Consider the following 102,020-nt stretch of genomic DNA (forward strand, 5'->3'; position numbering starts at 1 on the left):
GGTCCCTCCCCGCACGACTATCACGGCTTCGTCAATCCGCCGGTGGTGCACGCCTCGACGGTGCTCGCCCCGACGCTGGACGCCTACAAGGATCGCACGCGCCCCTATGTCTATGGCCGCCAGGGCACTCCCACCATGTCGGCGCTGGAAGACACGGTCACCGAGATCGAGGGCGCGGCCGGCACTGCGCTGACCAGTTCGGGACTGGAAGCCTGCGCGCTGGCGCTCCTGAGCTGCACCAAGGCCGGCGATCATGTTCTCGTGGCCGACAGCGTCTACGGTCCGACCCGCCGCTTCTGCGACAAGGTGCTGTCGCGCTACGGCGTCGAGACCACCTATTTCGATCCCGCGCTGGGTGGCGACATCGTCGATCATTTCCGCGACACCACCTCCGCCCTCTTTCTCGAGGCGCCCGGCTCGCTGACCTTCGAGATGCAGGACATTCCGGCGCTGGCGGCTGCCGCCAATGCGCGCGGCATTACGGTCGCCATGGACAACACCTGGGCAACGCCGGTCTATTTCCGGCCCATCGACCACGGCGTGGATCTTTCCATCCAGGCGGCGACCAAATATTTCGGCGGCCACTCCGACCTGCTGCTTGGCACCATTGCCGCCAGCGAGCGCGCCCTGCCGGCGCTTCAGGAAACGCGTCAGTATCTCGGCATCAATGTCGGCCCCGACGACATCGCCGCCACGCTGCGCGGCATGCGCACCCTGCCGCTGCGGCTGTCGCGCCACTTCGAGAGCGGCTTGACCGTGGCCCGCTGGCTTCAGGACCGTCCGGAAGTGTCGCGGGTGCTGCATCCGGCTCTGGAAAGCGATCCCGGCCACGCGCTGTGGAAGCGCGACTTCACCGGAGCCTCCGGTCTCTTCGGCGCGGTGCTACAGCCCTGCACCGACACCCAGCTTTCCGCCTTCGTCGACAACCTGACCTATTTCGGCATCGGTGCGTCCTGGGGCGGCTTCGAAAGCCTGATCACCGCACCGGACCCGGCGATCTTCCGCACCGCCGTGCCGTGGAAGGAAGAGGGTCCGCTCATCCGCCTGCACATCGGCCTGGAGGATCCGGCCGACCTGATCGAGGATCTGGAAGCCGGCTTCGAGCGATTGGCCAAGGGCTGATCGCCCTCAGGAGATTGCCTCAAGCTCTGAAATCGGGAGATTACCGGCGCGGCCCTGTCGCGCCGGCGACGCCTTTGCGCCAATCGCGGCCTAGTCGGTCTTCACCAGCGCGGCGCGGTGCTCACGCATGATGAGCCAGAGATTGCGGACATAAATCACCAGGCCGGCGGCCTGGCCCGCAATGAAGACCGGATCCTGCTTGTGGATCGCGTAGGCGAGCAGCAGCGCGCCACCGCCCAGCGAGAAGAACCAGAACGCCACCGGCACCACCGAGCGCCGTGCCTTCTCGCTGGCGATCCACTGCACCAGGAAGCGCATGGAGAACATGAACTGGGCGCCGAAGCCGAGGATCAGCCACAGGTCCCACTGGGCGACAAAGACGTGGTGAAGCCAGTCCCACACGCCGGCGAAGAAGCCCTCACTGCCCATCGGATCGAACCTCCATCGGGCTCTGGACGCGGCGCCGTCGCCGCATGAGCCACCAAACGCCGAACAGATCGAGCACCCCGACGGCGGCGCGATCCCACACACCATAGTGCGAGGCGCCGAAGCGGCGCTCCCGGTCCACCACGTCGACATAGCGCACCCGCCCCCCTTCGCGCTGGACGAGCGCGGGCAGGTAGCGGTGCCAGCCGTCGAAGTAGGGAAGTTCCAGGAACACGTCCCGGCGGATCGCCTTCAGGCCGCAGCCGGTGTCGCGGGTGCCGTCCTTCAGAAGCCAGCGGCGCAGGCGGTTCGCCCCGCGCGAGGCGTGCCGCTTTGCCCAGGAGGCTTTGCGGCCTTCGCGCTCGCCGGCGACCATCTCCACCGGGTCGCCGCCCTCCTCCATCCGCGCCAGCATGGCCGGCATGAAGGCGGGGTCGTTCTGGCCGTCCCCGTCGATGGTCAGGATCACGTCGCCGCGGGCATAGCGCACGCCGGTGCGGATGCTGGCACTCTGGCCGCAGGCCTGATCGTGACGCACGTGGCGCAGCCAGGGCGAGGCCGAGGCGATTTCCGCGAGGACCGTCGCCGTCTCGTCGGTGGAGCCGTCGTCGACCACCACCACCTCGAACGGACGGTCGGCGAGTGCGGTGCCGATCTCCGAGATCAGGCCGGGCAGGTTCCCCGCCTCGTCCTTCGCCGGGATGACGACGGAAACGGACGGGCGCACGCCGGCGGCCGGATCGGATACGGTCAAGGGATCGAGGGTCGGGGACAAGGCTCGGGTCTGGTTCGCCAGGGATCGTTTCTTTCAGACGATTGCGACCGTTCCGGCCCACCGTCTTTGTGCATGGAAGAGCCTGCTATCCGCCTTCCAAGGCTCAATCAAGGCTGCTGGCGCCGAAACAGCGTCATCTGCAGAATATCGCCGTTGCCGATATTGCGGCCGCTCTCGGTGCCGATCTCCTCCAGACCGACACCCTTTGCCGCCACGGCCTCGAGCGTCAACGCCTTCTCGCGCTCGGTCACGGCAAGCACGGCGCAGGGCGTTTCGACCAGGGTGTCCGCCGCCATCTGCGGCGAGGCAATGACCGTCTCGGTGCCGGCCAGGAAGACCAGGCTCATCTCGCGAAAGCCGACGGACACCAGCACCGGATCGGCGCAACCGGTTTCCGCCTCCACCCGCTCTGCAAGCCGGGTGCTCAGCCACAGCGGATCGAGGCGCGGCATCACCAGCCCCCAGGCGGCCGCGTTCAGCAGGATCGAGGCGCCGACCGCGAGCAGCACCGCGGTGAGCCGCTCGCGGTCCTCGATCAGCCGCCAAGCCGCCATGATGGCCGCTGCGGCGGCGACCACGGCAAAGGCGACGGCCATGAACGACACGCGCCCGCCGATCACCAGTGGCAGCGCCACCACCGTCGGCACCAGCACGATCGGCAGGCCGGCCAGCTCGATGGCGCCCAGCCAGCGCAACCAGCGCACCGGCAGTTTTGCGTCGGAGCCGAGCAGCGCAAAGCTCGCGCCGATGGCCAGCGCCGGCAGGAGCGGCAGCGTGTAGTGCGGCAGCTTCGTCGCGACGATCTCGAACACGATCCACGACGGGATCGCCCACGCCATCAGGAAGCGCATGATCTCCGTGCGGCGCGCGGCCCACATGGCGCCGGCACCGACCACCGCAAGCGCCATCGCCGGCCACGCAACGCCCACCGACATGGCGAGATGGGTAAATGGCGGCGCCCAGTGGCCTTCCTGGCCGCTGCCGGCCTTGCCGAGGAAGTCCTTCATGATGGCTTCCTGGAAGAAGGCGCCGTCGGTGGCCATGTTGATCGCCACGAACCAGGGCAGCACCAGCGCCACCAGGAGGATCACCCCGGGCAGGATCCGCAGCCGGCCGAGCCAGCGGCGGCGCTGGAAGTTGGCCACCGTCAGCCACACCACCGTCAGGCCGCTCACCATCAGTCCGATGGGTCCCTTGATGAGCACACCCGCGGCCAGCGCCACCCAGAACACCAGCGGCCAGCCGACGAATTTCGGCTTCGTCTGCATCAGCCACAGGCGGGCCAGCGCGGCCTGGGCGAAGACCACCGTGGCCGTCAGCATGGCATCGGTCTTGGCCAGATGCGCCTCGACATGCAGCACCACGATGGCCAGCGCGATCAGCCCCGCGCCGAGCGTCGGCAGCGGGCCGAGAAAGGCACGTGCGGCGAGCATGGTGCCGAGCACCGTGAGCACCGCCCCCAGCACCGAGGGCAGCCGGTAGACCCAAAGCGGCGCCTCGGCACCGAGCCCGGAGGCCTCCGCGGCCGCCGCCTGCAGCCAGTAGATGCCGATGGGCTTCTTGTAGCGCGGCTCATCCTGCAGCCGGATGTCCACGTAGTCGCCCTGCTCGACCATCTGCTTGGTCGCCTGCACGTAACGCGGCTCGTCGCGATCGATGGGCGGGACGCTCGACTGTCCCGGCAGGTAGACGATTGCCGCCAGCAGCACGACCAACGCCGCACACAGGCGGAAATGGCGGGGCATGAACGTGGCGAGGCCGCCCGACGACGGGATCGGGTCGGCGCTCTCGGGACGCTCGGATGAGGCGGACGCGGAAATGGCGGTATTCCTTCGATGGGGACCGCGTGCCGGGGCGCCGCGGAAACAATCGCGGGCCGGGCTCTCGCCGGATCCGTTGCCGCGTGATAGCCGTCCGGCAGCGACAGCGTCAACGCAGGGCTTCTGAAGGAGGCAAGCTTGGCCACGACCATCGTCCAACTGACCGACCTGCATCTGAGGCCCCGCGGCCTCCCCGCCTTGCGGGTCGTGGAGACCAACATGTTCGCCACGCGTGCCGTGAAGGCCGTTCGCGCCCTCTCGCCCGCGCCGGACGCCGTGGTGGTCACCGGCGACGTCGCCGACACCGGCGATCCGCGCGAATACGCGGTGGCGAAGGAGCTCCTGTCCGCCCTGCCGATGCCGGTCTACGTCATGCCCGGCAACCACGACAGCGCCCGCGAGATGCGCACCGCCTTCGCCGACTGGCCGGGCGTGCGCGACGCAGACGCCGACAGCCTCTGCTACGCCGTCGACATCGGCGATCTGCGGCTCGTCACCCTGGACACCTCGGTAGAGGGCAAGCCCTACGGTCATCTCGGCGAGGCACAGCTCGCCTGGCTCGATGCGGCGCTCGGCGAGGCCTCCGACCGGCCGACCGTTATCGCCTTGCACCACCCGCCGATCGCCACCGGCATCGCCCACATGGACCGCTCGCGACTGCGCGACAGCGAGGCGCTCGCCGAGATCGTCTCCGCCCATCCCCAGGTCCAGCGCATCATCGCCGGCCACGTCCATCGGGTCGTGCTGGCGCCTTTCGCCGGAACCGAGGTCCTGATCCTGCCCGGCGTCGCTCATCAGGTCGGCCTCGACCTGGAGCCGGAGGCCCCCGCCCAGGTGGTGCTGGAGCCCCGCGCCTACGGCATCCATTCCTGGACCGGCGAAGGCCTCGTGTCGCACATGGCCTACGTGGAAGCCTTCCCCGGGCCGTTCCCCTTCTCACCAGGCGAGGGCGTCTCATGGCCGGGCCAGTGACCGACATCGATCCGGAAACGGATCTTCCGACCGTCGACGAGGTGCGGGCCGCCGCCGGGCGCATCGCCGGCCACGCCCAGCGCACGCCGCTCCTCAACGCCGCGCCCCTGGACGACAGGGCCGGCGGCCGGGTTCTGGTGAAGGCCGAGGCGCTGCAGCGCACCGGGTCCTTCAAGTTCCGCGGCGCCTTCAACCGGCTGTCGATGATCCCCGAGGCCGAACGCGCCGCCGGCGTCATCGCCTGCTCCTCCGGCAACCACGCCCAGGGGGTGGCGGAGGCGGCCCGGCTCCTCGGCATGCCTGCGACCATCGTGATGCCGGCCGACGCGCCGGCCATCAAGCGCGCCCGGACCATCCGCTCCGGCGCCACGGTCGTCGACTACGACCGCGCCACCGAAAACCGCGATGCCGTCACCCGGGCGCTGCGCGACGAGCTCGGCGCGACGCTGGTCCATCCCTTCGACGACCGCGGCGTCATCGCCGGCCAGGGCACGGTCGGGCTGGAAATCGTGGAGGACTGCGCGGCCGCCGGCATCCGGCCGGATCTGGTGCTGGTGCCCACCGCCGGCGGCGGGCTTGCCGGCGGTATCGGCCTCGCCGTCCGCGACGCCTTCCCCGAGGCGGAGCTCGTCACGGTCGAGCCGGTCGGCTTCGACGACTATGCGCGCTCCTTCGCCGCCGGCGAGCGGGTCGCGAACGAGCGCATGTCGGGCTCCATCGCCGATGCGCTGCTGGCGCCGATGCCGGGCGTGCGCAACTTCGCGCTGAACCGGGCCCGATACGCCTACGGTGTCGCCGTGAACGACGCGGATCTCCTTGAGGCCGTGGCGGCGGCCGCCAACGAGCTCAAGCTGATCCTGGAACCGGGAGGAGCCGCCGCGCTGGCGGCGGTGCTGACGAAGACCGTGGACCTCAAGGGCCGGACGGCGGTTGTGGTCGGCTCGGGCGGCAACATCGATCCGGCGATGCTCGCCCGAGCCCTCGAGGCCGGCTAGGTCCGGCACTTCCGGACGGAAAACCGCAAGAGCACTTTTCCTGGGATCAGCCCGTGACCACGCGCCGGCCGGTCAGGCCGCCCTCCCGGAGCCGGTGAGCGCAAGCGAACTCGGCGTGAGGGATATCTTAAGACCGCAATCCCGGACGGAAAACCGCAAGTGCACTTTTCCTGGGATTGCTCTAACCCCACAGCTCCGGCTCGGGCGGGTAGAGCAGCGAGCCCTCGTAACGCAGCGCCGGTTCGCGGTCCTTTGCCAGCAGCAGCGGCCCGTCGAGGTCCACCACCGACGCCTTTTGGGCGAGCAGAACCGCCGGGGCCATCGCCAGTGACGAGGCCAGCATGCAGCCGACCATGACCTTGAGGCCGAGCCGGTCGGCCTCTTCCAGCATGAGAATCGCCTCGGTGAGGCCGCCGGCCTTGTCGAGCTTGATGTTCACCGCATCGTAGCGCGCCGTCAGCGCCTCCATTTCGGAGGCGACGTGGACGCTTTCGTCGGCACACACCGGCACCGGGTGACGCACGGTGGCGAGCAGCCCGTCGCGGTCGGCGGGCAACGGCTGCTCCACCAGTTCCACGCCTGCGTCGGCACAGGCCGTAATAGCGTCGAAGAACGTGTCCCGGCTCCACGCCTCGTTGGCATCGACGATCAGCCGGGCGTTGGGCGCGCCGGCCCGCACCGCCTTGATCCGCGCGACGTCGCCGACGCCGCCGAGCTTCACCTTCAGCAGCGGCCGGTCGGCCGCCGCCTCGGCCGCAGCCCGCATGGCGTCAGGCTCGCCGAGGCTCAGCGTGTAGGCGGTGGTCACCGGTTCCAGCCCGGCGAGGCCGGCGGCCTCGAAGGCCCGGGTGCCGGAGGTCTTGGCCTCAAGGTCGAACAGCGCGCAGTCGAGCGCGTTGCGCGCCGCGCCGGCCGGCATGTCCCGGAGAAGCGTCTGCCGGTCGAGGCCGGCGGCGATCTTCTCCGCCATGGCCTCGATGTCGGCAACGACACCGGCGACGCTCTCCGCGTAGCGCGCGTAAGGAGTGCCCTCCCCGCGCCCACGGTGTTCGCCGTCGGTGATTTCCGCAACGACCACCGTGGCTTCCGTCCGGCTCTCGCGCGAGATCCGGAACTCTCCCGCGATCGGAAAGGTGTCCACGTTGACTGTCAGCGACCGGGTCATGCGTCGGCAAAGCTCGTCTTGATTTCGGCAACGATGGTGTCGACCCCGAAGCGCACCGGGTCCGTGGCCGGCAGGTTGTGTTCGCCGGCCAGCGAATCAAGAAGCGAGCGGGCCGCCGCCTCGTCCAGCGCGGCGGTGTTCACCGCGATGCCGACGCAGCGGATCGCCGGATTGGTCAGGCTGCCGCAGCGGATCGTGAGATCGATGACCTCGCGAATCGACGGCAACGGGTGCTCCACCGCGCGCATCTTGGTGCGGGTCGGCTCGTGGCAGACCACGAACGCATCCGGCTGCGAGCCGTGCAGGAGACCGAGCGAGACGCCGGCGAACGCCGGGTGGAACAGCGACCCCTGCCCTTCCACCAGGTCCCAGTGGTCGGGTTCGGCGGCAGGCGAGATCCATTCCGCGGCACCCGAGATGAAGTCCGCGACCACCGCATCGATGGCCGCGCCGCGGCCGGAAATGAACACGCCGGTCTGGCCCGTCGCCCGGAAATCGGCGTCGAAGCCGGCATCGCGCATGGCCTTTTCCAGCGCCAGCGCCGTGTACTTCTTGCCGACCGAGCAGTCGGTACCCACTGTCAGCAGCCGCTTTCCGGGCCGCTTTGTGCCCTTGCCGGTGGCGAACTTCTCGTTGGAATGGCGCACGTCGATCAGGCGACGGCCGTTGCGTTCGGCGGCGTCGCGAATCTCCGGCACGTCGGCAAGCTTCTGGTGCAGGCCGGTGGCGACGTCCATGCCGGCGTCCAGCGCCGCGACGATCGACGACACCCAGTGCATCGGCAATTGGCCGCCGGAATTCACGGCGCCGACCACCATCGTCTTCGCGCCGGTGCGCGCCGCCTCCGCGGCGTCCATCTCCGGCAGGCCGGCATCGGCCTTGCACCCGTCCAGCCGCCACTGGCCGACGCACCACTCGCGCCGCCAGTCGACGATTCCGAGGCCGGTCTTGGCACCGAGGGCATCCGGGACATCACCCAGGAAGATGAGATACGGGTTTTCGAGTTCCATGTGCGATCCGAGATTTGGGAGGAGACACGGGAGCGCTTGCGCCTCTCGACGCGTCGTGCGCGAAACACTAACACTTCGCAAAGGGTTTGCCAGAGGCTGGCAAACCCGGTCGCACCGGTGCGAGAAACCGGACAGCAAAGGCGCGCGATGAACGTTCACCCTGCCGCCGAAACGGCGCAGCTTCATGTCGAGCATGAAAAAACGGACACGCCGGACATCATCGTCGGGGGGCCGTGGACGCTCTATCACGCGCGCACCGCAGAAGATCTCCTGGAAGACGTGTCGCTTCCCGGCGCCCAGTCCGTGACCATCGACATTGGCGGCGTCACCGAGCTGGACACCGCCGGAGCCTGGCTGATCCACAGGCTCCGGGCCGGGCTGGAGTTCCGTGGCGCCCGCGTCGAACTGTCCAACGTCGACGAACGCTTCGCGCCGCTGTTCACGGAAATCGAGAACCACGTTCCACGCCAGTGGCAGCCGCGCCGCAGCCGCTACTCCGTCCTGACGACACTGGAGGCCATCGGCCGGCAGGCCGACACCATCTTCAAGGATGCCGTGGCCGTCGTCTCGATCCTCGGCGCCTTCGGCATCGGCCTGACCGCCGCCGTCCTCAATCCCAGGCGCCTGCGCGTCATCTCGATCCTGGCCAACTTCGACCGCGCCTGCCGCGGCGCGGTGCCCATCGTGGCGCTGATGTCGTTCCTGATCGGCCTGATCATTGCCCAGCAGGGCGGCTTCTATCTGCGGCAGTTCGGGGCGGAAACCTTCGTCGTCGATCTCGTCGGGGTGCTGGTGCTGCGCGAGATGGGCGTGCTGCTGACCGCGATCATGGTCGCCGGCCGCTCCGGCAGCGCCTACACGGCCGAGATCGGCTCCATGAAGATGCGCGAGGAAATCGACGCGCTGAAGGTGCTCGGCCTCGAGCCCGTCGAGATCCTGGTGATCCCGCGGCTGATCGCGCTGATGCTGGCGCTCCCGCTTCTCACCATCGTGGCCAATCTGGCGGCCCTTTGCGGCGCCGCGCTGGTCTCCTGGGTCTACATGGCGATCCCGCCGGAGACCTTCCTGCAGCGCCTGCACGAGGCCGTCAGCATCGAGGAGCTGATGGTCGGACTGGCCAAGGGGCCGTTCATGGCGCTCATCATCGGCCTGATTGCCTGCGTGGAGGGCCTCAAGGTCGGCGGCAGCGCCGAATCGCTCGGCGAAAAGACCACGTCGTCGGTAGTGAAGGCGATCTTCATGGTCATCGTGGTCGACGGCCTGTTTGCCATCTTCTACTCGGCGATGGGGATCTGAGCATGGCCGACGAGACCATCGATCCGGCGGAGACCTCCGCACCGCTGTCCGCCGACCGGCAGGAGACCGGCGATCGCGAGGTGATCCTGCGGGCGCGCGGCGTCACCGTCGGCTTCGGCGACACGCTGATTCTCAAGGATCTCGATCTCGACGTCTATCGCGGCGAGATCCTCGGGTTCGTCGGCGGCTCCGGCACGGGCAAGTCGGTCCTGATGCGCACCATCCTGCGCCTGATGCCCAAGCGCGCCGGCACCATCGAGGTGTTCGGTCACGACCTCGACAAGCTCTCCACGTCCGACCTGTCCGACCTGGAACAGCGCTGGGGTGTCCTGTTCCAGATGGGCGCCCTGTTCTCCTCCCTCACGGTGAAGCAGAACATCCAGGTGCCCATGCGCGAACACCTGGATCTGAGCCAGCGCCTGATGGACGAACTGGCGCTGCTTAAGCTCGAACTCGTTGGACTTCCGCGCGAATCGGCCGACAAATTCCCTTCGGAACTGTCCGGCGGCATGATCAAGCGCGCCAGCCTCGCCCGGGCCCTCGCCCTCGACCCGCAGCTTGTCTTCCTCGACGAGCCGACGTCGGGACTGGACCCGATCGGCGCCGGCGATTTTGATGAGCTGATCGGAAATCTGCGCGACACACTGGGTCTAACGGTCTACATGGTCACTCATGACCTCGACAGCCTCCACACGGCCTGCGACCGTATTGCGGTCCTTGGGGAGAAGCGCGTCCTTTTGACGGGAACGATCCACGACATGCTCCAGTCCGACCATCCCTGGGTGAAGTCGTACTTCCACGGCGCCCGCGGCCGGAAGCTGATGGGCTGAGGCCGGATGGAAACGCGCGCCAACTATGTTGCGGTGGGACTGTTCGTGCTGGTGGTGCTCACCGGAGCGCTCGGATTCGTCTACTGGCTCTATTCCACCGGCAACACGACCCAGCGCACCCCGATCGAAATCCTGTTCGACGATCCCGTCACCGGCCTGTCGGTCGGCAGCCCCGTCGTGTTCAACGGCATCCGCATCGGCGAGGTCTCGCAGCTCGGCTTCGTGAGCCCGGATTCGCCGACGGTGCTGGCCCGCGCGCAGGTCGATCGCAACGCGCCTCTGAAGACTGACACAAAGGCCGAACTCGGCGTGCAAGGCCTGACCGGCGTCTCCTATGTCTCGCTGTCCGGCGGCAAGCGTGATTCCCCGTCCCTCTTCGCCGGCGACGAGATTCCGGAGATCACCGCCCAGCGCTCGGCCATCCAGGACCTGCTGCAGGGCGCCCGCAGCATTCTGGAGAAGACCGACAGCACGATTGCGAACATCAATGCGCTGGTCGACGAGAACAAGGACAAGATCTCCCGCACCGTCTCCAACGTGGAGACCTTCTCGCAGGCGCTGGCGCAGAATTCCGACAAGATCGACCGGCTTCTCGTCGACATCAGCGACGCCGGCGCGGCCATCGCCAACGTGGCCCCGCACGTGGAATCCCTCGTCTCTCGCGCCGACACCCTCGTCGCGGAGGTCCAGCCCGAGGATGTCCGCCGTATCGTCGGCAACGTGACCGAGTTCACCGACCGGCTCGGCGAGTTCAGCGGCAACGTCACCCAGGTCGTCGACGCCGTGACGGCCGCCGCGACCGACCTGCAACAGTTCGCGTCCGGTCTGAACGTCTCGCTTCAGGACGTCGACACTCTGATCAAGTCGGTCGACCCGGAGACGGTGAAGTCCATCTTTGCCCAGGTGAACGACGTGGCGACCGTTCTCGGCGGCCGCAGTCAGGACATCGACCAGTTCATCGCCGATGCACGCTCCAGTGCGGACAATGTCCGCAGCCTGTCGGAAACGCTGCGCGATCAGCGTCAGGACATTCAGCAGATCATCGCCTCCACCCGCAGCGTCACGGAGCGCGCCGACACGCTGGTCGGCAGCCTGCAGCCCGCCGCCGAGCAGATCGGACGCGTTGCTGCTGCCGTAAATCCGGAGGCCATCGGCCAGATCGTCGAGCAGGTGCAGTCGCTGTCCGCCGTTCTCGGCGGCCGCAGCCAGGACATCGACCGCTTCATCGCCGACGCCTCGGCGAGCGCGCAGAATGTGCGCACGGTCACCCAGTCCTTCGCCGAGCAGAACGAGGACATCCAGCAGATCATCGCTTCCACCCGCAGTGTCACCAGCCGGGCCGATACCTTCATCGCCAGCCTGCAGCCGGCGGCGGAACAGCTCGATACGCTGATGGGGGCGGTGGACACCGCAAAGGTTCAGGCGATCGTCGACAACGTGCGCCAGGTCAGCCAGGCCATCGCCGACCGCTCCGGCGACATCACCTCCATCATCGTCGATGCCAAGGACACCGCGGCCAGCGCCCGGGCCTTCGCAGACCGCCTCGACGCCCAGAAGGAGACCGTCGACCAGGTTGCCCAGAACGCGCGGGAGATCTCCGACAAGCTCAATGCCGCCTCCACCCGCGTGAACCAGATCGTCGACAATGTCGGCACCATGGTCGAGGGTGACGGCCAGGGCCTGATCAAGGAGGCCACCGAGGCCGCCCGCGCCATCAAGGTGGTCGCTCAGGCCTTCGAGAGCCGCGCCGGCACCATCTCTTCCGGGCTGGAGCGCTTCTCCACCACAGGCGTCGACGATTTCCGCGGCGTGATGACCCAGGCGCGGCAGACGCTGCAGGAGATCGAGCGTGCCTTCTCCAACATCGACCGGGACCCCAGCCGCGTGATCTTCGGCGGGCCGAACGGTCCGCGTTACCAGCCGCAGCGACGCTAGGAAGTGACAGCGATGGCCGAGCATCCGACCCACCGACCGAGTTTGCGCGGCCTGCGCCGGGCGCTTCTCGTGCCGATGCTGGCGGCCGGTCTCTCCGCCTGCGCGAGCTTCGGCGGCGGCGGGTCGGTGGAGGCGATCTACACCCTCTCCGCTCCGGAAGAGATTTCCGACCTCAGCGGCCGTTCCAGCGCGCAGATCCTGGTCGCCACGCCGCTGGCGCTTGAGGCGCTCAACACCAATCTGATCGCCGTCCGGCCGGGGCCCTCCACCCTCTCCTACTATCCCAACGTCCAGTGGGCGGACCGGCTGCCGAACGTCTTCCAGGCCGTGCTCGCCAATGCGTTCGAGAACACCGGCCGCGTGAAGGCCGTGGGCCTGCCGGGCCAAAGCCTGCTGATCAACTACCAGATCGTCAGCGAGATCCGCGCCTTCCAGGCAGAGACCACCGGCAGCGATTCCGCCGTGGTCGAGGTCTCCGTGAAGATCCTCGACGATCGAAACGGCCGGGTGCGCTCAAGCCGCGTCTTCCGCGCCACCCAGCCGATTTCGGGCGATGCGGTCGCAACCGCCGTGGGCGGTCTGGAGAAGGCCAACAAGGCCATCGTCGAAGAAATCGTCCGCTGGACGCTGGCCACCCTCGGCTGACCCGGTCCTGGCATCGCTCAGTTTCGGGCCGGGCCGGCCTCTCCTCAGTTGTCCTGCCCGCCATCCTGCCCCTGATCGAGCCCGGCCAGAAGGTCGGACGCGGCCTTGCGCGCGGCTTCCAGTTCGCCGGCCGCGGCCGCGATCTGTTCCAGCTGGTCGTCTTCCAGGTCGTCGCCGTCATCCAGTTCGATGGCAGCAAGCGCCTCGCCTGCCGCTGCCGCGGCGTTGCCCGCGGCCGACGCGAGGTCGCTGGCCGGTGCCTGTGCCGCCTCCGCCAGATCCGTTGCCTGCATGAACTGGGAGAGACCGCGAACCTCGGCGCGCAGATAGAGAATCACCAGCGCCTGACGGTCGAACGGGCCGCTCACGCCGTCGTCGGCGTCGGGCCGCATGGATGCCAGCCGCTCTTCCGCTGCCGACACCCCCCGCATGAAGGTACCGACCACCTCCCGCAGCGCCGCATCGGCCCTGCGGTAGGCCGGGTTGTCGGCCGCCGGCGTCGCCAGCCAGTCACCGTAACCGCCGTCCTTCGCCCAATCGGAATCGAGCGCGGTGGAGATCGCCTTCACGTTCGCGGCGACCAGGCCGGCGAAGCGGCACGATTCGATGAAGCGGTCGCTGCCCGGCTCCGCCGGCGCCGCGAGAATCAGCCGCTCGAAGGCCGGCAGGCCCTGGATCTGGGGGGATTCCTGGGCCAGCGCGCCGACGTCTTCCGGGCCCGACTTCGACCCGTCCTGGCCGGCAATCGGCGCGGGCTCCTCGCCCGCGGCTCCGCCATCGCTGCTGGGAACCGGCGTCTTCAACCGCTCCAGCCGGCGATTGATGCCCGCCGGGCCGAAATCGAGGAACGCCACCGCGCCCAACGCCTGCACCGTGCGCTGGAAGCTCTCGTCGACGGCGCCGCGCGTGGTGTCGGACGGATTGGCGCAATAGCGCACCGTGGCGGCCTGCAGCGCGTTCGCCGCGTCGGCGAGCGCCGCATAGCCCGGCCGGATATAGCCCTCGACCACGCCCGAGAGCATCGCTTCGATGGGTCTGTTGAACTGCGGCGCATCGGACGCGGACGTGGGCCCCGGCCAGGCCAGACCCGCAGCCACGACTAGCGCCCAGACCCCCGTCCGCCCCCGCACTACCGCCCAATTCCCCACACGCGTCACGGTGCACCCAATTCTGCGGTTCCAATCCCCACCTGTTCTAGACGAAAAGCCGGCACCGGGAGAAGCAGGGCTTTTGCGGGGCCGGTCTCATCCGCACCTGCCTGTCCGTGCCGGCCGCCGCCCTGTGGAAAAACAATGATCGGTTCACCCCCCTTGCGCGGCGGCGCTCTGCCCCCTATACGGAGGGCCTTCTCGGGCGCATAGCTCAGTTGGTAGAGCAGCTGACTCTTAATCAGCGGGTCCAAGGTTCGAGTCCTTGTGCGCCCACCATTCCCTTCCGAGAAACCGATCTGACGCCACCGGGCACCGCGGCTGCCATCCGGCCCGACCCGGTGCGCCCGCGCGTCTGCGCCGTCCTGCCCGCCACCCGGAGGCGGCCGCGGCGCCTGACCTGTGACGCTATTCCGCCTGTGCTGACAGGGCCTTGGGCCGATGGCGAACGACGGACCGGCAGGCCTCACGCAAGCTTCAGCGCCTATCACCGAATCAGCCTTGTCCATCGCCCCACGACCGAACTGCGCGGCCGCCAGGTCCGCGACAGCCGGCGGCATGAAAATCTGACCATGAGTTCCCGGTCTTCCCAGTCCAGCCGTGCTCTGAACAGGCCGGAGAGCCTCGCGCGAGCGGGCCGGGGCAAGCACGGGAGCCGCAGACTGAGCCGGAACCTGTTCGCCGACACGGGCTTCCGGCGGAGCGCGGCGCTCTGGTTCATCGCCTTCTTTGTCGTGTCCTCCCTGACCGCCGGTATCAGCGTCGCCTTCGTCCACGCGGGCGAGAAGTCCCGCCGGCTGGCCGAACTCAAGGCGACGGAGCTCGGCATCGCCTTTGCGCAAATGGGGGCGGTTCGCGAGCGACTGAGCCTGATCCGCTCTGACGTCCTGTTCTTGCGGGAGATGTACGAGATGGAGCTCGTGCAGTGGGACGGCGAGGCAAACCCGATCATCGCCGAGGAATTTCGCGCCTTCTCCCGCACGCGGGAGGTCTACGACCAGATTCGCGTGATTCTCGAAGCCGGCGTGGAGTCCTTGCGCATCAACCTGAATGGCAGGTCTCCGATTATCGTGGCGCAGGACCGGCTCCAGGACGTCTCCGGCACCCCGTACATGCATGCTGCAGCCCGGCTCAACTACGGTGACATCTTCGTCTCCCGGCTCGACTTGACGGAAGATCACGGTCAGATCCTGCTGCCGTTCCGACCGACGATCCGCATCGCCACACCACTGCGCAATCCGGAGGGCGGCCGGCTCGGCTACCTTGTGCTGAACTACCTCGCGTCCTTGATGCTGACAGCCGTGGAGGCAGCCGCCGACCTGTCCAACGGCGACCCGATGATGCTCAACGCCGAGGGCTTCTGGTTGGTCTCGAACGGCCCGCTGAAATGGGGCTTCATGTTTGACGACCGCAGCGAAGAGCGAATGGCCGCACGGCTTCCCCGGACGTGGGCCGCCCTGCAGGCCGACACGAGTGGCCAGGTTCTCACCGACGAGGGCCTGTTCACCTACAGCGCAATCGACCCGGTCAAAGATATCATGTCCGGCGTGGGCGACTTCGAGGGCTTTGCCAGCCCCCGCGCCTCGGCATCCGTGCGCGGCAACGGTCAGCTCTGGTATGTCGGCACCTTCATCGACCGCGAGGCGCTCGAAAAGCTGGTTGGAGAACCGTCATCGGCCTCGCTTTTCTATGGCGGCCTTATCATGGTGCTCTGTGCTGCGGGATCCGCGGCCGCGGCCTTCGCCATCGCCGAGGCCGCGCAATACAGGAAGATGCTGGAGCGTCTGGCGACATACGACAACCTGACCGGACTGCCGAACCGGCGAGCGCTGGAGGAGCGACTCCAGGCCGATATCAGACGCAGCCTTCAGACCGGCCACCCGGTGATGGTGGGTTTCGTCGACATCGACGGTTTCAAGCAGATCAACGACGAGCTCGGCCACTCCGCCGGTGACGCAGCGCTGTCGGAAATCGCCGCCGTCATCGACACGGCGCTGCGCGACTACGATGCGGCGACACGCATGGCGACGGAACCTCCGCGCAGCGAGCCAATGGCGGCGCGCATCGGGGGCGACGAGTTCGTCATTGTGCTGCCTGACCCGGCCGGAATCGAATCGTCAGCACTCTTCGTCCGCCTCGTAAGGGAAATCGACAGTCTTTCCTGGTCCGATCACACCGTGAGTGCCAGCGTCGGCATTGCCACCTTCCCGAACCACGGCGCAACGTGGGACCAGGTGCTGAAGCGGGCCGACCAGGCGATGTACGAGGCCAAGGCCGCCGGCAAGAACCAGATCGTTCAGGCCGGTGGCACATCCCAATCGGTGACGGCCGAAGCCTGAGTGCTCCCGCAACCGACCGCGCCACCTCGCGGCGCGCCGGCATCCGGTTCCGGCGGGCGCCATGCGATCACACCGGCGGTTCGCGCCCGCACCTCCGGCGTTGCCAGGCAACTCGCCACCCCTTCATACCCCCTGCCTCCCGGGACGGGCTGAACCAGCAACGGCGGCGCGTGGTTGGCTGGACAGAAGACGATCCCCTCGCCTTCTCCGACTGCAGCCAGGTCGAGGACCGCGCTGGACCGGGTAAGCGCGAACACCGGCCGCCGGATCGAAGCACGCATCTTCAGGAAACCGGCGATGGCTTCCTGGGTGGGGGCGTCGAGATCCTGCTCGACCATGTCGATGACCAGCGCCGTGGCGTCGGGGTGTTCCAGGGCGTCGACCAGGCAGGCCAGCGCGTGGCTCGCATTCGCCCCTTCGCCGTCGAGCCACTCCAGCCCCCGCTCGACCCGTTCGGCACGCGCGGGATCGGCCTTGTGCCGCTGATGAAGGGCATCCGCGCTGATCTCCGCCCGGTCGAGACCGGAGAAGACCGCTCCCGGCCACGCGTCCGCAATCCGGCGCGCAAGCCGCGTCTTGCCGCTCCCCAGCGGTCCGACGATGTAGGTCAGCGGCCTCACGGCGGCCAGCTCGAAGCGTTCCCCGCCCCACGGCCACGGAAGATCGAAGGCGAGCCGCGGAGCGGTGTGCTCAACCACGATGGCCGTGAGCTCGCCGGCATCCGGTCTCCGGCCGGAAGCGATGTCACGCCGAAGGGCCTGCACGCGCGCGATCTGTTCGCCCACGTCTTCCAACCGCGCCGAGAGCGTCTCCGCATGGTGGGCGAGCGCCGCGTCCATGGCGTCGGTCTCGCCCGCTAGAATGTCGCCGACGCTCGCGAGCGAGAAGCCGAGGCCACGCAGGGTCGCGATGTCGCGGAGCCGCTCCCGTTCGTCGGGTCCGTACACCCGCCATCCGGCCTCCGTGCGGGCGGGCGCGATCAGCCCCCGCTGTTCATAAATCTTGAGCGCCTTGACCGACACGCCCGTGCGCCGGGCGGCTTCGGCCACGGTCACGTACTCTTCCGTGCAATTCATGAAACACCCTCCGGCAACGTCTGTGTCGGCCCCTTCATGGGGGGCGGCCCCAGGGGCCGGGTCAAGCCTGGACACGCGCTGCCTGCATCGTGAGCAAGCATGCTTCCGTTGACGGGATCGAGGGCGTATTGATTGCCGACCATATAACCGAGGCGGTGTCCGGTCGCGCAGCGCAGCAAGCGGCGTTCGGGACCTGAAACCCGCCCGCCATCCATCGAGCATGCCGTGACCCGTCGACCGCATCGCGCCCAGGTAGCCCAGTGACGACCGCTGCGCCGACGTTGAAGGACCGGCTCCTTTCCATCGTACAGAACGCCCGGGTCCGGCAGGTTGCCGGCTCCGTTCTGCTCGTGGTGGTGCTGGTTCTGATTGCCGTCGCGATCCACGATCTGGCCCGCGATGTCAGCTACACCGATGTCGTCCGGGCAGTCTCGCGGGTCACCTGGATCGATCTTGCCTGGGCGCTGCTGTTCTCCGCCGCAAGCTTCTTTGCGTTGAGCTTCTACGACGTCTCCGGACTGCAGTTCGCCGGTCATCGCATCGGCTATGGCCAGGTGCTCCTGACGTCCTTCTGCGCCTACGCGGTCGGCAACACGGCCGGGTTCGGGCCGCTGTCCGGCGGAGCGGTGCGCTACCGCTTCTACACGCCGCTGGGCCTGCGGCCGGAGGAAATCGCCAAGGTCATTGGCTTCATCACCGCCGGGTTCGGGCTCGGCGTGGCCATGACCGGTGCGCTCGGCGCCATCTTCGCCGCGCCCATGATGGCGCACGAGATCCCGCTGTCGCCGCTCATGCTGCAGGTTCTCGGCGGCGTCGTGCTCGTTCTGGTGTGCATCCCCGTGGTTCTGGCCGCGCGACGCGAGCCGACCATGCGGTTGTGGACCTGGACGGTCACTCTTCCGTCCGCCGGGCTGCTCCTGCGCCAGCTCTTCATCGCCTTCATCGAGATCGTCTTTTCCGGTGCCGTCCTGTGGGTGCTGCTGCCGCCCGACTCCATCGGCTTCGCGCCCTTCATCGCCATCTACAGCGTGGCGCTGGGCCTCGCGGTTCTCAGCCACATCCCCGCCGGCCTCGGCGTGTTCGAGACGATCATCGTCTCCGCGCTCATCGGCACGGTGCCGGTCGACCGGACGCTCGCCGCCCTGGTCCTGTTCCGGATCGTCTACTACGCGCTGCCGCTCGGCCTCGCCGCTGTCCTGATCGTGTCGCTGGAGGCACGGCGCGCTGCGGCCGGCATTGCCGCCTCGTCGCTGGTCTCTTCGGTCGGCCGGCTCGTTCCGAGCGTTGTTGCGACCCTGTCCTTCATCACCGGCGCGATGCTCGTGCTGTCCGGCCTGACCCCCACCTCGCCGGCGCGGCTGGACCTCCTGTCCGACTGGCTGCCGATCTTCGTGCTGGAGGGCGCCCACTTCCTGTCCAGCATCCTCGGCATGGTGCTGATCGTGTCGTCGCGCGGCCTCCTGTTCCGGCTCGACGGGGCGTGGTGGGTCACCACCGTCGCGGCCGCTGCGGCTCTCGTGTTCAGCCCGCTGAAGGCGCTGGCCTGGAGCGAGGCGCTGGTGCTCGGCCTGCTTCTGGGAACGCTGCTCCTATCGCGGGCGGAATTCGGTCGCCGCTCCACGCTGCTTCACGAAAGCCTCAGCTGGCGCTGGTCTCTGGCCGTCGCAACCGTGCTCGTCGGCTGCGTGGCCGTGATGCTCTTCGCCTATCGCGACGTGGCCTACACCACCGAGCTCTGGTGGCAGTTCGAGTTTTCCTCGTCGACGCCCCGCAGCCTGCGTGCGGCCATGGGCATCGCGCTGGCCACCACCCTGTTTTCCATCTGGACGCTGACAAGGCCCTCGTCCGGACCGTCGGCATTGCCGGAGCCCGACGAGATCGCCCGCGCGGTGGCGATCGTCGAAGCGCAGCCGAACCCGGAGGCGAACCTCGTCCGGATGGCCGACAAGAGCCTGCTCTTCTCCGAGGATGGCAGCGCCTTCATCATGTTCGCCCGGCAGCGCCGCTCGTGGATCGCGCTCTACGATCCCGTCGGCCCGAAGGACGCCTGGCCCGGACTGGTCTGGTCCTTCGTCGAGCTCGCCCGCCAGCACGGCGGCCGGGCCGTCTTCTACGAGGTCGGCCCCGACAGTCTCGCCCTTTATGCCGACGCAGGCCTGACCGCTTTCCGGCTCGGGGAGTATGCCCGCGTTCCGCTGGCCGATTTCACGCTGGACGGGTCGAAGCGCGCCAAGCTGCGCACCGCCTATCGCAAGGGCGAGAAGCTCGGCCTCTCCGTTGAGATCGTCGAACCCGACCGGGTGCCCGACCTGTTCGACGAGCTCCGCGAGGTCTCCGCGACCTGGCTGTCCCACCACAAGGCGCGGGAGAAGAAGTTCTCGCTCGGCGCCATGGAGGCGGACTATGTGGCGACCCAGCCGGTGGCCATCGTTCGCGAAGCGGAGCGGATCGTCGGTTTCGCCTCAATCCTGAGGACCGAGATCGGCGCGCAGATCTCCATCGACCTGATGCGGGTCCTGCCCGACGCTCCGAACGGCACGATGGACTATCTCTTCCTCGATTTGATGCTGCGTGCCAAGGCCGACGGGATCGCCTGGTTCGGTCTCGGCATGGCGCCGCTGGCCGGTTTCACCGAAAGCGGGCGCCGCTCCATCTGGGACCGCGTCGGCCGCGCCGTCTACGATCACGGCGAACGCTTCTACCATTTTCGGGGACTGCGCAGCTTCAAGGACAAGTTCGCGCCGGAGTGGGAGCCACGCTACATGGTGGTATCCGGCGGCATCAATCCGCTGTTCGCGCTGGCGGACGTCACTGTCCTCATCGGCGGCGGCGTGCGCGGCGTCGTCTCCAAATAGGCGCAGACCCGTGCGCGCTGCCCCCGTGGCGCCATGGCCTCCCGGGCGGTAGGATCGGCACGCCTGTCGCCGGTCCCGGCGGCCCCGCCCGCTCAGCCCGCAAGCCCGAGGATCCGAGTTCATGCCGCACCTGGTCGACATTCTCAACGGCCCGAACCTGAACCTGCTGGGCCAGCGCGAGCCGGAGATCTACGGACGCGACTCCCTGGCCGACATCGAGGCCGCGTGCCGCGCGCTGGCCGGCGAACTCGGACTGGACATCCGCTTCCGCCAGTCCAACTCGGAGGGAACGCTGGTCGACTGGATCCAGGAGGCGCGCACCAGCGCCGCCGGCATCGTCATCAACCCGGCGGCCTATTCGCATACCTCCGTGGCGCTTCTCGACGCGCTGTCGGCCTGCGAGTGCCCGGTGATCGAGGTGCATCTGTCCAACATCCACCGGCGCGAGAGCTTCCGCCACCACTCCTACGTGTCGGCGCGGGCCGACGGCGTCATCGTCGGCTGCGGCGCACAGGGCTACGATCTGGCCCTGCGGCGCCTGGCGAGGCTCATCGACGGCTGATCCGGCCGGTTCGGGCCGGGCGGCGTATCGGCAACCATCGGGAGGGACTGATGGACATCGAAGGACACCGCGACCACCTCGCCGCGCGCATCCGGCTCGGCATGGTCGGCGGCGGACAGGACGCCTTCATCGGCGCGGTCCATCGCATCGCCGCGCGGCTGGACGATGCCTACGTGCTGGTGGCAGGCGCGCTGTCCTCCACGCCCGAACGGGCGCGTCGGTCCGGCCACGATCTCGGCCTGGCCGAGGACCGGATCTACGCCGACTTCGCGGAGATGGCCGAGCGTGAGGCCGCCCGGCCGGACGGCATCGAGGCGGTGGCGATCGTCACCCCGAACCACCTCCACGCCGATATCGCGGTCGCCTTCCTGGCGCGCGGCATCCACGTCATCTGCGACAAGCCCCTCGCCGCCTCGCTCGCCGAGGGGCGGCGCATCGCCGACGCGGTCGCGGACAGCGGCAGGGTCTTCGCCCTCACCCACACCTATGCCGGCTACCCGATGGTCCGGCATGCCCGGCAGCTGGTCGCCGACGGAAGTCTCGGCCGGATCCGCGTGGTCCGCGCCGACTATGCCCAGGACTGGCTGGCCGAGCCGCTGGAGACCTCCGGCCACAAGCAGGCCGGCTGGCGTACCGACCCGGCTCGCGCCGGTTCCGGTGGCTCCATCGGCGACATCGGCACGCATGCCTTTCATCTCGTCCGATTCGTTTCCGGGCTCCGCGTCACTGCCCTCGCCGCCGACCTCGCCAGCTTCGTGGAGGGCCGCCGCGTCGACGACAACGCGCACGTTCTTCTCCGGCTCGAGGACGGCGCCCGCGGCGTCCTGACGGCGAGCCAGGTGGCCGTCGGCAACGAGAACAGTCTGCGGCTGGAGGTCTACGGCACGAAAGGCGGGCTGACGTGGCAGCAGGAGGATCCCAATCGGCTCGTGTTCACCCCGCTCGGCGAGCCGGCGCGCATCCTGACCCGGAACGGCGCCGGTGGCGTGGCGGCCGCCCAACGGCTGACGCGGGTGCCAGCCGGCCATCCCGAAGGCTATCTGGAGGCCTTCGCCAATCTCTACGGCGAGGCGGCGGTCGCCATCCGCGCGGCCCGGGGCGGCCCGTCGCCCGATCCGGCCAGTTGCTTCCCCACCGTCGACGACGGGCTGGAGGGGCTTGCCTTCATCGAGGCGTGCGTCGCCTCCAGTCGTCGGGACGCGGGCTGGGTGTCGCTCTGACCGGCAGACGGTATCCGGGATCCTGACCGCGACCACAACGCAAAACCGGCCGAACGCTTGGCGTCCGGCCGGTTTCGCAGGATGGTTTAGGTGGTCGGGCCGTCAGGCCCGTCGCACCAGATGCATGATCACCGAGATCACCAGGGCGATCAGGAAGATGAAGAAGAGGATCTGAGCGATGCTGGCCGAAGCGCCGGCAATACCGCCAAATCCGAGAACGCCGGCGATGATCGCGACGACGAGGAAAATCAGGGCCCATTTAAGCATTGTCGTTCCTTCCTCTCAAAGAAGCCGTTTCGACAAGCTGAACGCGGTTCTTCGGAAAAAGTTCTGCTCTCAACTGAAATTCGCCACAGAAAAGCACGAATTCTGCCCGGAAAGCACAAAGAGCCGGCAAGTCCGGGACGGTATCCCTGCGGGGTGCCGTCAGCGCGGCTGCGACGAGCTGCCCTGGCGGTGCAGATACAGCACCTCGCCGATCGTGGATCGCAACGCCGACATTTCGAAGGGCTTGGTCACCAGGTGGACGTTTCGGCCCGTCGCTTCTCTGACCAGCATGTGCGGGAACGCTGTGACGAAGATCACCGGGGCTTCCACCTCATCGATGAAATCGTTGACGGCCTCGATGCCCGAGCTGTCGTCGGCGAGCTGGACGTCGGCAAGAATCAGGCCCGGATCGAGCTTTCGCGCCAGCATGACGGCCTCCCTCCGGGTGCGCGCCACGCCGATCACCTCGTGACCAAGCGATTCCACGAACGACTCCATATCAAGCGCGATGATGGGGTCGTCTTCGATGATCAGCACCGAAGTGGCCGGCTGCTTGCGCATTTCCGCTGCGGCGTCGCGTAGAAAGCCGTCCATCTCATCTTTCGATACGTTCATGATGTCCGCCGCCTCGGGCACGGAAAAATTACCGACCGAGGTCAGCAGCGCCGCTGTCCGGGCCTCGCTGGACCCGGCCTCTTGGCGGGTGTCGGATGGCTCGTTGATCCGCCCCTCGCCTCCCCTCCGAGCCAGGGAGCGCAGCACGGCACGAAACAGGGCGGATTTCATGGCAGCGGATGTGGCCGGCGGCTCCGGCGCGGTCTCGACCATCTCAACGACGGTGTCGACACGGTGAGTGTCTACGCGTTCGTCCACCCTGCCCTTGAGAGCCTGCACAAACTGACGGAGCGATGGAAGGTGTGGCGCAATCAGGTCGGCGACCGACATGCTACTCGTCTCTACATTTCCCGGACCACCATCGCAGACCCTCCCAAGCTGCAACATATGTGAACGCGAACGCCTGACTGGGTATCAGGTTCCCTGCGCATTAAACTTTATTAAACGGAACGAAAGAAAATGGCGTTCGTTGATCTCCCAAACGCGTGCCGCTCACAACGCGTAAGGTTAGACATGAGACATGATCGAGAATCCAAGACGAAACTGACGACTCCGGACTATCGCAGGACCCGGACAGGCCATGTGTCGGGTATCCGCGACCAGGATACGGGCTTTGACATGAACTTGCAGTCGCATATCGGCCGCAGCCTGCGTCATGTTTACGAACCGGAGCTTTCATCAAGTCTGCCGCAGGAGATGCTCTCCTTGCTCAGGCCACTCGATGACATTCCTTCCGGTGGGCCTCGGTCTTGAGACGAAGGCCCGCCCGACTGCCTCTACCCACTCCTTCCGCACCGGATTGCATACCGGGGGTCACAGGTAGACCTCCGGTATGAAGCGCTGAAACCGCGCGAAGCGTCGGGCCGCGCCCAGTTTGTAGGGCACGATGAACCCGTTGCGCTCCTCCGGGTCGAGGTGAACATTCTCCATCGCCACCCGCGCCCACAACTGCAAGGCCGATGGCGGCGTCGCCTCATAGGCCCGGCCCAGATGATGTGAGAACAGGGTTTCGCGAAACTCGCGAATCCCGGGATCGTCGCGCCAGTCCAGAGCGGCCTCCGTATCCATTCTCAGGCTGCGCCCGTTCAGGTTGGCGGAGCCCACGATCGCGCGATCGTCGTCGGCGATCATCACCTTGGAATGCGGATAGACGATCCCGCTTCCGAACGCCTTCGCCCGCCCGGTCACGTTGGGTTCTGCGGGCGCCCGCCTCACCAGCGAAAACACGCCGACACGGTCTCCGCCATGCTTCAGCAGCCGGCGGACCGCCTTGACCTGCAGCCATTCTCCGAACCGCATTTCCGGCCCGGTCTTGTTTTCGAAGGCCACCATGTCCGGAGCCATCGGCAGCAGCAGAATGACTTCCAGCTCCGGCCTGTCCCGCATCCGCGCTCCGATCTCGTCGGCGATCCGGCGCAGCCTGAAGAACTGGTTCTCCATGTAGAGAAGCCTTTCCGCCGAACGGATCGTATCGATGACGGTGTCCTCGATCTCCGTGACCACCGGCTCGGGCGTGATGGCAAATGCGCCGCGCCGCACCACCGACCCGGTGCGAACGAAGCGCGCACTCGCCTCCCCGTCGCCCGACAAGGTGGGTCCATCCTCGGCGGCGGCCTCGGCCGGCTCGATCGGCTGCGGTACCGTCTGGCGGTCATGGCCCGGAGGAAGATGCAACCCCGCCACCGGGTCTCCGCCGCCATAGCGGATGACTTCCCGGTTCCAAAGCTCGACGAAATGGCGCTCGGCATCCCGGGCCACCGGTCCGTGCACCCTGAGGCTGACGTCGTGCCAGGTCTGGTCGGTCGGCTGGCGGTGTTCGGGATCGTCGTAGCGGCGCTCATCGATGTCGATGCCACCGACCACCGCCGTCTCGCCATCCACCACCATCACCTTCTGATGATGGGTGGCCGGCCACATCCGCGCCGGCGGCAGGAAACGCGGACGATGCTCGGCCATCGTGTAGGCGACGCCGGGATAGGTGGATGCGTCGGGAAAGTCGCGCACCAGCTTGGACAGTTTCGGACGCATCGCGAACCAGAGCAGCCAGCGCGCGGCGGCCCCCATCTCGCCCTCGTGCAGCGCGATCAGCAGGTCGATGGACCCGGGCGTATCCTCGGGCAACTGCTGCGCCCGCTCGATCAGGCGCTGCCCGTTGTGCCAGCCAAGGCGGTGGAGCTCATGCGCCATCACCGGCTCGAAGTCGGACAGGAGCGCGCGCACCGCCACGCCGCGCTTCGCGGCGTCGATCAGAATGTCGCCCCAGTCACGGAAGCCGCGCTGCCGCGCCTCCTCGGAGCGGGCACGGGTTGCCGGATCGAAGATGCGGAACGCGAGATGGGCGGTCCTTTGGGCGCCGATGACCATCTCTTCCATGATCGGGTAGGCTGTGCTCGCCTCGATCAGCGGCTTGATATCGCCCGCAGGACGGAGCGGCGCGGAAGGCCCGAAGCCGGGAGCCCGGTCGCCCGGGCCGTCGGCGTGGCGCCGTTTGATGGGCATGGGTAGGACGGCATCGCCTGGGGCAGCCGTTCCCCCGTTTCCTGAGCCGGGCGCAAGCGCCTCCTGCCGAACCATTCTAGCCCCCTTGAACCGGTCGCGCTCGGCGAACTGCGGACGGTCTGCCCGATCCTCGCGCATTCGCATCGGTAACGCACGATAAACCAATCCGTTTCGCAGGCGGCGCACGCGCGGAACCGGTTTTCGGACGCTCACGTTCCTCCACCCTCCGGAGACGTGTCCGGAGAACGGTCCACCGCGAATGGTGTTCGTCATGTACTCAGTAGGAACAACGGTTCTGTGGCGGCAGGGCGACCGGCTCGACGCCGGCACCGTCCGCGAAATCTTCATGCGTCGCGTCACCCGGACGCTCGCCGAGCGCCGGATCACCCGCGAGGCAAACCCGGGCAACCCGGTCTATCTCGTGGAGCGGGCGGCGGACGGCGATGAGCTCCTGAAGAGCCATGCGGAAATCCGTCCGACGGGCCGCCCTGCGTATCCGGATCGCCTCAGCCGCCGATGACCGGCTGAGGGTCGCGGTCGTCGTCCACGCGCGGCCGTATCTGCTCCAGCGGTATCCGGAAGGACGCCTTGAAGCCGTCCGGCGCAAAATCAAGATTGACGTCCGCCTCGAGCGAGCGGGCCACGTTGCGCTCGATGACCACGCGGCCGAACCCGCGTCGCGAGGGTTTCGTCACCGGCGGACCGCCCTCTTCCGTCCATCGGAGATCCAGGATGGGCGCGTCGGCATCGACCGACCAGGTCACCCCGACCTTTCCGACTTCGTTGGAAAGCGCGCCATATTTCGCGGCGTTCGTCGCGAGTTCGTGCAGGGCCAGGCTCAGCGTCTGCATGGCGTCCGGAGACAGCCTGATGTCGGGGCCCTCCACGATGATCCGATCCTGATCCTCGGGCGTGTAGTGGCCGAGCTGCCCGTGAACCACGTCGCGCAGGCTGGCACCACTCCAGTTGCCGGCCACAAGCAGATCCTGCGCGCCGGCCAGCGCCCGGACGCGCTCGCCGAATTTTCCGAGAAACTCCGAAACGGTCTCCGATTGCTGCGCGGTCTGGCGGGCAATTGCCTGCACCACGGCCAGCAGATTCTTGGAGCGATGACTTAGCTCGCGCATCACCAGCCGCATCCGCTGCTCGTAATCCTTGCGCTCGGTGATGTCGACCGCGGCGCAGATCACGCCGCGCAGGTCGCCATCGGGGGCGAAGTCCGGCTCTGCCGTCAGGACGAACCAGCGCACCTCGTCGTCCATGTGCACCCGAACTTCGGCCGACTGGACCTCCTCCGTCTCCATCGCCTCCTTCTTCAGGGCAATGATGCCGGAGCGCTCCGGCTCCTGGTACAGGTCCGCATCCGTCTTGCCGATGACCGGGCCGCCATAGTCCGCGGACCAGTTCGACCACGTGTAGCGAAGGTCCCGATCCTGGCTGAAGACCAGAATGTCGCTGGACCGCAGGGCGAGATTGAAGCGCTGCACCGTGGCGGACAGCCTGCGGCTGAGGTCGGAGCGCATCGCCTCGAGCCGTTTCGATCGGGTGATATCGATCGCGGTGCCGACCAGCCCCTTCGGTTCCCCGTGATCCCCCCAGGCCGGCGTCACATCGACCCGGAACCAGGATGTGGAGCTGCCCTCCGGAACCTCGACCTCGAAGGTCTCGGGCTCGCCGGTCTCCAGCACCCGCTCCTTGTGGCTGATGATCAGGCTGCGTGCCGGTTCGGCGAGGATCTGCGTGTCGGTGTAACCGACCATGTCCTCGACCGTGAGGCCGAGACGCGGGTTGTGGACCCAGGTGTATCGAAGGTCGGAATCCTGGGCGAAGACCGTGATCTGCGCGCCGCTGGTCGCGGCGTCGTAGAGCTTCTTCACCTCGTGAATTTCGGCGGTTCGCTCCGCCACCTGCCGCTCCAGCTCGTTGCGGGCGGTTTCCAGTTCATCGAAGGCGCGCTGCCGCGCTTCCACCTCGGCGACGAGCTGCTTGTTGACGGCTTCGATCCCGGAAATGGAGGGAAGCCGGGTCAGCGCCGGCACGAGGCGCCAGATGATGACGGCCGCGACGATGGAGATGATGGCCGTCGCCGCCTTGATCAGGCCCTGCAGCCCGTAGGCCGGAACCCACAGGGTGATGAGCCCGGCCAGGTGGGTGAGCCCGCACGCGATGATGAAGGCAGCAAACAGGACGACGACTTTGCCAGTGTCTCCGGTCAGGTCGCCCCGGCGCCGCGCGAGGGCCAGGATGGCTATGGGTATCGCGAAGTAGGCAAGTGCGATTGCGGCATCGGAGACCGCGTGCAGCGCCACGAGGTCCGGCCGCCACAACAGACAGTAGCCGTGCGGCATGAAGCTCGCGGCACCGAAGAGATAGGTCAGTACGGAATCCATAGACCAGGCCTTTGTACGTCTACCCTTGCCGGCATGTCCGGCCCTGCGGCGTTGCTGACTCGCATCAACACCCAGCTATACGCCGCCCCCGAGGCCATTGGACAGACGCGCCTGTAGGAATTCGGTTCCAGGCTGGATGTGAAAGTTTGGCAGGAAGCGATCCGCGTCCCCTTCAACCACACGAAAACGCCCGCGCTCCGATGGAACGCGGGCGTCGGTGTCATTCGACGTGCGGGGCGATGCCGGTCAGGCCGCCTGCTTGTTGAGCCCGCCTTCGGCGAGATCCGACAGCTTGCGATCGGCGGCATATTCCTGGTCGAGATTCGCCTGGAGCAGCGGCACTGCCTTGGTGTGGCCGAGGCGCTTGGCCCATGCCACGAGCGTCCCGTAGCGGGTGATCTCGTAGTGCTCGACGGCTTGGGCGGCGGCGATCATGCCGGCGTCGCGCGCATCCGCGTCGGTCGCCTCTTCCATGATCTCCTTGCCTTCTTCGAGGATGCCGTCGATGGCCTCGCAGGTGACGCCGCGCGCCTTCAGGCCGAGGATTTCGAAGACCTTCTCCAGATTCTCGATCTGGCCCTCGGTTTCCTCGCGATGATGCTCGAACGCGTCCTTCAAATTGTCGGAGTCGGCCTTGCGCGCCATTTTCGGCAGCGTCTTCAGGACCTGCTTCTCCGCATAGTAGATGTCGCGCACGAAATGGACGAACAGGTCGTCGAGGGTCTTCATAGACATAGGATCTTTTCCTCGCGGTCTGGCCCGGTGTCCGGGCCGGTCGGTGGAACGGGTACGGGAATGGAGATCAGATGCGCCCGAGCAGGAGCAGGATCAGCAGGACGATCAGGACCAGTCCGATCAGTCCGCCGGGTCCGTAGCCCCATCCGCGGCTGTAGGGCCACGTGGGCAAGGCACCGATCAGAAGCAGAATCACGATGATGAGCAGGATTGTGCCGAGCGTCATGCCGATCGATCTCCGGTGGTGCCCCTGGTGACAATCCCGAGAGGCCTAAGGGTCGGTCAGGCCGGGCCGCCGCCTCCCTTGCGGAAAGCGGCGGCGCCTGCCGGGGTCAGTGGCGCTCCAGCCACTCGTCGATCTGACGGTCGGCCTCATCCTTCTCCACGCCGTAGCGCTCCTGGATGCGGCCGGCGAGCTTGTCGCGGTTGCCCTCGATCACGTCCATGTCGTCGTTGGTGAGCTTGCCCCACTGGGCCTGGACGTTGCCGGAGAACTGCTTCCACTGGCCTTCGATGCGATCCCAATTCATGGCGTCTTCCTTTCCGGGCAAAGCTCTCCCGTCGGGCGTCAACGGCCCGCGGTAACTTGCCCATTGAATGAAATTCAGAAACGGTAACTTCAGGATCGCCGTCTTGCGGCGCCCTTCGTCAGTAAAACTCAGGGAGCCAGCACAGGTTCCAACAGCTTGTCTGTCGGAACGTGATTTTTTGCTATCCCACTCGTGACCCCTCAGCCGCCGCCGGACGTTGCGCCCAGCGTGTCGGCCACATGGGCGCCGCGCTCGCCCATCGGCTTCTCGGGGCCGACCGTGGTGTCGTGCGAGGTCTGGTGCTCGATCTCGGCGTTGATCTCCGCGCCCGCCAGGAAGATGTACGCCGTGACGTAGATCCACAACATCAGGCCGATAACGGCGCCCAGCGAGCCGTAGGTGGCGGAGTAGTCGGCAAAGCGCGACAGGTAGAAGGACACGCCCAGCGCCGCGGCGATCCAGATCACCGAGAAGAGCACCGAGCCGAACGAGATCCAGTGTAGCCGCGCGCTGCTGCGACTGGGCCCGATCCGGTAGAGGACCGAGGCCGCCGCCACCATGACGATGAAGAAGATCGGGGCCGACAGGAGCCGCATGTAGAAGTCGGTGCGCTCGGAGAAGCCCACTGCGCTGATGAGGACCGGCAGGATGATCACCACGTTCACGACCACGACGGCCATGATAATGATGCCCACCGCCACGGCAAAGGTGGTCGCGTAAAGGCGCCAGAGGGGCCGTTTCTCCGCCTCCCCGTACGCCACGTTCAGCGCCTGGAAGACGGCCCGGACGGCCGTGTTAACGCTCCACAGCGCCACCAGGAGGCTGAGCAGCGCCGCGAGGCCGAGGCTCCCATCGCGGGCCTGGCTGATGCGCTGGAGTTCGGTGCCGAGGAGCTCCAGGACGCTCGGCGGCAGGTAGCCTGACAGGAACTGGATCTGGCCCTGCAACGCACTCGCATCGGTGAGGAGGCCATAGACGGAAACGAGCGCGACGATGGCCGGGAACAGCCCCATCACGCCGTAGAAGGTGACGCCGGCCGCGATCAGCCCCAGCCGGTCGGCCATGGCGCGCCGGTAGACGCGCAGCAAAATGTCCTTCCAGCCCTTCAGCGGGATCGCCATCGGGCTCTCGGCCCTTCGGCCCCGCCCCCGGACCGGCACGCTCTCCTCGACATCCTCCAGGACGCCCTCCTGCGGTCGTCCCTCCTCGGAGGTGTCGTCGTCGGTCTTGCTGCTGGTCGTCACGGTGTCGGCAATCGTCATCCGGTCAATTCCTTGGCCCCACCCTGCCGGGTCAACGACCGGCGCACCCGGTCGTTCCCATCCACCCCGCGCCGCCGCGCCGGGAACCAGTCGATCGCACCGCCGGTTACCCGAGCGCAACCGCACGACCCGACCAACAATGGAGAGCCAACATGGCAAAGTCGCACGGCAAGCAGGTGAAGGACGACGAGCTTTACGAAGAGCTGCGCAAGCAGGGCAACAGCAAGGAAAAGGCGGCGCGGATCGCCAATGCCAAAGCGGCGGGCGACAAGCCGTCGAAGAAGGGGGGCAAGGCGCCGCCCTACGAGGAGTGGACGAAGGACGATCTTTACGAACGCGCCAAGGAGATCGGCATCGACGGGCGCTCGAAGATGTCCAAGCAGGAGCTGGTCTCCGCACTGCGCTCCCACTGACACGAAAAACGGCGGCCGCCCGGGGGCGACCGCCGCTTTGCTTGAAGCCTGAAAGTCAGGCGAAGCTTCCTCAGGCGGCGTGGCGCTCGTGGCGACCTTCCTGCACCTCCTCGATGATCTTGGAGACGAAGGCGTCCAGGTCGCCGGGGTTACGCGAGGTGATGATCGCCTCCTCGCAAACCACTTCCTCGTCCTTCCAGATGGCGCCGGCATTTTCCATGTCGGTGCGGATCGACGGGTAGGACGTGGCGGCGCGGCCCTTCACGGCACCGGCCTCGATGAGAAGCCACGGCGCGTGGCAGATGGCCGCCACCGGCTTGCCGCTCTCCACGAAGGCGCGGATCAGCGTCATCGCGTCCTCGTCGACGCGCAGCATATCCGGGTTGATCTGGCCGCCCGGCAGGACGATCGCGTGGTAGTCGGACACGGACACGTCGGCGATCTTCTTCTCCGCCGGAACCTCGCGGCCCCAGTCGTCCTTGTCCCAGCCCTTGATGGCCTGTCCGTCCGGCGTCGCGACGTCGACGGTCGCGCCGGCCTCACGCAGCTTCTTCAGCGGAACTTCCAGCTCCGACTGCTCGAAGCCGTGCGTGGAAACGATAACGATCTTGGCCTGGTCGATGGCAGTCATGGTCGATCTCCTGGTTGGTTGTCGGGTCGCAGCCCGGCGGTGCGAACCACCGGTGCGACCATGCCCACCCCGTTGCCGCCGAGAACGTCGTGCCGTCGCGGAAGGTTCCAGAAAATCCCCCGCTGCCGGGCAGAGCGAACGATTCGTCGCCGGCGGCGTTGATTCGGCTGCCATGACGATTGGGATGACGACTGGGAGGGCGTCGCGGGTCCGATACCCCGCGCGCCTGCTGACGAAGGAGATGACGATGGCACCCTCACGCCCCATCTGGAGCGGCCAGATCCGGCTGGCCCTCGTGTCCGTGCCGGTGAAGCTCTACAGCGCCACGCGCTCCAGCGCGAAGCTGTCCTTTCACCAGATCCACGAGCCGAGCGGCAAGCGCATCCGCTACGAGAAGGTCGTGCCCGGCATCGGCCCCGTCGACCGCGACGAGATCGTGAAGGGATACGAATTCGAGAAAGGCAAATATGTTCTCGTCACCGACGAGGACATCGACGACGTCAAGATCGAGGCGAAGAAGACCCTCGATCTCGTGCAGTTCGTCGACGCCTGCGAGATCGACCCGATCTATTTCGACCGGCCCTACTACGTGGTGCCCGACGACGAACTGGCGGAAGATGCTTTCCGGGTGCTGCGCGACGCACTCAAGCACACCGGCAAGGTCGGCCTCGGCCAGTTCGTGATGCGCGGTCGGGAATATGTCGGCGCGCTCAAGCCCTGCGGCTCCGGCCTGATGATCGAGACGCTGCGCTTTCAGGACGAGCTGCACCGCGCGACGCCGTATTTCTCCGACCTCTCGGACGAAAAATCCGACGACGAGCTGGTCTCTATCGCCGAGGAGCTGATCGAGCGGAAGTCCGCGCCGTTCAAGGCCGCGGCCTTCAAGGACCGCTTCAATGACGCGCTGCGCGAGCTCATCGAACGCAAGGCGAAGGGCCGCAAGACCGAGGTCGCCGTCGACGAGGACACCGCCGACAACGGCAAGGTCGTCGACCTGATGGCCGCCTTGAAGAAAAGCCTGGGCGAGGACGGCAAGACGAAATCGTCACGCTCCGGAGGCTCCCGCGCCAAGACGCGCACCACCGCCTCGAAGACGTCGGGCAATTCATCGAAACCGGCCAAGTCGGGAGGCGCGGCCAAGTCGTCGTCGCGGCAGCGCAAGAGCCCCTCGAAGGCCGCCTAGGCCATGGCCGATCTCTCCGTCTACAAGTCGAAGCGGGACTTCTCGCGCACGTCCGAGCCTTCCGGCGACGAGGCGGAAGGCGCCGACGGCTTCTTCGTCGTCCAGAAGCACGCCGCAAGTCGCCTTCACTACGATTTTCGCCTCGCCATCGGCGGCGTTCTGGCGAGTTGGGCGGTCACGAAGGGGCCGAGCCTCGACCCGAGCGAGAAGCGCCTCGCGGTTCGCACCGAGGATCATCCGCTCGACTATGCCGACTTCGAGGGGACCATCCCGAAGGACGCCTATGGTGGCGGCACGGTCATGCTGTGGGACCACGGGGCGTTCGAAGCGGAGGACGACCCGGCCAGGGGGCTGAAGGAGGGCAAGCTGAAGCTGACGCTCTCCGGCGAGCGCCTGAAGGGCAGTTTCGCCCTGGTCCGCATGGCGAACCGGCGCAAGAGCGACCGGGGCCGCGAGAACTGGCTCCTCATCAAGCACGACGACGCGGACGCCTCGACCGAACGCGACATCCAGGAGGCCGACTGGAGCGTCACCACGGGGCGGTCCATGGCAGAGATTGCCGATGGTAAGCCGGCAAAGAAGCGCGCCGCGCGCCGGCGCAGTGCCTCGCGTCTCTCCGCCACCAAGGCCGAAGCGATGAAGGGTGCGTCGCCGGCCACGGGAAAAAAGGCGAATGGCACCGGCCCGGCGCGCAGCGCGAAGAGCATCGGTCCCACCGGCAAGCCGCCAAAGTTCGTGTCGCCGCAACTCGCCACGCTGGTCGACGAGGCGCCGGACGATGAGGGCTTCCTGTTCGAGACCAAGTTCGACGGCTACCGGATGATCGCCGCCTGCGACGGCGACGCGGTGCGCTGCTACACCCGCTCGGGCAAGGACTGGACCGCGAAGTTCGGTCCCCTCCCCGCAGCCCTCGCGAAACTCAACCTGGCCGACACGCTTCTCGACGGCGAGGTGATCGTCTCCGACGACGCCGGCCGCAGCGACTTCGGCGCGCTCCAGAAGGCGCTCAAGGAGGACCCGGGCGCGCTCGCCTTCATGGTCTTCGATATCCTGCGCCACCAGGGAGAGGATCTTCGCTCGAGGCCCCTCACCGAGCGCAAGGCGGTTCTGGAGAAGGTGCTCGGCAAGGCGCGGTCGCCACTCCACCTGTCCACCTACATCGAGGGCGACGGCCAGCGTATCTCGCGCCTGGCCTGCAGCCGCGGCTTCGAGGGCATCATCGCCAAGAAGGCGGACGGCCGCTATCGGTCTTCCCGCAGCCGCGACTGGCTCAAGATCAAGTGCGTGAAGCGCCAGGAGTTTGTCATCGGCGGCTGGTCGCCCTCCACGAAGGCGCGTCCCTTTTCCTCTCTCCTCCTCGGCGTCCACGAGAACGGCGGTCTGCGCTATTCGGGCCGGGTGGGCACGGGATTCGGCGACGATCTGCTGGAGGAAATCGGCGCCCTTCTGAAGAAGCGAACCCGTAAGACCGTCCCTTTCGACAGCGTTCCCTCCGATGTGGCCCGCACCGCCCGCTGGGTCAGGCCCGATCTTGTCGCCGAGGTCCGCTACGCCGAGGTGACCCGCGACGGCGCCGTCCGGCACGCGGTGTTCGAGGGATTGCGCGAGGACAAGGCGGCAAGCGAGATCGTGGCGGAAACGCCGGACCTGACAGCCTCCCGATCTGGGAAGCCTGCCTCCGGCAAGACGCCGTCAGGGCGGGCGGCGAAGCGTGCGTCGACCGCCACGACCGCGAAGGGAGGCAACACCATGGGGAACGACGAAGCGCGGGTGGCGGGCGTTCGCCTGACCCATCCCGACCGGATCCTGTTTCCGAAGATGGACGTCACCAAGAAGGCGCTCGCGGAGTATTTCGAGGCGGTCGCCGACGTCATGCTGCCGGAGCTGAAGGACCGCGCCGTCAGCCTCGTGCGCTGCCCCGAGGGCCGGCAGAAATCCTGCTTTTTCCAGAAGCACGCCGGCGCCGGCCTGCCTGAGGCGTTCGACACGCGGCCGGTGACGGAGCGTTCCGGCAAGACCCAGGATTATCTCATCGTGCCCAGCCGCGAGGCGCTGGTCTCCTGTGCCCAGGTCGGCGCGCTGGAGCTCCACATCTGGGGCAGCCGTCTCGACCGGATCGAGCGGCCCGACAGGCTGGTTTTCGACCTCGACCCGGATGAGGGTCTCGGCTTCGAAAAGGTCCGCAAGGCGGCGTTCGATCTCGCCGAGGTGCTGCGCTCGGCCGACCTGGAGGCCTGGCCGATGGTCACCGGCGGCAAGGGCGTCCACCTCGTCATCGCGCTGGAGCGGCGGCTGGAGTGGGACGCCGTGACGGCTTTCGCGCGCGGCTTTGCGGGCAAGATGGAAGAGCTCGATCCGGACCGGTTCGTCGCCTCCATGTCGAAGAAGAAGCGCACGGGAAAGATCTTCATCGACCATTTCCGCAACCAGTTCGGCTCCACAGCGATCGCCCCCTTCTCGCCGCGCTCAAGGGAAGGCGCGCCGATCGCGATGCCCGTCTCGTGGGACGAATTGCGGGGGCTGAAGTCCGCGTCCGCCTTCAGCGTCGCCGATGGCGGCAAGTCGCTTGCGGCACGGGCGGATGCGTGGCCTGGGGAAAAGGACCGCCGGCAGCGCCTGACCTCGAAGACTGCCGAGGCGCTCGGCATCGATCTCGACTGACGGACGGCGGACTTACCCAAATCGCGTCAGGTAGTTTTCCGCGAGATCGCAGGAGACGGACGCGAAGCGCGGGGCCAGGTCGCGGGCGGTGTCGGTTTCGGCATGCGACCCGATCCAGGCAAGCAGCGCCAGCCGCCGCAGCATGACGAAGGTGGGGATTTCCGCCGCCTCCTCCGCCGGTAGTGCTCCAACCCGCCGGTATCCTGTGAGCCAGGCGTCGATCCAGTCCGGCACGTCCGGGTGATCCTCGTTGAAGGACAGCGCCGTGGCCACGTCGTAGAGAAACCAGCCGAAACCGCTGTCGTCGAAATCGATGACCCTGGTCTCGCCGGCGTGGACCAGAAGGTTGGCGAGCCGGACGTCGGCATGGATCAGCCCGTAGCGCTCCGATCCCTTGCCGTGGCGCGCCAGCCGCTCCCGCACGACGCTCTCCAGGCGGCCCAGCACCGCTCGCGACGTTTCATCGACGCTCGGCCCGTCCTGCCAGCGCCCCCAGGTGGGCGTTTGGCCCAGGATCGTCTCCTCGTCCCAGGTCAGCCGCTCGAACCCGGCCGGGCGCCGCCAACCCCGAGCGTGGTGGTGCAGTCGGGCGGAAATTTCTCCAAGCCGCTCCAGCGGGCCGGCCAGGTCGTCGCCCGCCTCCGGCTCGCGGCCCTCGATGAAGTCGAACATGACCATGTGGCGGGGCGCCGTGTCCGCGTCGGGCGCGTCGCGGACGATGCGCCGGCCGTCCCGGGCTGCGATCACCGGTGGGGTCGGCACACCCGCCTCGAGGCGCAGCGCGTCCATCCAGGCGAGCTCGCTCTCGATGGCCCGCTCGCTGTGGTAACCGAGGCGATGCACCCGCAGGATCGATCGCCAGCCCGGTGCCGTCACAAGGTAGGTCGCATTTTCCGACAGGTTGATGAGTTGCGCCGCCGCCCCCTCCGGCAGGTCCCAGTGAACCAGCGCCGCATTTGCCAGCCGGTGGAGGGAAGCAACGGACGATAGGACGGCCACAGGTCGGGATACCTCGGTCAGACGGGATGCGGGCGGCATGACGCCGCGATTGGCAGCGGTCAGACCGGACCGTCGCCGCAGTGCGGCAGGACGTCAACTCCGTTCCGCCTTTGACAGGATGCCTTCATTCGGCGAGATAAGGGCCTCTCTACCTTGGATAATCCCGTGACCGTTTCGAATCCCTCCGCCTCCGACGAGATCGCTGCCGCCCGCCGGCTGCTGCGCAACCTGTTCGACGCGGCCGTGGCCCGCGCGCATCCGGAAAGCTGCCTCGCCGCCTACCTGCCCGAGCCGCCGAAAGGCCGCACGGTCATCATCGGCGCGGGCAAGGCATCGGCCGCCATGGCCCGTGCCTTCGAGCAGGCCTGGGAGGGGCCCATCGAGGGCGTGGTCCTCACCCGCTTCGGCCATGGCGAGCCGACCGAGCGCATCCGTATCGTGGAAGGGGCACACCCGGTGCCCGACGCCGCTGGCGAGGCCGGCACCCGGGAGATGCTGGCGCTGCTGGACGGCCTCACGGAAGACGACCTGGTCATCTGCCTCCTGTCGGGCGGCGGCTCCGCGTTGCTCGCAGGCCCGCCGCCGGGCGTGTCGCTGGAGGACCTGCAGACGCTCGGTCGCGGGCTGCTCAAATCCGGCGCCCCCATCTCCGCCATGAACACCGTGCGCAAACACGTCTCCACCGTGGCCGGCGGCCGGCTGGCACTTGCCGCCAGACCCGCCCGGCTGGTCACGCTGGCCATCTCCGACGTGCCCGGCGACGATCCCGGCATCATCGCCTCCGGCCCGACCATCGGCGACGAGACCACGGCCGCCGACGCCAGGGCCATCATCGAGGCCTACGGCATCGCGTGCCCGGAAAGCATCGCCGAATGGCTCGGCAGCGAGGGGGCGGAAACGCCGGCGCTCGACGATCCGCGCCTCGCCCACGCCAGCTACGAACTGGTGGCGGCCCCTGCCCTGTCGCTGGAGGCGGCTGCGGAGATCGCGCGGTCCGAGGGCTACACGCCCATCGTTCTCGGCGACCGGATCGAGGGCGAGGCCCGGGAGGTGGCGAAGGTGCTTGCGGCCATCGCCCAGTCCTGCGTCGATCATGGCCAGCCCGGCGCTGCCCCTTGCGTGGTGCTGTCGGGCGGCGAGACCTCGGTGACGGTGCGCGGCGAGGGCCGCGGCGGACGCAACGCGGAGTTTCAGCTGGCGCTCGCCGTGGAGTTGGCCGGCCATCCGAAGCTCACCGCGATTGCCTGCGACACCGACGGCATCGACGGCTCGGAGGACAATGCCGGCGCCTTTGTCGATCCCACCACGCTGGCGCGCGGCCGGGAGAAGGGTCTCGATGCCCGCGCCTACCTCGATCGCAACGACGCTTACAGCTATTTCGAGGCGCTGGGCGATCTCGTCATCACCGGCCCGACCCGCACGAACGTCAACGATTTCCGCGCCATCCTGGTCGAGCCCTGAGGCCCGAGCGGCAGCCGCTCAGTCGCCTGCAGCAAGCGGCTTCTGGAAGGCGGCCAGCAGGCCGGCAAGGAGGAGCGTCGCCCCGGCGGCGATCAGTCCCAGCGTGAGGTCGCTGCTCGCGTCGGCGATGTAGCCCGCCGCCACCGGACCGATCAGCTGGCCCACCGCGAAGATCGTCGTGAACAGCGCGATGGAAGCCCCCCACTGGGCCTCGGGCAGGTTGTTGCGCCCGAACGCCGTCACCGATCCCGGTCCCATGAAGAACGAGCCGCCGAACACGAAGGCGGACGCCAGCACGCCAATCGCGCCTGGCACGACGAGCGGCAGCAGCGTGGCCACCCCCGTCGCCGTGCAGGCGAGCGCCATGGGGACGCCGCCGGAATGGCGCGCCAGCACCCCGCGCCACAGGAGCGGCGAGGCCATCACCATGATGCCGATGAGCGACCACATGGCCGCCACCAGCCCCACCGATGCCTGCTCCTCCCGCATCCAGGCCACGATGAAGGTCAGGTAGACGATGTAGCCCACGGCGAAGAGGAAGTAGGCGATCAGCTCCAGGCTCATCGCCGGCCACGGCAACCGGCCCGGTTTCGGCGCGGCCGAGCCGCGGGTTCCCGGCGCCACCGAACGGACCACCCAGGCGGTCGGGATCAGCGTCACGAGGCTCACGAGCCCCATCCCGATCCAGACCTCCGGCCAGGCGGCGGGATTGCCCTGCAGCACGAAAGGCAGCGTGCTGCCGGACAGGAACATGCCGATGCCGCCGCCGCCGAAATAGAGCGCGATCGCCGCCGCCGATCGCACCGGCTGGCCCCGGAAGACGGCAGAGACCATCGCGCCGCCGGCAATGAAGGCCGGCGCGCCGCCGACGCCTGCCAGCACGCGCCAGAGAGTTAGAAACCAGAAATTCTCGGTGAAACCGGAGAAGAGAAGCGCCACGGCCGTCAGCGCCATGCCGGCGGCGAACAGAACCCGCGAGCCGAGCCGCGCGATCAGCGTCAGCCCGACCAGCGCGCCGATCAGGTAACCGAGCGCGTTGGCGGTGTTGATCCAGCCGGCCTGGGTGTAGTTCCAGCCGAGATCGTCGCGCATGGCCGGCAGGATCAGCCCGTAGGCGAAGCGGGCAAAGCCGTTGCTGACGGCGGGCGCCAGCGCCAGCGCGCCGACCAGCAGCCACTGGCGGACGGGGGTCTCTTCCGGCTTCATCGGATTACGGCCAGAGGCCGCGCCATACCCTGCCGGCGGACAATCTCCGATGCCTGGCGGTCGTGTGCCATGCCGCCTCCCTCCGCGATGCGCACCCGTCCCCGCGGATCGGATCAGTTGCCCGGTCCGGGGACATCTTCTCGTTGCCGGGATTGAAGACGGCCTTCCGGTGGCTGTCCACCGCCGCCGGACGCGCGGCTGTCATGCAGGACAGGACGGGATTTGGGGCCGGCGCTGCGCGGGCAACGTCCCGCGCTGTTTCCGCAGCTCTGCGCAATATCGCGCACGACTGCGCAAGGTCCGCGGTGCGCAGAACTGCGCACCGCCAGGGCCGGTCAGCCCTTGATGCCGCGCAGCTTCTCCCCGCGCCGGCGCAGCAGTTCCATGGCCGTCAGCAGCAGGATCGACATGGCCACGAGGATCGAGGCGAGTGCCAGGATCGTCGGACTGATCTCCTCTCTCAACCCGGAGAACATGCGCACCGTCATGGGTGTCTGTTCGGGGCCGGCCAGGAAGATCACAACGACCACCTCGTCGAGGGAGGTGATGAAGGCGAACAGACCGCCCGCGATCACGCCCGGCAGAAGCAGCGGCAGGATGATCTTGAAGAAGGTCGTCACCTGGTTGGCGCCCAGGCTGGCGGAGGCCCGCAACAGCTGTTCGTCGAAGCTCGACATGGCCGCGGTCACGGTGATCACCACGAACGGCGTGCCCAGCACCACGTGCGCCATGATGATGGCGAAGAAGGTGTTGGCCAGGTTAACCCGCGCATAGAAGGAGAACAGCGCAGCCGCCGTGATGATGAGCGGCACGATCATCGGCGAGATCAGGAGCGCCGTGATCGCCGCGCGGAACGGCATGTGCCGACGCGACAGGCCGAGCGCCGCCAGCGTGCCCAGCGACGTGGACACGATGGTCGACGAGATCGAGATGATGAACGAGTTCCGGATCGAGAACAGCCATTCCTCGCTGCCCAGCAGGTCCTCGTACCAGCGCAGCGAATAGCCGGCAGGGTCGAAGGACAGCATCTTCTCGGTGAAGGTGAAGTACGGCTCCGCGTTGAAGGAGAGCGGCACGATCACCAGGATCGGGAAGATCAGGAACAGGAAGATCAGGGCGCAGATGATCCGGTAGCTGTAGTACCAGATCCGCTCGCCGGTGCCGGCATAGGCAGGAAGCGACATGACGGGTCCTCTCCCCTATCCGAACTTCAGCCGGTCGACGCCGACGAGCTTGTTGAAGGCCCAGTAAAGCACCAGCACCGCCAGCAGCAGGATGGTGGCCAAGGCCGCCGCGAGCCGCAGCTGCGCCGTGGACCCTGTCATGTTCTGCGCGATCAGGTTGGAGATGAAGATACCCGTGTCGCCACCCACCAGGGCCGGCGTGATGTAGTAGCCGATCGCCAGGATGAAGACGAGCAGCACGCCGGCGGCAAGCCCGGGGATCGTCAACGGCATGTAGACCGTAACGAAGGCCCTGAGCTGGGTTGCGCCGAGCGAGCGGGCTGCCCGCATATAGGATGGAGGGATCGTCTTCATCACCGAGTACAGCGGCAGGATCATGAACGGCAGCAGGATGTGCGTCATCGCGATGATCGTGCCGATCTGGTTGTAGATCATGCGTATTCGGTTGTTGTCGTCGATGACCCCGAGCCACACCAGCGTGTCGTTCAGCACGCCCTGCTGTTGCAGAAGCACGATCCACGCCGACGTTCGCACCAGCAGCGATGTCCAGAACGGCAACAGCACAAGGATCATCAGCAGGTTCGACGACTTCAGTGGCAACGTCGCCAGAAGGTGGGCAATCGGGTAGCCCAGAAGAATGCAGAGGGACGTTATGAGAAGGCTCATCCAGGCCGTTCTGAGGAACAGCATCCGGTAGACCTGGTAGGATTCCGGCCGTTCGACGATCTCGCCCTGTGGCGAATATTCGTAGTCGAAGGCGAGCAGATAATAGACCGGGGTGATCGTGCGCGTTTCGCGCTTGATCAGGCTCCAGAATTCGAGGTTTTCCCAATCCTCGTCCTCAGCGATGAAAGCCTCCTTGTAAGGAGGGCTCATCTCGTCGAGATCACGCGCCGTGCCAAGAACGGTTGAGCGGGCGCCGGGAATTTCACGGTTGATGCGCGCGGCGGCGCGACCGAGGGTGCGGTTCTCGAGCCCCACCTTCATGTCGTCGGCCATGGCCGCGAAGACGGCTTCCGGCGGCACTTCCTGACCATCCCATGCCTGGATGGCGGCAGCCGTCTTCGGAAGATAGTCCGCCACTTCCGGGTTACGCACGGAGCGCGAGATCATCTGGCCGATCGGAATGGCAAAGGTGATCAGAAGAAAGGCCAGCAGCGGAAGGACGAGGAAGAATGCCTTGCGCCGGGCGCGGGACTCGGCGCGACGAAGCGAGACCTTGAGCGGGGTACCGTCGGCGGTGGTCAGCGAACCGGGGGTCTCATCGCTCCCCGTCGGGGACGAGCTCTGACCGTGGCCTGCCGCACTGCTATCGCTCACCGGGCGCTCCTTCGCGGAATTCGGGGACCGGCGGACACGCGGCGCTTGTCGTCTTCGACGCCACAACGCTCAGCCGGGAGTGCGACCCGGGCACGGCGATGATGCCGCGCCCGGGCCGGGTTCGTCAGTCCGGCTTACTGGGCGAGCCAGGCGTTGAAGCGCTCTTCGAGCGAGTCACCGTAGTCGGCCCAGAAGTCGGTGTTGAACTGGACGGCGTTGTCGAAGTTGCCATCCGCCGTCGGCATGTGCGGCATCATGTCGATGCCCAGCTCGGCGTGCTTGCCGATCAGCGGCACCGACGACTTCCGCGCCGGGGCGTAGGAAATATACTTCGCCTGGTCGGCGAGGCGCTGCGTATCGGTGGCGAACTTCAGATATTCCTTGATCAGCTCTTCGTTGCCGGTATCGACCGGAACGACCCAGCCGTCGACTTCGAACATCTGACCGTCCCACATGATCTCGAACGGCTGGTCCTCGTTGACCTGCGCGTTGAAGATGCGGCCGTTGTAGGCGGTGGCGATGGTCGCCTCGCCGTCAGCCAGCATCTGCGGCGGCTGGGCACCTTCCGACCACCAGATCACGTTGTCGCGGATCTCGCCGAGCTTCTCGAACGCGCGGTCCTGGCCTTCCTGGGTGGCGAGCACGTCATAGACCTCGTCCGGCGACACGCCGTCCGCGATCAGCGCCCACTCCAGGTTCTTCTGCGGGATGTTCTGCAGGGCACGGGTGCCCGGGAACTTCTCGGTGTCCCAGATGTCCGCGATGGTCTGCGGGCCACCGTCCGGGAACGCTTCCGTGTCGTAGGCGAACATGGTCGCGTAAAGGATCTGCGGAACGAAGCAGTCGCCCAGAGTGCCTTCGATGAAGTCTTCCGAGGCGGGTTCGCCGTTCGGGCCGGGAGCCAGCCACTCGTCGGCCGGGATCTCCATGATCAGGCCTTCGTCGCAGGCCCGCTTGGCGTCGGCCTGGAGCATGTCGACGACATCCCAGGTGACGTTGCCGGCCTCGACCTGCGAACGAATGCCGGCCAGAGCCTGGGCGGACTTGTCCTCCTGCAGGATCTTCGTACCGGTCTGCTCGGCGAAAGGCTGATGGTAAGCCTTGTCCTGCGATTCCGTGTAGGCGCCGCCCCAGGAGACGATAGTCAACGACTTGTCCTGGGCCTGGGCCGCCGCAAGGGCGACAACGGAGGCCGCCATCGCGAGCGAAACGCTCTTAGCTGTGGTCCTCACTTCTGCTCTCCTTTTTTTCTCTGGATCGCGGTTTCAGCGTACCCGAGGCGCAGAGCCGACCCGGGCATTCGATCGCACACGGGCGGGTCAGGAAATGGCGATCGGGTCGAGCGCGCGGCAGTCCGACGCGTGCCAGCCGACCTTCGTCGTTTCACCTTCCCTCAGCTCGTGCTCGTCGTGCTTGTTCGGGACCTTGACGATGAACTCGTCATTGCCGGCCACGCTGAGGCGGGCCCGGATGTGGTCTCCGAGGAAGATCAGCTCGAGGATCTTCGCCTCGAGAATGTTCGCGTAGTTGTCCGGCGGCAGGATCTCGATCCGCTCGGGACGCAGCGACAGCGTCGTGCGGCTGCCCGGACCTTCGATGTTCACCGGGTTTGCGGTCACGGTGCCGCCATGGTCGAGCTCGACCACGCATTCCTTGCCGCTCACGTCCTTGACTGTTCCGGACAGCTTGTTGTTCTCGCCGATGAACTGGGCAACGAACGAATTCATCGGACGTTCGTAGAGGTCTTCCGGCGTCGACAGCTGCTGGATCTTGCCGTCGTTGAAGACCGCCACGCGGTCCGACATCGTCAGCGCTTCGGTCTGATCGTGGGTCACATAGACCACCGTCACGCCGAGATTTTCGTGAATGTGCTTGATCTCGAACTGCATCTGCTCGCGCAGCTGCTTGTCGAGAGCCCCCAGCGGCTCGTCCATCAGGATGAGGTTCGGTTCGAACACCAGGGCACGGGCGACGGCGACACGCTGTTGCTGACCGCCGGAGAGCTGGGCAGGACGGCGGCTGCCGAACTGCGGGAGCTCCACCATGCCGAGCGCACGGTCGACGCGGGTCTGGATCTCGCTCTTGCCCATGCCCCTCACCTTCAGCGGGTAGGCGAGGTTCTCCGCGACGGTCATGTGCGGGAACAGGGCGTAGTTCTGGAAGACCATGCCGATGCCCCGCTTGTGCGGCGGCACATCGTTGATGGGGGCGTCGTCGAGGTAGATCTCCCCGTGCGTCGCCGGCTCAAAGCCTGCGAGCATCATCAGGGTAGTTGTCTTGCCGGACCCCGAAGGGCCGAGCATCGTTATGAATTCGCCCCGAGAAATATCAAGATTTAAGTCTTTAACGACGAGTGTTTCCCCGTCGTAGCTCTTCTGGACACTCTCGAAACGGACCGTGGCCCCGGCCTGATCGGCCGTGACTTCATTTGCTGATGTCGCCACTGTTCCCACGCGTGTTGGTTCGCTTTCGCGTAATCACGCATGGGGAACGTCCGGCCGTCAACCCCCGGCCCCGATCAGCCCAAAATTTCGCCGTAATATGGCCTCGAATGCCCAAGACGCAGGCTGCCGGTTCGTCCCGGATTTGCTGGCGTTCAGGCCCCGGAGAGATGAGGCAGCGGATCGACCGGCTGCGAGCCCTTGCGCAACTCGAAGTGGAGTTGCGGCTGGGAGACAGAACCGGTTGCGCCGGCCTTGGCGATCACCTGACCGCGCTGAACCGTCTCGCCGCGTTTCACCAGAAGCGCTTCGTTATGGGCATAGGCCGACACCCAGCCGTCCTTGTGCTGGATGAGAACGAGGTTGCCATAGCCCTGCAGTTCGTTGCCGGCATAGATCACGGTGCCCTTCTCGGCCGCCTTGACGGGCGTGCCGGCCGGGACGGCCAGGTTGATGCCGTCGTTGTTGGCGCCGTCGGACTGCTTGCCGAAGCCGGCGATGATGCGGCCGCGAGCCGGCCAGCGGAAGCCGTCCGCGCCGTCCGACGTGGGCGGCGGCGCCTGCTTGGCGGCCGGCTCCTCGGTCGCGTCCGTCTGGGTGACGGCGGCCCCGGCCTTCGCGGCCTCGGACGGCAGCGAAGCGACCTGCACCTCCTGCGCCGGCTCGGCCGGGGCCGGGTTCGGCTGGTTGTTGTCGAGAGCGGCCTTCTGCTCGTTCAGCGTCGTCTGCGGCGCTGCCGTGGCGGTTTGGGTCGATGCCGGCTGCGGAGCGGAACCGTTGCCGGGGATCTTCAGGGTCTGGCCAATGCGGATACCTCCATCGGGGGAGATGTTGTTCGCCGCCAGAAGTTCGGTCGGGGTGACACCGGTGGCACGGGCGATCGACCAGGCCGTATCGCCGGGCTTCACCGTGTAGGTGCCGGACGACGAGGCCTGCGCTGCGGGCTGCTGCGCCGGAGCGGTGGCGGCCTGCTGCACGGGCGCGCTGCCGACGGTGTACTTCGGAACGACGAGGCGGGTACCCGGCTGAAGCTGGGTCCCGGGCGAGATCCGGTTGGTGGCCGCAAGCGCATCGGCCGGGACGCCATAGCGCGTGCTCAGGGACTGGAGGGTGTCGCCGTACTGGACCACGATCGGCGTGCCGCCCGCCGTGGACCAGCCATTGTAGCTCGCCGCGGCACCGCTGATGGCGTTGGGCGAGGCATAGGTGGGCTGGCCCAGGGAGGACTGCGCCGTGCCGGGCAGCGACCCGGTGACGATCTGGTCGTCTCCCGATCCGTCCAGAAGCGCCTTCTGATTCGGCGTGGAGCCCGCGTAGATCGGCGCTCCGGCGAACCGCGAAACGTCGGCGCTGCAGCCGGCGGCGAAGGCTGCGACGAGTGTCACGGCAACAGCCCGACCGACCGCCCCGTTACCCCTGCCTTGCGTCACGTTCGAGAACATGGATGGCCACCCTGCGTCAAAAGTGTGATCTGACCTTTAGAAAACACGGGTAACGTTGACGAAGGTTTAAGCGGGTCGGAAAAATCCGGCCGAGTCCGCGGGAGTGGCATGCGCGAGGTCCCGCGATCCGTGGACCAGGCCGACCAGCGCGCGGGACATTTGGGGGGAACTCCTTCCAACGCAATCGCGGACGGAAAACTGCATTCGCCCCTTTTCCTGCGATTGCGCGCGACCTTCCAACGCAATCGCGGACGGAAAACCGCAAGTGCACTTTTCCTGCGATTGCTTAGAGCCGCTCCGCGACGCCGTGGACCATGGGGACGAAGCGCACCGCGCAGAGCGAAGACCGCTCCACCTGGCCGTTCGCCCGCGTCAGCTTGACCAGATCCTGCACCGTTCCCGACGCACCGACGGGGATCACCATGACGCCTCCCTCCGCCAGCTGGGCGACGAGGCTTTCCGGAATCTCTTCCGCTGCGGCCGTGACCACAATCCGGTCGAACGGAGCCTGCTCCGGCCACCCCTCGAAACCGTCGCCGATGCGGGTTTCGACATTCTCAAGCTTGAGCGCATTGAAGCGGTCCTCGGCGTAGCGCTTGAGCGAGCGGTAGCGCTCCACCGTGTAGACCTCCCGGGCCAGCCGGGCGAGAACCGCGGCCTGGTAGCCCGACCCCGTCCCCACCTCCAGCACCCGGTGATGGGGCTGGACGTCGAGGGCCTCCGTCATCATCGCAACGATGGTCGGCTGGGAGATGGTCTGGCCGCAGTCGATGGGCATGGCCCGGTCAGCGTAGGCCAGCGCCTGGTGGCGCGAGGACAGGAACAGGCGGCGGGGAATGCCCTCAATGGCACCCAGCACGCGCCGGTCGCGCACGCCGTTGGCGCGGAGCTTGAGGATCAGCTCCGCCAGCGCGATCCGGTCGGCCTCGGTAGGTTCGCCGTCGAGATGGTCTTCGCTGTCGGTCATCGGACGCCGTTTACCCGCGCCCGCGCAGCCGGTCTACTGCGAGTTGAGCGCGCTCTTCATGTCGTCGAGAACTCTGAGAGCGGTCAGGTCCAGACGCAAGGGGGTAACGGAGATGAAGCCGTCGCGCACGGCCTCGAGGTCGGTGCCCTCGACATAGGCGAACTTCCGCCGCTGAAAGCCGATCCAGTAATAGGGATTGCCGCGGCCGTCGTGGCGCTCTTCCACGTTCAGGAGCGCCTGGTCGCGCCGGCCCTGGGTGGTCACCTTCACGCCGGCGACGGCGTCCGGCGCCACGTCTGGCACGTTGATGTTGATCAGCACGTCGGCAGGCAGGTCCATCTCGAGAATGCGACGGACCAGGCCGGGACCATGAGCGATGGAGGTCTCGTAGGGCGGCTCGGTGCCCTGGGCGTGGCTGTAGGACTGCGAGAAGGCGATGGAGCGCACGCCGAGGATGGTGCCCTCCATGGCGCCGGCCACCGTCCCGGAATAGGTCACGTCGTCAGCCAGGTTGTGACCCCGGTTGATGCCGGAGAGAATCAGGTCCGGATCGCTGTCGAGGATCTGGCGCATGCCCATGATCACGCAGTCGGTGGGTGTGCCACGCACCGCATAGTGCCGCTCTCCCACCTGCCGCAGCCGCAGCGGATCGTTGACGGTCAGCGAATGCGAGGCACCCGACTGGTCCGTCTCCGGAGCAACGACCCAGACGTCGTCGCTGAGCGCCTTGGCGATCTCCTCGAGCGCCCAAAGGCCGGGCGAATGGATGCCGTCGTCGTTGGTGACCAGGATCCGCATGCTGACCTCAGGCGGTTTGAATGGTGTCGATGCCGCCCATGTAGGGCCGCAGGGCGTCGGGAACGGCGATCGAGCCGTCCGCCTGCTGGTAGGTTTCCATGATCGCGATGAGCGCCCGGCCCACCGCGACGCCGGAGCCGTTCAGCGTGTGCACGAAGCGCGTGGAGCCACCCTCGGCCGGCCGATAGCGCGCATCCATGCGCCGGGCCTGGAAATCGCCGCAGACCGAGCAGCTGGAAATCTCGCGATAGGCGCCCTGCCCCGGAAGCCAGACCTCGATGTCGTAGGTCTTGCGGGCAGAGAAGCCCATGTCGCCGGTGCACAGCGTGATCAGCCGGTAGTGCAGGCCAAGCCGGCGCAGCACGGTTTCCGCACAGCTGGTCATGCGCTCGTGTTCCTCCAACGCCTGCTCCGGCGTGGTCACGGAAACGAGCTCGACCTTGTTGAACTGGTGCTGGCGCAGCATCCCCCTCGTGTCGCGGCCGGCCGAGCCGGCCTCGGAGCGGAAGCACGGCGTCAGTGCGGTAACCCTGAACGGCAGCTCGGCCTCGTCCACGAGGCTTTCGCGCACAAGGTTGGTCAGCGGTACCTCGGCCGTCGGGATCAGCCAGCGCCCGTCGGTGGTGGCGAACTGATCCTCGGCGAACTTCGGCAGCTGCGCGGTGCCGAACAACGCCGGGTCGCGCACCAGCAACGGCGGCTGCACCTCGGTGTAGCCATGCTCGCTCACGTGCATGTCGAGCATGAACTGGCCGAGAGCGCGCTCCAGGCGGGCGAGCTGGCCCTTCAGGATGACGAACCGAGAACCGGCAAGCTTCGCTGCGGTCTCGAAATCCATCATGCCCAGCGCCTCGCCGAGCTCGTAGTGCTCTTTCGGCTCGAAGTCCGGCGCCAGCGGCGTCCCGTCCCGGCGAACCTCCACGTTGGCAGCCTCGTCGGCGCCGACCGGCACATCGTCGAAGGGCACGTTCGGCGTGGCGGCCAGGATCGCCTGGATCTCCGCGTCGGCGGCGCGCTCCGCCTCCTCGCCCTGCTGGATCTGGGCCTTGAGGTCGGCGACCTCGGCCATCAGGCGCTGGGCTTCGGCCTCGTCGCCGGACCCCTTCGCCTTGCCGATGGCCTTGGACGACGTGTTGCGCCGCTGCTGGGCGTCCTGGAGGCGCTGGATGGCGCCGCGCCGGGCTTCGTCGAGGGCAATCAGCCTGTCGGAAAGCGGGTCCATGCCCCGGCTCGCGAGCGCGCGGTCGAACTCGACCGGATGGTCGCGAATCCAGCGGATATCGAGCATCGGAGAACTCCGGAAACGATCTGCAACGGCCTGACGAACGCGGCGGGATCAGTCCGTTTCGTCGGCGTCGTCGGCCTTTTCGGCCGCGGCCGCCCTGGCGGCTCTCGACCGCTCCACGTACCGGACCGCGATGATGGAGATCTCGTAGAGGAGCATCGCAGGCACCGCAAGACTGATCTGGCTGATCGGGTCCGGAGGCGTCAGCACCGCCGCCAGGATGAACGCGATGACCACCGCGTACTTCCGCTTCTTCTTCAGATCGTCGGCGGTGATGAGCTCGACCCGCGCCAGCAGCGTCAGGATCACGGGCAGCTGGAACACGATCCCGAACGCGAAGATCAGGATCATGATGAGGCCGAGATACTCGCTCACCCGCGGCAGCAGGTGAATGGTCGCCCTGCCCGCTTCCCCGGTCTGCTCCATGCCGAGGAAGAAGTTCATCGCCAGCGGCATGACGACGAAATAGACGAGCATGGAGCCGATCGCGAAGAGGATCGGCGTCGCCACCAGGAACGGCAGGAATGCGCCGCGCTCGTTGCGGTAGAGGCCGGGCGCCACGAACATGTAGATCTGGACGGCGAGTACCGGGAACGCCAGGAACAGCGCCCCGAACAGCGCCAGCTTGAGCTGCGTGAAGAAGAATTCCTGCGGGGCAGTGTAGATCAGCTCGATGGACTTCGCCTCACCGGCGGCGCGCTCATAGGGCACCACGAGAATGTTGAAGATGTCGGAGGCGAAGTAGAAGCAGACAACGAAGGCGATCGCGATGGCAATCAGCGACTTGATCAGCCGGCTTCGCAGCTCGATCAGGTGGTCGATCAGCGGAGCCTTGGAGGCCTCGATATCGTCCTGGCTCATGAACGCTGTTCGCTTTCGGCGGGTTCGCCGGACGGCGCCGGCGCGGGGACGGCCGCCTCGGCCTCTCCGGTCGGTTTCTGAGAGGCCTGTTCGGGCAGCGGATCGGTGGCTGGAGCAACGTCCGGAGCCGAGGCCGGCTGAGGCTCGCCGGATCCGTTGGCGGCACCCGTCTTGACCGGTGCCGACTGCACCTCCGGCTTGTTGGAGGGCTTTTTAGTCGGGTCGATGGAGGTGACGGCCTCGAGATCCTTGCGGACATCGTCGACGTTGGCCTGCCGCTCGGCTTCCTTGAGCACGTCGTTGAATTGCGACTGGAACTCGTTGGCCATGCGACGCATGCGACCAACCGTCCGGCCGAACGTCATCAGCATGGACGGCAGCTCTTTCGGGCCGACCACGAGAATGGCGATCACCGCGACCACGATAAGTTCGGTCCAGCCGATATCGAACATGGAAATGCGCCTCGGGTCGGGCCGCGACGCCGGTTACAGCGGAGCGGACATCAACCGGCCTTCGACCGATCCTCCGACTTCTCGGTGTTCACGGTCTCCGAGGGCGTGTGCTCGATCGTCTTGTGAGACGAGTTCGCCTTGTCGTCGTCCTCATCGTCGGCGAGCCCCTTGCGGAAGCTCTTCACGCCCTTCGCGACGTCGCCCATCAGATCGGAGATCTTTCCGCGCCCGAACAGAAGCACGACGATGACGGCGACGATGAGAAGTTGCCAAACACTGACACCCATGGGCGAAACGATCCCGTTTACTGGCGACTACGCCGAAAGCCGGCTTGCTGGATCGGCACTATTTCAAAAAGCGGCGTCCCCCGCAATGGCGCCACGCGACTGTTCGCTGGATGGGATTACCCAGCGGCGGTCCGACGGGCACCCGGGGCGTGTGCTTGTGCCGCAGGCTGTGGAAACAGCAGCGCGGCACCCGGCGTGACCGAAACCCGGAGCCTGTCTCCCTCTGGCGCCGTTCCAGCCGGAAGCCGGCAGACCAGGGGCCGGATGAGACCGTCCACCGACAGATCCAGGCGTTCGCTTTCCCCCAGAAATCGCCGACCGACCACCTGAGCCGCCGCTCCGTCGCCATGCAGGCCCGACAGCTGCAGGCCCTGCGGCCGAACCGCAACAACCACCTCCGTGCCGTCCGCCAGCCCCGGAACCGGAACCCGCCCAAGCGGAGTGACCGCCGCCCCGTTTGCAACCTCGGCGGTCATCTCGTTGAGTTCCGAAAAGAAACGCGCCGCGTCAAGGTCGGCAGGGCGGCGGTAGAGGGCTTCCGGCGCACCGAACTGGATGACCCGACCGGCGCGCAGCAGCACGATCCGGTCTCCGATCAGCATGGCCTCTTCCGGATCGTGCGTCACGATCATGGCCGTCGCGCTGGTGTCGCGCAGGAGGGCCAGTGCATCGGTGCGCACCTGGTCGCGCAGCGTACGATCCAGTCCAGAAAAGGGTTCATCCATGAGAAGCACGCGAGGACGGGGCATGAGCGCGCGGACGAGCGCCACTCGTTGCTGTTCGCCGCCGGACAAAACATTCGGATAGACCCGTTCGTAGCGCGCCAGACCCATCCGCTCCAGCATATCGCGAGCGCGACCGATGGCGGCCGAACGTCCGCGCCGGTCGGTGCCGAACAGCACATTGTCCATCACGGTAAGATGGGGAAACAGGGCATAGTCCTGGAAGACGAGGCCAAGGCCCCGCTCTTCGGCGGGCACGAACCCGGACGGACCGGCAACCTCGCGCCCGTCCAGAAACACACGCCCGGCGCTCTGCTGCTCGACACCCGAGGCGATCCGTAGAAGCGTCGTCTTTCCGCAGCCGGATGGCCCCAGAAGGCAGACAATCTCGCCGGGCTTCACGGTGAAGGACACGTGGTCGAGGACCGGCGTGGTGCGATAGCGGTGCGACACGTCGTCGAAGGCCAACCGCGCAGGATCTGCCTGCCGGCCGTGACCGGATTCGGGAGAGGTGGCCTGCCCGGCCGCTCCCCTGCGGTTCGAAAATGTCGATTCAGCCGCCACGTGGCACCCGCCCCTCACGGCACCGCACCCTGCGCGCGGCCCTGCCCGTGCTTCCTATCGTATCTGGGAGCACGGGCAAGTGCAGGCCGACCCCGGCGGCGTTGCGACGCACGCCGCTCCGCCGAACCGACGGCAGCGCCGGGATCCCAGTGCCGGGCGTCCCGACGGACCTTCTTCACAATCAGCTCGAAAACATCGCCGATGATATGCACGACGACACCCCCGGGTGCCGTGTTGGGTTCAGTCCCGTCCCGGACCCCTAGCGGGAATTGGTGGCGTGACGCTTGCCACCCCGCACGGCCGTTCGTCCGCCGGTCAGTGGTGGTCGTCAGGCTCGTCAGCGCCTTCGTCGGCGTCGTCTTCCGCCTGTTCCAGTGGATCTTCGTCCGCACCCAGCGCATCGACATCGCTCGGCACGGGCACCCGGAACCCCGGCGGCGGGGTCCCCTCCAGGAGCCCGGCGCCCTTCAGCTCGTCGAGGCCCGGCAGATCATCGACGGCCTGCAAGTTGAAATGATCCAGGAAGGCCGGCGTGGTGCCATAGGTGACCGGACGGCCGGGACTGCGGCGGCGGCCGCGCATCCGGATCCAGCCTGTCTCCAAGAGCACGTCCAGCGTGCCCTTCGAGGTCGAGACGCCGCGTACCTCCTCGATCTCCGCCCGCGTGACCGGCTGGTGGTAGGCAATGATGGCGAGCGTCTCCAGCGCGGCGCGCGACAGCTTGCGCGGTTCCACCGCCTCGCGCGACAGCAGGAAGGCAAGATCGTCGGCGGTGCGGAAGGCCCAGCCCCCCGCCACCTGCACCACGTTGACGCCGCGGCTGGCATAGACGTGCTGCAGATCCTCCAGCAGCGAGGCGATCTCCGCTCCGCGCGGCATCCGCTCGGCCATCACGGCTTCCGTCAGCGGCTCGGCCGAGGCGAACAGCATGGCCTCGAGCATGCGCAGGTGCTCGCGCCGCTCGCGCGAGGACAGGTTCGTGACGTTGTCGCCGAAGAGATTGCGGTCCGTCTCGCTCACGAGGCGTCATCCTCCGTACGGGTCTTCAGGTAGATCGGCGCAAAGGCCTCGCTCTGCCTGAGTTCCAGATGCCCCTCCCGCACCAGTTCGAGGCTGGCGGAAAAGGTGCTGGCGAGCACCGTCGTGCGCTCGGACGGGTCCACGAGATAGTGTTCCAGGAGCAGGTCGATCGGCGTCCAGTCGGCGATGCGCCCGACGACGCGTTCCAGCGCCGTGCGCGCATCGGTGAGCGACCAGACCACGCGCCTGCGCATCCGCACCACGGTGACCATCTCGCGCTGGCGCTGGGATGCGTAGGCGGTCAGGAGATCGTAGACGGTGGCCTGCCAGCGCGTCTGGCGCTTCACGCCGATGGGTTCCGGTGCGCCGCGCGCCATGACCTCCACGCCGAGGCGCGGGCGCTGCAGGAGATCCTCGGAGGCCTGGCGCATCGCTTCCAGCCGCTTCAGCCGAAAGGCCAGTTCGGCAGCAAGCTCCTCGCCCGACGGCTCATCGTCGGCCTCGGGCTTCGGCACGAGCAGGCGCGATTTCAGATAGGCGAGCCAGGCGGCCATGACGAGGTAGTCGGCGGCGAGTTCGAGCCGGATTTTCCGGGCCGCCTCGATGAAGGCGAGATATTGCTCGGCCAGGTCGCTGACGGAAATTCGGGTCAGGTCCACCTTCTGCGAACGCGCCAGCGCCAGGAGCAGGTCGAGCGGCCCCTCGAACCCGCGGACGTCGATGTGCAGGGCGTCCGCGTCGTCGGGCGTCGGTTCGCTGCGGACGGGCGCGTCGAACGGATCGGCGGACGGGTCGCTCACCGCATCATCCCCCGGGTGGTGTCCAGACAGGCTGGACGAGGTCGGCGAACCGCTGGCGTGCCTCCGCGACGTCGATGGGCTCCGGCTCGCGGCGCGCGGCCAGCGCCCGGTCGGCGCGCGCGAGCGCGTCCCCGGCGAGCACGGGAACCGCGCCGGCCACCGCATCCATCTCGGCCAGCTTGCCGTTGCAGTGAAGCGCCAGGTCACACCCCGCGGCAATCGACGCCTCCGCGCGGTCGGCAAGGTTGCCAGAGAGGGCCTTCATCGAGAGATCGTCACTCATCAGACAGCCATCATAGCCGATCGTGCCCCGGATGACCCGCCCGATGACCTCATCGGAGGTGGTCGCCGGGCGCTCCGCATCGACGGCGGTGAAGACGACGTGGGCGGTCATCGCCAGCGGACAGCGCCGGAAGCGGCCGAAGGGCAGGAAATCGGCGGCCGCAAGCTCGTCCCACGCAGCGTCGACCACCGGCAGCTCCAGATGGCTGTCGGAGCGCGCCCGCCCGTGGCCTGGCACGTGCTTGATCACCGGCAGGACGCCGCCCTCCAGCAGCGCGTCGATGGCGGCGCCGGCAAGCGTGGAGATGGTGTCGGGATCGGTGCCGTAGGCGCGGTCGCCGATGATGTCGTGCGCGCCTTCCACGGGCACGTCCACCAGCGGCAGGCAGTCCACGTCCAGACCGAGCGCGCGCAGGTCGGCCGCGATCAGCCGGGTGCCGAGCTGGCAGGCCTCCAGGCCCTCCGCGTGATCGCGGGCATAGAGCGTTCCGTAGACACGGGACGGCGGATAGGCGCGCCAGTGCGGCGGTTTCAGCCGCTGCACGCGGCCGCCCTCCTGGTCGATGAGGATCGGCGCCTGCCAGCCGAGCGCCGACCGGATGTCGGCGGCCAGCCGGCGCACCTGCCCGGGATCCACGCAGTTGCGCTGGAACAGGATGACGCCCCAGGGCGCCGCCTCGCGCAGGAAATGATCCTCGTCGACGGTGAGAACCGGCCCCGACAGGCCGGTGATGAAGGCTGTTGTCTCGCTCAAGGTCGGCCCTTCGCTCACGCCGGCGAATCCCGGCCTGGGTGGACTGTTCTCGATAGCGGAGATGGGCGGGATGCGGAAGTCGCGGACCCGACACGGCCCCGGCTCGGGCCGGGACCGTCGGGCCGTTGGACGGCCGGGCTCAGTTGCGCCCGACGAAGCAGTCGCCGCCCGCCGCCTTCAGCTCGGCGCAGAGCTGGTTGGCCTGCTCGCGGGTCTGGGTTGGCAGGCGCACCCGGTAGAAGGTGCCGCGCGAGCCCAGGTCGGCCGACTGGATCGAGGGCTCGCGGCCACCCAGCACGGCCGGGAATCGCTGCTGCAGCTGACGGTAGGCGGTCTGCGCCTGGTCGGCAGAGCGCTGCGAGGAGACCTGGACGGCCCAGTCGCCTGTGGACGCGGCTGCCGGTGCGCTTGTCGCCGCCGGCTGGGTTGCGGCCGTCTGGGTCTGGGTCGGCGCCTGGGTGGCCTGCTGGTTGGCCCGCCGCGTCTGGGCCGCCAACAGGGCCGGAGAAACGCGCTCGCCTACCGATGTGTCGGGCGCCGCCGTGCGCGCCGGTGCCGGAAGCGTTGCAGACGGGCTGGTGGCGGCGGTGTCCGTCGTGCCCGCATCGGGAACCAGCGACAGCGGACCGCTCTGCTGCGGTGTGGACGTGACCCGGGTGGTGGACACGGTGCGGGTGCCTTCCGACGGGGCCGGACGCGGAGCGGGGGCGGCTTCCGGTTCCGGAACGATGCGTTCGGAGGTCCGGATCGGCGACAGCACCTCGGCTGCGGGGGCCTCCGCGGTCTCCTGCCCGTCGTCGGCCGGAGGCGCCGCGTCGGTGGCAGTCTCGGTCGCGGCATCCGGGCTCGTGGCCTCCGGCCCGCTCGGGGCGGCGTCGTCGGCAGTCGCGATGTCGGTCGGCGCAGGCGCACTCTCCGGCGCGGTTTCCGCCACCGGCGCCGGCGACGTGGTCACCGGCTCGGCGGGCGCTTCGGTGCTGGTCTCATCGGGCGCCGGCGGAATGAGCCCCGTGGTGTTGCCCGAGCTCGCATTCAGTTCTTCCGCCGGAATGATCGTCCCGTCCGGACGAACCACGACGGTGCGAACCCGTTTCGGCAGCATCGGCGACGACAGGCCATTTCCAGCGCTGCTCGTCTGGGTCGGATCGATCGGCTCCTCGCGGCTGCGCACCAGGCGGCCACTCTCGGTACCGGTCTCGCCGACCCGGTCGTAGATCGCTTTGGAGCCGTCTGCCGTATCGGCGTCGTCTCCCTCCGCCATGACCTTGACCCCGTCGGTGTCGGCCCTGATCACCGGCGGCGGACCATCCGCGGCCTGCTCTCCACCCGACAGGATGGAATATGCCGCATAGCCGCCTCCGCCGAGGAGGAGGAGCAGGACGACAGCCGCCACCGAGCGGCCATATCGACGGCGGGGACGCTCCGACAGGCCCAGAGCGCTGTCCATCTCCTCCAGCGAATGCGGAGGCAACGCGTGCTCGTCGTCCCATTCGGGCTCGGATTCGTCGTAATAGTCGTCCGCGTAGTCTTCCTCGTCGTACGCGTCGTCATAATCGTCCGTTTCCGCGTCACCGCCGGTTGCCGGCATGGCGACGGAGGGCTTCGCCGGCCAGTCGGCACCGGACAGCGCAGACCCTTGAGCCTTGCCCCGCGGCGCTGCGGGCTGACGCGGATCCTCGTCGAACAGGGCATCGGACAGGCGATCGGCCACCCCGGAAGTCTCGCCGGACGTTCCCCCTGAGGCGCCCGTCTTGGCCGCCTGTGAAGACGCCGCGGGCCAGCGGCTCCACGGATCGGTGCCGCCAAGGCCGGGAAGATCGAAATCGAGATCGCTTGCGGGAGGGGCCGGAGCCGGCTCGGGGTCACGATCATGGGGGCGGTCCGCCGCATCGAGCCCGAAACGAAACGCGGGCACGGCCCGGCGAACCTTGGGCGGCAGCGCCGGGAAGACGCTCGGAGGCCCATCGTCCTCCTCGTTCTCGTCCGGTTCGCGCCCCTCCGTCGTGCCCCCGGTTCGCTCAGGACCGGCAACCGAAGCCTCGTCCACGTCGTCAGGGTCTTTGGCGCCGTCGACCTCGTCATCGGCATCGTCGACCGGAATGGCGGGACCTGCGCGCACGAAGGACGGTGGAGGAGCGAGCATTGCATCTTCGCGGTCGGGGTCGAGCGGCGCGTCCAGTTCCTCGGGAAGATCGTCCGGGTCCTCTCCACGCTCAGCAGGCTTGCGGAAGTCGTCCGCCGTCGCGTCTGGCTCGGCCGCAACAAGATCGAACTCGAAATCGATGCCGTCGAGATCGGTGGCAACGTGCTCCCCACCCTCCTCGCCGTCATCGGCATCGGAGGAAAGCGGATCGTCGCCGAACACCGTCTCCAGCGGCGCGTCCTCATCGCCTTCAGCCGCGTGGCCGCCAACCGACAGCGCGATCGCGTCGGCAAGCGCGTCCTCGTCGAGGGTCCATCCGGCATCCTCGTCGTCGGTGTGCCCAGCCTCGGTGTCGGCTGGTTCATCGGCGAAAAGGTCGATGTCCGAGGTCGCGTCGGATTCGTCGTACTCGGACTCGGCTGTGTCCCGGAAATCGTCTCCGAGAGGGTCGCGCTCCCGCTCCCAGCCAACAGCGGGCGGAGTGTCACGGTCTTCATCCACCGCCGACGGCGGGGGCGCATCCGGAACGGGTGCCGTCACGGTTTGCTCGGATCGCGGCCGGTCCGGTGCGTCGCTCGCCACGGGGGTGGCGCGCGACTGGAACGGACGTGGCGCTGCCTCGCCTGCGGGCGTCGGTGTGGACTGGGGCACCCCCCAGCTCGTCGCTGGCCTCACCAGGTCGGGAGACAGCGTGTCGGCTGCCGGCGCGGCGGGCCCATGGCGCGCCAGGCGGCTGCGCAGCTGTTCCAGTGCGCCGGCCGCCTCCGAACTGATCGCATCGTGGTCGCGGGCATGCTCGACACGCTCGGCATTCTCGCGGCTCGCCGGCGCGATCGGGCGCGCGCCAGAGCTGCCGAAGGCCGGACGCTCCGTCTCGGCCGGGCGCGCAGCAGGCTCCGGCGGGCGGGCCGGCTCTGGGCGGACCGAGGGCGTTGCCGGCGCGGCAGGCGCGGTCGGAGTGGCGCGCGAGAAGCTTGGCCTCGGCGCGTCCGACGGCTTCGTCGAAGGGAAGGAGAAAGACGGGCGCACGCGCGGCACGGGGTCGGAGGTGGCACCACCCGAAGGCGTGGCCGTTCCGTCGGACTCCAGCTCGTCCATCAACGCCTGCATGAAGGGGTCGTCGTCCCCGTCGTCCTCCGGCGCATCGACCGCCAGAGGATCCTGATCCACTGGCTGGACTTCGCTCATGGCACCCGCCGGACCGGCCGCGGGAGCGGACGGCCCGTCATCGGAATACGGAATGCCCGCCAATCGGTCGCCCGTCGCATCGTCGTCCTCGCCCGGCGATTCTTCGACCGACTCGTCGATGTCCGCGCTGCTTCCGAACGAGTCCTCGGGGGCATCCGGAGCATCGGGATCGGCTCCCTGCTCCTCGCTTTCCGGCGTGGAGAGAAAGGGCCGGCGGGGAATGCGCCGCGGATGCGCTTCCGGTTCGGACAGGCCCTCGACGTCCTCGTCAGCCATACGGCGTACCGGACGCGGCGCGTCGCCGTCCTGCCCGCCCATGAAGCGGGTCAGTTCCGCCAGCGGGTCCGATGCCTCGGCGGGATCGCCCTCACCGGCCTTGCGGGGGCCGATGGAGCGGCGGACGTTCGAATTGGAATTCGTCATATAGCGAACCGCCGTACACCTTGTCTCACGTCAAGCGTCTCGGTTCGGTGCCACCTCGGTTGCCGTCAGCGCATCTCGTCCGGAGCCGACACTCCCAGGACGCTCAGCCCTGCCTTGAGTGTCGTCCGTGTCGCGACGACCAGCGCGATCCGAGCCTTCGTGGACCGTGGATCGTCAGGATTAATAAAGCGTAAGTGTGGCAGTTCCTTCCCACGATTCCAGTGTCCGTGGAACGCACTCGCGAGGTCATGAAGGTAGAAGGCCACGCGATGCGGCTCACGCGCGTCGGCCGCCGCCTCCACGATCCTCGGCCACTCGGCGATCTTGGCGATCAGGGCCGTTTCACCGGGATCCTCCAGCGCGCTCAGGTCTGCGCCGGCAAGCGCCGCGGGCTCGACTGTCACGTCCGGCATCTCCTCGCCGAGCTGGCGGAGGACAGAAGCGCAACGGGCATGGGCGTACTGGACATAGAAGACCGGGTTGTCCCGGCTCTGTTCGGTCACGGTCTTGAAGTCGAAGTCCAGCGGCGCGTCGGCCTTGCGGAACAGCATCATGAAACGCACGGCGTCGGTGCCGACCTCGTCGACCACGTCGCGCAGGGTGACGAAGTCGCCGGCCCGCTTGGACATCCGCACGGGCTCGCCGCCCCGGAACAGCTTGACCAGCTGGGTGAGCTCGATGGTCAGCGACCCGCGCTCGTCGGTCAGTGCCGCGACCACCGCCTTCATGCGCTTCACGTAGCCGCCGTGGTCGGCGCCGAAGACGTCGATCATGTCGGAGAAGCCGCGCAGGATCTTGTCGTAGTGATAGGCAATGTCGCTGGCGAAGTAGGTGTAGCTGCCGTCCGACTTCATCAGGGCGCGGTCGATGTCGTCGCCGAACTGGGTGGAGCGGAACAGCGTCTGCTCGCGGTCTTCCCAGTCCTCGACGGCCTGCCCCTTCGGCGGCGGAAGGGTGCCCTGATAGATGAGATCGCGCTCGCGCAGGCTGGCGATCGCCTCCGCCACCCGGTCACGGCCGTTCGTGGTGAGCGAGCGCTCCGAGAAGAACACGTCGTGCTCGATGGAAAGCGCCGCGAGATCCTCGCGGATCATTTCCATCATTTTGTCGACGGCGTAGAGCCGGACGATGGGCAGCCAGTCCGCCTCGTCCATCCCGAGGAGGGTCCGCCCCTTCTCGGCAGCCAGCGCTTCACCGACACCCTTCAGGTAATCGCCGGGATAGAGCCCGTCCGGGATCGCGCCGATCTCCTCGCCCAGCGCCTCGCGGTAGCGCAGGAAGGCGGAGCGCGCGAGCACGTCCACCTGCGCGCCGGCGTCGTTGACGTAGTATTCGCGGGTGACGTCGTAGCCGCAGAAATCCAGAAGGTTGGCGATCACGTCGCCCACCACTGCGCCCCGGCAGTGACCGACATGCAACGGACCGGTCGGGTTGGCGGAGACATATTCCACGTTGATCGGCCGGCTCGCGCCGACCGCGCTGCGCCCGTAGCCCGCGCCGTCGCGCAACACCGCGGCAAGCACGGTGGCCCACATGGCTCGGGCAAGCCGGATGTTCACGAAGCCCGGGCCGGCCACTTCGACGGAGTCTATATCCGCGTCCTCGGCAAGCTGCGCGGCGAGTTCCGTCGCCAGCTCCCGGGGCTTGCGGCCCAGCTGCTTCGACAGCACCAGCGCGGCGTTGGTGGCGAGGTCGCCGTGGCTCGGGTCGCGAGGCGGCTCGACGACGATCTTCGAGCGATCGATCGCGGCCCCGTCGGGACCGGCGAGATCCATGCGCGAGAGGGCCGCCGCGACCCGGTCGGCGAATTCGTTGAAGAGATTCATGGACTATCCGAACAAGCGCTGACGCATCCGCCGCGAGCCCTGCCACCGCCGTGGCGTGGCCGACCCTCCGCAGAAGCGTCACAAAACATTGAAACAAAACGACTTTTCAGCGGGAAATCGGCCCTCGCGGACGGCGCGTGATCTACCGCAATTCCGGGGTGGCGTCAAACAGGCGGCGATGTTCGTGGAAGGCGAAACGGTCGGTCATGCCGGCGATGTAGTCGCACACCCTGCGGCGAAGCTGGTCCGCGTTGGCCGGGTCGAGATCACCGCGCCATTCGTCCGGCATCGTCTCCGGCCGCTCGACGAAGGCGGTGAACAGGTCGCTGACGACCCGGCCCGCGCGCTCGCGTACGGCAAGCACCGACGGCGCCCGGTAGACGCGTGCCATGAGGAACGCCTTCACCGCCTTCTCAGCCTCCGACACCGATGGCGAAAACCCGACCAGCATGTCCGAATGGGCGCGCACGTCGTCGGCCGTCTCCACGCCAGCGGCAGCGATCCGGCGGCGGCTTTCGTCGATCACATCCTCGATCATCCGCGTCAGCACCCGCCGACCGATCTCGTGGACCACGCGAGGCCGCTCCAGATCCGGGTAGCGTGCGTCGATCTCCTCCAGGAAGCCGCCCACCAGCGGCACTTCCCTCAGATCGTCGACATCAATCAGCCCGGCCCGCAGTCCGTCATCGATGTCATGGGCGTCGTAGGCGATGTCGTCGGCGATCGCCGCCACCTGGGCCTCGAGACCGGGCTGCGTCCACGGCTCCAGCGCGAGAAAGCCCGGATCGGTGCGGAAGGCGTGCGGAAGCGGCCGGCCGGCATAGCGCCCGATGCCGTTGCCCTCGCGGTCGGCCAGGGGACCGTTGTGCTTGACCAGTCCCTCCAGCGTCTCCCACGCGAGGTTCAGCCCGTTGAAGGTGGCGTAGCGCCGCTCCAGCCGGGTGACGATGCGGTAGGACTGGGCATTGTGGTCGAAACCGTCGAAGCCCTGCATCATCCGGTCGAGCACGTCCTCGCCCTCGTGACCAAAGGGCGTGTGGCCGAAATCGTGGGCGAGCGCGACGGATTCGGCCAGGTCCTCGTCGAGGCCGAGAACCCGGGAGATGGAGCGCGCGATCTGGGCGACCTCAAGCGAATGCGTCAGCCGGGTGCGGTAGTGGTCGCCCTCCAGGGAGACGAACACCTGCGTCTTGTGGGTCAGCCGCCGGAACGCGGTGGAATGGACGATGCGGTCGCGGTCGCGCTGGAAATCCGAGCGCGTGCGGCTTCCCGGTTCCTCGATGCGCCGGCCGCGCGAGCGCGCCGGATCGGAGGCGTAGCCCGCCCGCGGACGGTCGTAGGCGAAATCGTCGCTCACCCGATCCCCTTTCCCGGCACCGCCGGGGGTTTTACGATGGACGGCGAAGTCTTACCTATGGGTCAGGCATGCTGACAAGTTGAGCCTTACGACAAGGCCTGGAGATTGAGTGGCGATGGACGCAGACGTTCAAGCCGATGTGGTGGTGACCGAGCGCGCGATGCGCCGGATTGCCAAGATCCTGAGCAACGAGCCCTCCGACACAGCGCTGCGCGTCGGCGTGTCGGGCGGCGGCTGTTCGGGCTTCCAGTACACCTACGACCTGGTGCGCGAACGCGAGAGCGACGACACGGTGATCGCCGGCAACGGCGCGACCGTGCTCATCGATCCGGTGTCGCTGCAGTATCTGTCCGGTTCGGAGATCGATTTTGTCGACGACCTGATCGGCCAGTCGTTCCAGATCAACAACCCGAACGCCACCGCCTCCTGCGGCTGCGGCACCAGCTTCTCGCTGTTCTGAGGCGCCGCGGCCGCATGCCGCTTGCGCAGAGACGGCCGCCCGCGTCACCTTGGCGCCGAGGGATTCGGCACGGCTGGGCCGTGCACACGCGAACGGCGGGGACCACGTGAAGATCGCGACCTGGAACATCAACGGCGTCAAGGCGCGGCTCGACACCGCGTTGAAATGGCTCGGCGAGGCGGACCCGGACATCGTCTGCCTGCAGGAGATCAAGTCGGTCGACGAGGCGTTCCCGGGCGAGGCCTTCGAGCGGCTCGGCTACAACGTCACCACCCACGGCCAGAAGGGTTTCAACGGCGTCGCGATCCTCTCCAAGCGGCCGCTGGAAGACCCGGTGCGCGGCCTGGACGGCGCCCCGGACGACGTGCAGGCGCGTTACCTGGAAGGCGTCGTCTCCACCGATGACGGCGTCGTGCGGGTGGCCAGCATCTACCTGCCGAACGGCAATCCCATCGAAACCGAGAAATTCCCCTACAAGCTCGCCTGGGCGGAACGTTTGATCGCCCGGGCAGAGGAGCTGCGTGCGCTGGAGGAGCCGACGGTGCTCGCCGGCGACTACAACGTCATCCCCGATGCCATCGACGCGAAGAAGCCGGAGGTGTGGGTGAACGACGCGCTGTTCCAGCCGGAGAGCCGCGACTTCTACCGCCGCCTTCAGGCACTGGGCTATGTCGATGCGGTGCGCTCCACCACCGACGAGCCGAGCTACACATTCTGGGATTACCAGGCCGGCGCCTGGCAGCGAAACAACGGCATACGCATCGATCACCTGCTCCTGTCGCCGCAGGCCGCCGACCGGCTCGAGGACGTCACCATCGACCGCGACGTGCGCGGCTGGGAGAAGCCGTCGGACCACGTGCCGGTCATCGTGACGCTGGGTCTGTAGGCGTTGCTCGCGATGCGGCGTCCACGCCGCTCGTCCGCCTGCGGGTCATCATTCCCAAAACCTGCTACACTCTCCGCATGGGACCCGGACGCCTTCTGCTCGCAGTGCTGGCGGTTTGGAGTGTCGCCCCTGCCGCCCCGGCACAGGCGGAGATCCCCTGCGTGTGCAGCGACCGCAACGGCCAGCACCCGCTCGGCGCCATCGTCTGCATGAAGGTGGGCGACAAGGAGCGGCTGGTGCGCTGCGAGCGCAACCAGAACATCACATCGTGGCGGGTGTTGTCGGAGGGATGTCCGACGGCGGCCGTGGCGCCGGGCCAGACGGCGCGCCCAGACGGCGCGCAAAACGTTCGCCTGTGAGGCGAGCTTTCCGGTTCAAAAGACTGAACTTGAAAGATAAACGACCAAATTCCGACTCAACGCGCGAAGCAGCGCTCAGTTGGTTTTCTTCGAGCCGATCCAGGCATCGGCGAGCTGGGTGGCACGCTTGCGCTCGTCGTCGGAGGCGCGCGTGAAGGCCCGCTCCTGGCGCTCGCGGATCCATCCGCTGTCGGGACCGCTGGCGGTCTTGCGCGCGATGGTCAGCCACATCAGGCCGGTGACTGGCCGGCGCGGCATCTCCTCGCCGAAGAACAGCAGGTCGCCGAGAAGCGCCTGAGCCTCCGGGTTGCCCTTCTCCGCCGACAGCTTCAGCCAGCGCGCCGCCAGCCGCGGATCCCGACCGGTCTCCTGGGTCTCCAGATACATCCGGCCGAGCCGGTACTGGGCCTGCGCGCTGCCGAAATAGGAGGCGGCATAGGTGTAGAGATTGCGCGCCCGATCGACGTTCGGCTTCACCGCGCTGTCCTGGATGCCGGTCAGGTAGTAGTCGCCGAGTTCGATGATGGCATCGGCCACGAACGGCGCCTGGGGCGAGTTCGGAAGCTCGTCCACGTGGGCGTTTGCGACGCGGCTGAAATATTCGAACGCCTTGAGATCGTCCTCGTCGACGCCGTCGCCGTCGGCGTACATCCGGCCAAGCTTCCACTGGGCCATGGTGTGGTCGCTCTCGGCAGCGGTGCGCAGCTTGTCCACTGCCGCGGCCTTGTCGCCGCGATAGTAGGCGCGGACGCCGTCGCGGAAGGTGTCGAGCAGCGTCGAGGTTTTCGCAGGCGGAGCGGCGGGAACCGGCGGCAGAGCGTCGGCTGCGCGGACGTCGGCCGCCTGGAAGGTCAGGAAGGCGCCTGCAAACAACGCGCAGGCAACGAACTCATAGGTGCGCATAGCAGACCATTTCCGGCTCAACAGCGAAGACCGGCGAGGCCGCCCTTCGCGCGGTCCACTCGACCGCCTATCGACACAGATCTCCCTTGCCCCCCGTTCGACCCGGCGCGCCATCGGCACCCCGCGGCCGGACGACATGTAGGATCCGTTTTCGGCGACACTGCGGCCAGACGCACGCGGTGCGCTGGATGCGGTGATTTTGACAGAGCACGCAGCCATGGCGGAGGCCGCCCAAAGGCCGGCACCTTCGCTTCCCCGTGTTCTGTTCGCCGAGACCGACACCGAAACATCCTCGTCCTGTTCGCAAACGGCCATCAGCCCACTGGCTGAACGCGGCCGGACCCGAAGGTCCAATCGTTTGCTGGCAACACCGGTCGGCCCGGTTTGTGGCACAAAGGGGGCGAATGCCATGCCTGACGGGCCTTGCCGACGACTCCATCCGAGCGCTGTTGCAAAGACGACACAAGGTGTGGCGGCCGCGCGGCGACTTCGTGATGACGCGCGCCATCTGCGGCGGGATTCGGACACTGCAACCGCCCGCCTACCCCTGCATTCTGCAGGCGCGTATCGCGCGCACTCGGGCGGGTAACCGAGTGCCGCCCTTGCCAAGATGCGGCCGAGAGGCGACATCCTCGTCGCGGCCGCCGGCGCGAGACCCGTCCCGCCGATCGGTTCGTCATCCCGCGCCGCGCATGCCAGACTTTGCCCGAGTGATTCGCTCGCTCCCCCGCTCCCGACCGAACTGGACCGACTGCCGATGTCGAAAAGCGACGATCTCTTTGCCGGCGTGCCTGACCAGGGCCCGTCCAAGTCCCCGGCTCCTGCGCAGCCACGGCGCCAGGCCGCCCGGCCGCAGGCCAGTGCCCGCCGCGCAGCCCCGGCGCCGCAGGATACCGACGGGGGCTACTCGGCAGCCGACATCGAGGTCCTTGAGGGTCTGGAGCCGGTCCGGCGCCGCCCGGGCATGTATATCGGCGGCACCGACGCCAAGGCGCTCCACCACCTGTTCGCCGAGGTGCTCGACAACTCGATGGACGAGGCCGTCGCCGGCCACGCGACCCGCATCGAGGTTCACCTCGACGCCGACGGCAGCCTGTCGGTCGCCGACAACGGCCGCGGCATCCCGGTGGAGCCGCACCCGCGCTTTCCGGACCGCTCGGCTCTGGAAGTGATCCTCACCACCCTGCACGCGGGCGGCAAGTTCGGCTCGAAGGCCTACGAGGCGTCGGGCGGCCTGCATGGCGTCGGCGTGTCAGTGGTGAACGCCCTCTCCTCCCGGCTCGACGTTGAGGTCGCGCGGGGCCGGCGCCTCTATCGCCAGAGCTTCGAACGCGGCCTGTCGCAGGGCCCGGTGGAGGACTGCGGCGAGGTGATGAACCGGCGCGGCACCACGGTCCGCTTCCTGCCGGACACCCAGATCTTCGGAACCAGCGCCCACTTCGATGCGACACGCGTCCTTCGCATGGCCCGCGCCAAGGCCTATCTCTTCGCCGGCGTGGAGATCCGCTGGAGCTGCTCGCCAGAGCTCGTTCGCGGCGACGATGTCCCGCAGGAGGCCGTCTTCAAGTTTCCCGGCGGCCTCGCCGACTATCTGGCCGAACGGCTCAAGGGCGAACGCCGCGTCGTCGAAGGCCTTTTCTCCGGCCGCGCCGGCGATGGCGGACGCCACGGCTCGGTGGAATGGGCCGTCGGCTTCGTGCTCTTCGACGGCTTCCTGCAGTCCTACTGCAACACCGTCCCGACGCCGGAGGGCGGCACCCACGAGCAGGGTCTGCGCGCAGCCCTCCTGAAGGGTCTCAAGGCGCACGCCGAACGCATCGGCCAGAAGAAGGCCGCCCAGGTCACTGCCGACGACCTCATGGCGCTGACGGGTGGCATGCTGTCGGTGTTCGTGCGCGAGCCCGAATTCGTCGGCCAGACCAAGGATCGGCTGGCCTCTCAGGAGGCCGTCCGCATCGTCGAGCAGGCGGTGCGCGATTCCTTCGACCACTGGCTGGCCGAGGATCCGGCCCGCGCCGCCCAGCTTCTGGAGGCCGCCGTCGATCGGGCCGAGGAACGCCTGAAGCGCAAGCAGGAGCGCGACGTCCAGCGGCGCAGCGCCACCCGCAAGCTGCGGCTGCCCGGCAAGCTCGCCGACTGCACTGCGGGCCAGGCCTCCGGCACGGAGCTCTTCATCGTGGAGGGCGATTCGGCGGGCGGCTCCGCTAAGCAGGCTCGAAACCGCGCCACCCAGGCCGTGCTGCCGCTGCGCGGCAAGATCCTCAACGTCGCCAACGCCGGCCGCGACAAGCTGGCCCAGAACCAGCAGCTCTCCGACCTGATGCTGGCGCTCGGCTGCGGTACCCGCTCGGCCTTTCGGCTGGAGGACCTTCGCTACGAACGCATCATCATCATGACGGACGCCGACGTGGACGGCGCCCACATCGCCTCGCTGCTGATCACCTTCTTCTATCGGGAAATGCCGGGGATGATCCGCGGCGGCCGGCTCTATCTCGCCGCCCCGCCCCTCTACCGGATGACACAGGGCTCCAAGACGCTCTATGCGCGCGACGACGCCCACCGCACCGAGCTTCTGCAGACCGAGTTCGACGCCAACAAGAAGATGGAGATCGGCCGCTTCAAGGGCCTTGGCGAAATGCTGCCCGGTCAGCTCAAGGAGACCACCATGAACCCGGCTTCGCGCACGCTGCTGCGGGTCATGGTGGACGACGATGTCGAGGCAACGAGCGACACGGTGGATCGGCTGATGGGCAATAAGGCTGAGGCCCGCTTCGCCTTCATCCAGGAGCACGCCGCCTTCGCCGATCTCGACGCGCTGGACGTCTAGGCGCCGCCGTCTCGCGGGCCGACCTTCTCGTCCAGAAGCGGATCCCAGATGGTGTCCGTGGGCGCCGGCTCGCCGTGGTCGGCAACCCGGTGGCGGTAGGTCACGTTCACCCGCTTCGACGCGATGAAATACCAGCACAGCAGGGCGCAGAAGACGGCATAGATCGCCACCATCATGACAATACCGCCGACGAGGACCTCCTGTCGCGCCAGCCTCCGCGCACCCTCGACCGTTAGGGCCTCGAAGGCGAAGGTGGACGCCGCCAGCGCAAAGCCCAGAAAGCGCAACATCACCATTGGAACGATGAGCGATCCGAACAGGGGCGCCCGGGCGAAGCCGAGCATCGCCGTGCCGAACAGCATGAGGGCTGGCACGGCATCCACCCAGGCGACCTGACGGTCGAAGTAGCCAAAGAGCGAAGCGTACCCCGCCGGTTCCGGCAGGACGAGCTCGAGCACGGCAACGACACCGCCCAGCGCGAACAGCGCCAGAAAGACGAGCAGCCAGCCCTTCACACCGTAGAGCGGATGGGCCTCCGCCTCGTTCATGGACAGCTGCCGCCAGGCCATTCCCGTCGCCTCCCTCGGGTCATACAGTATGCGGCAACTTCAGCCAGTCGGCGAGAGCTTCGGCCACAGCCTCGGGCTGCTCGAGTGTCGTCAGGTGGCCGGCATTCTCGATCGTCACCAGGGTGCTGTCGGGAAGCGCCTCGTGCATCTCCCGCGCGGCCGAGGGCGGCGTGATGGCATCCTCGTCGCCGACCACGACGAGCGTCGGCACCGTTATGCCTGGAACCAGACCCGAGATGTCGCGGCGGCCGAGCAGCGCCCGCTCCTGAGCCATGAAGATGTCCGCGCCCGTTTCTTCCGTCATCTGGCGGATGATCCGCACAAGGTCGGGGTCTTCCGCATTGTCAGGATGCAGCAGGCGCGGCGTGAGGACCGCAATCACCTCGTTCAGACCGCCGCTCGCGGCCATCTCCATCAGCTTGTGGCGAGCCGCCTTCTCGTCCTCGGTATCCGGCCGCATCTTGGTGTCGAGCAGCGCCAGCTTCGCGACTTCGTCGGGCGCCCTCAGGGCGATCTCCATCGCCACGTAGCCGCCCATGGAGAGACCGGCGAGCGAGAAGCGCGACGGCGCTTCGGCCAGAACCTTTTCCACGATGGCGTCCATCGTGTCGGGACCGCGAATGTCGGCCACGTGAATTGTCACGCGATCCTTCAGCTCGTTGATCACCGGCGTGAACAGGTGCTCGGTGCAGGCAAGGCCGGGAATAAAGACCAGAGGTTCCATCATCGACGAGGCGCTCCAGCTGCCGCTTGCCGCCGGGCGGGTTGCTCCAGCGGTCACGCGGCCAGTCACGAGCCTCCTTCTGACCGGCGTGTCCGGTGGATGAAGGCCCGTCCTTCATGAAGTCGCGACCGCGCGATTCGTTCAGGCCGGCCGGCACGACCATCCAGCCGCCGACCGGCAGGGCGCAGGCTGAACCCGTGTCGTCACGGTGTCCGAGTCACGCCGCCCTGGCGATGGCGAGAAAATCGCTCGCCTTGAGGCTGGCACCACCCACGAGAGCGCCATTGACGTGATCCACCGCCAGAAGCTCTGCGGCGTTGTCGGGCTTTACCGATCCGCCGTAGAGGATTTTGATCGACTTGCCCGCCTCGCCGAAGCGCTCTTCCAGGGCCTTGCGGATCGCCGCATGGACCGAAGCCACGTCTTCCACTGTCGGCGTGCGGCCGGTGCCGATCGCCCAGACGGGCTCATAGGCGACAACGAGGGTATCGACGGTGGCGCCATCCGGCAGCGATCCGGCCAGCTGGCTTCCCACGACGTCGAGTGTCCTGCCGGCGTCGCGCTCGGCCTCGGTCTCTCCGACGCAGGCGATCGCCACGAGGCCCGCCCGCCAGGCGGCCTCGACCTTTGCCTTCACCACGTCGTTGCTTTCGCCGTGATCGGCGCGCCGTTCCGAGTGGCCGACGATAACGAAGCCCGCACCGACATCCTTCAGCATCTCCGCGGAAATGTCGCCGGTGTGGGCCCCCTTCTCCGCCGGGTGGCAGTCCTGTCCGCCGACCGAGACGCCGGTGTGCTGCGCGCGCATGGCGAAGGCCGCGACCAGCGTCGCCGGCGGGCACAAGAGCAGCCCGACCGTGTCCGGAATCTCCGAGCGGCTCGCGATGACCGATTCGAGCTCCGCGATCGACGCCGCGAGACCATTCATTTTCCAGTTGCCGGCGATGAGCGTGGACGTCACGCGCGTACCTCCTCCCGAACTCCTGCCGCGGGCCGGTCTGGCCCAGCGATCCCGGGGGCAAAGAAAAACCCTGAACGGGTCAAAGTCCACACGCTTGCCGCGCGCGGACACGCTTTCTATGATCCGCGGCCTCGACGAACCCCCTGGAACCCTAAAACGGTCAACCATTCTCCATGCTCACGCAAATGCGGCGCGGCGCCGGCACCTGGGTCGCCAAGCTCTTCATCGCCCTTCTCGTCGTCAGCTTCGGCATCTGGGGGATCGCCGATATCTTCCGCGGATTCGGAGTGAACCAGCTCGCCAAGGTGGGTGACACCGAAATCACCGCCGTGGAGTTCCAGCGCGACTACCAGCGCGCCATCCAGCGGCTCAGCCAGCAGATGGGCCGGCCGATCCCCGCCGACGAGGCGATCAGCTACGGCCTGCCGCAGCAGATCCTGTCGACGCTCGCCACGGATGCGCTGCTGACCGACGCGGCCACCGATTTCGGCGTCAATGTGGGCGACGAACGGGTGGCGGAGCAGATCCGCGAGCAGCAGGCTTTCCGCGGCCCGTCCGGCCAGTTCGACCGCACCCAGTTCCAGCGGATCCTCGCCAACAACGGCATGACCGAGGACGCCTACATCGAGGACGAGCGCAAGCGGATGGACCGGCGCCAGCTGGTCGACGGCCTGTTCGGCGGCCTCGACGTGCCGACGCCTTATCTCGAGGCGATCAACGAGTATCGCAACGAGCAGCGCACGGTGCGCTACTTCGTGATTTCCAGTGACGCGCTGCCGGCGCTGGCCGATCCGACCGAGGAGGAGCTCGTCTCCTTCTACGACGACAACAAGGCGCAGTTCGCGGCTCCGGAATACCGCTCCCTGACGCTGCTGCGCGCCAACGCCGAAGCGCTCGCCGACCCCTCTTCCGTCAGCGACGATGACGCCCGAGCCACCTATGAGCGCGCCACCGGCCGCTTCGGCACGCCGGAGACGCGTCAGGTCCAGCAGATCGTGTTCCCGGACGAGGCCGCCGCCGAAGCCGCTCGCGACAGCCTGGAGAACGGCGCCTCGATGGAAGAGGTCGCCGCCAGCGAGGGCCGGACCCTGGCCGACGTCGACCTGGGCAGCGTTTCCCGCGACGAGATCGTCGACGAGGCGGTGGCCGATGCTGCGTTCGGCATGGACGGGCCCGGCGTTGCAATCGTCGACGGCCGCTTCGGCACGGTGCTGGTGCGCGTTGCCGGCATCGAGCCCGCCCAGCGCCAGCCCTTCGAGGAGGTCGCCGACCAGATCCGCCAAGAGATCGCCACCGAAGACGCCCAGCGCGAGGTGATCGACCTTTACGATTCCATCGAGGACGCCTTCGCCGGCGGCGCCACCATGACGGAGGTCGCCCAGCGCTTCGGCCTCGACCTGCGCACCGTCGAGGCCGTCGACCAGGCCGGCAACGCGCCCGACGGCACGCCGGTCGAGCTGCCCGCCAAGAGCGAGCTCCTCGGCGACGCCTTCGGTACCGAGCCCGGTGTCGACAACCCGCCGATCCAGGTCGCCCAGGCGGACTATCTCTGGTACCGGGTCGCCGACATCATCCCGGCCCGCGACCGCGAGCTCGACGAGGTGCGCGGCCAGGTACTGGCCGCCTGGACGCAGGACGCGCTTTCCACCCAGGCGCAGGACCTCGCGACGGAAGCGGTGACGCGCATCCGCAACGGCGAGACCATGGAGGCCGTGGCGGAAGCCATGGACACCTCCGTGCAGGCCTCCGAGCCCTTCACCCGCGAGGGGTCCGCGCCCGGGTTGCCGGCCGCCGCCATTTCCGCCGCTTTCGAGGGCCCGCAGGGCACCGTGGACGCGGTCACCGGCGCCAATGGCGGCCGGGTGGTGCTGGAAGTCGCCTCGGTAGACAAGCCGGCCTTCTTCGCGGAGGCGGCCGACAACGAGCCTGCCCGGCAGCGCCTGCAGCGCTCCCTCGGCGACGGTCTCGTGAGCGAGTACGTGGCGGCGCTGGAACGCGAACGCGGCGTTCAGGTGAACCAGCAGATGCTCAACCAGATCGTCGGGGCTCCCAACTCCGACTTCGGCAGCTGATCCGCCGGGCGGGCGGGGCGTGACCCCGGCCGCACTTTGAGATAGTCCAGTTGAGCCTCGGGGCGCGCGACGGTGGTGCCGCGCCTGCCCCGGGCACGAATCCGGAACGGCTTGGCCGGGCCGCGCGGCGGCCAGCCTCTCCGGTCGACGAGAGACGATCACGCAGCGCGCGTCCCGCCGGACGGGGCGCGATCCACGGGGGAAGCCGCGATGTCGGACATGAAGGGCCTGGTCAACACGGTGGCGCAGGGCGAGACCCTCTCGCGGACCGACGCCCGGCGGGCCTTCGACATCATGATGTCCGGCGAGGCGACGCCCTCCCAGATGGGCGGCCTGCTGATGGCATTGCGGGTGCGCGGCGAGACCACCGACGAGATCGCCGGCGCGGTGGAAACCATGCGCGAGAAGATGCTGCGAGTGGATGCCCCGGCCGATGCGATCGACATCGTCGGCACCGGCGGCGACGCCAAGGGCAGCTACAACGTGTCCACCTGCACGGCCTTCGTGGTCGCCGGCGCCGGCATCCCCGTCGCCAAGCATGGCAATCGGGCTCTCTCGTCGAAGTCCGGTGCGGCCGACGTGCTCGCCGCCCTGGGCATCAACATCGAGCTAGGCCCCGGCACCATCGCCCGCTGCATCCGCGAGGCCGGTGTCGGCTTCATGTTCGCGCCGGCCCACCATGCCGCGATGAAGCATGTCGGCCCGACCCGGGTGGAGCTCGGCACCCGCACGATCTTCAACATCCTCGGCCCGTTATCGAACCCGGCCGGCGTGAAGCGCCAGCTCGTCGGCGTCTTCGATGGCCGCTGGGTGGAGCCCATCGCACGCGCGCTCGCCGAGCTCGGCACCGAGAAGGCCTGGGTGGTCCACGGCACCGACGGCCTCGACGAGATCACCGTCACGGCGGAGACCCAGGTGGCCTCCGTCGACGGCGGCGAGGTGACCACATTCACCGTGAAGCCGGAGGATGCCGGCCTGCCGCGCTGGCCGCTGGAAACGCTGATCGGCAGCGATGCTCACAAAAACGCCACAGCCCTGCGCGAGGTGCTTGAGGGGAAGGCCGGAGCCTACCGCGACATCGTGCTGATGAACGCGGCCGCCGCCTTCATCGTCGCCGACCGGGTCGACACGCTCCAGGAAGGAGCGACACTCGCGGCGGAAACCATCGACAGCGGCCGGGCACTGGACGTGCTGGGCCGGCTGGTGGCGTCATCGAACGAGTAGTGCATGAGCGATATTCTCACCAAGATCGAAGCGTACAAGCGCGACGAGATCGAAGCCGCGAAAGAGGTCCGTCCGCTTTCCGTGCTCGAGGACCTGGCGCGCGACGCTCCCGCCCCGCGCGGGTTCCGGGCCGCGCTGGAAGCAGCCGTTGCTTCCGGCCGCCCCGGCCTGATCGCCGAGGTCAAGAAGGCCTCCCCCTCCAAGGGCGTTATCCGCGAGGATTTCGATCCCGCAGCGCTGGCGGAGGCCTATGAGGCCGGCGGCGCGACCTGCCTGTCCGTGCTGACCGACGAGCCATCCTTCCAGGGTGCCCCGGAATTCCTGCGCGATGCGCGCGCCGCCTGCGCGCTGCCGGTGCTGCGCAAGGATTTCATGTTCGACACCTATCAGGTGTTCGAGGCCCGGGCCTGGGGCGCCGACGCGATCCTGGTGATCATGGCCGCAGTCGACGACGACACCGCCCTTCGGCTGGTGGAGACCGCTCACAATCTCGGCATGGATGCCCTCATCGAGGTGCATGACGCGGACGAACTGGCCCGCGCCGTCGACATCCCGGCGGTCCTGATCGGCATCAACAACCGCAACCTGCGCACCTTCGAGACCGCGCTGGAGACCACCGAGACGCTGGCGCCGCGCGTGCCGGGCAACCGTCTGATCGTCGGCGAGTCCGGCATCTCAGAGCCCGACCACATCGCCCGGCTGACCAATGTCGGCGTGAGCGCGTTCCTGGTCGGCGAGAGCCTGATGCGCCAGGACGACGTGGAAGGCGCCACGCGGACGCTGCTCGATGGCGCAAGCCTCGGCGTCCGTCTGGCCGCCGAGTAGCGCCCGCGCGCCATGGCCGGATCGACGCTCACCCACCTCGACGAGACCGGCGCGGCCCGCATGGTCGATGTGTCGGAGAAAGCCGTCACCCGGCGCGAAGCCACTGCCACCGGCTCGGTCGCGATGCTCCCGGAGACGCTGGAGCTGATCCTTGCCGGTGACCTGAAGAAGGGCGACGTCTTCGCCACCGCGCGGATTGCCGGGATCATGGCGGCCAAGCGCACCCACGACCTGATACCGCTCTGCCACCCGCTGGCGCTGTCCTCCGTCAAGGTGGACATCGACGTCGACAAGCTGCTGCCCGGACTTGTGGTCACGGCAACCGTCGCACTCGACGGCAAGACCGGCGTGGAAATGGAAGCGCTGACCGCGGCCAGCGTCGCCTGTCTCACCATCTACGACATGGCCAAGGCGGTTGAGCGCGGCATGGTGATCGGCGACATCCGCGTCGTCGCCAAGTCCGGCGGGCGCTCGGGCGACTACCGCTCGGAGCCGACCGCGTGAGCCTGCTTCCCGTCCGGGAGGCCCGGGCCCGGGTCCTGGCCGACGCGGATCTCATTGGCGTGGTGGACGTCCCGCTCGCAGAGGCAGCCGGACGGATCCTCGCACGCGATCTCTCCGCCACCCGCCGGCAGCCCCCCTTTCCGGCATCCGCCATGGACGGCTACGCGGTGCGGGCCGCCGATGCGCTGGAAATCGGCGCGACCCTGCGGCTGGTCGGCGCCTCGGTAGCCGGCAGGCGCTATCCCGGCACGCTGGGCGCGGGCGAGACGGTCCGTATCTTCACCGGGGCTCCGGTTCCCGACGGTGCCGATACGATCCTCATTCAGGAAAACGCCGAGATCATCGACGATGCGACCGTCCGCGTCGCCGTGCCGGTCGAGCCGGGCCGCCACATCCGTCGCGATGGCCTCGACTTTGAAACCGGCGACAAGCTGCTCATGGCCGGCACCCGTCTCCACGCCCGGCACATCGCGCTGGCTGCGGCCATGAACCACCCGGCGCTTCCCGTGGCCCGCGCGCCCCGGGTCGGCCTGATCGCCACGGGCGACGAGCTGGTCGCGCCAGGCGACGTTCCGGGCCCCGACCAGATCGTCGCCTCCAACACGCCTGCGCTCGCCGCGATGATCGCGGCGGCCGGCGGCGAACCGGTTGATCTCGGCATCGTCCGCGACAACGCGGAGGACACGGTCGCCGCCCTGAGTGCCGGGCGTGAGCGTGGCGTCGACGTCCTCGTCACCATGGGGGGCGCCTCGGTCGGCGACCATGATCTCGTCCGGCAGGCATTCGGGGATGTGGGCATGGACCTGGGCTTCTGGCGCATCGCCATGCGGCCGGGAAAGCCGCTGATCTTCGGCCATCTCGGCCCCATCCGGGTGCTCGGCCTGCCCGGCAACCCGGTGTCCAGCCTGGTCTGCGCCGAGCTGTTTCTGGTACCGCTGATCCGCGCCCTGCAGGGCGACGACAATCCCGGCCCGCATTTCGAGCAAGCGGTGCTCACCGAGCCCATGCGCGCCAACGACGGGCGGGAAGACTATGTCCGGGCCCGCCTCACGATCCGGGACGGGGCACTGCCCGAGGCAACGCCCTTCTCGCTGCAGGATTCGTCGATGCTTTCGACCCTGTCGGCCTCGGGCGCGCTGATCGTCCGTCCGCCGAACGCGCCGGAAGCCGACGCCGGCAGCGTCTGCCGCATTCTCCGGCTCTGAGCCGTCGAGCCCCTTTCCCGGCAAAGCTTTCGCTTCCGTCCCGCCCGAGAATCGCGGACAGTCCCTCGCGTGCGTGGCAGCCTGCGCCCGGCCAGTCCGACGCACCCCTGCGACCCCCGGTTGCCATCCAGCCGGCATTCTGTCTGCAAAAGGCCGCGCACGCTCTGTTCCCGCTCTGCCCCAACGCATCGGCAACCAAACATTAACCCTTGCGGAACACATATGGAACGTGTAGCTTTCGTTCCTGCTTTGTACCATTTTCGACATGCCGCAGACCGAGGGGTGGGGCCACCTTCATGCTGACCCGCAAGCAACATGAACTTCTGATGTTCATCCATGAGCGGCTGAAGGAGACGGGCGTTCCGCCGTCCTTCGACGAGATGAAGGACGCGCTCGACCTCCGGTCGAAATCGGGCATTCACCGGCTCATCACCGCCCTGGAAGAGCGCGGGTTCATCCGCCGCCTGCCGAACCGGGCCCGGGCACTGGAGGTCATCAAGCTCCCCGAATCGGCCAGCCCGTCGCTGGCCTCCGCCCGCTCGCGCGGCTTCGCGCCGGAGGTGATCGAAGGCTCGCGCGGCAAGGCGCCGGCTGCGCCTCCCCCGCCGGCGGAGGATGCAGCAGCGGCAGGTCTGACGGTGCCGGTCATGGGCCGCATCGCCGCCGGCGTGCCGATCGAGGCCATCCAGCAGGAAAGCCACCAGCTGACAGTGCCCGCCGACCTCGTCAGCGGCGGCGAGCATTTCGCCCTCGAAGTCCGGGGCGATTCCATGATCGAGGCCGGCATCCTCGACGGCGACACGGTGCTCATCAAGCGCTCCGACACCGCCGACAACGGCGACATCATCGTGGCGCTGGTCGACGACGAGGAAGCCACCCTCAAGCGGCTGCGGCGCAAGGGCGCTTCCATCGCGCTGGAGGCCGCCAACCCGGCCTACGAGACCCGCATCTTCGGCCCGGACCGCATCCGCATCCAGGGCAAGCTCGTGGCGTTGTTCCGCCGCTACTGAGCGGAGTTGTCGGCCCAGCTTCGCTAGACCGGGCCGGGCCGCTCAGCGTCTGACAACCGGTGTCGCGGTCCACGGGCGCGCCACCTCCGGCCGCGCCCGCGTCAGCCGGTAGCCGGGCGGCGCCACGGTCCAGTGAAGGGCAACGGCGCCGGTCTCGCGCAGCATGGCGCGATCCACCACCAGGCGCGGGCTGTGACAGTTTGGCGGCGCCGCATGTCGGGTGACGAGGATCGTCGCGCGCCGACAATCCTCCAAGAACGCTCCCGGATCCTCGACGAACGCGACGAGTGGCGGGGACCGGGCGGGTGCGGCCGCTGCATGCTTTCGGACCGCGCCCGGTGCCGGGGGCGGACCGGTTGCCCGGTGGGAGCTGGTCGAGACTGACGCGCGATCGGCGATTCGACTGCTGGCTGCGCCACCCACTCCGTCCGGTGCCACGACCCCCGGGTCGGAACGTGGTCCCTCCCCCGGCGTGGCTGCACGCGGATCGTCCCGGCCCTGCGGGCTGGCTTCTGCCGACCCGATCCCGACGGCCTCCAGGATGCATCCATAGGCGTCGCACCCGACCTCTCGTCCGACATCGGCTGCGTCCGGTTCCCGCTCGTCTCCCTCGGCGCGCAACCACATGGCCGCTGCAAACGTGCCGCCCCGCGCCGTGGCGATGCGCAATCTGCCGTCCGCGCCGCGCGCGGCAACCGCGCGGCCATCGTCTGAGATCAGCAGATCGGGCACTCGGGCGGCGGGAACGAGCATCAGTCCCGCCGCGATGACCGCCAGTCCGGCTAACCGCCAGCGCGCCTGCCAGAGAGCCAGCCAGAGAAGCCCCGCCGTCATGAGAAGGATGGCCGCCACGGGGATCCGCCCCACCGCTCCCGCATCGCCGCTCCAGCGCGCCACGCGGTCGGCGACTGTCACCACGGCGTCGAGGCCGAGCCCCATGACCGGCAGCGTCACCGGATCGAGACCCAGCGGCATCAGGGCGACCGACACGACGCCCATGGGCATGACGATGAGCGAGACGAACGGCATGGCGAGGAGGTTGCCCAGAAGGCCCAGCGGCGCCACCCGGTGGAAGTGGAACGCGCCGATCGGGCCGGTCGCGAGGCCGGCGATGAACGAGGTGAGCGCCAGGCCGCCGATCCACACTGCCGCGAAGCGGGCGAGCCGATGGGCGCGTCCCGCCTCGTTCGGCGGGAGCTGCGGCCGGCGCTCGCGGTGCGCGCGCCCCTCATAGGCCGCGACGAGGGCGATCACGGCAGCAAACGACATCTGGAAGCCGGGACCGAGCACCGTCGACGGATCCAACGCCATCACGATCAGCGCGGCCAGCGCGACGGATCGCAGCGTCAACGCCGGCCTGTCGACCAGGACCGCGAGAAATGCCACAGCCGCCATGACGAAGGCGCGGATCGTGGCCACCGCACCACCCGACAGAACCAGGTAGACGAAGCCCGCAAGCAGCGCGGCCACCGCGGCCCATTTCTTGATCGGATGGCGCAGCGCGACCGCGGGAAGGGCCGCAAGGCCGAAACGCACCGCACCGAAGACGGTACCGGCCACGAGCGCCATGTGCAGCCCGGAGATCGCCAGGATGTGGCCGAGGCCCGAGGCACGGATGGCCTCCTGGGTGTCCTTCGGAATGCCACCGCGGTCGCCCACCAGAAGCGTCGCCGCGAGCTCGCCGTTCTCGCCAGGGAGCGTCTGGCGCAGACGTTTCGCGATGCCGTCGCGCACCCGCGCGATCGCCGCCTTGACCCGGACCCCGCCGGGAGCGTCCCCCAGATCGGCGGGCTTCGGCATACCGAAGGAAAAGCCCGTGGCGCCGATCCCCTCGAAGAAGAGGCTGCGCGCGCCGTCATAGCCGCCGGGCTGCACCGGTCCGCGCGGCGGCGCCAACCGGGCCAGAACCGACACCCCATCGCCCACCCGGGGCGGCGGCCCCCGCCCGCGGGCGGTGAACCGGACGCGCTTCGGCGTCCGTGCCGGCGCGAGGCGCTCGATGGCGTGGACCCGGAGGATGTAACGCACCGCGCCGTCCGGCCGCGGCTCGCTTGCCTCGATCCACCCCACCACCTGCAGCGTCCGCTCGGCGGAAAGCACCGGAGCGGCCACCCGCGCCGTCTGGCCTGCCGCTGCCGCCAGCCCGGCGAGCAGTGCGGCGGCGAACACCAGAAGCGGAAAGGCAACCACCATGCGCCGGGCCCGGGCCGCGGCCAGTGCCGCCGCCAGCGCAAAACCCACGAGGGTCGGCCAGTGCGGCTCGCGCGGCAGCGCGAAGTAGAGCGCGATCCCCAGCGCGAAGGCGACCGGCAGCCACAGGAAGCCGCGCCCGCGATCGAGGTCGGCGCGCAGGCAGTCCTCCAGCCAGTCGATCGTTGCGCCCGCACGCACGCGCAGCCGGAATCCAGCCGGAGCGCGCAGCGTGCGCAGGTGCGCAGTCTTGCGCAGTTCTGCGCGTTTTTGCGCGCGCGGCCTCTCGTCACTGCGCGCCACGGCTTCGCCTCCTGCCCCTATGGCGCTCGTCGGCGCCGTGCTAAACGGGCCGCGCTCGAACCTGTCGCGTTCACGCCCTCTGGTAGAATGCGCGAAATGATGAAAACCGAAAGAGGCAAGAATGACGACGCCCGTGGTCACGCGCTTCGCCCCCTCCCCGACCGGCTTCCTCCACATCGGCGGCGCGCGCACCGCGCTCTTCAACTGGCTCTATGCCCGCCACACGGGTGGCCGCATGCTGCTGCGCATCGAGGACACCGATCGCGAGCGCTCCACGGAGGAAGCGATCGCCGCCATCCTCGACGGCCTGACCTGGCTCGGCATCGACTGGGACGATGCGCCGACCTTCCAGTCGCAGCGCGCCGGCCGCCATGCCGAGATCGCCCATGAGCTGCTGGAGAGCGGCGGCGCCTATCGCTGCTACGCCACGGCGGAGGAGCTTGCGGAGATGCGCGAGACGGCGAAGGCCGAGGGCCGGCCGCCGCGCTATGACGGACGCTGGCGCGACCGCGACCCGTCCGAGGCGCCGGAGGGCGCCCCCTATGTCGTGCGCCTGAAGGCGCCGCAGGAGGGCTCCACAGTCGTGCGCGACGCGGTGCAGGGCGACGTCACCTTCCCCAACAAGGACCTCGACGACTTCGTCATCCTGCGCTCCGACGGCTCGCCCACCTACATGCTCGCCGTCGTGGTCGACGACCATGACATGGGTGTCACCCACGTGGTGCGTGGCGACGACCACCTGACCAACGCCGCCCGGCAGACGATGATCTACACCGCGCTCGGTTGGGACGTGCCGACCTGGGCGCATATCCCGCTGATCCACGGGCCGGACGGGGCGAAGCTGTCCAAGCGCCACGGCGCGCTCGGCGTCGAGGCCTACCGGGCCATGGGCTATATGCCGGTAGCGCTGAGGAACTATCTGGTGCGTCTCGGATGGAGCCACGGCGACACGGAGATCTTCTCGACCGAGGAGATGATCGAGTGGTTCGATCTCGCCCAGATCGGCCGCTCGGCGGCACGTTTCGACTTCGCCAAGCTGGAAAACCTGAACGGCCACTACATCCGCAGCAGCGACGACGATACGCTCCTGGAGACCATCGATGCGCTGCTGCCGCACCTGGAAACCGGCGCGGAGCTGCAGGAGACGCTCGCCGGCCCGGCCCGCGAGCAGTTGCGCCAGGCCCTTCCCGGCCTCAAGGAGCGCGCCAAGACGCTGATCGATCTCATCGAGTCCGCGTCCTACATCTGGGCCACGCGCCCGCTTGCGCCGGACGAGAAGGCGGCGAAGATCCTCGACGGCGACGCCCGCGGCCACCTCGCCGCCCTTGCCGACCGGCTGGACGCGCTGGCCGACTGGACCGCGGCGGAGACCGAGGCCGTGGTGCGCGCCTATGCCGAGGAGGCGGAGCTGAAGCTCGGCAAGGTGGCCCAGCCGCTGCGTTGCGCACTGACCGGCCGGACAACCTCGCCGCCGGTCTTCGACGTGCTGGAAACGCTGGGCCGCGAGGAGAGCCTTGCCCGGATCCGCGACCAGGCCGGCTGAGCCGGTCCGGGACGCCGCCACCAAAAAGCGGACTATCCTAGTCCATTTTTATCTCGCCAGCCGCGCCCATCCATGGCATGAGCCGGGGAACGCGCCATCGCCCACCGGGCGATGGCCGAGCGCGGCGGCGGACCGGCTCCCGATGCCCCGGGGAGCCCGCCTGTGCCACGGCCCGCAGACGCCCGCGCTCTTCCTCGAACGTCGGAAACGTCCATGTCCGAAGGCGCCCTTCTCGTCTCATCCACCCACGTTCCGCTTCCCGACCCGCCGGCCATGATGGTCCGCCTCTGCGACCACCTGAAGGAGCACGCGGAGGTCGCGCACGAGGGCGAGACGGCCCGGGTGACCTCCTTCTACGGCAGCGCCACCGTGGCGGCCGACGATGCCGGTCTCTCGTTTCAGGTCGAAAGCTCCTCGGTCAGCCATCTCTTCGTGATGAAGTCGGTGATCTCGGAGCACCTGCATTCCTTCAGTGACGGAGAGACGCTGGCCTTCACCTGGACGGGTGACGGAGAGACCGGCTCCACCATCCCCTATTTCCGCGAGATGATGGTGCTGGGCTCGCAGCCGCTCACGCCGCGCATGCAGCGCGTGATCCTGAAGGGCGACGCCGCCTTCTACGACGCGGAAAGCTTCCATATCCGCGTGCTGGTGCCGCCAAGGGGCCGCCGGCCGGTGTGGCCGTGGGCGGCACCGGACGGCCGCACCATGTGGCCCAAGGGCGAGGACGAGCTCCTGGCCCGCGTCTACACCGTGCGCAGTGTCGACCTGGCCCGTGGCGAGATCGCACTGGACGTGGTCGTGCACGACGGCGCGCCGGGCTCCGACTGGGCGACGTCCGCCGAGCCCGGCTCCGTCGTCGGAATCCTGGGCCCCGGCGGCGGCGGCATGCCGCCCGCCGCCGACCACATGGTTCTGGCCGGAGACGAGACGGCCCTTCCGGCCATCGCCCGCATGCTGGAGATGCTGCCCGAGGGCCAGCGGGCCAGCGTCCGCCTCGAGGTGGCCGACGCGGCCGAGGCGGAGGCGCACAGGCTGACGGTGCCCGCCGGCGTCGATCTCGAGTGGCTGTCGCGCGACGGAGCCCCGGCCGGCAGCACGGACCTTCTGGAAACCGCCATTCGCGGCCTCGACTGGGATGCGCTGCCGAAGCACACCCAGGTCTGGTGCGCCTGCGAGCAGGCGACGGCACGCAAGATCCGCCGTTTCCTGGACAAGGAGCGCGGCTTCGCCCGCACCGAGCGTGTGTCCGTCGCCTACTGGCGGATCGGAGCGACGACGACCCTCGCCGATTGAGTTCCCGGCGCCGGCGCGCGACAACAGGACCGGCCCTGGCGACCCGCAAGCCCTCGCGCGTCGCCGGCCGCTCCGGCGCGTACCCGCGCCCCTTCCCCGGACGGACGGACGATGGGACTGATCAGGCAGTTCTTTTCCTATTACGCCCCCTACCGGGGCCTGTTCATTCTCGACTTCTCGTGCGCGGTGCTCTCGGGGCTGCTCGAGCTCGGCTTCCCGATGGCCGTGAAGGTGTTCATCGACCGGCTGCTGCCGGCCGGTGACTGGGGCATCATCGTGCTTGCCGCGCTGGGCCTGCTCGTCGTCTACATCGCCAACGCGGGGCTGATGTCGGTGGTCACCTACTGGGGCCACATGCTGGGCATCAACATCGAGACGGACATGCGCCGGAAGAGCTTCGACCATCTGCAGAAGCTCTCCTTCTCCTTCTACGACAACCAGAAGACCGGCCACCTGGTGGGCAAGGTCACCAAGAATCTCGAGGAAGTCGGCGAGGTCGCGCACCATGGGCCGGAGGACGTCTTCATCGCGGTGATGACGTTCATCGGCGCCTTCATCCTGATGCTGACGGTGAACGTTCAGCTGGCCCTGATCACCGGCGCCATCGTGCCGCTGGTCGCCTGGCTCACCAGCCACTATGGCGGCCGGATGACCCGCAACTTCCATACGCTGTTCCGCCGCGTCGGCGCCTTCAACGCCCGCCTGGAGGAGAATGTCGGCGGCATGCGGGTGGTGCAGGCCTTCGCCAACGAGGACCACGAGCGCGCCCTGTTCGCCGAGGACAACGATCGCTACCGGGAGACCAAGCTCGCGGCCTACAAGATGATGGCCGCCTCCATCGCCATGAGCTACCTGGGCATGCGCTTCACCCAGGTGGTGGTCATGATCGTCGGGACGTGGCTGGTCATCAACGGCGACCTCACCAACGGCGGCTTCATCGGCTTCCTGCTTCTGGTGACGGTGTTCTTCCGCCCGATCGAGAAGATCAACGCCGTCATCGAGGTCTACCCGAAGGGCATCGCCGGTTTCCGCTCCTATCTGGATCTCCTGAACACCGAGCCGGACATCGTCGACCGGCCAGGCGCCATCGACATGCCGGACCGGTTCGGCGAGATCCGCTACGAGAACATCGGCTTTTCCTACGCCACCGGCAAACCGGTGCTCACCGGCATCGACCTGACCATCCGGGCGGGCGAGACGATCGCCTTCGTCGGTCCGTCAGGCGCCGGCAAGACCACCATCTGCTCGCTGCTGCCACGCTTCTACGAGCCGACGGCCGGCTGCATCACCGTCGACGGCACCGACATCCGGGACCTGAAGCTCGGTTCGCTGCGCGCCCACATCGGCATCGTCCAGCAGGACGTGTTCCTGTTCGCCGGCACCATCCGCCAGAACATCGCCTACGGCCGCCTCGGCGCCTCGGACGAGGACATCCGCCGCGCCGTTACCAGCGCCCGGCTGGACAGCCTCGTCGACAGCCTCCCCGACGGGCTGGATACGGTCATCGGCGAGCGCGGCGTGAAGCTCTCCGGCGGCCAGAAGCAGCGGCTGGCGATTGCCCGCATCTTCCTGAAAGATCCGCCCATCCTGATCCTCGACGAGGCCACCTCGGCGCTGGACACGGAAACCGAGCGCGAGATCCAGGCCTCGCTCGCCGCCCTTTCGGTCGGCCGGACGACGCTGATGATCGCGCACCGTCTGGCCACCATCCGCCACGCCGACCGGATCGTGGTGGTGACGAGCGACGGGATCGCGGAGGAAGGCCGTCACGGCGACCTTGTCGCGGCCGGCGGCCTCTACCGACGCCTGCACGACACCCAGTTCGCCCTGTTCGAGGGCTGAGCCCGTCCGGCGCAAGGCGCTCCCTTTGCGCCCCTCGGTCCGCGACCGTCAGAACACCCGGTCGACGTGCAGGTAGGTGGACATGCGCTGGTTCTGGCCGATGGCCGCGTCATCGTGGTCGAGATACTGGAACTCGGTACCGAGGCCGATGATCAGATCCTTCACCGGCTCGAACCCGATCTGAGCCTGGACGTCGATCTGGCTGAAGTCGGCATTTATGGCGCCGGCCGTCACCCGGCTGACCGTGTCATCCTCGAACCGCGACCAGCCCGCCTGGATGGCCAGCTGCGCCGCGCCGACATCGAACGCGGTGCCGAACGACAGCGAATAGGCGGTCGTGAGGTCGAGATCGCCCGACCCCGGATCGAAGGCCGCATCGTAGGCGAGCGCGCCGGTGTCGCTGAAATCGTACCAGCTGGAATGGGCATAGGCCGGCGCGCCCCGGGTGTAGGTGCCCGTGCCGACCAGCGTGACGCCGTGCGGCAGATTGACGGTGAAGGCACCGCTGGCGGCCCAGGCGAGCGCGCCGGACGGGGTCACGCCGCCCCCGTTGTAGGCGGCGTAGACCTGGTGCAGCGCACCGCTGACCTGGGCGCTTCCCCAGGCCCCTTCCGTCATGACGCGCACGACGGCATCCGGCCACTTGCTGCCCCCGTAGCCGCCGCCGTCGAGGCCGATGGCGTCTGGATAGATGTCCGGCGAAGCGGCGGAACCAGGCGGCGCGTAGAGCGCGATACCGAGCCGGCGCTCGGTGCTGTCCTCGATCGACACCGTGGCGCTGAGACCGTCGGCCAGCGTCGCCGTGTAGGCGGCGAGGTTGATCTTCGTGTCCGACATCGCCGGCGTGTAGATCTCGGCCCATGTCACGTAGTTGGCGGCATCATGGAAGGATTCGGTGCGGCCGAAGGTGAAACCGCCCCACTGGATGAAGGCGTGATCGACGGTGGGCGTGTAGTTGTCGTCGACGTCCTTGGTCCAGTAGAGCTCCATCATCGTGGTGAGGGCACCGAAATCCGTATCGGTGAACGAATAGGCCAGAATCCGGCCCTCGACGCGGAAGTCGCTCGTGTCGTCGTCCCGCCAATGGCCCGTGCGGTCGCCGCTCGACGAGTTGACGAAATAGTCCAGCTTGACCTCGCCCGCCATGCGAATGCAGGTCTCGGTGCCCGGCACGTAATAGTAGCCCTCGCCGGCGGCGCCGCAGACCCGCACATAGTCGACGGCGACGGGCTCGGCCGGAAGGTCTGCGGCGAGAGCCGGCCCCGCAGCGAGCCCGGCGAGCGCCATCACGGCCCAGCCCGGGCGCCTCGCCGCCCTGCGCGGCCGCATCGACGCGGCGGCGGAATTCACCAGGCGGAATTCGTTGCTTGTCGGCATCAGTCCCCCCAACGCCAGCGCACGCACCGGCGCGCCCGTCGACCCCCGCATCTTTCGTGAGCCGGTCGCGCGGCGATTGCAAGCCGGGAGACCTGCGAGCCCCCGAGAAAGGAGGCGATTCCCGAACCCTTGCATCGGGCAGGCCACGGCGTGGGTCGGGCCCATGGTGACCGGGCAGACCAGGAGACTGGCCGCGCGGGCTCGCGCGCGACAGCCGCACGATGCAGGCATCGCGCGCGCAACGGTGCCGGACCAGGCTGGCGAAACACCGCCTGGAGCCTTTCTCATGTGGCGAGACTGGGGCGGCCAAGCTTGCGGCATACCCCCAAATGGGATAGGCAAGCGTCGACAATCCACCCATCGCAAGGCGCCGTCAGCGTGCGGTGAATGGACGATCGGTGCCTCTCGCGCACGGATCGATCCGCCTGCGATCTTGCCAAGATTGGGGTGTGCTTATGGCAGATGGGACTAACGCGAAACTGACGATCGGCGAGGAGAGCTGGGATTTCCCGATTCACTCCGGTTCGGTCGGACCGGATGTCGTGGACATCGGGTCGCTCTACAAGCAGACCGGCCGGTTCACCTACGATCCGGGGTTCACCTCCACCGCCGCCTGTGAATCGAAGATCACCTTCATCGACGGTGACGAGGGCGTCCTCCTTTACCGCGGATACCCCATCGATCAGCTCGCCGAGCACGGCGACTTCCTCGAGACGTGCTATCTCCTGCTGTACGGCGAGCTGCCGACGACCGCGGAGAAGAACGACTTCGTTCAGCGCGTCACCTACCACACGATGATCCACGAGCAGATGAACCGGTTCTTCACCGGCTTCCGCCGTGATGCTCATCCGATGGCGGTCATGGTCGGTGTCGTGGGCGCGCTTGCCGCGTTCTATCACGACAGCACCGACATCACCGACCCGCAGCAGCGCATGATCGCCAGCCTTCGCATGATCGCGAAGATGCCGACCATCGCGGCCATGGCCTACAAATACTCCATCGGCCAGCCGTTCATGTATCCGCGCAACGACCTCGACTATTCTGCGAACTTCCTGCAGATGTGCTTCGGCGTCCCCTGCGAGGACTACAAGTTCAACCCGGTCCTGTCGCGCGCAATGGATCGGATCTTCATCCTGCACGCCGACCACGAGCAGAACGCGTCGACTTCGACCGTCCGCCTCGCCGGTTCGTCGGGCGCCAACCCGTTCGCCTGCATCGCGGCCGGCATCGCCTGCCTCTGGGGCCCCGCCCACGGCGGCGCCAACGAGGCGGCGCTGAACATGCTGCACGAGATCGGCTCGGTCGACCGGATCCCGGAATTCGTCGAGCGGGCGAAGGACAAGAACGATCCGTTCCGCCTGATGGGCTTCGGCCACCGGGTCTACAAGAACTACGACCCGCGCGCGAAGATCATGCAGAAGACCTGCCACGAGGTCCTCGCGGAGCTGGGCATCAAGGACGATCCGGCGCTCGACGTCGCCATGGAGCTCGAGAAGATCGCGCTGCACGACGACTACTTCGTCGAGAAGAAGCTGTACCCGAACATCGACTTCTACTCGGGCATCACGCTTCGCGCCCTGGGCTTCCCGACCACCATGTTCACGGTGCTGTTCGCGCTGGCCCGCACGGTCGGCTGGATCGCCCAGTGGAAGGAAATGGTCGAGGATCCGCACCAGAAGATCGGCCGTCCGCGCCAGCTCTACACCGGCGCCGACCACCGCGACTACGTGCCGATCAGCCGGCGCAGCTAGTCCCGGCCGGACTGCACAACACGACAAGGCCCGCGGAGAGCGACCTCCGCGGGCCTTTTTCGTTGGGGGGTCGATGCGGGACCGAACGGGACCGCAGCGCCGGCCCCGAGGCTTCAGGTCAAATGCGGGGGTTCGCCAGGAGCGGCCGGCCGGCGCGCGCCGTATCGATTACCGTTTGCGCCGCCATTTCCGAGGGTTTCGCGCCCCCGGGAAGCGCCATCAGCGCGTCGAGCCGGCGGAAGGCGTCGACCTGGCGGTGGCGCTCGGGCGTGTCGGAGAGAAGCGGGACGATGGCTGCGGACAGCCGCTCCGGCGTCACATCCTCCTCCAGGAAGTCCGGAATGGCCCTCTCGCCGAGCACGATGTTGGGCAGGACCATGGTGGTGTAGTTGACGAAACGCACGACCCGGTTGACCACGCGCAGCGCCCGGGCAACGGCATCGAGCTTGTAGGCAACGGCCATGGGCACGCCGGCGACGGCGAGTTCGAGGGTGACGGTGCCCGACGCGGCGAGCGCGGCGCGGGCCTCGCCGAACGTCTGCAGCTTCGCCGCGCGGCCGTGGACGATCTCCGGCTTCACCGGCCACGTCGCCACCTCCGCCTCGATGCGCCCGGCGAGATGCGAGACGGCGGGCAGCACGGCGCGCACGTCGGGCACGCGGGCGGCGATGGCGGCGAGCGTCTCGCCGAAGACCGGCAGCAGCGCCTCGATCTCGGAGGAGCGGCTTCCCGGCAGGATGAGAAGCGTCGGCGGGCCGGCCGGGTCCAGCGGTCGGTCGCGATCCGGCAGGATCGGCGCCAGCGTCTCCAGCAAGGGGTGACCGACATAGGTGGTCGGCGGACCGCCGAGGCGCTGGTGCACCTCCGGCTCGAAGGGCAGCACGGCCATCAGCCGGTCGACATAGGCGGCCATGGCGCGTGCCCGGCCGGGCCGCCAGATCCAGACCGTCGGGCTCACATAGTCGACGATGGGGATGGTGGGGTCGCGTTTGCGCACCTTGCGGGCGACGCGATGGGTGAAGTCCGGCGCATCGATGATGACGAAGGCGTCCGGCCGCATCGCCACGACGGCGTCGGCGGTCTGGTTGATGCGGGAGAGGAGCTGCGGCAGCCGGCGGATGATGGCGTCGACGCCCATCACCGTGATGTCGGAGAAGGGAAAGAGCGGCTCCAGCCCTTCCGCCTGCATGGTCTCGCCACCGACGCCGGCAAAGGTCACGCGGCCGCCCGTGGCAGCCTTCAGGGAGGCCATCAGCGCGCCGCCGAGATGATCGCCGCTGGCCTCGCCGGCGACGACGAAGACGCGCAGCGGAGGCTCGCCTGTGTCAGCGGAACCGGACGCCTGGCTCACGCCGCATCCCCCTCACCCGGCAACCCGACCAGAAACAGCCCGGCCCGGTCGGCCTGGGCGATGGTTTCCTGGCGGTCGGCGATGATGGTCCGGCCCGCCTCGATCACGATGCCGGCGAGCTTCGCGGCGGCCGCCGCGGCCACCGTGGCGGGGCCGATGGTGGGAAGCTCAGTGCGCAGGTCCTGGCCCGGCTTGGCCCGCTTCACCAGCACGCCGCCGCCCTTCGTGGAGACCCGGCCGAGCTGGCGGAGCTCGGCGACGCGGGCGAGCATGCGGTCGGTGCCCTCGGCGGCCTCCAGAGCAACGATCCGGCGCTGCATCACCACAGCCGCCTGGCCGACATCGTAGGGGCCGAGCGCGGCAAGCGCGGCCATGGCGAAGCGGGCGTCCTCGATCTGATCGTCATCGGCCCCAAGGCGCCCGAGAGGGCCTTCGGCAGCCAGCAGCGCCGGGGCGACTTCGCCGATACCGCGCACGTGAAATCCCTCCGCCTCGATGAGCTTGAGAACCTTGCGGACGACACCGTCATCGCCGCCCACCAGCGCCTGCAGGATCCTGGGCAATCGCCGCAGCGTGCCGGCGTCCAGCCTGAGCGAGCGGAAATCGGGACGCCGGGTGATGGTGCCGACGAAGACGAGATCGTGAACGCCGCGGGACGCCATGAGGTCGATGGCGCCGCCGATCTGGCCCCAGCGGAAGGAGCGCGCATCGGGACGGCGCAGGACGAGATCGGCCTCGCCGTCGATGCCGGCGACCACCACCCGGCCGCCCGCCGCCTCGATCGCCTCGGCGACCTCCAGCGGCAGCATGCCGCCACCGGCGATGACGCCAACGGGTCCGGACCCGGTCGCAGCCCCCTCTCCGGCGGCCGCGCCCACGCTCAATTCTGCCCCTGACCCCATGGCGTGCACACCGCCCGTTCGCCGCCGGCGCGGATGAAGTCGAGGATCAGTTCGACCAGCGGCTCGCCGCCGAACATGTTGGTGACGTCCTCGAGCCGCTCCTTGAGGGTGCCCTCGTTGGAGAACAGGTAGCGGTAGGCCTTGCGGAGCGTGTGGATCTGCTCGCGGTCGAAGCCCCGGCGCTTGAGGCCGACAAGGTTAAGGCCGACGAGCTTGGCGCGGTTGCCGAACACGTTGCCGAAGGGGATCACGTCCTCGCCGACGCCGGTGACGCCGGACACGAAGGCATGGTTGCCGATGCGCACGAACTGATGCACCGCGGCACCGCCGCCCATGATGACGTGGTCGCCGACCTTCACGTGGCCGCCGAGCATGACGTTGTTGGACAGGATGACGTGGTCGCCCACCTGGCAGTCATGGGCCACGTGGCAGGCGACCATCAGGTAGCAGCCATCACCGACCGTGGTCAGGAGGTGGCCCTTGGCCGTGCCCGGATTGATGGTCACGTGCTCGCGGATGATGACGTTGCTGCCGATGACGATCCGGTTCGGCTCGCCCTTGTAGGACAGGTCCTGGGGCGGGGTGCCGAGGCTCGCGAACGGGTAGATCCGGGTGCCCGAACCGATCTCCGTATGCCCCTCCAGGACGACGTGCGAGGCGACCCAGACGCCGTCCGCCAGGACGACCTCAGGCCCGACGACGCAATAGGGGCCGATGGTCACGTCGTTGCCGATCACCGCGCCGTCGGCAACGATGGCGGTCGGGTGGATGCTCGCCATGAACTCTACTCGTCTATGATCATCGCCGAGATCTCGGCCTCGGCAACCTTGGTGTCGCCGACCTTGGCCACGCCGGAGAACTTCCAGATGTTCTGCCGGTTCTTGATCTTGGTGACGTGGTATTCCAGCACGTCGCCGGGCACGACGGGCTTGCGGAACTTCGCCTTGTCGATGGTCATGAAGTAGACGACCTTCGGCTTCCTGTCGCCACGCGAGGCCACGCAGAGGCTGCCCGCCGTCTGGGCCATTCCCTCGACGATCAGCACGCCCGGCATCACCGGCTGACCGGGGAAATGCCCCTGGAAGTGCGGCTCGTTGTAGGTGACGTTCTTGATGCCAATGCCGAACTGGTCACCGTTCATGTCGACGATGCGGTCGACCATGAGAAACGGATAACGGTGCGGCAGCAGCGAGAGCACGCGCATGATGTCCGCCGCTTCGAGCGTGCCGCCCTCACCCGTTGCCGTCATCCCCGAATCTCCTCCGACTCGATCATCCATCATCCGCGCTCTTTCCTGTACCGGGGCGCTTCTCGTTGGCAAGCGCGACCAGTGCCCTGTGAGAGCGCATCCACTCCCGCACCGGACGCGCCGGGCTGCCGATCCAGCGCTCGCCGGCCGGCACGTCGTCGTTGACCGCGCTCGTACCGCCGATCATCGCACCCGAGCCGATCTTGATGTGCTCGCCGACCGCGACGCGGCCACCGAGCACGACATAGTCGCCGAGCTCGGCGCTGCCCGAGATTCCGACCTGGGCAACGATCACGCAATGGCGGCCGACCACCACGTTGTGCCCAATCTGCACGAGGTTGTCTATTTTGGTGCCCTCGCCGATGGTCGTGTCGCGTAACGATCCCCGATCAATCGTCGTGTTCGCACCGATCTCCACGTCGTCCTGAACGATCAGACGGCCGAGCTGCGGGATCTTCACGTGCTTCGGCCCCATGTTGTAGCCAAAGCCGTCCTGGCCGAGGCGAACGCCCGGATGCACGATCACGCGGTTGCCGATCAGCGAATGCTGGACCGACGCCCCGGCACCGATCCGGCAATCGCGTCCGATCCGGCACGTTGGCCCGACCACGGCGTTCGGGCCGATGCAGGTCCCGCTTCCGACCTCGACGCCCGGCCCGACCACCGCGCCCGCCTCGATCGTGACACCGTCCTCGATCCGCGCGGAGGCATCGACATGGGCAGCCGGCGAGATGCCGTCCGCCGTCCAGGCCGGCGCAGACACAGCCTCGGGGAACAGCCGGGCCCCCACCTGCGCGAATGACCGGTAGGGGGCGGCTGCCACAAGCGGCACGGCAGTGTCAGGGATGTAGGGCAGATCGGCGTCCCGGCAGAGGATCACGCCGGCCCGGCTCGCCTTGAGCGCCGGCCAGTATTTCTTGTGTTCGACAAAAGAGACATCGTCCGGACCGGCGGCATCAAGCGAGGCCACACCGCGGATCGAGCGCTCGGCCGTGCGTTCGGGCGGCTTCGCCCCGGTCAGTTCGGACAGGTCCGCAAGCGACAGCGGCTTGGGCTCGGAAAAGAAAACCGGTTCTGACATGGACGTGGCGTCTCCGCTCCGCCGGGGGCTGGATTCAGGCGGCGCGATCCCTATAGCACGTCACGCCGCGACACAAAGGGGAGGCGCGCCCGCCGCCCCGAACCGGTGCGGCAACCGCGCACGGCCCGGCGGGCGACGCCGGCTCCAAACGTCGATCGACCCGCATTCGGCAGAATGCAGGTCGATCAAGCCAGCCCCGTAAGTCGGATGGTGGCTAGAAGGTGGTGCCACCGCCGATGCGGAAGACCTGGGTCTCGTCGGCTTCGTTCTTCACGATCGGCCAGGCGAAATCGGCGCGCAGCGGACCGAGCGGCGATTCCCAGAGGATACCGAAGCCGGCCGTCCAGCGGAGCTCGAAATCGTCCGATTCGACGGTCGTGCCGGGCGGGAGCGCATCCGGATCCGCGCTCCAGAGCGAGCCGGCATCGGAGAACACGGCACCGGAGAAGCCGATCTCTTCCGGAATGAGCGGCAGCGGGAAGGTCGCCTCCGCCGTACCGGCGATGTAGTAGCGGCCACCGAGCGCATCACCCGTGGAAGCGTCGCGCGGACCGATACCGGAGGTCTCGAAGCCGCGGATCACCGAGCCGCCGATGAAGTACTGGTCCTGCAGGTACAGGCCGTCCTTCAGCGACTGGATGACGCCACCCTGCGCCTTGAGGAAGCCAACCACGCCCCAGGCCGGAACGATCTCGTGGTAGAGGCGCGCCTCGGCGCTGGTCCGCGAGAAGTGGGTGTCACCACCCAGGCCGGCGATCTCCTGGGTGAACTTGGCGTAGATGCCGTCACGCGGGAAGATCGTGTTGTCGAGCGAGTTGTAGATCAGCGACGCCCCGACCAGCGACGTGAGGGTGGTGCCCTGCGTCTGACAGACCGCATCCGAGATTGTGGTCTGGTTCTGGAAGCAGTTCGCCTCGGTCGTGAAGTCCGGGATGTCGACGTCGCGGTTGTAGATCCGGTAGAACGGCTGCAGCGTCGTCTCGTCGTTCAGCGGGAAGCCGAAGCGGATCGCACCACCCGTCAGCACCTGGTCGTAAGACTGGGTGGAGTCGGCATCGCTCGTGCGGTTGTAGACATCGAAGCCGGCCGAGATGCGGCGACCCAGGAAGAACGGCTCGGTGAAGGAGAACTCGACGTTGGTCGTGTTCTCGCCACCACCGACCAGCGCCTTCACGTACTGGCCGCGACCGAGGAAGTTGCGCTCCTCGATGGACACGTCGCCGATGACGCCGTCGGAGGTCGAGTAGCCGACACCGAAGGAGACCTTACCGGTGGGCTTCTCTTCCACGTAGACGTTCACGATCACGCGGTCGGGGGCCGAGCCCTGCTCCGAGGTGATGCGGACGGTCTCGAAGAAGCCGAGATCATTCAGGCGGCGTTCGGCGCGGTCGACGAGCACCCGGTTGTAGGCGTCGCCTTCGACCAGGTCGAACTCACGCCGGATGACGTAGTCGCGGGTCGAGGTGTTGCCGTAGATGTTGATCCGCTCGACGTAAGCGCGCGGCCCCTCGTCGATCTGGTAGTCGATCGAGATGGTGTTGGTTTCGAAGTCGCGGGCACCACGGGGGCGGACCTGAGCAAAGGCGTAGCCGCGCTTGGAAGCCTCGATCGTGAGGTTCTCGATCGACTTCTCGACCAGCTCGGAGGAATAGGTCCGGCCGCTGCGGGTCTCGAGCGTGCCACGCAGCTGTTCGGGGTCGAGATCGTTCAGGGTGGTGTCCACCTCGATCTCGCCGAACTTGTACTTCGGGCCCTCGTCCAGCGTGTAGGTGATGAAGAAGGTGTTCCGCTCGCGATCGAAGTCGGCCACAGCGGAGACGATCCGGAAATCGGCGTAGCCGTGGTTGTAGTAGAAGCGGCGGATGAGTTCCTGGTCGGCCGCGAAGCGGTCGGGATCGTAGGTGTCGGTGGTGCGCAGCCAGCCGAGGAAGCCGGACTGACGGGTCTGGATGACGTCGCGCAGGCGACCGTCGCTGAACGACTTGTTGCCGATGAAGGTGATTCGCGCGACCTGCGTCTTGCCGCCCTCGTCCACCTCGAAGACCAGGTCGACGCGGTTCTGCTGCAGATCGATCATCTGCGGCGTCACGCTGGCTTCGTAGTTGCCGCGACGGCGGTAGGTCTCGAGGATGCGCTCGACGTCACTCTGCACGCGGGCGCGGGTCAGCACCGAACGCGGCTTCGACTGGACCACGCCTTCCAGCGTCTCGTCCGACAGGCCGCGGTTCCCCTCGAAGTTCACCCGGTTGATGATCGGGTTCTCCTGAACCGTGACCACCAGGGTGGAGCCGCGCTGGACGATTTGGACATCCGCGAACAGGCCGGTGGCGAACAGTGTCGCGATCGACTCGTCGATGTCACCGGGACCGAAACTCTGGCCGGGCTTGATGGTGAGGTACGCGCGCACCGTTTCGGCGTCGACGCGGGTGTTCCCATCGACGGAGATCGACCGGACGACGGCCGCCTCCGCGGTCTGGGAAGCCACGATAGCGGTCGCAGGGACCGCGATCGCGCCCACAAGGGCGACGGCGAGAACGAGTGCGAACTTACGGATCAAGTCGGAACAAGCGTGCATTGCGGGGGATTTGCCCTCTGGTGCTCCGCATCTTCCGCCGCCTGGCAGCGGCGTGCCTACGCGCAACAAAAATAGCGATTGCCGTTGGTATTGCAGGCTTTTGGGGCCGAAGCAACCCGACGCCGGACGCGGCTCCGACGATTTGGAAGGGACCGTGGCGCGTTCGCCACGCTCGTTAAGACTTGAGGCAGTCTGGCCCCGGTTTCCGGGATTTCGCAAGCCCCACGCAAGCTGGCGGAGAGTGTCGAATCCGCCAGCAACGCGGCCACGGATGACACCGGCGGCCCCGGAAGGCGGACGCCGTTAGCGGATTTTTAAGCTTAAGACGGAATTCTGCGCCGTCGGACTTGCCCCAAAAGACGCAAACGATGCAGAGGCACACGCCCAGGCGGTAGAATCAGCGCCCGGACCTGCGGACGTGCCTTCCGGCGGAGGTCCTCAGCGGAAAACCGGTGCCCACTTTTCCTGGAAGCAGCTCTTCCCTCACGCGCTTCCGGACGGAAAACCGGTGCCCACTTTTCCTGGAAGCGGCTCTTCCCGGCGCGCTTCTAGGCGGAAAACCGGTGCCCACTTTTCCTGGAAGCGGCGCTTACCTCACGCGCTTCCGGACGGAAAACCGGTGCCCACTTTTCCTGGAAGCGCTTCAGGACCCCGCGATCTGGCGGATGTCGTTGAAGGTCGCGAAGATCATCAACATCAGGACCAGCGCCAGTCCGACCCGGAAGCCGATGTCCTGCGACCGCTCCGACAGCGGCCGGCCACGTGCCGCCTCTATCCCGTAGAAGACCAGATGGCCGCCATCGAGCATGGGAATCGGCAGGAGATTGATCAGGCCGATGGAGACCGAAAGGATTGCCGCGAGGTTGAAGAGTGCCACCAGGCCGAGCGTGGCGACCTGGCCGGAGACCTGCGCGACACGGATGGGGCCGCCGAGCTGGTCGGCCGATTCCCGGCCCGTCACGATACCGCCGACGTAGGCACCTGTGCGCGCCACGATGAACCAGGATTCCTGCACACCCGCGGAGACGGCCTCCGGCAACGAATAGGTCTTCGTCGAGATGGCGTCGGCGCTGGTGGCGCGGCTGATGCCGAGGACGCCGACGCGCTGGGTGTTGCCGAAGCCGTCCTCCATTTCCCGGAATTCCGGGATGGCGGTGAGTTCGACCGCCTCCCCTCCCCGATCGACGGTGAACACGAGCGGCCGCTCGCCGCTGCCGCTCACGACGCGCTGTACGTCGGAGAAGGCCTCGATCTCGCGCCCGTCGATGGCAACGATCACGTCCCCGGGCTCGAAGCCCGCGGCGGCGGCCGGCGAATCCGGCTGCACGGCATCGACCTGGGCCGCGGTCATCGGCCGGCCGAACGAGACGAACAGGACGGTGAAGATGACCACCGCGAGGATGAAATTGGCGATTGGGCCCGCGGCCACGACGGCGGCGCGCTGCCAGACGGGCTTCAGGAAGAAGCTCGAGGCGCGTTCCTCCGGCGTCATGTGGGCGATGGCCTCGTGGTCGGGGACGCTGGCGGCATTCTCGTCACCGGCGAACTTGACGTAGCCGCCGAGCGGCACCGCCGCCACCCGCCAGCGCGTGCCGTGTCGGTCGGTCCGGCCGAAGAGCTCCGGGCCGAATCCGACGGAGAACGTCTGCACCGCCACGCCGCACCAGCGCGCCACGAGAAAATGGCCGAGCTCGTGGAAGAAGACGACGATGGTCAGGACGAACAGGAACGGCAGGATATAGGAGAGCGCCGTTCCGCCGAGACCGCTGATGAAGTCCATCGTCCTGCATTCCTTGTGGTGTGCGCCGGTCCGGCCCGACGCCGACGAAACAGATAGGCGCTGCGGGCCGCCGCCCAAGTCGCGTTCGCGTGAGTGCCCGGCGCACGCCCTCAGGCGCGCAGCCGCGCCCGCGCCTCGATTTCCTCCGAGCCGGCCCGCCGGCCGTATGCGTCGAGCGCCGCGACATCGTCGAGGCTGCCCGGCTCCACGACCATATGGTCACGCTCGGCCCGATCGAGAACCCGGTCAACTGTCGCAGGGATGTCGAGAAATCCGATGCGCCGCTCCAGGAAGGCGGCGACGGCCACCTCGTTGGCGGCGTTGAGAAGCGTCGGCGCCCCGTTGCCGCGCCGCAGCGCCGCGAAGGCCAGCGCAAGGCATTCGAAGCGGTCCGTGTCGGGTGGCTCGAAGGTCAGCGTGCCGATGCGCGCCAGGTCGAGCGTCTCCACCGGCGAACCCGCGCGCGACGGCCAGTTGAGGCAGTTGGCGATCGGGGTGCGCATGTCGGGCATGCCGAGCTGAGCCAGGCACGAGCCGTCGGAATAGCGCACCAGGCCGTGCACGATGGATTGGGGATGCACCACCACGGACAGCTGGTCGGGGCCGATGGGGAAGAGGTGGAAGGCCTCGATGAGCTCCAGCCCCTTGTTCATCATGGTGGCGGAATCGATGGTGATCTTGGCGCCCATCGACCAGTTCGGGTGCTTCAGCGCCTGTTCCGGCGCGACGGCGGCCATGTTGGCCTTCGCCCAGGTCCGGAACGGTCCGCCCGAGGCCGTCAGGACGACCTCCTCGACGGCGGAGGCGGCGTGATCCTCGAAGACCTGGAAGATGGCGTTGTGCTCGGAATCCACCGGCAGGATGGTGGCCCCTGCCCGCTCCGCCTCGCCCATGACCAGCGTGCCGGCGGTGACGAGACACTCCTTGTTGGCGATGGCGACCCGGGTGCCGGTCCGGATGGCGGCCACCGTCGGTGCCAGGCCGGCGGCGCCGGAGATCGCCGCGACGACGATATCGGCGGGCACGACGGCGAGATCGACGAGCGCCGCCTCGCCTGCCGCCGCCTCGATGCCGGTGCCCGACAGCGCCTCGGCCAGCGCGGTCCCGGCGGCCGGATCGGCCACCACGGCACGCGGCGCCTTGTGCAGGCGCGCCAGCTCGGCCAGCGCGGCGGCGTTGCGGTTGGCAGCGAGCCCGACCACTTCGAACCGGTCGGGCGCCCGGCCGATCAGGTCGAGGGTGGCGAGGCCGATGGAGCCGGTGGCTCCCAGAACGATGACGCGCAGCGGACGGTCCGACATCAGCCGAGGCTCCCCATGGCGGCGAGCAGCCCGCCGGCGATATCGCCCCCCTCGGCCCACAGGAGGCCGATGATCACGGCCACCATGCCGGCGGCGAGAAGGCCGTCGACCCGATCCATCAGGCCGCCGTGGCCGGGAATGAGCTTGCTGGAATCCTTGATGCCGAAGCGCCGCTTGGCCGCCGATTCCAGGAGATCGCCGAGCACGGCGACCACGGCGAGGAGCAGCGCAACGGCGATGGCAGCGGCGGTGACCGGATCGCCGAGCCAGGCGAGCGCCGCCGCACCGGCCGCCGCACCGGCAACCAGCCCGCCGATCGTGCCCGACCAGGTCTTTTTGGGGGAGACGAGCGGCCACAGCTTCGGACCGCCGACGGTGCGGCCGACGAAGTAGGCAAAGACGTCGGTCGACCAAGCCACCAGGAACACCACGACCACCGCGGTGAGCCCGTAGCGCTCGGCGCGCAGCAGCACGAAGGCGAGCGTTCCCAACCCGACATAAAGGAGCCCGGCGGCGATCCAGGCACGGGCACCGCGCACCGGCGACCGTGTTCCCGCCGCGGTGTTGACGGTCAGCGCTGCCACGATCACCGCCCCCAGCAGCACGCCGAGGCCGGTCTCCGGCCCCGCCACCAGGGTGGCGAGATTGGCGCCGACGACGCCGGCAACGGAGACGACGAAGGCAGCAGTTCGCACCGGCACGTCCACCATGCGGAACCATTCCACCATGACGACGATGCCGAGCGCGGAGACCCCGAGCAGGAAGGTGACGCCGCCGATCCAGGCGAGCACCAGCGCCGCCGGACCGAGGACGATCGCCGACAGGGTGCGCTGGGTCAGGTCCGCGTTTCGGCGCGAAGGGGTTGCGGGATCGTTTGCCACCGGGGCAGTCACCTCACCCGCCGGTCATGCCGGCGGCGAGGCCCCCGAACCGACGGTCGCGGTTGCAGAATTCGCGAATGGCCGCTTCGAGCGACGCCTCGTCGAAGTCGGGCCAGTGCTGCGGCACGAAGACGAATTCCGAGTAGGCGGCCTGCCACATGGTGAAATTCGACAACCGGTTCTCGCCGCTCGTGCGGATGATCAGGTCGGGGTCGGGAATGCCGGCGGTGTCCAGTTCGCAGGCGAGCAGGGTCTCATCGATGGCTGCGGGGTCCAGCTCACCGGCCCTCACCCGCTCCGCCAGCTTGCGGCAGGCTCTCGCGATCTCGTCACGGCCGCCATAGTTGAAAGCGACGAGCAGCGTGAGGCCGGTGTTGGCGCGGGTCGTTTCCTCCGCCTCCACCAGCAGCGCCCGGATATCGTCCGCCAGATCGTCCCGGCGGCCGATGGGAATCACCCGCACGTTCGCCTGGGCGAGTTCCTTCAGGTCCTGCTGGATGAAGCGACGCAGAAGGCTCATCAGGCTGGCGATCTCCTGCGCCGGCCGCGACCAGTTTTCCGAGGAGAAGCTGAAGATGGTGAGATAGCCGACGCCGAGTTCGCCGGCGTGCCGCACCGTGCGCCGGAGTGCCTCGACGCCCTTGCGATGACCGGCCGCCCGCGGCAGCCCCCTGGACTGCGCCCACCGCCCGTTGCCATCCATGATGATGCCAATGTGGGTCGGGATGCGCGGGTCATCGGCTGACGGAAGCGGACGCGCTGGCACTCCTCCTGCGGCGGACATCAATTCAGCCTCGCTGTCGGGTACGGCGGCACGCGCCTTACACCTGCGTGATTTCCTGTTCCTTGTTGGCCAGGATGCTGTCGATCTCCGAGACCATCTCGTCGGTCAGTTTCTGGACCCGCTCGGACAGGTTGCGGCTGTCATCCTGGCCGATCTCGCCCTCCTTCTCCAGGAGCTTGATCTCTTCCATGCCGTCTCGGCGCACGTGGCGCACCGCAACCTTGGCGTTTTCGGCGTATTTGTGAGCAACCTTAACAAGCTCCTGGCGGCGCTCGGCGTTCAGCTCCGGGATCGGAATGCGCATCAGCTGGCCTTCAACCACAGGGTTGAGGCCGAGCGAGGAATCGCGGATCGCCCGCTCGACAGCCTGAACAGCGGAGCGGTCCCAGACCTGCACGGTGATCATGCGCGCCTCCGGCACCTGGATGGTGGCGCACTGGTTGAGCGGCATGTGGCTGCCGTAGATCTCCACGGTGACGGGATCCAGCATGCTGCTCGAGGCGCGTCCGGTGCGCAGGCCAGCCAGATCCTGCTTCAGCACGCCGATCGCGCCCTGCATCCGGCGCTTCAGATCGTCGATGTCGAACGCGGTATCAGCCATGTTTTCCTCTTTCCGGGTTGGATGCCGACACGCGAGGCGTCAGCGATCGGCCCCGCCCTCCACGGTCACGAGCGTCGACCGACCGCCCCCACGAGCGACGGACACGAAGGCGCCGGGCTCTCCGATGGAGAAGACGCTTACCGGAATCCGGTTGTCGCGAGCAAGGGCGATGGCGGTTGCGTCCATCACCGAAAGGCCGCGGGCCAGAACTTCCTGGTGGGTGAGCTGCTCGTAGCGGGTGGCGGTGGGATCGGTCTTCGGATCGGCGCTGTAGACGCCGTCAACCTGGGTCCCCTTCATCACCACGTCGCAACCCATCTCGGTTGCGCGCAGCACCGCACCCGTATCGGTGGTGAAGAACGGGTTGCCGGTGCCGCCGGCGAACAGCACGACGCGGCCAGCCTGGAAATGGGCGAGCGCGACACGCTGGGTGAAGGTTTCGCAGACCGTCGGGACCGGCAGCGCCGACATGACCCGGGCCGGCACGCCGCGCGCCGAGAGCGCCGCGTTGAGCGCCAGCGCGTTCATGACGGTTGCCAGCATGCCCATGTGATCGCCGCTCACCCGGTCGATCCCGGTCGCCGAGATCTGGGCACCGCGAACGAAGTTGCCGCCGCCGACAACGACGCCGACCTGGCCACCGAGCGCGACAACCTCGCCAATCTCGTCGGCGATGCGGGCGACCACGGAAGGGGCGATGCCGAAGCCTTCCGAACCGGTCAGCGCCTCACCGGAAAGCTTGAGGAGAACGCGGCGCCAGCGGAGGTCGGAGGACATGGGCTCACCCTGTCTGAGGAACCGCGCGCGGACAGGGCCGATCGGCGGTCTGAAATCTGGATCGGTCGGACTCTGTAGAGCATCTTGCGGCCGGAGGGAAACGGACGCAGGCCCCTTTCCGGTGTTTTTCCAACGGGCAAGCTCCCGTTGAAGAAGGTCCGGATGCGCTTCGCAAAGTCCCCGCCCGCTTGTCGGACCGGGACGAGAGCGACTGTCGCCGGCCTGGCTTGCGCCAGGGTGTCGCCCAAAAGAAAACGCCCGGGACGATGTCCCGGGCGCTTGTCTCGGATCAGCTTCCGGCCGCCGCGGCCACTTCGGCCGCGAAGTCCGATTCTTCCTTCTCGATCCCTTCGCCGAGGGCGAAGCGGACGATGGCGACCACCTTAATCGGGGCGCCGGCCTCGGCCGCGGTGGCCTCGACGGCCTGCTCCACGGTCTTGTCCGGGTCCACGACGAAGACCTGCTTCAGAAGCGCGACTTCCTCGTAGAACTTACGCAGGCGGCCCTCGACCATCTTCTCGATGATGTTCTCCGGCTTGCCGGACTGGCGCGCCTGGTCGGCATAGACGGTGCGCTCACGCTCCACGACCGCCGGATCGACCTCGTCCGGCGTGACCGCCAGCGGGTTCACGGCGGCGACGTGCATGGCGATCTTGCGGCCCAGCTCGTTGAGCACGTCGGCCTTGCCCTCGGACTCAAGCGCGACCAGCACGCCGAGCTTGCCGAGACCGTCGGCCACGGCGTTGTGCACGTAGGTCGCAACGACGCCCGGCGACACCGACAGCACGGCGACGCGACGCAGAGCCATGTTCTCGCCGATGGTGGCGATCGCCTCGGTGATCTCGTCGTTGACCGAACGGCCCGTGCCAGGGAAGTCCGCGGCCAGCAGCGCGTCACGATCGCCGGCGCTGGCGAGCGCTTCCTTGGCGATGGTGCGGACCAGACCCTGGAAGGCCTCGTTGCGCGCCACGAAGTCGGTCTCGGAGTTGACCTCGACCAGAGCCGCGGAGCCGTCGCCCTGAGCCACGCCGATCAGGCCTTCCGCAGCAACGCGGTCGGCCTTCTTGGCGGCCTTGGACAGGCCCTTCTTGCGCAGCCAGTCGATGGCGGCTTCCATGTCGCCGTCGGTCTCGGTCAGCGCCTTCTTGCAGTCCATCATGCCGGCGCCGGTTTTTTCGCGGAGCTCTTTGACCTGCTGAGCCGAAATGCTCATCACTGTCCTCGCCTGAGTTGCTGAGCGGACGGTTTACGGTGGAACCCGGATGCCCGCCGAGATCCGCTCAAAATTTAAGGATCAATCGTTTCGACGACCCCGGGCCCGCACGGGACCCGGCGTCGGGGAGATCTGTGGTCGCTGCTGCCGCAGACCGGCAGGGCCGCCGGGCGTCCGGAGACCTGCCTGAACCGGACGGATCCGGCGCTTGCGGGCGCGCTCTTCATGGGCGATCGGAGCCCGGAAGTCGAGAACCGATCGCACCCATCGCGCCGCGCGGCAGCGCGGGCCCGGACAGGACGCCGGGCCCAGCCTTGCGGCTTACTGCTTTTCCGCAGCCGCCTCGGCTTCACCCTCGGTGGTCACCGGCTCGGAAGCGGGCTCGGCCGGGACCGGCTCGGCCACTTCGCCAAGCGCAACTTCCTCAGGACCGGTGTCGGCCGGGGTCTCGAGGCTGGTCTCCTCGTACGGAGCGTCGTCGGCGCCGAGATCGGTACCGAGCGAGCCCTGGGCACGGGAGAGGCCGTCGATGGCGGCGCGGGCGATCAGGTCGCAATAGAGCGACACGGCGCGGGCGGCGTCATCGTTGCCCGGGACCGGGTAGGTGATGCCGTCGGGATCGCAGTTGGAATCGACGATGGCCGCCACCGGGATGCCGAGACGACGTGCTTCCTGCACCGCGATCTGCTCGCGGTTGGTGTCGATCACGAAGACCAGGTCGGGCACGCCGCCCATGTCCTTGATGCCGCCCAGGTTGCGCTCGAGCTTCTCACGCTCGCGATCCATGAAGAGCCGCTCCTTCTTGGTGAGGCCCTGGGGATCGTTGGCGATGATGTCTTCCAGCTTGCGCAGACGCTGGATCGAAACCGAGATGGTCTTCCAGTTCGTCAGCATGCCGCCCAGCCAGCGGGCATTGACGTAATACTGGGCCGAACGGCGCGCGGATTCAGCAACGGCTTCCTGCGCGGCCCGCTTGGTGCCGACCATCAGCACGCGGCCGCCGCCGGCGACGGTGTCGGACACGGCCTTCAGGGCCTGGTCCAGCATCGGCACGGTCTGCGCCAGATCGATGATGTGAATGTTGTTGCGGTCGCCGAAGATGAACTGACCCATCTTCGGGTTCCAGCGGTGGGTCTGATGACCGAAGTGCACGCCCGCTTCCAGGAGCTGGCGCATAGTGAAACTGGGCAAAGCCATGGCTTGCCTCTCCTACTTGATCCGGTTGAGCCTCCGCGGGGAATGCCGCCGGCGGATCTTGCCGTGCGACACCGGATCCTCGTGACGCCGATACCGGCGCCCTTCGGAGATCCCCGCGTGTGGAATGCGCGCGATATACGGCGTGACGCGCCGCGTGGCAAGCCTTTCCGGCCGAACGGGGCTGCCGAGTTGGCGGATCAGAGCCACCAGCGGACGACCGCGGGCCGGCCGGCAGGCCGCCCACCCGGAGCCGGTGAGCGAACCGAACTCGGCGCGAGGGGGATTCTTTTTGATCGCAAAGCCGGACGGAAAACCGCAAGAGCACTTTTCCTGGCTTT

Annotated in this window: 87 protein-coding genes and 1 tRNA gene (1 of these 88 cut by a window edge); 31 read left to right on the forward strand and 57 right to left on the reverse strand. The window is 67.9% G+C overall.

The annotated features are described in order from the left end of the window. Nucleotides 1-1,122, forward strand: the 3' portion of a protein-coding gene (metC, locus tag C507_RS0103635; RefSeq protein WP_018698299.1) for a cystathionine beta-lyase. The gene continues 48 nt to the left of window position 1, outside the view; the window shows 1,122 of its 1,170 coding nt (coding positions 49-1,170); its start codon lies beyond the left edge, outside the window; it ends in the stop codon at nucleotides 1,120-1,122. Nucleotides 1,123-1,212: 90 nt separating this feature from the next. Here the strand turns inward: metC and C507_RS0103640 are convergent, their stop codons facing one another. The 3 genes from C507_RS0103640 to C507_RS22665 all read right to left on the reverse strand — a co-directional run bounded on the left by C507_RS0103640 (nucleotide 1,213) and on the right by C507_RS22665 (nucleotide 4,068). Continuing rightward, on the reverse strand, nucleotides 1,213-1,551 hold the full coding sequence (locus C507_RS0103640; RefSeq protein ID WP_018698300.1) for a lipid-A-disaccharide synthase N-terminal domain-containing protein: 339 nt from the start codon (nucleotides 1,549-1,551) through the stop codon (nucleotides 1,213-1,215). Next, complete coding sequence (locus C507_RS0103645; RefSeq protein WP_040400602.1) at nucleotides 1,541-2,302, reverse strand: glycosyltransferase family 2 protein; 762 nt, start codon at nucleotides 2,300-2,302, stop codon at nucleotides 1,541-1,543. The genes C507_RS0103640 and C507_RS0103645 overlap by 11 nt, the downstream gene beginning before the upstream one ends. A 128-nt stretch (nucleotides 2,303-2,430) precedes the next feature. After that, nucleotides 2,431-4,068, reverse strand: coding sequence for an ArnT family glycosyltransferase (locus C507_RS22665; RefSeq protein WP_018698302.1), 1,638 nt, complete (start codon nucleotides 4,066-4,068; stop codon nucleotides 2,431-2,433). Between the two features lie 213 nt (nucleotides 4,069-4,281). On the opposite strand from C507_RS22665, the gene C507_RS22980 reads away from it, so the two are divergent. After that, a complete protein-coding gene (locus C507_RS22980; RefSeq protein WP_018698303.1) occupies nucleotides 4,282-5,115 on the forward strand; it encodes a phosphodiesterase in 834 nt (277 codons plus the stop codon). Further along, nucleotides 5,100-6,110, forward strand: a complete 1,011-nt coding sequence (locus tag C507_RS0103660) for a threonine ammonia-lyase (RefSeq protein WP_018698304.1) — start codon at nucleotides 5,100-5,102, stop codon at nucleotides 6,108-6,110. Before C507_RS22980 ends, C507_RS0103660 begins: the two co-directional genes overlap by 16 nt. A 181-nt stretch (nucleotides 6,111-6,291) precedes the next feature. Here the strand turns inward: C507_RS0103660 and dgcA are convergent, their stop codons facing one another. Both dgcA and dgcN read right to left on the reverse strand, forming a co-directional pair. Then, entirely contained in the window at nucleotides 6,292-7,275 is a 984-nt protein-coding gene (gene dgcA, locus C507_RS0103665) for an N-acetyl-D-Glu racemase DgcA (protein WP_018698305.1), read from the reverse strand. Next, nucleotides 7,272-8,285 carry an N-acetyltransferase DgcN gene (gene dgcN / locus C507_RS0103670; protein ID WP_018698306.1) on the reverse strand — a complete coding sequence of 338 codons (1,014 nt, stop codon included), beginning with the start codon at nucleotides 8,283-8,285 and terminating at the stop codon, nucleotides 7,272-7,274. Before dgcN ends, dgcA begins: the two co-directional genes overlap by 4 nt. Nucleotides 8,286-8,432: 147 nt before the next feature. Between dgcN and C507_RS0103675 the strand changes: the two genes are divergently transcribed. From C507_RS0103675 to C507_RS0103690, 4 genes are read left to right on the forward strand one after another with little or no spacing between them, the layout of a single operon-like run. Then, nucleotides 8,433-9,581 (forward strand): ABC transporter permease, encoded by a 1,149-nt coding sequence (locus tag C507_RS0103675; protein WP_018698307.1) that lies wholly within the window; start codon nucleotides 8,433-8,435, stop codon nucleotides 9,579-9,581. Nucleotides 9,582-9,583: 2 nt separating this feature from the next. After that, complete coding sequence (locus tag C507_RS0103680; RefSeq protein ID WP_018698308.1) at nucleotides 9,584-10,411, forward strand: ABC transporter ATP-binding protein; 828 nt, start codon at nucleotides 9,584-9,586, stop codon at nucleotides 10,409-10,411. A gap of 6 nt (nucleotides 10,412-10,417) precedes the next feature. Further along, entirely contained in the window at nucleotides 10,418-12,346 is a 1,929-nt protein-coding gene (locus C507_RS0103685) for an MlaD family protein (RefSeq protein ID WP_018698309.1), read from the forward strand. Nucleotides 12,347-12,358: 12 nt separating this feature from the next. Beyond that, nucleotides 12,359-12,991 carry an ABC-type transport auxiliary lipoprotein family protein gene (locus C507_RS0103690; RefSeq protein ID WP_018698310.1) on the forward strand — a complete coding sequence of 211 codons (633 nt, stop codon included), beginning with the start codon at nucleotides 12,359-12,361 and terminating at the stop codon, nucleotides 12,989-12,991. A 44-nt stretch (nucleotides 12,992-13,035) separates the two neighbouring features. On the opposite strand, the gene C507_RS0103695 is transcribed toward C507_RS0103690, so the two are convergent. Beyond that, complete coding sequence (locus tag C507_RS0103695) at nucleotides 13,036-14,088, reverse strand: imelysin family protein (protein ID WP_026318818.1); 1,053 nt, start codon at nucleotides 14,086-14,088, stop codon at nucleotides 13,036-13,038. A gap of 254 nt (nucleotides 14,089-14,342) precedes the next feature. On the opposite strand from C507_RS0103695, the gene C507_RS0103700 reads away from it, so the two are divergent. Both C507_RS0103700 and C507_RS0103705 read left to right on the forward strand, forming a co-directional pair. After that, a tRNA-Lys gene (locus C507_RS0103700) sits at nucleotides 14,343-14,418 on the forward strand. Between the two features lie 293 nt (nucleotides 14,419-14,711). Then, a complete protein-coding gene (locus C507_RS0103705; protein ID WP_018698312.1) occupies nucleotides 14,712-16,478 on the forward strand; it encodes a GGDEF domain-containing protein in 1,767 nt (588 codons plus the stop codon). Here the strand turns inward: C507_RS0103705 and C507_RS0103710 are convergent. Beyond that, complete coding sequence (locus tag C507_RS0103710; RefSeq protein WP_245559637.1) at nucleotides 16,436-17,533, reverse strand: MerR family transcriptional regulator; 1,098 nt, start codon at nucleotides 17,531-17,533, stop codon at nucleotides 16,436-16,438. The two genes, C507_RS0103705 and C507_RS0103710, sit on opposite strands and share 43 nt — an antisense overlap. A 281-nt stretch (nucleotides 17,534-17,814) precedes the next feature. Here C507_RS0103710 and mprF point away from each other — a divergent pair, with 281 nt between their 5' ends. From mprF to C507_RS0103725, 3 genes are all read left to right on the forward strand, one after another. Continuing rightward, nucleotides 17,815-20,409: a bifunctional lysylphosphatidylglycerol flippase/synthetase MprF gene (mprF, locus tag C507_RS0103715; protein WP_245559638.1), complete on the forward strand. Its 2,595-nt coding sequence runs from the start codon at nucleotides 17,815-17,817 to the stop codon at nucleotides 20,407-20,409. 121 nt (nucleotides 20,410-20,530) lie between these two features. Further along, nucleotides 20,531-20,971, forward strand: a complete 441-nt coding sequence (aroQ, locus tag C507_RS0103720) for a type II 3-dehydroquinate dehydratase (RefSeq protein WP_018698315.1) — start codon at nucleotides 20,531-20,533, stop codon at nucleotides 20,969-20,971. Between the two features lie 50 nt (nucleotides 20,972-21,021). Then, complete coding sequence (locus C507_RS0103725) at nucleotides 21,022-22,191, forward strand: Gfo/Idh/MocA family protein (protein WP_018698316.1); 1,170 nt, start codon at nucleotides 21,022-21,024, stop codon at nucleotides 22,189-22,191. 102 nt (nucleotides 22,192-22,293) lie between these two features. On the opposite strand, the gene C507_RS22670 is transcribed toward C507_RS0103725, so the two are convergent. The 3 genes from C507_RS22670 to C507_RS0103740 all read right to left on the reverse strand — a co-directional run bounded on the left by C507_RS22670 (nucleotide 22,294) and on the right by C507_RS0103740 (nucleotide 25,572). Then, on the reverse strand, nucleotides 22,294-22,458 hold the full coding sequence (locus C507_RS22670; protein ID WP_018698317.1) for a DUF1328 domain-containing protein: 165 nt from the start codon (nucleotides 22,456-22,458) through the stop codon (nucleotides 22,294-22,296). A 159-nt stretch (nucleotides 22,459-22,617) separates the two neighbouring features. After that, on the reverse strand, nucleotides 22,618-23,403 hold the full coding sequence (locus tag C507_RS0103735; protein ID WP_018698318.1) for a response regulator: 786 nt from the start codon (nucleotides 23,401-23,403) through the stop codon (nucleotides 22,618-22,620). Nucleotides 23,404-23,886: 483 nt separating this feature from the next. Beyond that, nucleotides 23,887-25,572, reverse strand: a complete 1,686-nt coding sequence (locus C507_RS0103740; protein ID WP_018698319.1) for a phospholipase D-like domain-containing protein — start codon at nucleotides 25,570-25,572, stop codon at nucleotides 23,887-23,889. 271 nt (nucleotides 25,573-25,843) lie between these two features. Between C507_RS0103740 and C507_RS22985 the strand changes: the two genes are divergently transcribed. Continuing rightward, nucleotides 25,844-26,092 carry an HVA1 family protein gene (locus C507_RS22985; protein WP_169508943.1) on the forward strand — a complete coding sequence of 83 codons (249 nt, stop codon included), beginning with the start codon at nucleotides 25,844-25,846 and terminating at the stop codon, nucleotides 26,090-26,092. Here C507_RS22985 and C507_RS20275 read toward each other — a convergent pair. The 5 genes from C507_RS20275 to C507_RS0103770 form a co-directional block, all read right to left on the reverse strand. After that, entirely contained in the window at nucleotides 26,079-27,962 is a 1,884-nt protein-coding gene (locus tag C507_RS20275) for a sensor histidine kinase (protein ID WP_018698321.1), read from the reverse strand. The two genes, C507_RS22985 and C507_RS20275, sit on opposite strands and share 14 nt — an antisense overlap. Nucleotides 27,963-28,208: 246 nt before the next feature. Then, nucleotides 28,209-28,697, reverse strand: coding sequence for a YciE/YciF ferroxidase family protein (locus tag C507_RS0103755; protein WP_026318819.1), 489 nt, complete (start codon nucleotides 28,695-28,697; stop codon nucleotides 28,209-28,211). 67 nt (nucleotides 28,698-28,764) lie between these two features. Continuing rightward, complete coding sequence (locus C507_RS22675; protein ID WP_018698323.1) at nucleotides 28,765-28,923, reverse strand: DUF3309 family protein; 159 nt, start codon at nucleotides 28,921-28,923, stop codon at nucleotides 28,765-28,767. Nucleotides 28,924-29,029: 106 nt separating this feature from the next. Beyond that, nucleotides 29,030-29,227, reverse strand: coding sequence for a CsbD family protein (locus C507_RS0103765; protein ID WP_018698324.1), 198 nt, complete (start codon nucleotides 29,225-29,227; stop codon nucleotides 29,030-29,032). Between the two features lie 200 nt (nucleotides 29,228-29,427). Beyond that, nucleotides 29,428-30,489, reverse strand: coding sequence for a YihY/virulence factor BrkB family protein (locus C507_RS0103770; RefSeq protein ID WP_018698325.1), 1,062 nt, complete (start codon nucleotides 30,487-30,489; stop codon nucleotides 29,428-29,430). A gap of 152 nt (nucleotides 30,490-30,641) precedes the next feature. On the opposite strand from C507_RS0103770, the gene C507_RS0103775 reads away from it, so the two are divergent. Further along, complete coding sequence (locus C507_RS0103775) at nucleotides 30,642-30,902, forward strand: DUF7218 family protein (protein WP_018698326.1); 261 nt, start codon at nucleotides 30,642-30,644, stop codon at nucleotides 30,900-30,902. Between the two features lie 70 nt (nucleotides 30,903-30,972). On the opposite strand, the gene C507_RS0103780 is transcribed toward C507_RS0103775, so the two are convergent. After that, nucleotides 30,973-31,533, reverse strand: coding sequence for a type 1 glutamine amidotransferase domain-containing protein (locus tag C507_RS0103780; protein WP_018698327.1), 561 nt, complete (start codon nucleotides 31,531-31,533; stop codon nucleotides 30,973-30,975). A 247-nt stretch (nucleotides 31,534-31,780) separates the two neighbouring features. On the opposite strand from C507_RS0103780, the gene ku reads away from it, so the two are divergent. Together ku and ligD are read left to right on the forward strand one after the other, a co-directional pair. Then, complete coding sequence (gene ku, locus C507_RS20280; RefSeq protein WP_018698328.1) at nucleotides 31,781-32,716, forward strand: non-homologous end joining protein Ku; 936 nt, start codon at nucleotides 31,781-31,783, stop codon at nucleotides 32,714-32,716. A gap of 3 nt (nucleotides 32,717-32,719) precedes the next feature. After that, on the forward strand, nucleotides 32,720-35,377 hold the full coding sequence (gene ligD, locus C507_RS20285; RefSeq protein ID WP_018698329.1) for a DNA ligase D: 2,658 nt from the start codon (nucleotides 32,720-32,722) through the stop codon (nucleotides 35,375-35,377). 12 nt (nucleotides 35,378-35,389) lie between these two features. Here ligD and C507_RS0103795 read toward each other — a convergent pair whose 3' ends face one another. Further along, the gene (locus C507_RS0103795; protein ID WP_018698330.1) at nucleotides 35,390-36,376 is read right to left on the reverse strand and encodes a phosphotransferase enzyme family protein; all 987 of its coding nucleotides are present in this window, start codon (nucleotides 36,374-36,376) and stop codon (nucleotides 35,390-35,392) included. Nucleotides 36,377-36,541: 165 nt separating this feature from the next. Here C507_RS0103795 and C507_RS0103800 point away from each other — a divergent pair, with 165 nt between their 5' ends. Further along, nucleotides 36,542-37,837, forward strand: coding sequence for a glycerate kinase type-2 family protein (locus C507_RS0103800; protein ID WP_018698331.1), 1,296 nt, complete (start codon nucleotides 36,542-36,544; stop codon nucleotides 37,835-37,837). A gap of 18 nt (nucleotides 37,838-37,855) precedes the next feature. Here the strand turns inward: C507_RS0103800 and C507_RS0103805 are convergent, their stop codons facing one another. The 19 genes from C507_RS0103805 to C507_RS0103895 form a co-directional block, all read right to left on the reverse strand. Further along, on the reverse strand, nucleotides 37,856-39,043 hold the full coding sequence (locus C507_RS0103805; RefSeq protein WP_018698332.1) for a YbfB/YjiJ family MFS transporter: 1,188 nt from the start codon (nucleotides 39,041-39,043) through the stop codon (nucleotides 37,856-37,858). A gap of 335 nt (nucleotides 39,044-39,378) precedes the next feature. Next, on the reverse strand, nucleotides 39,379-40,227 hold the full coding sequence (locus C507_RS0103810; RefSeq protein WP_018698333.1) for an ABC transporter permease: 849 nt from the start codon (nucleotides 40,225-40,227) through the stop codon (nucleotides 39,379-39,381). A gap of 15 nt (nucleotides 40,228-40,242) precedes the next feature. Next, a complete protein-coding gene (locus C507_RS0103815; protein ID WP_018698334.1) occupies nucleotides 40,243-41,547 on the reverse strand; it encodes an ABC transporter permease subunit in 1,305 nt (434 codons plus the stop codon). Nucleotides 41,548-41,681: 134 nt separating this feature from the next. Continuing rightward, nucleotides 41,682-42,779: an ABC transporter substrate-binding protein gene (locus C507_RS0103820; protein WP_026318824.1), complete on the reverse strand. Its 1,098-nt coding sequence runs from the start codon at nucleotides 42,777-42,779 to the stop codon at nucleotides 41,682-41,684. A gap of 87 nt (nucleotides 42,780-42,866) precedes the next feature. Beyond that, nucleotides 42,867-43,991 carry an ABC transporter ATP-binding protein gene (locus tag C507_RS0103825; protein WP_051089675.1) on the reverse strand — a complete coding sequence of 375 codons (1,125 nt, stop codon included), beginning with the start codon at nucleotides 43,989-43,991 and terminating at the stop codon, nucleotides 42,867-42,869. Nucleotides 43,992-44,143: 152 nt separating this feature from the next. Next, nucleotides 44,144-45,373, reverse strand: coding sequence for a peptidoglycan DD-metalloendopeptidase family protein (locus tag C507_RS20290; protein ID WP_051089676.1), 1,230 nt, complete (start codon nucleotides 45,371-45,373; stop codon nucleotides 44,144-44,146). 343 nt (nucleotides 45,374-45,716) lie between these two features. Beyond that, nucleotides 45,717-46,397 carry a protein-L-isoaspartate(D-aspartate) O-methyltransferase gene (locus C507_RS0103835; protein ID WP_018698338.1) on the reverse strand — a complete coding sequence of 227 codons (681 nt, stop codon included), beginning with the start codon at nucleotides 46,395-46,397 and terminating at the stop codon, nucleotides 45,717-45,719. 33 nt (nucleotides 46,398-46,430) lie between these two features. Next, nucleotides 46,431-47,195, reverse strand: a complete 765-nt coding sequence (gene surE, locus C507_RS0103840) for a 5'/3'-nucleotidase SurE (RefSeq protein WP_018698339.1) — start codon at nucleotides 47,193-47,195, stop codon at nucleotides 46,431-46,433. A 7-nt stretch (nucleotides 47,196-47,202) separates the two neighbouring features. Further along, nucleotides 47,203-48,483, reverse strand: a complete 1,281-nt coding sequence (gene serS / locus C507_RS0103845; protein ID WP_018698340.1) for a serine--tRNA ligase — start codon at nucleotides 48,481-48,483, stop codon at nucleotides 47,203-47,205. Nucleotides 48,484-48,531: 48 nt separating this feature from the next. Beyond that, on the reverse strand, nucleotides 48,532-49,341 hold the full coding sequence (gene tatC, locus C507_RS0103850; protein ID WP_018698341.1) for a twin-arginine translocase subunit TatC: 810 nt from the start codon (nucleotides 49,339-49,341) through the stop codon (nucleotides 48,532-48,534). After that, the gene (gene tatB / locus C507_RS0103855) at nucleotides 49,338-49,793 is read right to left on the reverse strand and encodes a Sec-independent protein translocase protein TatB (RefSeq protein WP_018698342.1); all 456 of its coding nucleotides are present in this window, start codon (nucleotides 49,791-49,793) and stop codon (nucleotides 49,338-49,340) included. Before tatB ends, tatC begins: the two co-directional genes overlap by 4 nt. 50 nt (nucleotides 49,794-49,843) lie before the next feature. Further along, nucleotides 49,844-50,080, reverse strand: coding sequence for a twin-arginine translocase TatA/TatE family subunit (locus C507_RS0103860; protein WP_018698343.1), 237 nt, complete (start codon nucleotides 50,078-50,080; stop codon nucleotides 49,844-49,846). Between the two features lie 116 nt (nucleotides 50,081-50,196). Continuing rightward, nucleotides 50,197-51,270 carry an ABC transporter ATP-binding protein gene (locus C507_RS0103865; RefSeq protein ID WP_018698344.1) on the reverse strand — a complete coding sequence of 358 codons (1,074 nt, stop codon included), beginning with the start codon at nucleotides 51,268-51,270 and terminating at the stop codon, nucleotides 50,197-50,199. A 411-nt stretch (nucleotides 51,271-51,681) separates the two neighbouring features. Then, entirely contained in the window at nucleotides 51,682-52,386 is a 705-nt protein-coding gene (gene scpB / locus C507_RS0103870; protein WP_018698345.1) for an SMC-Scp complex subunit ScpB, read from the reverse strand. Continuing rightward, nucleotides 52,383-53,114: a segregation and condensation protein A gene (locus C507_RS0103875; protein ID WP_051089695.1), complete on the reverse strand. Its 732-nt coding sequence runs from the start codon at nucleotides 53,112-53,114 to the stop codon at nucleotides 52,383-52,385. Before C507_RS0103875 ends, scpB begins: the two co-directional genes overlap by 4 nt. 76 nt (nucleotides 53,115-53,190) lie before the next feature. Then, on the reverse strand, nucleotides 53,191-54,222 hold the full coding sequence (gene nagZ, locus C507_RS0103880; RefSeq protein ID WP_040400452.1) for a beta-N-acetylhexosaminidase: 1,032 nt from the start codon (nucleotides 54,220-54,222) through the stop codon (nucleotides 53,191-53,193). 139 nt (nucleotides 54,223-54,361) lie between these two features. After that, entirely contained in the window at nucleotides 54,362-57,976 is a 3,615-nt protein-coding gene (locus C507_RS0103885; RefSeq protein ID WP_018698348.1) for an SPOR domain-containing protein, read from the reverse strand. Nucleotides 57,977-58,041: 65 nt separating this feature from the next. Next, a complete protein-coding gene (argS, locus tag C507_RS0103890; RefSeq protein WP_018698349.1) occupies nucleotides 58,042-59,802 on the reverse strand; it encodes an arginine--tRNA ligase in 1,761 nt (586 codons plus the stop codon). 142 nt (nucleotides 59,803-59,944) lie between these two features. After that, a complete protein-coding gene (locus tag C507_RS0103895) occupies nucleotides 59,945-61,159 on the reverse strand; it encodes a deoxyguanosinetriphosphate triphosphohydrolase (protein WP_018698350.1) in 1,215 nt (404 codons plus the stop codon). A 115-nt stretch (nucleotides 61,160-61,274) separates the two neighbouring features. Here C507_RS0103895 and erpA point away from each other — a divergent pair, with 115 nt between their 5' ends. The 3 genes from erpA (at nucleotide 61,275) to C507_RS20295 (ending at nucleotide 62,864) form a co-directional block, all read left to right on the forward strand. Further along, complete coding sequence (gene erpA, locus C507_RS0103900) at nucleotides 61,275-61,619, forward strand: iron-sulfur cluster insertion protein ErpA (protein ID WP_018698351.1); 345 nt, start codon at nucleotides 61,275-61,277, stop codon at nucleotides 61,617-61,619. Between the two features lie 106 nt (nucleotides 61,620-61,725). Then, the gene (gene xth / locus C507_RS0103905; RefSeq protein WP_018698352.1) at nucleotides 61,726-62,505 is read left to right on the forward strand and encodes an exodeoxyribonuclease III; all 780 of its coding nucleotides are present in this window, start codon (nucleotides 61,726-61,728) and stop codon (nucleotides 62,503-62,505) included. A 161-nt stretch (nucleotides 62,506-62,666) separates the two neighbouring features. After that, on the forward strand, nucleotides 62,667-62,864 hold the full coding sequence (locus tag C507_RS20295; protein WP_018698353.1) for a hypothetical protein: 198 nt from the start codon (nucleotides 62,667-62,669) through the stop codon (nucleotides 62,862-62,864). Nucleotides 62,865-62,939: 75 nt separating this feature from the next. Here C507_RS20295 and C507_RS0103915 read toward each other — a convergent pair whose 3' ends face one another. Next, a complete protein-coding gene (locus tag C507_RS0103915; RefSeq protein ID WP_018698354.1) occupies nucleotides 62,940-63,767 on the reverse strand; it encodes a tetratricopeptide repeat protein in 828 nt (275 codons plus the stop codon). A gap of 757 nt (nucleotides 63,768-64,524) precedes the next feature. Here C507_RS0103915 and parE point away from each other — a divergent pair. Beyond that, on the forward strand, nucleotides 64,525-66,594 hold the full coding sequence (gene parE, locus C507_RS0103920; RefSeq protein WP_018698355.1) for a DNA topoisomerase IV subunit B: 2,070 nt from the start codon (nucleotides 64,525-64,527) through the stop codon (nucleotides 66,592-66,594). Here parE and C507_RS0103925 read toward each other — a convergent pair. The 3 genes from C507_RS0103925 to tpiA all read right to left on the reverse strand — a co-directional run bounded on the left by C507_RS0103925 (nucleotide 66,591) and on the right by tpiA (nucleotide 68,848). After that, complete coding sequence (locus tag C507_RS0103925; protein ID WP_018698356.1) at nucleotides 66,591-67,163, reverse strand: hypothetical protein; 573 nt, start codon at nucleotides 67,161-67,163, stop codon at nucleotides 66,591-66,593. The genes parE and C507_RS0103925 overlap by 4 nt on opposite strands. 19 nt (nucleotides 67,164-67,182) lie before the next feature. Next, nucleotides 67,183-67,890 (reverse strand): alpha/beta fold hydrolase, encoded by a 708-nt coding sequence (locus C507_RS0103930; protein ID WP_018698357.1) that lies wholly within the window; start codon nucleotides 67,888-67,890, stop codon nucleotides 67,183-67,185. 214 nt (nucleotides 67,891-68,104) lie between these two features. Next, complete coding sequence (gene tpiA / locus C507_RS0103935; protein ID WP_018698358.1) at nucleotides 68,105-68,848, reverse strand: triose-phosphate isomerase; 744 nt, start codon at nucleotides 68,846-68,848, stop codon at nucleotides 68,105-68,107. Nucleotides 68,849-69,021: 173 nt separating this feature from the next. Here tpiA and C507_RS0103940 point away from each other — a divergent pair, with 173 nt between their 5' ends. The 6 genes from C507_RS0103940 to lexA all read left to right on the forward strand — a co-directional run bounded on the left by C507_RS0103940 (nucleotide 69,022) and on the right by lexA (nucleotide 75,688). Further along, complete coding sequence (locus C507_RS0103940; RefSeq protein ID WP_018698359.1) at nucleotides 69,022-70,920, forward strand: peptidylprolyl isomerase; 1,899 nt, start codon at nucleotides 69,022-69,024, stop codon at nucleotides 70,918-70,920. Between the two features lie 210 nt (nucleotides 70,921-71,130). Continuing rightward, nucleotides 71,131-72,144: an anthranilate phosphoribosyltransferase gene (gene trpD / locus C507_RS0103945; RefSeq protein ID WP_018698360.1), complete on the forward strand. Its 1,014-nt coding sequence runs from the start codon at nucleotides 71,131-71,133 to the stop codon at nucleotides 72,142-72,144. 3 nt (nucleotides 72,145-72,147) lie between these two features. Then, nucleotides 72,148-72,969: an indole-3-glycerol phosphate synthase TrpC gene (gene trpC / locus C507_RS0103950; RefSeq protein WP_018698361.1), complete on the forward strand. Its 822-nt coding sequence runs from the start codon at nucleotides 72,148-72,150 to the stop codon at nucleotides 72,967-72,969. A gap of 12 nt (nucleotides 72,970-72,981) precedes the next feature. Further along, nucleotides 72,982-73,473 (forward strand): cyclic pyranopterin monophosphate synthase MoaC, encoded by a 492-nt coding sequence (moaC, locus tag C507_RS0103955; protein WP_018698362.1) that lies wholly within the window; start codon nucleotides 72,982-72,984, stop codon nucleotides 73,471-73,473. Then, nucleotides 73,470-74,678: a molybdopterin molybdotransferase MoeA gene (locus C507_RS0103960; protein ID WP_018698363.1), complete on the forward strand. Its 1,209-nt coding sequence runs from the start codon at nucleotides 73,470-73,472 to the stop codon at nucleotides 74,676-74,678. The genes moaC and C507_RS0103960 overlap by 4 nt, the downstream gene beginning before the upstream one ends. A 296-nt stretch (nucleotides 74,679-74,974) precedes the next feature. Next, nucleotides 74,975-75,688, forward strand: coding sequence for a transcriptional repressor LexA (lexA, locus tag C507_RS0103965; RefSeq protein WP_018698364.1), 714 nt, complete (start codon nucleotides 74,975-74,977; stop codon nucleotides 75,686-75,688). 42 nt (nucleotides 75,689-75,730) lie between these two features. Here lexA and C507_RS20300 read toward each other — a convergent pair whose 3' ends face one another. Beyond that, nucleotides 75,731-78,181 carry a ComEC/Rec2 family competence protein gene (locus tag C507_RS20300; protein WP_018698365.1) on the reverse strand — a complete coding sequence of 817 codons (2,451 nt, stop codon included), beginning with the start codon at nucleotides 78,179-78,181 and terminating at the stop codon, nucleotides 75,731-75,733. Between the two features lie 121 nt (nucleotides 78,182-78,302). Here C507_RS20300 and gltX point away from each other — a divergent pair, with 121 nt between their 5' ends. The 3 genes from gltX to C507_RS0103985 all read left to right on the forward strand — a co-directional run bounded on the left by gltX (nucleotide 78,303) and on the right by C507_RS0103985 (nucleotide 82,862). Further along, nucleotides 78,303-79,724: a glutamate--tRNA ligase gene (gltX, locus tag C507_RS0103975; protein WP_018698366.1), complete on the forward strand. Its 1,422-nt coding sequence runs from the start codon at nucleotides 78,303-78,305 to the stop codon at nucleotides 79,722-79,724. Nucleotides 79,725-79,937: 213 nt separating this feature from the next. Then, nucleotides 79,938-81,020 carry a siderophore-interacting protein gene (locus C507_RS0103980; RefSeq protein WP_018698367.1) on the forward strand — a complete coding sequence of 361 codons (1,083 nt, stop codon included), beginning with the start codon at nucleotides 79,938-79,940 and terminating at the stop codon, nucleotides 81,018-81,020. A 117-nt stretch (nucleotides 81,021-81,137) separates the two neighbouring features. After that, nucleotides 81,138-82,862: an ABC transporter ATP-binding protein gene (locus C507_RS0103985; RefSeq protein WP_026318826.1), complete on the forward strand. Its 1,725-nt coding sequence runs from the start codon at nucleotides 81,138-81,140 to the stop codon at nucleotides 82,860-82,862. A 48-nt stretch (nucleotides 82,863-82,910) separates the two neighbouring features. Here the strand turns inward: C507_RS0103985 and C507_RS22240 are convergent, their stop codons facing one another. Then, complete coding sequence (locus C507_RS22240) at nucleotides 82,911-84,239, reverse strand: porin (RefSeq protein ID WP_018698369.1); 1,329 nt, start codon at nucleotides 84,237-84,239, stop codon at nucleotides 82,911-82,913. Nucleotides 84,240-84,694: 455 nt separating this feature from the next. On the opposite strand from C507_RS22240, the gene gltA reads away from it, so the two are divergent. Continuing rightward, nucleotides 84,695-85,990 carry a citrate synthase gene (gene gltA / locus C507_RS0103995; RefSeq protein ID WP_018698370.1) on the forward strand — a complete coding sequence of 432 codons (1,296 nt, stop codon included), beginning with the start codon at nucleotides 84,695-84,697 and terminating at the stop codon, nucleotides 85,988-85,990. Between the two features lie 118 nt (nucleotides 85,991-86,108). Here the strand turns inward: gltA and lpxB are convergent, their stop codons facing one another. The 15 genes from lpxB to C507_RS23345 all read right to left on the reverse strand — a co-directional run. After that, nucleotides 86,109-87,341, reverse strand: a complete 1,233-nt coding sequence (gene lpxB / locus C507_RS0104000; RefSeq protein ID WP_018698371.1) for a lipid-A-disaccharide synthase — start codon at nucleotides 87,339-87,341, stop codon at nucleotides 86,109-86,111. After that, nucleotides 87,338-88,219: an LpxI family protein gene (locus tag C507_RS0104005; RefSeq protein ID WP_018698372.1), complete on the reverse strand. Its 882-nt coding sequence runs from the start codon at nucleotides 88,217-88,219 to the stop codon at nucleotides 87,338-87,340. Before C507_RS0104005 ends, lpxB begins: the two co-directional genes overlap by 4 nt. 2 nt (nucleotides 88,220-88,221) lie before the next feature. Then, nucleotides 88,222-89,022, reverse strand: a complete 801-nt coding sequence (gene lpxA, locus C507_RS0104010) for an acyl-ACP--UDP-N-acetylglucosamine O-acyltransferase (protein ID WP_018698373.1) — start codon at nucleotides 89,020-89,022, stop codon at nucleotides 88,222-88,224. A 5-nt stretch (nucleotides 89,023-89,027) separates the two neighbouring features. Further along, a complete protein-coding gene (gene fabZ, locus C507_RS0104015; RefSeq protein ID WP_018698374.1) occupies nucleotides 89,028-89,492 on the reverse strand; it encodes a 3-hydroxyacyl-ACP dehydratase FabZ in 465 nt (154 codons plus the stop codon). A 22-nt stretch (nucleotides 89,493-89,514) separates the two neighbouring features. Then, the gene (gene lpxD / locus C507_RS0104020; RefSeq protein WP_018698375.1) at nucleotides 89,515-90,573 is read right to left on the reverse strand and encodes a UDP-3-O-(3-hydroxymyristoyl)glucosamine N-acyltransferase; all 1,059 of its coding nucleotides are present in this window, start codon (nucleotides 90,571-90,573) and stop codon (nucleotides 89,515-89,517) included. Between the two features lie 214 nt (nucleotides 90,574-90,787). Next, the gene (gene bamA, locus C507_RS0104025) at nucleotides 90,788-93,058 is read right to left on the reverse strand and encodes an outer membrane protein assembly factor BamA (protein ID WP_210162076.1); all 2,271 of its coding nucleotides are present in this window, start codon (nucleotides 93,056-93,058) and stop codon (nucleotides 90,788-90,790) included. Nucleotides 93,059-93,791: 733 nt separating this feature from the next. Further along, on the reverse strand, nucleotides 93,792-94,928 hold the full coding sequence (gene rseP / locus C507_RS0104030) for an RIP metalloprotease RseP (RefSeq protein ID WP_018698377.1): 1,137 nt from the start codon (nucleotides 94,926-94,928) through the stop codon (nucleotides 93,792-93,794). 110 nt (nucleotides 94,929-95,038) lie between these two features. Further along, nucleotides 95,039-96,229, reverse strand: coding sequence for a 1-deoxy-D-xylulose-5-phosphate reductoisomerase (gene dxr / locus C507_RS0104035; protein WP_018698378.1), 1,191 nt, complete (start codon nucleotides 96,227-96,229; stop codon nucleotides 95,039-95,041). Next, nucleotides 96,229-97,110 carry a phosphatidate cytidylyltransferase gene (locus tag C507_RS0104040; RefSeq protein ID WP_018698379.1) on the reverse strand — a complete coding sequence of 294 codons (882 nt, stop codon included), beginning with the start codon at nucleotides 97,108-97,110 and terminating at the stop codon, nucleotides 96,229-96,231. Before C507_RS0104040 ends, dxr begins: the two co-directional genes overlap by 1 nt. A gap of 13 nt (nucleotides 97,111-97,123) precedes the next feature. Further along, nucleotides 97,124-97,894, reverse strand: coding sequence for an isoprenyl transferase (locus C507_RS0104045; RefSeq protein ID WP_026318827.1), 771 nt, complete (start codon nucleotides 97,892-97,894; stop codon nucleotides 97,124-97,126). Between the two features lie 37 nt (nucleotides 97,895-97,931). Next, complete coding sequence (gene frr / locus C507_RS0104050) at nucleotides 97,932-98,495, reverse strand: ribosome recycling factor (RefSeq protein ID WP_018698381.1); 564 nt, start codon at nucleotides 98,493-98,495, stop codon at nucleotides 97,932-97,934. A gap of 39 nt (nucleotides 98,496-98,534) precedes the next feature. After that, on the reverse strand, nucleotides 98,535-99,272 hold the full coding sequence (pyrH, locus tag C507_RS0104055) for a UMP kinase (RefSeq protein ID WP_018698382.1): 738 nt from the start codon (nucleotides 99,270-99,272) through the stop codon (nucleotides 98,535-98,537). A gap of 289 nt (nucleotides 99,273-99,561) precedes the next feature. Beyond that, nucleotides 99,562-100,485: a translation elongation factor Ts gene (tsf, locus tag C507_RS0104060; protein WP_018698383.1), complete on the reverse strand. Its 924-nt coding sequence runs from the start codon at nucleotides 100,483-100,485 to the stop codon at nucleotides 99,562-99,564. A gap of 321 nt (nucleotides 100,486-100,806) precedes the next feature. Continuing rightward, on the reverse strand, nucleotides 100,807-101,682 hold the full coding sequence (rpsB, locus tag C507_RS0104065; protein WP_156829138.1) for a 30S ribosomal protein S2: 876 nt from the start codon (nucleotides 101,680-101,682) through the stop codon (nucleotides 100,807-100,809). Between the two features lie 12 nt (nucleotides 101,683-101,694). Beyond that, the coding region (locus tag C507_RS23345) for a hypothetical protein (protein WP_026318828.1) at nucleotides 101,695-102,020 on the reverse strand (326 nt) is incomplete at its 5' end.

This window comes from Amorphus coralli DSM 19760, from assembly GCF_000374525.1.
Taxonomy (GTDB): Bacteria; Pseudomonadota; Alphaproteobacteria; order Rhizobiales; family Amorphaceae; genus Amorphus; species Amorphus coralli.

Bases quoted from the DNA above. Each gene is read 5' to 3' on its own strand.
- C507_RS0103775 (WP_018698326.1), top strand. From the start codon at position 30,642: ATGGCAAAGTCGCACGGCAAGCAGGTGAAGGACGACGAGCTTTACGAA.
- trpC (WP_018698361.1), top strand. From the start codon at position 72,148: ATGAGCGATATTCTCACCAAGATCGAAGCGTACAAGCGCGACGAGATC.
- ku (WP_018698328.1), top strand. From the start codon at position 31,781: ATGGCACCCTCACGCCCCATCTGGAGCGGCCAGATCCGGCTGGCCCTC.
- lexA (WP_018698364.1), top strand. From the start codon at position 74,975: ATGCTGACCCGCAAGCAACATGAACTTCTGATGTTCATCCATGAGCGG.
- C507_RS0103780 (WP_018698327.1), bottom strand. From the start codon at position 31,533: ATGACTGCCATCGACCAGGCCAAGATCGTTATCGTTTCCACGCACGGC.
- C507_RS0103725 (WP_018698316.1), top strand. From the start codon at position 21,022: ATGGACATCGAAGGACACCGCGACCACCTCGCCGCGCGCATCCGGCTC.
- C507_RS0103885 (WP_018698348.1), bottom strand. From the start codon at position 57,976: ATGACGAATTCCAATTCGAACGTCCGCCGCTCCATCGGCCCCCGCAAG.
- ligD (WP_018698329.1), top strand. From the start codon at position 32,720: ATGGCCGATCTCTCCGTCTACAAGTCGAAGCGGGACTTCTCGCGCACG.
- fabZ (WP_018698374.1), bottom strand. From the start codon at position 89,492: ATGACGGCAACGGGTGAGGGCGGCACGCTCGAAGCGGCGGACATCATG.
- C507_RS0103940 (WP_018698359.1), top strand. From the start codon at position 69,022: ATGCTCACGCAAATGCGGCGCGGCGCCGGCACCTGGGTCGCCAAGCTC.
- C507_RS22675 (WP_018698323.1), bottom strand. From the start codon at position 28,923: ATGACGCTCGGCACAATCCTGCTCATCATCGTGATTCTGCTTCTGATC.
- dgcA (WP_018698305.1), bottom strand. From the start codon at position 7,275: ATGACCCGGTCGCTGACAGTCAACGTGGACACCTTTCCGATCGCGGGA.
- serS (WP_018698340.1), bottom strand. From the start codon at position 48,483: ATGCTCGATATCCGCTGGATTCGCGACCATCCGGTCGAGTTCGACCGC.
- gltX (WP_018698366.1), top strand. From the start codon at position 78,303: ATGACGACGCCCGTGGTCACGCGCTTCGCCCCCTCCCCGACCGGCTTC.
- C507_RS22985 (WP_169508943.1), top strand. From the start codon at position 25,844: ATGTACTCAGTAGGAACAACGGTTCTGTGGCGGCAGGGCGACCGGCTC.
- dxr (WP_018698378.1), bottom strand. From the start codon at position 96,229: ATGTCGGACCGTCCGCTGCGCGTCATCGTTCTGGGAGCCACCGGCTCC.
- C507_RS0103930 (WP_018698357.1), bottom strand. From the start codon at position 67,890: ATGATGGAACCTCTGGTCTTTATTCCCGGCCTTGCCTGCACCGAGCAC.
- frr (WP_018698381.1), bottom strand. From the start codon at position 98,495: ATGGCTGATACCGCGTTCGACATCGACGATCTGAAGCGCCGGATGCAG.
- C507_RS0103680 (WP_018698308.1), top strand. From the start codon at position 9,584: ATGGCCGACGAGACCATCGATCCGGCGGAGACCTCCGCACCGCTGTCC.
- argS (WP_018698349.1), bottom strand. From the start codon at position 59,802: ATGAATCTCTTCAACGAATTCGCCGACCGGGTCGCGGCGGCCCTCTCG.
- tsf (WP_018698383.1), bottom strand. From the start codon at position 100,485: ATGAGCATTTCGGCTCAGCAGGTCAAAGAGCTCCGCGAAAAAACCGGC.
- C507_RS0103740 (WP_018698319.1), bottom strand. From the start codon at position 25,572: ATGCCCATCAAACGGCGCCACGCCGACGGCCCGGGCGACCGGGCTCCC.
- C507_RS0103705 (WP_018698312.1), top strand. From the start codon at position 14,712: ATGAGTTCCCGGTCTTCCCAGTCCAGCCGTGCTCTGAACAGGCCGGAG.
- C507_RS0103915 (WP_018698354.1), bottom strand. From the start codon at position 63,767: ATGCGCACCTATGAGTTCGTTGCCTGCGCGTTGTTTGCAGGCGCCTTC.
- C507_RS0103765 (WP_018698324.1), bottom strand. From the start codon at position 29,227: ATGAATTGGGATCGCATCGAAGGCCAGTGGAAGCAGTTCTCCGGCAAC.
- C507_RS0103805 (WP_018698332.1), bottom strand. From the start codon at position 39,043: ATGAAGCCGGAAGAGACCCCCGTCCGCCAGTGGCTGCTGGTCGGCGCG.
- trpD (WP_018698360.1), top strand. From the start codon at position 71,131: ATGTCGGACATGAAGGGCCTGGTCAACACGGTGGCGCAGGGCGAGACC.
- surE (WP_018698339.1), bottom strand. From the start codon at position 47,195: ATGCGGATCCTGGTCACCAACGACGACGGCATCCATTCGCCCGGCCTT.
- rseP (WP_018698377.1), bottom strand. From the start codon at position 94,928: ATGGACTTCATCAGCGGTCTCGGCGGAACGGCGCTCTCCTATATCCTG.
- C507_RS20275 (WP_018698321.1), bottom strand. From the start codon at position 27,962: ATGGATTCCGTACTGACCTATCTCTTCGGTGCCGCGAGCTTCATGCCG.
- lpxA (WP_018698373.1), bottom strand. From the start codon at position 89,022: ATGGCGAGCATCCACCCGACCGCCATCGTTGCCGACGGCGCGGTGATC.
- C507_RS0103755 (WP_026318819.1), bottom strand. From the start codon at position 28,697: ATGTCTATGAAGACCCTCGACGACCTGTTCGTCCATTTCGTGCGCGAC.
- tatC (WP_018698341.1), bottom strand. From the start codon at position 49,341: ATGAGCCAGGACGATATCGAGGCCTCCAAGGCTCCGCTGATCGACCAC.
- tatB (WP_018698342.1), bottom strand. From the start codon at position 49,793: ATGTTCGATATCGGCTGGACCGAACTTATCGTGGTCGCGGTGATCGCC.
- moaC (WP_018698362.1), top strand. From the start codon at position 72,982: ATGGCCGGATCGACGCTCACCCACCTCGACGAGACCGGCGCGGCCCGC.
- rpsB (WP_156829138.1), bottom strand. From the start codon at position 101,682: ATGGCTTTGCCCAGTTTCACTATGCGCCAGCTCCTGGAAGCGGGCGTG.
- dgcN (WP_018698306.1), bottom strand. From the start codon at position 8,285: ATGGAACTCGAAAACCCGTATCTCATCTTCCTGGGTGATGTCCCGGAT.
- C507_RS0103860 (WP_018698343.1), bottom strand. From the start codon at position 50,080: ATGGGTGTCAGTGTTTGGCAACTTCTCATCGTCGCCGTCATCGTCGTG.
- C507_RS0104045 (WP_026318827.1), bottom strand. From the start codon at position 97,894: ATGTCCGCCGCAGGAGGAGTGCCAGCGCGTCCGCTTCCGTCAGCCGAT.
- C507_RS0103980 (WP_018698367.1), top strand. From the start codon at position 79,938: ATGTCCGAAGGCGCCCTTCTCGTCTCATCCACCCACGTTCCGCTTCCC.
- C507_RS0103810 (WP_018698333.1), bottom strand. From the start codon at position 40,227: ATGTCGCTTCCTGCCTATGCCGGCACCGGCGAGCGGATCTGGTACTAC.
- C507_RS0103770 (WP_018698325.1), bottom strand. From the start codon at position 30,489: ATGACGATTGCCGACACCGTGACGACCAGCAGCAAGACCGACGACGAC.
- C507_RS0103640 (WP_018698300.1), bottom strand. From the start codon at position 1,551: ATGGGCAGTGAGGGCTTCTTCGCCGGCGTGTGGGACTGGCTTCACCAC.
- erpA (WP_018698351.1), top strand. From the start codon at position 61,275: ATGGACGCAGACGTTCAAGCCGATGTGGTGGTGACCGAGCGCGCGATG.
- C507_RS22240 (WP_018698369.1), bottom strand. From the start codon at position 84,239: ATGCCGACAAGCAACGAATTCCGCCTGGTGAATTCCGCCGCCGCGTCG.
- lpxD (WP_018698375.1), bottom strand. From the start codon at position 90,573: ATGTCAGAACCGGTTTTCTTTTCCGAGCCCAAGCCGCTGTCGCTTGCG.
- C507_RS0103675 (WP_018698307.1), top strand. From the start codon at position 8,433: ATGAACGTTCACCCTGCCGCCGAAACGGCGCAGCTTCATGTCGAGCAT.
- C507_RS0103925 (WP_018698356.1), bottom strand. From the start codon at position 67,163: ATGGCCTGGCGGCAGCTGTCCATGAACGAGGCGGAGGCCCATCCGCTC.
- pyrH (WP_018698382.1), bottom strand. From the start codon at position 99,272: ATGTCCTCCGACCTCCGCTGGCGCCGCGTTCTCCTCAAGCTTTCCGGT.
- C507_RS0103690 (WP_018698310.1), top strand. From the start codon at position 12,359: ATGGCCGAGCATCCGACCCACCGACCGAGTTTGCGCGGCCTGCGCCGG.
- C507_RS0103835 (WP_018698338.1), bottom strand. From the start codon at position 46,397: ATGACCGACAGCGAAGACCATCTCGACGGCGAACCTACCGAGGCCGAC.
- gltA (WP_018698370.1), top strand. From the start codon at position 84,695: ATGGCAGATGGGACTAACGCGAAACTGACGATCGGCGAGGAGAGCTGG.
- C507_RS0103735 (WP_018698318.1), bottom strand. From the start codon at position 23,403: ATGTCGGTCGCCGACCTGATTGCGCCACACCTTCCATCGCTCCGTCAG.
- aroQ (WP_018698315.1), top strand. From the start codon at position 20,531: ATGCCGCACCTGGTCGACATTCTCAACGGCCCGAACCTGAACCTGCTG.
- C507_RS22670 (WP_018698317.1), bottom strand. From the start codon at position 22,458: ATGCTTAAATGGGCCCTGATTTTCCTCGTCGTCGCGATCATCGCCGGC.
- C507_RS0103660 (WP_018698304.1), top strand. From the start codon at position 5,100: ATGGCCGGGCCAGTGACCGACATCGATCCGGAAACGGATCTTCCGACC.
- parE (WP_018698355.1), top strand. From the start codon at position 64,525: ATGTCGAAAAGCGACGATCTCTTTGCCGGCGTGCCTGACCAGGGCCCG.
- C507_RS22665 (WP_018698302.1), bottom strand. From the start codon at position 4,068: ATGCCCCGCCATTTCCGCCTGTGTGCGGCGTTGGTCGTGCTGCTGGCG.
- C507_RS0103685 (WP_018698309.1), top strand. From the start codon at position 10,418: ATGGAAACGCGCGCCAACTATGTTGCGGTGGGACTGTTCGTGCTGGTG.